The organism is Enterococcus sp. VV15 (assembly GCF_005236045.1).
Taxonomy (GTDB): Bacteria; Bacillota; Bacilli; order Lactobacillales; family Enterococcaceae; genus Enterococcus_B; species Enterococcus_B durans.
Genome location: NZ_QPTY01000006.1, coordinates 1 through 93,401 on the forward strand (window position 1 = coordinate 1; position 93,401 = coordinate 93,401).

Here is a 93,401-nt window from a genome sequence, read left to right on the forward strand (position 1 = left end):
TTGTGGTTAAAAACATTGTACCGTAAAAGGGCTGTTACATGGCCTTTTATCTTTTACACAATTATATGGACTTTATCAAGTATGAGATTGCCACGTTGTTCATTGTATAGGAGGATAAATTATGGAAAGATTGAAAAATAATCGCAAGCAACACGTTATCGGTATTTTGTTCGTCACAATTCTACTGGCTATTACTTGGTTCATTTCTCAGCATCATGTTCAAGGAAAAACAGAAAAAGTGGCTGTTGTAAGCGGTGAGTTTTTACCTGAACAAAAAGATGCGCAAAAAATATCCGATAAAGAAATGACAAAGCTTGCGCAATCAGTACTGGATAAAAGCAAATTCAATTTGGTTATTTCGCCAGAAGCAAAATTCTCTGAACAAACGTTAAAAGGAAATTTGAAGATCAAAAATCCAAGCAAAAATAGTTACCCTATCAATGTGGAGATTCGGGAGAAAACAACCGACCGACTTATTTATACTTCTGGAGCAATTGAACCTGGTTATGAAGTAAAAGAAGTGACTTTGGAACAAAATTTGAAAAAAGGAGAGTATCCATCTGTTGCACTGTTTAGTCTCTATGATCCAATTACGAAAGAAAAAAAGGGACAAGTTGCCGCAGGAGTCAATTTAACGATCGAATAGGGAGGATAAGTGGATGAAAAGACTGTTGATTCGTTTATTATTAGTAGGCAGTTTTATCGGAGGCACAATGCCAATAGTCACTCAAGCGGAAGCAATAAACGAGAAAGAACATGCGGATATCCAAGTGAATGGATCATTAGGAGTAGACCGTGAACGAATGGAAGAAATCAACGAAAGCCGTGAAGATTAGCTCAACGTGACAGTGGATACTGCGACGATTTTCTATAATATCAATGGTCAAAAAAAGATCCAATCGCCAACTTATAATATTACGAATAATTCCAGTCGTCCGGTAGATGTTTCGATTACCAATTTTGTTCAAACAAATAACGAGTCGATTGCTGATATCTCTGCTTTGACTCTGACATCACCCGCAGCAACAATAGATGAGATCCTGATTTCAAACGGCACACTAATCAATTTTGGTAGCCCCATCCACTTATTTACTTTAGCAAATAAGGAAGGAAAATTGACCACAGATGGATTGTCTAATTATCCGTCTGCAACGACTTTTGGATATGGTGGCACATTGACTTCGAATTCGGTGTCGAAAAGTTCTCCAGTCTTTACGATGACGTTACAATTGGATGCCTTTTCGTGGATGGAACCTTAAAGAACCATAGTTTAAAAATCTGACCGATCGTAAAAGCAAAAGGACTTATAGGAAAATTCCAAAACGGTCCTAGCCGATCGGAAAGTAATGCTTCAAACCAAAAATAAGTATAAAAAAAGAGGCTGAGACAGAAGTGTTTAACTCCGAGAAATAAGAAAAAATTCACAAAATTGCTTTTCAAATTTTTGTGAATTTCGGCTTATTTAAGAAGGAGTTGCTTCTGCTCCCACCGTTTATTCGGAATTATGGTCTGTAGCAAAATTGATTTTAGATTTGTCCCACCTTCTTTTTTCAACTATGTTTTTCGAAAAATAAACCGGGAGCTTAAAAAGTTTAAGAAGCAATAGTCAAGATCTTCTGCTCTTTTCAAACTGATCGATTCTATCCTGATGACTTATTTTAAAAAGATTGTTTCAGCGCAGGGTGATACGAACGCTTAGCAATTTCTTTTTTGACTGAAGAAAGATGTGATTCATCTGTCAAAATGACTAAAATATCTCCCATTTGCATGATCGTATCTCCGTGGGTCAATAGTTCGTTTTTTCCTCGAATGATCGAAACAAGCAACATGTCCTGCGGCCAATTGAAATCACGAACCATCAAGCCATCTAGTAAGCTTTCTGCTGTGATAGGAAACTCAAAGGTTGTTTTCCCCATTAGGACTGGAGGATGTTTATGAGCAAGCAATCGTTCAAGCAATGATTCATAGATCGGATTTCCGCCTAATAGGTCATTGATGATATAAGCGACTAGAGCCACTAAGCCAAGGGGCATCAGATGATTCAAGGAGCCAACCATCTCGGTTACCAAAATAACGGCAGTCAACGGAGCTTTACCGATCGCTGCAAAATAGCCAGCCATTGCAATAACGATGAAATCTTTGATATAGATAGGATCCATTCCAAATGTGTGCACCAAGATAGTTCCGTAAATACTCCCTAATAAAGCGCCTAAAGTAAGAATCGGTAAAAATATTCCTCCAGGCAGACTGGCACCGTAAGAGACTATTGAAAAAACAAATCGAAGGATAAACAGTCCAAAAATCATCATCAAAGGTAAAGATGAATGACCTAATGAGATAATGATTTGATTTCCGCCACCTAAGATCGTCGGCCAAAAATAGCCAATCGGTAAAATAAGTAAGAACGGAACGAGTCCATGCCAATAAGAAGGTAAAGGTACTTTTTCATACATACGGGGCAAGCTGAGTAGTACCTGTTGATAGACAAAACCCAATACGCCTAAAAAGATTCCTAAAAAAATCAGAGAACCGTAATATTTTAAAGGCAAAGAAGGTAATTCTCCTAGAGATAAAACTGGTTTTAGCCCAAAAAAATAAAGAGAAACAAAATTTGCCGTTACCGCTGATGCAAATGAAGTCAACCAGACTAATGGAGAAAAAGAATGGTGGATTTCTTCTAGAACGAATAGCAGACCGGCAATCGGTGCATTGAATGCAGCTGCAAGACCCGCACTTGCACCATTAGAAATCAGAATCTTCTGTTCGGAAGAGACACTGTGGAAGAGTTGACTTGTTCCTTGACCGACCACTGCACCTAACTGTATAGAAGGGCCTTCTCTACCTAAGAACAAACCAGAACCAACAGAAAGTATCCCACCAACAAATTTCTTCCATAAAACAGAAAACCAGGAAATCGTTAGTTCACCTTGCAATTGACCTTCGACTTGAGGAATCCCACTACCTTTGATATCAGGATCACTTTTGATCAATAACCCTACCAGTAATGCAACAATGATGCTTACGACTGCACCAAGGATCAAGTAAATTGGTTCTCTTTGTGTCAATTCATAGAAGTGTTGCGTGAGTATGCCTAATTTTTCAATGGCCAACCGAAAAAGACTGACGACGATACCAGTAAACAACCCCACTACAATCCCTTTTAAAATAAAATAAAGTTGTGTTTTATCGATTTTTTTTATTGTTGCTTTTTTTTCATCTTAACGCCTCGCTTCAACTTAATTTATCGCGAAATGAATGATTTTACAAGATTAAATGAAAGAAAAAAATTTCTTTTCATCTATTTATGCAAGACTAGTTTAATTTTCAGGATATTTAGGTGGTGAACATTTTCTTTAAGGAAGAGCCGGAAAATGCTATAATTTAGAAGATTGATAAAAGAAAGGATGTTGTTAATGTCATCCAAGACGGAATTATTGAACGGGATGAATCCTCGTCAAAAAGAAGCGGTTCTTCACACGAAAGGGCCATTACTATTGATGGCTGGCGCAGGAAGTGGAAAAACGCGAGTGTTGACCCATCGGATTGCGTATTTAATTGAAGAAAAAGAAGTAAATCCATGGAACATCCTTGCGATTACTTTTACCAACAAAGCTGCAAAAGAGATGAAAGAACGGGTCAATAAAATTTTAGAATACGGAGGAGAAGAAGTCTGGGTCTCAACTTTTCACTCAATGTGTGTGCGTATTTTAAGAAGAGATGTCGATTTTATCGGCTACAATCGTAATTTTACGATCATCGATTCGTCAGAACAGCTTTCACTGATGAAACGTATTTTAAAAGAATTGAATATCGATCCTAAAAAGTATGATCCAAGAAGTATCCTTGGGACCGTATCACAAGCCAAAAATAGTCTGCAAACACCACAAGACTTTGCAAAAATGCAAGGAAGTTATTATGAAGAAATCACAGCAAAGTGTTATGCGGCTTACCAAAAAGAACTACAATACAATCAATGTATGGACTTTGATGATTTGATCATGAATACGATCCGGTTGTTTGAAGAACACCCAGATTCATTGACTTATTACCAAAATAAATTCCATTATATCCATGTTGATGAATACCAAGATACGAACCATGCCCAATATACATTAGTGAATCTACTAGCGAAAAGATTCCGAAACTTATGTGTTGTAGGTGATGCGGATCAAAGTATCTACGGTTGGCGTGGAGCAGATATGCAAAACATCTTGGATTTTGAGAAAGACTATCCAGATGCGAGTGTTATTTTGTTAGAACAAAACTATCGCTCTACAAAGAATATTTTAAGTGCTGCGAATCAAGTCATCGAAAACAACAGTAACCGTAAACCAAAGAATCTTTGGACAGAAAATCGTGAAGGAAATAAAATCACTTACTATCGTGCAGATAACGAAAGAGATGAAACACGATTCATCGTTGACCGTATGCAAGAAGAAATAAGAGAAAATCAACGAGATTATGGTGATTTTGCAATTTTATATCGAACGAATGCCCAATCCCGTGTAATGGAAGAAACGCTTCTCAAAGCCAATATCCCTTATAAGATGGTCGGAGGGCATAAGTTCTATGACCGAAAAGAAATCAAAGATATTTTAGCGTATTTGAATGTGATCGCTAATCCGCAAGATTCCATCAGTTTTGAACGAATCGTGAATTCGCCTAAACGAGGAATCGGACCAGGTTCGATCGAGAAACTAAGAAATTTTGCGACGATGCACCAGTGGCCACTGCTAGAAGCGGCTCAAAATGTTGATTTAGCCAATATTAGCGGTAAAGCAGGACAGCAATTGGACGCATTCGGTGAAATGATCAGTGAAGTAACACAAATGTTGCCTTATCTGACAGTAACTGAATTGACGAAAGAAATCCTAGAGCGCAGCGGCTATCTAGAAGACTTAAAGATCCAAAATACGTTAGAATCGCAAGCAAGATTAGAAAACTTGGAAGAATTCTTAACCGTTACACAAGAGTTTGATAAACAGTTTGAAAAACAAAATGAAGAAGATGCTGACGCGCCAGATGAAAAGCTGACCGTCTTCTTAAATGATCTAGCCTTAGTGTCAGATATCGATAACTTAGAAGAAGAAACTACCCAAGTTACCTTGATGACACTACATGCAGCTAAAGGCCTAGAATTTCCAGTAGTCTTTTTGATTGGTCTAGAAGAAGGGGTCTTCCCTTTATCAAGAGCACTGATGGAAGAAAGCGAACTTGAAGAAGAGCGCAGACTTGCGTATGTTGGAATCACTAGGGCAGAAGAATCACTGTACCTGACAAATGCCTTCTCAAGAACTTTATATGGTAGAACACAGTACAACCGCCCTTCTCGTTTTGTCGAAGAAATCGATCAAGAGTTATTGGACATTCAAGGAATGCGACCTACACCGAAAAAAAGCACACCTTTTGCATCAAAAGCAGCTACGCCAATCTATAAGCAACCTGCTACAACAGTCGTGTCATCAAAAGCAACTACAGGCGGAGAAAGCAATGATTGGAAAGCAGGAGACAAGGTCAAACATAAAAAATGGGGAGCTGGCACAGTCGTTAGAGTGAGCGGTACTGCAAAAGATCTAGAATTAGACGTGGCATTTCCTAGTCAAGGAGTCAAACGATTATTAGCTGCTTTTGCACCAATTGAAAAAGCTTGAGTGGAGGAAAGAAAATGGAACACGAAATGACGATAGACGAAGCCGCTAAAAGAGCGGAGGAGTTGAGAACCCAATTAAGTCAGTGGTCTAAACAGTATTATGTCGAAGATAAACCAACAGTCGAAGATTACGTGTATGATAAAGCATATGCGCAATTAATGGCAATTGAAGAACAGTATCCCGATTTGATCACATCAGATTCTCCTACGCAACGCGTAGGAGGGAAGGTCCTTACAGGATTCGAAAAAGTCACTCACGATATTCCATTGTATAGTTTGAACGATGTATTTAGTAAAGAAGAACTCTTTGCTTTTGATCAGCGTGTCCAAAAAGCGATTGGGCATCCAGTTGATTATTGTTGTGAATTGAAGATCGATGGGCTGTCTGTTTCTTTGCGCTATGAAAATGGTGAATTTGTCAGAGGTGCTACACGAGGAGATGGAACTGTCGGCGAGAACATCACTGAAAATCTGAAGACAGTGCGATCAGTACCTTTGAAACTAAAAAATCAAATCAGTATAGAAGTGCGTGGCGAATGCTTTATGCCGAAAAAGTCATTTGTTCAATTGAACAAATCGAGGGAAGTTGAAGGGCAAGATATCTTTGCAAATCCACGTAATGCAGCTGCAGGTTCTTTGAGACAGCTTGATTCTAAAATAACAGCTAAAAGAAATCTGGATACCTTTTTGTACACAGTAGCTGATTTTGGTCCAATGCAAGCAAAGACCCAATATGAAGCACTAGAGGAACTAGAAAAGATCGGATTCCATACGAATCATGAAAAGCGTTTGTGTCATTCGATTGAGGACGTATGGTCATTTATCGAAGAGTACCATGAAAAACGGGTAGACTTACCTTATGAAATCGATGGTATCGTCATCAAAGTCAACGATTTTGCTTTGCAAGATCAATTAGGATTTACTGTAAAAGCACCGCGTTGGGCCGCAGCGTATAAATTTCCACCTGAAGAGGTAGAAACCAAAATCGAAGCAATCGAATGGACAGTAGGGCGCACCGGCGTTGTTACACCAACTGCGATCATGACGCCTGTCCGTGTGGCTGGTACGACAGTCAGTCGAGCAAGTCTGCACAATGGCGATTATATCAAAATGAAGGACATCCGCTTGAACGATACCGTTCAAATCTACAAAGCTGGCGATATTATTCCAGAAGTCGCTCAGGTAGTATTTGAGAAGCGACCAGATGACAGTGAAGAGTATCCGTTACCATTACTTTGTCCAGTCTGTCAAAGTGAGCTCGTACATTTAGATGAAGAAGTCGCTTTGCGGTGTATCAATCCGAAATGTCCGGCTCAAATAAAAGAAGGACTCAATCATTTTGTCTCTCGTAATGCAATGAATATTGATGGACTAGGACCAAGAGTTTTAGCACAAATGTACGACAAAAAATTTGTGTCTGATGTAGCTGACCTCTATAACTTGACCGAAGAACAATTATTGACTTTGGATAAAATCAAAGAAAAATCCGCAAACAATATTTTAACTGCAATCGACAACAGTAAAGAAAATTCAGTGGAACGCTTGATCTTTGGGCTAGGAATCCGTCATGTAGGCGCAAAAGCTGCGAAAATCTTAGCAGAACATTTCGGTGATTTGGAGAGCTTGAGCAAAAGCGATTTTGAAACGATCATTTCTTTAGATACGATTGGAGATATCATCGCAGACAGCGTAGTTACCTACTTTAGTAATGAAGAGGTTCATGATCTATTAGCTGAACTGAAACAAGCGGGAGTCAATTTTGACTACAAAGGGATTCGTCCAGCACAAATTGCAACGATCGATTCACCATTTAAAGACAAAACAGTTGTGTTAACTGGTAAACTGACGCGATTCACTCGAGAAGAAGCAAAAGAGACGATCGAGAATCTAGGCGGAAAAGTAACTGGAAGTGTTTCGAAAAAAACAGATATCGTCGTGGCTGGTGAAGAGGCTGGAAGCAAACTGGCGAAAGCACAAGAATTAGGGATCGCCGTTTGGACAGAAGAAGAAATGGCAGAGGCATTAGCTGCAAGTCGGATAAATTCAGAGTGAAGTCCAACTTTTTTCAGATAAATTTCAAGAAACAATTTCAGATAACAAACTCTTATGTTAAAATAGAGAGCAAAGTTTTTAACTCGTGTAGAAAGAAGGGGTAGTATGGCGATCAGTGAAGAACAAGTGAAACACGTTGCCAAATTAGCAAAACTTGCGTTCGCAGATGAAGAACTTGTAAGTTTTACCGACCAATTAGGAAAGATCATTGATATGGTGGAATTGCTGGAAGAAGTAGATACTGAAGGTGTTCCATTTACATCAAATGTGGTTGAAACTGTAAACGTTATGCGTCAAGACCGAGCAAATTCAGGTTGGAATCGCGACGAATTAATGAGAAATGTACCAGAAAAAGAAGATGGCTTTATTAAAGTGCCAGCAATTATTGAGAATGGGGAGGCTGGCGCATAATGACAAAATTGTATGATCACTCTTTAGAAGAATTGCATGCAATGCTTGTATCTAAAGAAATCACTGCACAAGATCTAACAAAAGCAACATTTAACCGTATCAAAGAAACAGAACCAGAAATCGATGCGTTCATTACCTTGAATGAAGAAAAAGCAATGGCGATTGCCAAAGCGCTTGATGAAAAAGGAATCGATGAAAGTAACGTATTAGCAGGGATTCCGATCGGCATCAAAGACAATATCGTTACAAAAGACCTATTGACTACTGCTGCTTCAAAAATCTTATTCAATTTCGATCCAATTTATGATGCCACAGTAATGGATAAAGTTTACCAAGCGGACATGATTCCAGTCGGCAAATTGAACATGGATGAATTTGCTATGGGCGGTAGTACAGAAACGTCTTACTTCAAGAAAACAAAAAATGCATGGGATCACACAAAAGTTCCTGGTGGATCATCAGGTGGCTCAGCTGCGGCTGTAGCAGCTGGACAAATCCCAGTTTCTTTAGGTAGTGACACTGGCGGAAGTATTCGCCAACCTGCATCATTTAACGGAATCGTCGGGATGAAGCCAACATATGGCCGTGTTTCCCGTTTTGGTTTGATTGCCTTCGCATCTTCTCTTGACCAAATCGGCCCAATGACCCGTACAGTCAAAGACAATGCATTAGTTTTGACAGCTATCAGTGGGTATGACGAAAAAGATGGTACTTCATCAGGTGTGTCTGTGCCTAACTTCGCAGAAGGATTGACAGGTGACATCAAAGGCATGAAGATCGCATTACCTAAAGAATATCTTGGTGAAGGTGTTGCTCCTGGTGTGAAAGAAGCAATCCTTAAAGCAGCGGATACGTTCCGTTCCCTAGGTGCAACGGTTGAAGAAGTCAGCTTACCCCATTCAAAATATGGTGTAGCTGTGTATTACATCATTGCTTCATCAGAAGCAAGCTCTAACTTGCAACGTTTTGACGGTATCCGCTATGGCTATCGTTCAGAAAATGTAAAAAATCTTGAAGACGTATATGTAAACTCACGTACAGAAGGATTCGGTGAAGAAGTTAAACGCCGTATCATGTTAGGAACATTCTCATTGAGTGCAGGTTATTATGACGCTTACTTCAAGAAAGCCGGACAAGTCCGCACGTTGATCAAACAAGACTTCGAGAAAGTTTTTGCTGACTATGACTTGATCATCGGCCCTGCTTCACCAACCGTAGCTTTCGGAATCGGTGAAAATATTAATGATCCAATCACGATGTATATGAGTGATATCTTGACGATCCCAGTCAATTTGGCAGGTCTTCCAGGAATGTCAGTTCCTGCAGGACTATCTGAAAACATGCCAGTCGGTTTACAGATCATCGGGAACTATTTTGATGAAAAAACAATGTATCAAGCAGCATATGCTTTTGAACAAGCAACAGAATTCAAAAATCAAAAACCAGCAATCTTAGGAGGGAAAGAGTAATGAATTTTGAAACAGTCATCGGGCTTGAAGTCCACGTTGAGTTGAAGACAAACTCAAAAATCTTCTCTCCAGCACCAGCTCACTTCGGCGCTGAACCAAACAGTAATACAAATGTGATCGACTGGGGGTATCCTGGGGTATTGCCAGTCATGAATAAAGCTGCGTTAGAATTTGGGATGAAAGCAGCTCTTGCATTAAACTGCGAAATCTCAAAAGATACTCATTTTGACCGTAAAAACTATTTCTATCCAGACAATCCCAAAGCGTACCAAATTTCTCAATTTGATCAACCAATTGGACATGATGGCTGGATTGAAATCGAAGTAGAAGGCAAGAAAAAGAAAATCCGTATCGAACGTGTCCATTTAGAAGAAGATGCAGGAAAAAATATGCATGGAATCGGTGGGTACTCTTATGTTGACCTGAACCGTCAAGGAACGCCACTGATTGAGATCGTTTCTGAAGCAGACATGCGCTCACCTGAAGAAGCTTATGCTTATTTAGAAGCACTACGTTCAATCATCCAATTTACTGAAGTCAGTGATGTGAAGATGGAAGAAGGGTCAATGCGTTGTGATGCCAATATTTCTTTACGCCCATATGGTCAAGAAGAATTTGGCACAAAAGCAGAATTGAAAAACTTGAACTCTCTTTCTTTTGTTAAAAAAGGACTAGCGTTTGAAGAAAAACGTCAAGCAAAAGTCTTATTATCAGGCGGCGAGATCCAACAAGAAACACGCCGTTTTGATGAAACAACAAACAAAACGATTTTGATGCGTGTCAAAGAAGGATCAAGTGACTACCGTTATTTCCCAGAACCTGATATTCCAAAATTCGTGATTGATGATGAATGGATCCAAAAAGTGAAAGCAAGCCTACCAGAAATGCCAGCTTCTCGTCGCCAACGATATATCCAAGAATTAGGATTACCTGAATATGATGCGATGGTCTTGACTTTATCAAAAGAAATGTCAGATTTCTTTGAAGAAACATTAGCAAATGGCGCAGATGCAAAACAAGCTTCTAACTGGTTGATGGGAGAAGTTTCTGCATATTTGAATAGTGAAAAACTTGAATTGGCCCAAACAAAATTAACACCTGAAAATCTTTCAGGGATGATCCGCTTGATCGCTGATGGTACAATCAGTTCGAAAATCGCGAAAAAAGTCTTCCGCGAGTTGATCACGGATGGTGGAGATGCACAAGAAGTAGTTGAGAAAAATGGTTGGGTACAACTATCTGATCCAGCAAAACTTTTGCCGATCATCAATGAAATATTAGACAACAATCAACAATCCGTTGATGACTTTAAAAATGGGAAAGACCGCGCAGTTGGATTTTTAGTTGGACAAATTATGAAAGCAACGAAAGGACAAGCTAATCCTGGTATTGTCAATAAATTGCTTAAAGAAGAATTAGCAAGACGCTAGAGGTAAATGATGAAAAAAGCTCGAGTGATTTATAATCCCACCTCTGGAAAAGAACTATTGAAAAAAAATCTAGCCGATATCCTCCAAGCTTTGGAGGAGTCTGGCTATGAAGCAAGTGCATATGCCACGACACCAGAAGAAAACTCAGCGAAAAATGAAGCGACAAGAGCAGCAAAAGCAGGTTTTGACCTGATCGTAGCAGCAGGCGGCGACGGAACGATCAATGAAGTTGTAAATGGTATTGCATCACTGGAGCCACGACCAAAAATGGCCATTATTCCTGCTGGTACAACAAATGACTACGCACGGGCATTAAAAATTCCGCGTGACAACATCAAAGCAGCGGCTGAGGTAATCAAAAAGAATCAAACGGTTAAAATGGATATCGGTCATACAGATGACAGCTATTTTATCAATATTGCTGCCGGAGGTTATCTGACAGAATTAACCTATGAAGTTCCTTCAGAACTGAAAAGTATCTTCGGCTATCTTGCTTACCTTGCCAAAGGCGCAGAAATGCTGCCGAGAGTAAAAACAATCAAGATGCGCTTGAAGTATGACGAAGGAGAATATATTGGCAATGCCTCAATGTTCTTCCTTGGTTTAACGAACTCCGTAGGTGGTTTTGAAAAAATTTCTCCAGATGCCAAATTAGATGATGGTAAATTTTCATTGATCATCGTCAAAACAGCCAACATCTTTGAGATCCTGCATATCGCTGCGTTGATGTTGAACGGTGGACGCCATGTAGACGATCCACGTGTCATTTACACAAAGACTAGCAGTCTGTTTGTGGAAACCGAAGATGACGTCAATCGTCCTGTGATGATCAACTTAGATGGCGAATACGGCGGTAATGCGCCAATGCACTTCCAGAATCTACACCAACACATCGAATTTTACGCAAATACTGATCAGATCCCAGATGAAGCAATCACTGGAACGGATGAAGAAGTATTAGATGAAGTAGGAAAAGAATTCGTCAAAGAAGTGGAACGCTTAACTGATGAAGACATTGACGGCGATGGCAAAATCGCGGATAATGAAAAATAGTTCAAAAGAGGGAAAAGAAGTAATCAGTTTGATAAAATAAGCCGGATAATCCCGAAAATATCGCAAGCTATTTTCGGGATTATCCGGCTTATTTCTGAAAAAGTACGATTGATCTTACTTGAGTATGATGAAATACACGAATACTTGGGATAATATCTCTTTCTTGTGAAAAATCAACAAAACTGTGGTATGTTAATATCAATAAGGTAGAAAATATGATTTCGTTGTCGAGAAGCGAATCAACAATGAGGCTGGAACAGAAGTGTTTAACTCCGAGAAATAAGAAGAAATTAACGGAAATTGCTTTTCAAATTTTTGTGAATTTCAGCTTATTTCCGAAGGAGTCGCTTCTGATCCCACGCTCATTTCTTTCTACTGAGAATTAAAGATTTTTGTCACGACCTGAACGCATGTTTCAGAAGCTAATGCCTTGAACAAAAGATAAAGACAGCGTATGAAAGCTATTTTATACTGTGTCTTCTTAATTTAAAGCTGTACAAGCACTGTTACAACCTCATAAAGGAGTTAATCATGAAAGAACAAACTGTTAAAAAAAATGAACGTTATACCGTTGATATTATTGATTTAAGTTACGAAGGATTAGGTGTAGCCAAAGTAGATGGGTATCCACTTTTTATTGAAAACGCACTTCCTGGCGAACAAGTGGAGATTCTTGTAGTAAAAACTGGAAATAAATTCGGTTATGCAAAGGTAATGAATTGGCTAAAAGAATCTTCTGATCGTCAACCTTTAGAAGATAACCGATTGTTGCGCACTGGCATTGCTCCGTTAGCGCATTTAAAGTATGAACAACAACTTCAATTCAAACAAAAGCAAATCCAAAATGTAATGACTAAAATTGCCAAAATGCCAGAAGTAGAGATTTTACCGACAATTGGTATGGAAAATCCACTCGCTTATCGAAACAAAGCCCAAATCCCAGTAAGAAGAATCGATGGACGTTTAGCAACAGGTTTCTATAAAAAGAATAGCCATGAACTTATTGAAATCGATGATTTTTACATCCAAGACCCTGCAATCGACCAAGCAATTATTGCAGTGCGAGAAATATTGCAACGTTTCCAAGTACGAGGCTACAATGAAGCAAAAAATGAAGGTCAAATCCGTCATATCATCATCCGAAGAGGACATTATTCTCATGAGATGATGGCTGTACTTGTGACACGTAAAGAAAAATTCTTTAAAGGAAAAGAAATTGCAGAGGTGATCCATGAAGAATTACCAGAAGTTGTTTCAGTGATTCAAAATATCAATGAAGAGAAAACGAATGTTATTTTGGGAGATAAAGAAAAGGTTTTATATGGTAGAAGTTATATTGAAGACCAGCTACTAGGAAAAACGTACCGTATCTCTTCAAAATCATTTTACCAAGTAAATACAGAGCAGACTGAGAAATTGTACCAGAATGCTATTGATTTTGCAGACTTGAATGAGCAAGATGTAGTCGTGGACGCTTACTCAGGAATCGGTACGATCGGTTTATCTTTAGCAGACCGTGTGAAAAAAGTCTATGGTATGGAAATGATCCCTGAAGCAATCGAAGACGCTCAGTTCAATGCGTTGACAAATAAAGTCGAAAACGCACATTATGAAGTCGGTAAGGCAGAAACTGTCATGAAAAAATGGCAAGACAAAGGGATTACTCCGTCTGTCATTGTTGTTGATCCACCAAGAAAAGGATTAGATGTCCGTTTTATCGAATCAGCAATTGCGATGGAAGCAGAAAAAATCGTTTATATTTCGTGCAACCCAGCAACCTTTGCAAGAGACGCAAAACTATTTGCTGATGCAGGCTACCAAGTTGAGAAGATCCAACCAGTCGATCTATTCCCACAAACGTATCACGTGGAATTAGTTGCCTTACTAACACGTAAAGCTTAATACGAACACAGTGAAGCAATTCAGAGTAAGATCTGGATTGCTTTTTTTGTAGATTATTAGATGTGAAATTGCTGATTTTGAGTGTGCTAGTATCAAGGTCAAATGGTTCTTCCTGACTCAATGTCTCAACCTGGCGGAGGAGCTTGGATTGATATTAAGGGAAAATCAACTAATAAATTTGTTAAAGAGCAAGCTGATTGGGTGAAAGCTGAAATTGAAAAGCATTTAGAAAAGAAACCAGAGAGTCGACCAAGTATTTACGTTATATCCCCATTCAAAAATGTGATGATTCAGTTGAAGGCAACGCTAAAACAGAGTGGTTTTGCATCATCAAATATTGGGACTGTCCACACCTTTCAGGGAAAAGAAGCCGATATCGTTTATTTAGTTCTTGGCGCAAGTTCTGAAGAAATTGGTGCAGCACGTTGGACAGTTACTCAGCCCAATTTGATGAATGTGGCAGCTACACGCGCCAAAAAAGAATTTTACATCATCGGTGATAAAGAGCTATATAGGTCGATAATAGGGGTGCTACATTAGTCATTCTTATTAGAATTAAACAAACATGAGAAAACCCCATTAAAATCTCGAAAAAGAATCAATTCTGATGGATACTCAGGTTGATTCTTTTTTTATGGTTAACAAGGCGATGCAATATACAGAATAAATCGAATTATCAAAATTTTCAGAAAATTCATTGACAACTGTTTTCTTTTTGAGTATATTTTAATACATATTCAGCTTTAACTTAATTAGGGGGACACAAAAATGAAAAAAAGAATGATATTTCTAGTAGCAGCGGCTGCATTGGCACTTGCCGGCTGTGGAAGCGGGACTTCCGTAAAAAAAGAGGGAAACAGCGCGGATGCGAAGACCTTTAAGTTAGGTGTGAATCTGGAATTATCTGGAGCCGTAGCAGCATATGGAGATGTAGAATCAGACGGTATCAAACTAGCTGTTGATGAAATCAATAAAGATGGAGGGATTGACGGCAAGAAGATTGAAATCGTCGATAAAGACAATAAATCAGATAATGATGAAGCAGCTTCTGTTTCAGCTAACTTGGCAACGAATGAGAAAGTAGTAGCCCAGATCGGACCTGCGACTTCTGGTGCCTCTAAATCTTCATTGGCTAATCTAACAAAAGCAGGCGTTCCAATGATCACACCGTCAGGTACGGATGATTCGATCACAGTTGATGGGGACAAAGTTCAAAAATATGCTTTCCGTTCTTGTTTCCAAGATAGTTTCCAAGGAACGATCTTAGCACAATATGCTAGCAATAAACTAAATTCGAAAAAAGCAGTTATTCTAAGTGATAGTTCAAGTGATTATGCAAAAGGACTTTCAAAAGCATTCAAAGATGAATACAAAGGCCAAATCGTTGATGAAGAAAACTTTGTAGCAGGTGATAAAGACTTCCAAGCAATTTTAACAAATATCAAAGATAAAGATTTCGATGTTCTTTATATTCCAGCTTATTATACAGAAGCAGGCTTGATTGTTAAACAAGCACGTGAAATGGGTATCAAACAAGCGATTGTCGGCGCAGACGGCTTTGGAGATGAAAAATTCGTTGAAACCGCAGGTGCAGCGAATGCATCGAGTATTTATTACACAGCTCACTTTTCAACAAGTGCTCCTGCAAGTGACAAAGTCCCAGCCTTTGTTGATGCTTTCCAAAAGAAATACAATACGGCACCTTCTCAATTTGCCGCATTAGCATATGATGCTGTTTATATGGTTAAACAAGCAGCAGAAAAAGAAGGAACTGATTCCGCTTCTATCCAAAAAGGTCTAGCGAATTTGAAAGACTTTAAAGGCGTAACAGGGTCGATCTCTATTGATAAAAATCATAACCCTGAAAAATCTGCTGTTGTTCTTGGCTTGACGAACGGAAAAGAAAGTTCAGCTGATGCAGTAAACCCAGAATAATGGAGGAAGGGCAGAGACAATGAAGGTTGTCTTGCTCTTTCTTTTTTGAAAAAAGCAACGGGTAGGGGATAAAAAATCGTTCCATGATTTTTTTGTTTTATATGGATCTGGTACGAAAGCATGAGTTGTTTACTTTTTAAATAAATGATATTGGAAGTGAGTATATGGAAGTCATTCTTCAACAGTTAATAAATGGCCTTTTTCTAGGAAGCATTTACGCTTTATTGGCACTAGGCTATACAATGGTTTATGGCATTATTGGCTTGATCAACTTTGCTCATGGTGAAGTATATATGATTGGAGGTTTCATTGGTTTTTACTTAATTAACCAATTACACTTGAACTTTTTTATCGCAATGATCATTTCAATGATCGGAGCGGCAATATTAGGGGTAGTAGTCGAATTTTTAGCTTATCGTCCTTTGAGAAAATCAACGAGGATCGCTGCATTGATTACAGCGATTGGTGTCTCGTATTTTCTTCAAAATATCATGATCTATTTCTTCGGTTCGAATAATCGGGCGTTTCCTCAAGTAATCAAAAGAGTCGAATATCATTTAGGATTCATCACGATCAGTAATATCCAATTGTTGATCTTAGCAATTTCCTTGATCTTGATGATTTTATTACAGTTGATCATCAAGAAGACAAAGATGGGGAAAGCGATGCGGGCAGTTAGTGTCGATAGTGATGCAGCCCAACTGATGGGAATCAATGTCAACCGTACGATTTCCTTTACTTTTGCATTAGGATCAGCTTTAGCCGCTGCTGCTGGAGTCTTGATCGGTCTTTATTACAATTCGATCGATCCGACGATGGGAACTGTGCCAGGGTTGAAAGCATTTGTCGCAGCAGTATTAGGTGGAATCGGTAGTATTCCAGGAGCGGCTCTAGGTGGCTTTTTGATTGGGATGATCGAAACGATTGCGAATGCACTTGGCTTATCAATGTATAAAGATGCTGTTGTGTATGCTGTACTGATTTTGATTTTACTGGTTCTCCCTGCAGGAATACTAGGGAAAAATGTTAAAGAGAAAGTGTAGGTGAACGCCATGAAAAAACGATTGAAACTCAATATTTTTTGGCTAGTTTTGTTGCTGGCTATATATGGCGTACTATACGCCGCTTATAGCAGTGGGTTAGTCAATTTATTTATCGATAATATTATCGTAACGATCGGCATCAATATTATTTTAGCCGTTGGATTGAATTTGGTTATTGGCTTTTCTGGTCAGTTCTCATTAGGCCACGCAGGATTTATGGCGATCGGCGCCTATTGTGGTTCGCTATTTGCGATGAACAATCCAACGATGGGTGGCTACTTTACAGGAATAGTCGTAGGAATTTTATTATCTTCAGTGGTTGCACTTGTTGTAGGGATTCCAACATTACGACTAAAGGGAGATTATTTAGCGATTGCGACTTTAGGGGTTGCAGAAATCATTCGTATTGCGATCGTTAATATGGAAAGTATAACAAACGGACCTTCTGGACTATTCGGGATTCCGTCTTTCGTCAACTGGCCTTTAGTCTATGGATTTGTGATCGTTACAACGTTGATCACGGTTAACTATATCCATAGTGGTGCTGGTCGTGTAACAATGGGGATTCGTGATGATGAGATTGCTGCAGAATCTATGGGAGTCAACACAACAAAATACAAAGTTATCGCTTTTGTGATCGGTGCGGCAACTGCAAGTATCGCAGGTGCATTATCTGCAAGCTATATTGGATCGATTGCGCCGAAAAACTTTGCGTTTCAAAAGTCCATCGATATCTTGATCATCGTGGTATTTGGTGGAATAGGCAGCGTGACAGGTTCAATCGTAGCCGCAATTGTTCTAGGTGTATTGAATATGTATCTACAGGATTTTGGTTCTTTGCGAATGATCATTTATTCTTTGGCGTTGATCATCATCATGATTTTCAAACCAGGTGGCTTGTTAGGAACTTGGGAATTGTCTGCTAAAAAAATTTTTAGAAAAAAAGGAGGATCAGTAAATGACGTTACTAAAGGTTGATCATCTTACTAAAAATTTTGGTGGCTTATCTGCGGTCTCAAATGTGAATCTTTCCTTAGAGAAAAATGAATTAGTCGGGCTGATTGGCCCCAATGGTGCAGGGAAAACGACGCTGTTCAATTTACTGACTGGTGTATATGAACCAAGTGAAGGAGAAATTCGTTTAGAAAAAGATGGAAAGTCGGAACTATTGAATAAATTAGCCCCTTATAAGATTGCTACATTGGGCCTCAGCCGAACATTTCAGAATATCCGACTTTTCAAAGAACTGACAGTTATGGACAATGTATTAATTGCGATGAATGCAAAAAATAAAGAGGGATTCCTTAGCAGTATCTTCCGCTTACCATCATTTTATAAACAGGAAGAAAAGATGGAAAGCAAAGCACGCCAACTGTTAGAACTATTCGATCTGGCTGATAAAACTGAAACTTTAGCTAGTAACCTTCCTTATGGGGAACAACGACGATTAGAGATTGTCCGTGCATTAGCAACGGATCCGCAAATCCTCTTTTTAGATGAACCAGCAGCGGGGATGAATCCACAAGAAACTGCTGAATTGACAAAATTGATTCGAAAAATCCAAGAAGAATTCCATATCACGATTTTGCTGATCGAACATGATATGAGTTTAGTCATGGAAGTTTGTGAACGAATCTATGTACTCGAATACGGACAGATCATTGCTGAAGGACTTCCTGAAGAAATTAGGAGTAATCAACGAGTGATCGAAGCATATCTTGGAGGTGACCTATAATGTTGAAAGTAAATGATCTATCTGTCCATTATGGTGTGATCCAAGCAGTGAGAGGAATCAGTTTAGAAGTCAATGAAGGGGAAATCGTGACATTGATCGGCGCAAATGGAGCAGGAAAGACGACTGCTTTACGGACGATCTCAGGGCTCGTTAAGCCTTCATCTGGAACGATCGAATTTGAAGGAAAGCCAATCCAAAAGGTCTCTCCACAAAAAATCGTGACCCACGGCATCTCGCAAGTACCAGAAGGACGTCATGTGTTTCCAGGATTGACTGTTCAAGAAAATTTAGAAATGGGTGCCTTTTTACGAAAAGATAATGAAGGAATCAAAAAAAGTTTTTCTGAAATCTACGAACGTTTTCCGATTCTAAAGGAACGTAAAATTCAGGATGCTTCCACTTTGTCGGGGGGAGAACAGCAAATGCTTGCGATGGGGCGTGCATTGATGTCTAAACCACGTCTATTGTTACTTGATGAGCCATCAATGGGTTTGGCACCGATTTTCATTAAAGAGATTTTCAATATCATCCAGGAAATCCAACAACAAGGAACCACCGTTTTATTGATTGAACAAAATGCAAAGATGGCTTTGTCAATTGCAGATCGCGGGTATGTAATCGAAACGGGGAAAATTGTTTTACAAGGAACTGGTGTGGAATTACTAGCGAGTGAAGAAGTGAAAAAAGCATATTTGGGAGGATAAAGGATGAGCGTAAAAGATTTTATGACGAAAGAGTTGGTCGTGGTAGCTCCTCAAACAAAAATATTTGATGCAGTTGATTTGATGAAAAAGTACGAGATCCATCGGTTACCTGTCGTTGAAAATAATAGTTTAATTGGCTTGATCACTGAAGGGACGATCCAAGCAGCAATGCCTTCACAAGCAACCAGTCTGAGTGTATTTGAAATAAATTACCTATTGAATAAAACCACAGTCAATGATGTAATGATCCGTGACGTACAAACTATTGCACCGAATGATTTATTAGAAGATGCGATCTATCTGATGAGAAAGAAGAATATTGGGGTCTTACCAGTCGTAGACATGAGAGAAAACTTGGTAGGAATCATCACAAATAATGATATATTTGACGCTTTTTTGAAAATCACTGGTTATACAGATGGAGGCACAAGAATCCAACTTCGAATCGAAAAAGACCAACGAGGCGTATTAGCTGAAGTCTGCCAAGTTCTTTCATCCCATGGCTATAACATTACAACAGTTGTAGTGAATCGTAATGAAACAGAAACGATCATTGAATTCCAAATCTCTACACAAGAGGTCAAAGAGTTGAAAGAATTTTTGGAAGCAGAGGGCTATACTGTATTAGAAGCAATGCTGACAAACGTAAAAAAATAGTATGTCGAAAGTCTAAGGATCTCTAAAGGTTAGTTGAAAAATCTAATTTTTAGGGATCTTTTCTTTAAAGTAGGGTATATTTTAGAGAAATAGCTAATTTTCTTCTTGAAGACTACTAAAGAGGAAGTAATATTGGTATACTATATCAGTCTTCCTGTAATGGTTAGAGAAAAATAATGAAAATCAATAGGATAATCAAAAGAGGTGTAAAATCAGTGGATACAAAAGAAAAAATGCTTGAATTGATTAAAAAGAAACAAGGAGGTGGTCGTTCAAAAAAAATGCAAGAACCAAAAAATGATCGCAGTAATATGCGTAAAGGGCCAAAAATATATAACAAGTAGGTTTAAAGAAGAGAGTGGTTGAATGACAAGAGTATGAAAAGATTTATGTGATTTTCAATGTTCTTGGATATTTTTGCTTATTTTTTGAAATAACTAGTTATGTTGGAACGATTTGTGCGAGAGGGTGAGATAACGTGTATTTTCTTTTGTCTCACTCTTTTTTTGTACGTTTTGAAAGAGCGTGGGGCAAAAGTAAGAAACACTGTTGTCTCATACTTTAAAAACGAATAAACGGTGGGAGCAGAAGCAACTCCTTCTTAAATAAGCCGAAATTCACAAAAATTTGAAAAGCAATTTTCGTAAATTTCTTCTTATTTCTCGGAGTTAAACACTTTTGTCCCAGCTTCATAAAAGTCTAACTTTTGGGGCCTTAGTGTTTTTTTATGTTTTAAAGGGGAGAAGTAATGTTAAGTGTTAAAACGAGCGTCAATTTATTTAAAAGCTCACGTCTTTAGTCATGTTTTCTGATACTGTTACTTTATCAGAATTTAAATCAATTTCATTAGAAGCAAGTTCCGTGTTTGTTAGTTCACTTGCTAAAGCCTAAACAACCTAAAAGAGAAGTACAAACTAGTGTTGAAGCAATAAAAGATTTTGTTTTCATCTTTTTCAGTTTCTTGGATTAAAAGTATATGTTATGTTGTCTGTGAGTGATTCTTTAAAAGGTTCTACTTTGGTGGAATTAATTCCCAAATATCACCAATATCGGTAACATTAGGCATGAAAAATTTTAGTTTCATAATTCTTCCTCCTTTTATATTTGTAAAACCAATATATTGCTTACTAAATATTTTTTCTTTTTTATGTCTGATATTTCGTCATAAAAAGGAATAAAATATCTACAAAATATCTACGGAGGCTTTTATGGATCATAATAATTTAATTAAAAAATTACGGTTAGAACGTGGCTTATCACAAGATCAATTAGCTAGAGGTATCTCTCAAAGAAGTACATTGTCTTCATTTGAAAACAAAGGGGCAAAAATTTCTTATAATACTCTTGTACAGTATCTCGACCGTATGAACGTAACTCTTGAGGAATATCAGTTCATGTTAGATGATGAAGATGTTAGCGAAAAAAGAAAAATTTCAAAACTATTTTTTGAAAATTTGAAAAAGAATTATTCTCCGGATTTTGAAAAATATTTACAGGAAAAGGCATACGAAACTGACAATTATTACTATGAAATATTAAGAGCCATGTATTTAATCATCATGAAGAGAATGGATATAACCTTAGATATAGATTGTCACTCTGCTAAGCTAACCTTAACAAGGTACTTAGATTCGATTGCTAACTGGGGTAGATTTGAATTAACAATTTTTATAAATACCCTGTTTATCTATGAAAGTGACTATATTCAAACTCACTTCAATCGATCTGTAAAAAGAATGAAAGTATATGTTGATAATCTATACTTTAATAAAGATATGTTGTCCTTTCTAATCAACGGCACCCAGCTATTTTTTGAAAGAGGATCTAAGAGATTATTTTATCTTTTTCTTAAAGAGCTTGGTTTTTTTGCGGATGAGCATTGTAGCACTGATGCCCATCTTGCTTATAAAGTATTCTCTTTTCTTTCATCACCAGAAGTTCACAATAATCAAAAAAAATACGAGCTTCTTTTATCCCTGGAGATACTAGGTAAAGAAAACTATGTAACATATATTGAAAGCAAACTAAAAGACGACTAAATTAATAGTCGCCATATTATTGTTACGTGAATTCAAGATAGCCATTGTTTGGAATCTTGTCTCGAGCGTCAATTGCTTTTGCAATAGCTGTACCAGGATCTAAGGCTGTTGCGACTACCTTGATGATTGTGTTAATACCTGTTATCTGTTTAACTCCCCAAACTGCTACGGCACCGATGATTTTCCGCTTAAGCAAATCCAAAGCCTTTTGAGTACCGTATTTCTTGATTAATGCTTTTACACCAGCACTTGCAACTCCACCTGTTACTAAGTTAATAGCTAAATTGAAAGCAGAGGCCGCAAAAGGTACGGAAATCCATCCATGTCCAGATCGCGTAAGGCTGATGGAGTTTAATTGTGAAATCAACTCTTGGGTCACTTTGTTAAAGTCTCCGTGATTCTCTGAGTTAATATCATATAGGGAAAGCAATGCTTGATAATAAGCTTCCTTCTCGGCCTTTGTTTGCAATGGAACCTTTTCTGATTCATATCGTGCTGCTTGCTTAAAGTTGTCAAGTTGATCGGGGGAAAGTTGACTAATGTCCACAACTCCAAAGTTCTGTAAGTCAACTGTATCTAGGGAATCAATTCGTGATTCATCTACGTCTGGAACAGCTGAATTGACTGCTACAATTGAAGCTTCAGGGACAGTTGATCTTTCGGATGCGTGTACAACTTCAGTAAGTGGCACCATTATTGACAATCCAAGGACAGCGACAGATGTTAGTGCAAAAAATTTCGTTTTAAACATAAATATCACCTCGTATTTTTTGAGATAACAAATCAAGTCACCTCTTGTTGTCAATTATGAAGGTGAAAGTAATTTTTCCGGAATCTCTGGATATTTTTTCGTCATAATTATTGTAAAACGTCCTATCAAATCTATGTGCTATGTGTTGAAATTCTCTTTATTGACGATTTGCCATACAAGAATGTAGACAACTTAAAAATTGAAGTATAATTAATCAATGGAGGTGTTATAATGATTCAACTTGTATTAGATTTAATAAGAGAAGTATTATTCGGTACTACTCCAGAAGGTAGTTCTCGAAAACAGTTTAAGCGTGATTTTATTGTAAGAGGAATTTTCTACTCTTTGGCATTTATCATAGTTCTTCTTGGCATTATTAAGTTACCAGAAATGAGGTTGCTTTTGACAGGGGTTCTTTTAGTTATAATCGTGGGATTTGTCGTTACGACAATTTCATCATTAAGGAACAGAAATAGTACCAACTTCCAAAATCCCAAGTAAGAAACTTTTTATTCAACTAAAAAAATGCTTCGCCACACTGCACGTACCCCAGAAAAGGACTCTGCCAGAAAGTGGCAATAGACTTGACCTCTCTAGTAGAATCCTTTTCTACATTTTAGGGCTCTTTGTCAAATGATATTGGTAAAGAGAAAACTTAGAATAATTTGGAGAGGTTGGGACAGAAGTGTTTATTTCCGAAGGAGTTGCTTCTGCTCCCGCCGTTTATTCGAGAGTCTGTAGGAAAACTGATTTTTAGATTTGTCCCGCACCCTTTTTTAGTTGAACGCATTCAGATTTAAAAGTAGTTGGTGAAGGTCCAACCACTCTTTTTCTTGTGGCAGAGAAGAAAGTGTAAAAACAGGGCAATTGTTCCACTCATCCCAACGATGATTGCAGACGATCAATGACACGTCAGAGGAAAGTACCTTTCTATAAGTATGTGTGTCTGTTGCAAATAATGGCTGGATGGATCGAGGAATGATCTGCTCCACTAATTTCAGCAAGTAAGAGGAGAGGCCGGCATTACCATGAAAAGAAAAGAGCACTTTGATCCGAGTCGTGTCAACTGACTTTAGTAAAGAATAATGGAACATAGTAAAGGACAAAGCAACATGTTCGGGATGAAGAATGGGGAAAAAATCCTGTACACTGGGTGTTTTTAAATAGATATACCAGTCTTCATAAAGTTTTTTTAAATGTAACGGCAAATCAAAGGAGTCTTTTAAAGGATTTTTTTGATAATGGCTAGAAACATGAGACAAAAGCCTTAGATTAACGGAAAAAGCATATAGTTCATCAGTATTTTCAACAGATGGAATCATTGGTAGAAAAAACTGATGATATGTATCGTAATGTTCACAGTCTTCAGGGTAGCAGAATTGGTCAGCTTCGCTTGAATAGACGACACAATTCAGAAAGACTATGTACAGCCAAATCAACTCCTCATGAGGAATCGTCTGAGTTCTGAAAGTTGCTTTGAATAGGTACCTGACTCTTTTCTTGAACTGAGTGAAGCTTTCTCGAAAAACAATGTCTTCTTTTAATGCAAGGTCAAGTACAATGGGATATTTATGAGATAACCGTTTCGTTAAAATAATCAGCCAGAGCTGTGCTTTTAGTGGATCGATCGGTAGGTCGATAAGTGTTTGAACAGATTTCGTAAAATTTGAATCAATAGGAATGCCTTCTGCCATAAAATCAATATTGAAACTTTGATAAAAATCAAAAAGAAAGCAACGGATATCTGCCTCACTTCCTTGGATTTTCATTGGTGATGTCCGCCATTGCAAGTGATAGATTTGTAGTTCTTTGTTCATTTGTTTGATGATTTTTCGAATGCGTGATTGCGATGAGTAAAGAGTGGCAGCTGCTGATTGTAGTGAGCGTATTCGTCCACGGAAATACTGGTCGATCAATTGAAAGACAGGCGTGTGTTTTGCTAGATCTAAAATGATGGTCTCGATTTTTGGAGAACGAGGTACCATAAGTTGGTAACCTATTCTTTTTTGAAATGTGATCGCCATTTCTTTTGGGAGAATCTGTCGTAAAGCTTCAATATCAGAGCGTAAAGTCGGTGACGATGTTTTTGTTACGTTGCTTAGTTCCTTCGATGTAGAAGGATGGTCTTTCTTATTTAAATATTGAAGGATCAGTATCTGACGTTGGAATTGTTTGTTCTCCTGTAGTCTAAAAAATAAATTATCCATAGAGGCCTCCTAAATCATGTAATCACTATTTTTTTAATATATACGTATTTTTTTATTTATCTTTTTATTTTTTAGATGAACTCTTGTCCTTTTTTTTCTTTGAAAGAAAAAAAGAGAAAGCTTTTGTCGCAAATAAACAGTAAAATTAAAGTGCATGATTATGGGTGAGGAGGAGAAGGCCAATGTTCAGACAGAAATTTTTTAAAGTCTCGCTTGCTTTAATGCTTGCTGGCAATACTTTTATTTCTACAGCTACGAATCATTACGCAGAAGAAGTTGATGAACAAGAAATGAGCGTTCCACAAGATGAAGAGAAGAAAGATGATTGGAAGATAGATGATACAGTTATTTCATCTCCAGAAAATAATGAAGAACAACTACCTGAAAAAATACCTGAGGAAGCAACCACGACGCTATCGGAACCAGTTGAGACTAGCGAAGAATCCCCTGTTGATGAGACGATAGATGTCCCTTTTGCGGAAGAGGTTACCGAATCATCCCCACCCGAAAATGTACTGATGAATGAGCAAGAAAAAACGGCAACAAACGAGCAAAAAGAAAAAAAGACGGAATCAACTGACATAGCAAAGGATACAGATTTAGCAAGCGGTACATATGGAACGAGTCATTGGCGTATTGATGTGCAAGGGGTATTATACATAGATGGTGGCGAATTAGGTGAAGCTACAATGAGTGTCAGAGCACCGTGGTATATTTATCGCTCCTCGATCACTAAGATTATTTTTACGGCACCTACGCTGGCAAATGCCCACTCTCTTGGCCTGTTTTTTGATATGAACCAAGTGACGATGATCGAGAATCTAGGGTATTTAGATACGAGTCGTGTAGGGGATATGAGGTATTTCTTTTATTGGTGTTCTAAATTGACAAATCTGGATGTATCTGGGTTTGACACGACGAATGTGACAAATATGAGTTATATGTTCTATGGCTGTTCACAGCTTGTCTCACTGGATTTATCGACTTTCAACACAAGCAATGTGACACAGATGGGCAGTATTTTTTATGACTGCTATTCGCTCACTTCGTTAAATGTATCTTCCTTTGATACGAGTGGAATGACGAATATGAGCTACATGTTTCACAACTGCTCAGAGCTCACTACACTGGATATCTCCAATTTTGATACGAGAAATGTCGATGACATGAGCCATATGTTCCGCAGTTGTAGTAAGCTGACCCAAGTGGATGTGTCGGGCCTCGATACACACCAAGTCACGGATATGTCATTTATGTTTTATGGGTGTTCAGGACTAAGGGAACTGTCGCTTCAGAATTTTGATACAGCTAAGGTCTTCAACATGCATTACATGTTTTATAACTGCGCAGCGCTGACGTCTTTGCCTGTTGAGGGATTTGATACAAGTCGAGTAACTTCAATGCGCTACATGTTTTATGGCTGTCACAACCTGACAGATGTGGATGTGTCTAATTTTGATACGCGTAATGTCACGACTATGAGCTATATGTTTTATGGCTGTAGCGCTCTTGCAGCGGTAGATATGTCTAATTTTGCCACACCAAAAATCAAGTTTATGAATTATATGTTCACAAATTGTTCAAAACTAAAAGTACTAGATATTTCCGCAGTATCTACAGGAGCATTAGAGGAAATGAACCAGTCATTTTCAGGAATGTCACAATTATCGACCCTGACTCTTGGACCTAATTTTCAATTTCTGCCTGATGCCAATCTTCCGGCTATTCCTACAGTTGAACCCAATACAGGCTATTGGCAAAATGTCGGAGCAGGGACAGTAGCGATACCAAAAGGAGACCATGTACTGACCTCGGATCAATTGATGGCTACTTATACTGGTACGATGGCGGACACCTATGTTTGGCAAAAAACGCTCAACCTAGAATCGATTTCTGTAAAAGATGCGACTCTCTATGTTAATGACTTATGGGACCCAGCAGACAACTTTATTTCTGCGACTGATAAAGACGGCAATGCGGTAGATTTTGATCCTAGCATGGTCACTGGAACAGTAGATACTTCTGTGGCGGGCATAACACCGATCACTTATACGAATGGAAGCGCAAGTCAAGTAAGCACTGTCACAGTGAAAGAAAATCTGGAAAGTATTGTCATCAGAAATTCAGTATTGTATGTGGGAGATAAGTGGGATCCGACTGTAAATTTTGTTTCGGCAACAGACAAGGATGGGAATAGTCTTGCGTTTGATCCTACTATGGTCACTGGCGATGTAAATGTTAAAATCCCTGGTATCTATCAGGTAACTTATACGAATGGAAGTGCGAGCCAGCTTGCAGAGGTTATTGTTAAGGAAAATAAAGAAACGATCGTAGTAAAAGATTTGACGATTTATGTAGGGGATACTTGGAATCCGGCTGATCAATTTATTTCAGCGACAGACAAGGCGGGGAGTCCGTTGTTCTTTATAAAAGATATGGTGAGTGGAGTAGTAGATAGTAAGAAAATCGGAACTTATAAAGTAGTGTTCAGAAATGGACAAGCTGAACACCAGACAACAGTAACGGTTAAAGAAAATAAAGAAACGATCCATGCGAAGGATTCGACACTCAGCGTAGGAGATTCGTGGAATCCGCTCGATAATTTTATTTCGGCAACAGACAAAGAAGGAAAAAGTGTTCCTTTTGAGATGAACATGGTTGACGGATCAGTTGATACGTCGAAAGTTGGGATTTATCCAGTCACTTACAAAAATGGTAGAAAATCTGTTTCAGTGTTTATCCATGTCGTCAAGAAAGAAACCAATAGTAAACCTAAACCGCCTAATCAAAATGGTCAAACACCAACAGACAACACGAACAATCAGCAGACCACAACGCCAAAAGCCACAACTAAGCCAGCAAGTTCTACTGCTAATGAAGGAAAAAATCTTCCTAAAACAGGTGAACGTCATTCTTTTGCAACAGCTTTAGGGTTTGGCATATTGGCTGTAACGTTGACACTGATTTATAAAAAAAGACAAAAAAGTAAATAAACGGTGGGAGCAGAAGCAACTCCTTCTTAAGTAAGCCGAAATTCACAAAATTTGAAAAGCAATTTTCGTTAATTTCTTCTTATTTCTCGGAGTTAAATACTTCTGTCCCAGCCTCTTTTATGGACAATGAACTATTGATTATTGAATTACTTTCCACCAAACAAAAAATAATGATGATTATCAAGAAGCAAACGAGAAAAATGAGTGTAACGTTGGGGTTTTATTTTATCGGAGCACTGTTCTTTTTTTATGGACTTGCGGGAGTCGTCTATCAGTATCTACTAAATAGAGGGGGTTCTTGTTCTTCCATCGATCGTGTAACCAATCTCTATGGATTTTTCAAAGCATGTGTTTTTTTGTCATGGTGATTTTATTCTTATTGTTTTCTTTTTTATGGGGAAGATATCACTATATTTCCCGACACTTTGACCAGTGGATAGAAAAACGAGTAGAAAATCATTTTTGTGCCAAAGCCACTATGCAAGATCTTCCTTCTATTTTTTGTTTGAAAAGAATGAACTGAAAATGACTGTAGCAAAAAAGGACTGTTTTTTTCTTTCCAAAACGATTGATGATGTGTCATTGTTTTTTGGCGTTTACAAGTGGTATGGCATGGATCGGTACGCTATTTTTATAGAAACGGATGAAACGATGGAAACTGTTCCTAAAATAAGAACTGTATTCAGTCGACATTTTGCACTAGGAGCAGGGCTGTTGCTGTTAGGACTAGGTAGGGCTTTTTTCTACGCATCCGAAGGTCCAATCAGTGGGATACATGGATCAACGATCGCTAAAGTTGCAGTGACACATTCTTCAGAACGGTCCGATGATGGGAATCTCTTGAAAGATCCAAAAAAAGAAGTTCAATTGGCGGCAAGTCAAACGAATGACTTGAAGATTGATCAGGAGACGAAAAAATTATATATGACAACAGATCAAGGCAAACAGTGGCGATTTGTACCGCTCGGGTTTGACTGGGTCCGCTTCGGAGAATATACACTGACTTCAGGAACTATTCCAGTTTTTTTACTGGATGGATAAAACATTTGATCTTTCTCCTGATTTTTCTTGGTTTCTCTATTTACCTGATCAGCAAGAGGTATATATGCTGACTTCGACTGACGCTGGGGAGACTTGGGGCAAAAATCTAGTTACGAATCATGGAGAACGTGTAATAGAAAAGCGACTTTTTTGAACGGTGATCAAGGAATCGTCATGTTGTCTACTGACAATGAGATGTCTGCAGAAAGTTTACAGATCTATACAACAAACGATAAAGGAAAGTCTTGGATATCAATAGGTGGCACAGTGATCGACCAACCAATCCAAAATGTTAGTTTTGCAACAGCTTCTCTCGGCTTTGTTTCTACCAGAGAAAAACTCTACTATACAGCAAATAGCGGAAGATCGTTCAAAGAATCTATTGTGACCATTCCTGCGGATTATCAAATAGGAGGACTAGACTTGTTCCGATCGCCGAACGAGGTGACCTCAGTCAGCGCAAATAAGTTAGAAGCAAAATTTTATCTTTTGAAGGCAAATTCGATCAATATTGGGAAAATGTTTGCTTGTCTGTTTACCTCGACCGATAATGGCAAGACGTGGCAATTTGAACAGCAATTATCCCAAGTAGATATCAATGATTAGTGAACTAAACGGTAAGGCGCACTACTAAAGAAAGCAAAAACATCAAATGAACAGATCCAAAAAGAAGGGATCAGTCCAGAAAATGTTTTTGCTTCTTTGTTTGAAGTAAGAACGATTTTTTTACGAACCATGAACGGTCTTTACCGTTTACTTTACGTTGTTTGAAATTGGCTGTTATACAAGCTAGCATAAAGCGTGGGTTTGCTCAATAGTTCCGTATGAGTACCTTGTTCCACGATATCACCGTTTTCCATGACGAGGATCAAATCCGCATTTTCAATGGTAGACAGTCGATGTGCGATCACAAAGCTAGTACGGTTTTCTGTCAAGGAATTCATTGCTTGCTGGATCAATGCTTCTGTTCGTGTATCTACACTAGAAGTAGCTTCATCCAAGATTACGACAGCAGGATCAGCTAATACGACACGAGCGATAGTCAGGAGCTGCTGCTGACCTTGGGAGAGAGTGCAGTTTTCACTTGAGATGATTGTGTCATAACCGTGTGGTAAGGTTCGAATGAAATGGTCACATTGCGCTATTTCAGCTGCATGGACGATCTGCTCTCTTGTCGCTTGGCGTTTCCCGTAGGCGATATTCTCGGCAACAGTTCCTTCAAACAACCAAGTATTCTGTAAGACCATCCCAAAATGCTTTCGTAACTCATTTCTTGATAACTTGGTGATATCAATCTGGTCAAACTCGATTTTCCCCTTTGTTAATTCGTAAAAACGCATCAATAGGTTCACGAGTGTCGTTTTTCCTGCTCCAGTAGGGCCAACGATCGCAATCGTCTGTTTAGGTTTGACCGAAATAGTTACATTTTCCATCAATTGTTTATCTGGAGTATAGCCAAAGCGCACCTCTTTAAATTCGATGGCTCCTTTAGGTGAAGAGAGGTGTTGTTCTTGACTATCAGGTAGTTCATTTGGTTCATCCATGATCTCAAATATCCGGTCGATTGCAGCCATCGCAGATTGGATGGCATTGATAACGTAAGAAGCAGTAGAGATCGGTTCTGAAATCTGATTGATGTATTGAAGATATGCTTGCAGTAGGCCGAGGGTGATGCCACCAGATAAAACCAGACTTCCTCCAAGAATGGCACTAACGATAAAAGCAAGTTGATTCATTAGACGAATGACTGGATAAATCGCAAAGTTCATAAATTGTGCTTTTTTAAAGGCTTGATAGTGCGTTTGATTGATCTTGCGTATCGACTCGATGGCTTGATCCTGCTGATTAAAGGTTTTGATCACTAGATTTCCTGCAAGATACTCTTCCATTTTATTGTTCAAAGAGCCAAGTTCTGCTTGATTTTTATCTGAGATCTGTTTGTTTTTATTTGCAAATCGATGGGTTACGTAGGCACTCCCAATAATCAATAGGATAACGAGTAATGTCAACTTTGTATTGATATAAAATAACATTACAATAGAAAATGTTACCGTCACCAATGACGTGAAAAATTGGTTGATCCCAGTGAGTAAGACTTGAGATACCTGATTCAATCCAGTCGTTGTTCGACTGATAATCTTGCCCACCTGGTGTTGATCAAAGAAAGCCATCGGTAGTGTTTTGAATTTTTTTGTGATTTCTTTTCGAACAGTAAGGGCGATTTTTTCACTTAAAGTGGCCATTGTCCGCTCTTGGATAAATGAAGTGATACTGCTGAGAAAAGAAAAGGTAATCAGTAATATGACTGGCATCAAAAGGGTATCCTTTATGTCTGAGAGCGATATATTCATCATGCCGACTTCACTGATTCGCTGTAGTAATTGGTCGATGCCGATACCCATGATCATCGGCATTGCGACGACTAACAAATTACCGATCAAACTGCAAAGAAGCAAGCCATAAAAAATAGGGTGATCTGCTTGGATCATTTTCCAAAAACGCATCAAACTTTGTTTTTTACTATTCATTTTGTGTGTCGTCATGCTATCCCTTCCTTCACTATTCCTTGTGATTTCGCAAATTCCTGATAAGAATCGCAATTGGCGAGTAGTTGTTCGTGCGTACCTTCCCCGACGATCTTACCGTTATCCAAAACGATGATAGTATCTGCGTGCATGATCGTGCTGAGTCTTTGTGCGACAATGACGAGCGTTTTATCCGACATCTCATCTTGTAAAGCTTGTCTTAAAGTAGCGTCAGTTTTGTAATCTAGTGCTGAAAAACTATCATCAAACACATAAATCTCAGCCGGCTTGATCAATGCTCTGGCAATACACATTCTTTGTTTTTGTCCGCCCGAATAGTTGTCGCCGCCTTGAGCCACAAAACTATCTAGACCAGCAGGTAATTTAGCTAAGACTTCTTCCATTTGAGAGATGCGCAGCGCTTGGTTTAGTTGCTCGCTTGATGCTTCTTCATTTCCCATGGCAAGATTTGAACGAATGGTTCCGCTGAACAAGAAAGCTTTTTGAGGCACATAACTGATTATTTGACGGATCATTGTTTGTTCCAACTCTTGAAGTGGTTGTCCGCCAAGCAGGATTTCTCCACTGGTTGTATCATTTAAACGTAGAAGTAGTTTAGCAATCGTGCTTTTTCCGGAACCAGTACCGCCTACGATTGCAGTCGTTTTTCCTCTAAGAATATCAAAATGTATATCTTCTAGTACAAGTTCAGAATCTTTTGAATAACTAAATGAAACATGCTTAAAAGACAAAATTGGCTCATCAGTCAGAAACAATAACTCATTCTTTGGCTGTTGTGGTTCTTTGATTTCAATCGGTGCCTCAAGTATTTCTTCTATTCTTTTCAGAGAAGAAATAGATTTAGGGATGACAACTAGGACCATCGCCGCTGTCATCAAATAAGCTAGAGTCAACATCGAATATTCAACGATTGCTGTAACGATCCCGATCTGGAGCGAACCATTACTTACCAATGTGCCACCAAACCACAAAATAGTACTATAAGTGATCCCCATGAGTAAGAAAGCAATTGGAGTCACCCAAGCGAATATCCGATTGACCTTGATCATCTGGTCTGCATACTCTTCAAATGTTTGATTTGTCCGTCGTTCCTCATACTCTTGATTGTTGAATGCACGGATTATGGTGACTCCAGTAAAAAACTCCCTTAAAGTGATCGTGATCCGGTCCATTTTAGGTTGGATACTTAATGAAAGAGGCGTACCTTTTTTCATTAAAAAATAAATGACCCCAGCATAAACAACCACAGAAGTCAACGTGATCATTGTTAAGGTAGACGAGTATTGGAACATCATCACCAAAGTAAAGATCGCAATGATCGGTGCAGGTAAGATCAATTGACAAAATAAGACAAGCATCTGTTGGACGTTGTCCACGTCATTTGTCATTCGTGTTAACAGAGAACCAGTACCAAAGCAATCGGCATCTTTGATGGATGATTGCTGGAACTTAGCAAAATATCTTTCACGTGTTTGGTAGCCAAACTTAGCGGATACTAGTGCGGAAAAGTAGCTGGAAGCAATTGCTGCCAGTGAACCGAATAATGCGACAATCAGCATTTTCCCGCCAATCGCATAGATTTTCGTTTTCTCACCACTGGCAATGCCAATATCGATCAGTGTTGCGACTAGCTTGGGAACGCCAAGGGTTCCGATGATCTGCAAACAGATAAATAAAAAAGTGAAAAAAACGATTTTTTTATTCTTCTGTAAAAATTGTTTTAGTAATTTCATATATTTTCCTCCTTTTTTTCTGACAAATATGAATTCTACACCTTCAAGTTGCTTGAAGGTCAATGGAAAAAAAGTTAAACTGCAAATGGGGTGAGAATATGGAAAAACTGTATACGATCGGGGAAGTATCCAAATTGTTGAATGTACCAAAATCGACGATTCGGTATTGGGACGAGCAAGGCTTGATCCATTCGAGCCGACATGAGGAAAATGATTATCGACTGTTTGATATTGATGCTATTTTCCAAATCTATGACATTGATTTTTACCGAAAGCTTGATGTTCCAATCAAACAAATGCAAAATTTGTACGGAAAAACGCTGGAAGAACACTATGAAACGATTGCTCAAACAGAACAAAGGATCTATCTGGAAAAAGTAGAGTTGCAAAAGAAGCATGAGGAAATCTTGAAACGAAAAGAGCAATTGAAGCTCATGCTTGCACACCAAAACAGTGACTTTCCAGAAGAAATGCCGCCTTTTGAGGCTATCGTTGCCGTTGATTCTGACGATATTTTAGATTCGAAAGCTTATTTAGAAACGTATGCCAGTTTTGGCAGTGTCTTTGACTTTTCGATCAGTGATGAAATGATCTATGGTTTTTGTACAGATGAACAGACGAATGCTCTACCCATGTCTAAAACCGTTTGGCGAAAAGATCCAGCCAAAAAATATCGTCGTTTTTTGCTGAAAGTCGAAGTCGGGAATACTAAAAATAACAATGTCGATCAGGTGAAAAATGAATTAGAAAAACGGGGACTAAAATCTGGAAGAGTAATCGGTCAATATTTATTGACGAATACAACGAAGAAAGATGTGTTCGAGGAATACTACCAAGCATGGCTAGAGCTTATGTGATAGGGATATTTTCTTTTAAGAAAAATGAAAAAAATATTGACAATCTGATAAGAAAGTGGGATATTAATTAGCAAATAATGAAGCGTTGAAGAGAAGAGTAGCTGAATGATGAAGGAATAAAGAGAATCCGGTGGGTGAAAAAGGATATCCTTTCGTCAGTGAAGATGAACTCTGAGCATTTTGATTTGTTCACGCAAATCAAACGGACTGTGACCGTTATCTTGCCGAGTATCTTAGGTACTGTTGAGACATTGTTTGTGAGAATAATGTGAATCAGGGTGGTAACACGAAGCATTCGTCCCTTTTATCTGTAATGGATAAAAGGGACGGGTGCTTTTTTCATTTTGCTCCGTGAAACTTCACGTGCATTTGTTAAAGAGGAGGAAAACACATGACAACACGTAGAACATCACCATTTCGTTATGATATTGTAGGGAGTTTTTTAAGACCAGAAAAATTGAAACAAGCAAGAGAGGACTTTAACAAACAAAAAATCAGTCAAGCAGAATTGACGAAAGTAGAAGATGAAGCCATCATCGACTTGATCGAAAAACAAGAGGCTCTTGGCTTGAAGGCTGTGACAGATGGAGAATTCCGCAGAAGTTGGTGGCATTTGGATTTCTTCTATGGACTAAAGGGAATCGAGTTTTTTGTGCCAGAACACGGCTACTTTTTCCATGGAGAAGAAACACGTCCTGGAACGATTACTGTCACTGGCAAGATTTCAGGAGAAGAACATCCGTTTATTGACCATTTTCGGTTTACTCGTGAGCATACTAGCGCCGGGATCGAAGTAAAACAAACGATTCCTGCTCCTGCTCAAATTTTAGTGGAACTGCTTCGTCCGGATATTTTACCAAAGATTCGAGAAATCTATCCAGAAAATGACGAATTGATCAAAGACATCGTTGCAGCTTATCGCCAAGTAATCGCGGACCTTTATCAAGCCGGAGCTCGCACGATCCAATTGGATGATTGTACGTGGGGCGTATTAGTTGCTCCTTTACCTAAAGGCTTTTTAGCAGAAACGCAACAGGATGAACGAGAAGTGCGCAAAGAGTTAGCGCAACTGTACCTAACGATCAACAACGCTGTTTTAGCGGATCAGCCAGACGATTTGACGCTGAACACGCATGTTTGTCGCGGAAATTATCACTCGACATGGGCTGCAGCTGGCGGGTATGAAGATGTGGCAGATCATTTATTCACGCAAGAAAATGTCCAAGCGTATTATTTGGAATACGATAGTGAGCGTTCAGGCGGCTTTGAACCACTTGCCAAAGTATCCGAGGATAAGTTAGTGGTTTTAGGACTAATCACTACCAAAAGTGGGGAACTAGAAGATCGCCAGAAAATCATCGAACGCATTTACGAAGCAACTCGATATCTGCCTTTAGATCGATTATGCCTTAGCCCACAATGTGGCTTTGCGTCCACTGAAGAAGGCAATATATTGACTGAAGAGGAACAGTGGGAAAAGCTGGCATTCGTCAAAAGTGTTGCAGAAGATGTATGGAAATGATCTGTTTAGTTCATCTTTTAAAGAATGAGACAAAAGTGATTCTTACTTTTGTCTCACGCTCAATTAAAGCATTGGCACGCTACTTGTTCTCACGTGTTGAACAGGTGGCGAACCAACGCTTTTTTATTGTCAGCTAGTAGTTCACTGGCAAGTTGTTCCCCTGATTCTTCCGTCCATTCGCTTAAATAATGAGTGATGTGATTTTCTAAATGATGATCTCGCATAAAATGAAGATAGGTACGACTTCTTTTTTCGTTTTCTGTGATTGTTTTCCCACCGAATTCATCCATATCTACTTGATATCCACCAATATAGGAAATCCTCTGATGGCCATTTTCTAAAAAAAGTTCTAATACGGAGTTGGTCATTCGTTCTAAATCTGCGTAAACCATATCAACTTTTTGCTGGATGTCTGGATTATCGACTACAACTAAATGTTTGTTTTAGGAGATCAGAGATGGATTGTTTCGTCACAGTGCCAACGAGGATGATCGCACCTAACTGATCCAAATCTTTCTATTCTGTGGTATTATCGGATAGATTATAAATTCGATTCATCCCGATATGCAGACGGCTGGCTTCTTCTTCCAATCCAGCACTTAATTCTTTATAGTAACTATCTTGTTCTTCACTGGCTTTACTAATCGTTGGAATGACACCAATTGAAGGTAATCGTTTTTTTACATATTTTCGTTTATTGATATCGTAGTTCAAACTGGCAGCGTCTGCCAGGAAAATGGGTAATTGCACCAACACCTTCACTTCCTGCTACACAAGCGTCAAACTTAGGCGGTGCGCTCCTTAGGGAATTCTGCGATGATCGCAGTCGTCACAACAGTTTTTACGCTGTTGATCTCTTCTATGGCAGGGTATGGATTTGAGATTTATAAAAGCAAGCGAAAAGAAAAAGTATTCAATATTTTGCTTTTATCGATGATGGTGCCTTTTGCGGCGTTGATGATCCCGCTCTATCAGATGTTTTCACAATTGAATGGCACAGTTTTAGGTATCAACAGTTTCTTAGTAGTGATTCTTCCTTCCGTGAGTACAGCGTTTTTGATTTTCTTTTTCCGTCAAAATGCAAAGTCCTTTCCGAAAGATCTAGTCGAAGATGCACGATTTGATTGACTAAAAGAGTTAAGTATCTTCTTTCGAATCTATTTGCCAACGGATAAGAACACATACGCAGCCGCGGCGATCATTACCTTTATGAGTAGTTGGAACAATTATTTATGGCCTTTGGTTGCTTTGCAATCACCAGACAAACGCACAGTTCCGTTAGTATTGTCAGCAATGGGTGCTTCTTATACACCAGATTACGGCATGATCATGGCTGCTCTAGTGATTACAACGTTACCGACAGCTATCGTATTCTTTGTCCTACAAAAGCAGTTCGTGCAAGGCATGATCGGTTCTGTGAAATAAGTGTCAATGAAAAGAGCATGGACACGCAAATGAATAAGTCGAATAATCTGAGAATATCTTTTTCTATTTTCAGGATTATTCGACTTATTTTGCGAGTAGACGAGTATGCCAGTGTCTAATAAATCTTTTGACCCTAATGTGTCATCATTAAAATTTGTCACTCCACTAAAATTTTTGTTATAAAAAAATCGATAAGAAATTCTTGGATAAAATGTGAACGCTTTCTGTTTATGCTCGATAATTGGCTGAATATCAGGTAGAATGGAATAAAGGAGGAGGATACATGCTAAAAAACTTTAAAGAAGTTATCACAGCAATAGTACCGATGACTGTGTTGATAGTTATTTTAACAGTTATATTTGCTCCGCTCACTTCAGAAGAGATGGGTGCGTTTCTATTTGGAGCGGCGATTATGATGATCGGTATGACATTATTCTTGTTTGGTGCAGACTATTCAATGATGGAAGTTGGCGACTTGGTTGGTAAATACCTGATCAAGAAACGGAATCTACCGATTTTGACCAGTTTAGGCTTCATTATCGGAATCGTTATCACTATTGCAGAGCCTTCTGTTCAAGTATTGGGCCAGCAGGTGTATGAGATCTCGGATGGTGGGATTGGCCGATTGCTTTTGATTGGGATCGTGAGTATCGGAACGGGGGTCTTTTTAGCTTTTGCTCTATTACGTGTCGTATTCAAAGTATCTTACTATCGCTTGATGGCAATCGGTTATTTAGGTGTGCTGATTGCATCTTTTTTTACCACTACTGAATTCATGCCGATTGCATTTGATTCTGGTGGTGTGACGACTGGCCCAGTCACAGTTCCTTTTATTTTGGCATTAGCTGGAGGGATGATGAGTATGATCAGGCAAAGCAAAAACGAAAATGATAGCTTTGGTATGGTCGGCATTGCTTCTTTAGGTCCGATACTAGCAGTGATGATCTTGCGGGTGATTTTTCAATGAGTATGATCCAACAATTATTTGCTGGGATAGAGGTGATCCTGTACGAAGTGGTCTTAGCAGTTTTACCAATTGTTCTGCTATTTATTTTGCTGAATTTTTTTAGTTTCCGTATACGCAGAAAACGATTCTGGAATATTCTTAAAGGTTTTTTGATCACGACGATTGGATTGGTTTTGTTTTTGCATGGTGTCAATATGGCCTATGTACCAGTGGGGCAGCATTTAGGAAGCGCGATTGCTGCAATTGAACAGAATCATCTATTGATTCCGTTAGGTTTTATCATGGGTTTTCTAGTGGGTTTTGCTGAACCGGCAATCCATGTCATGGTGAAACAGGTGGAAGAATTAAGTGAAGGAAGGATTCGATCAAAAGTCATGCTAGCAGTGATATCGATTGGCATTGGACTAGCTGTAGGCTTATCTATGTGGCGATTACTAGCCGGTTTTTCTCTTTATTACTTCCTGATTCCAGGTTACGGTCTAGCCTTTATTTTAGGTAGAAAAGTAGACAAACTTTTTTTAGCTATGGCATTCGACAATGGCGGAGTAGCTACAGGACCGATGTGTTCGACCTTTCTTTTATCCATGTGTGTGTCTATTGCAGCACAAATCGAGGGTAGAGATCCGATTATCGACGGATTCGGAGTTGTGGCGATGATTGCACTGACGCCAATCTTGTCCACCTTAGTTTTGGGCTATATCTATAAGCGAAAAGATGAAAAAGATCAGAAAGAAAAACTAAAATTACAACAGTTGGAGGAAACACAATGAAAGATTTAGTCGCTTTGAATTTGCATATGATCGTCACGATCGTTGACGGCGGAATAGGAGAAGATGTGATCGATTATTCCAAAGCTGCTGGAGCGGCAGGCGGAACGATCCTACATGGCCGCGGATCTGGCGTGCATGATACGGGCAAGTTTTTAGGATTGGAGATCTCACCAGAAAAAGATATCGTTTTGACCCTTGTTCCTGACAGTATCACCAATGAAGTAATGGATGCTATTGGCAAAGGGATACATATCGATGTACCAGGTAATGGGGTCTGTTTTAGTATCGACGTCGACAAAGTGATCGGGATCACGAAGATCCATCAATACCGTGAAACGATCGGCATGAAAGAATTACTAGAAGATGATTCATAAGTAAAATATTCTAATTTTAGGGAAAAAGCACAAACAAGCAAATTACTAAATTTTTATGAAATCCCTCTCTTTTTTCCAGACAACTTCCTTTGGATATGCTATTTTAAAGTAGATAAAGGAGGAGTAAAATGAATTTTTTAGTTGTTTTAAAGGACAAAGACATTGAACGTTCAACCTTTATTTATGTTCAATTAACTGAAGATAAAACGCTGTTGCATTTTTCGCCAGAATTCCATTTAGAAGGCTTGACTTTGGGAGAAATTTATCGATCAGAAGGACTGGATGCTATCTTAGCTTTTTTCAATAAAGAACTGGAGTTGCCAGTCAAAGATTACCTTGAGCTTTCATTAGAAAGCTGGGATCAGGTCGTATCTGAATTGTTTCCTAATGGGATGACAATAGAAGAGAACCAACAGCAAATCCATCTGACAGATCAAGAATTACAAGATCAGATGCGTTATCAGGTGGACGAAAAAAATTCTTTTTCCATCTTTCAAAGACAGCAGAAGATTTTAAAAAGTTTCCTAAAAGAAATCGGAAAAAAACGAAATCTATTGAAAACAACACAATTGCTAAAGAAACATCCAGAACTACTGCACACCTCTATACAGTTTCCTCAACTGATCTCACTTATTAGACGCTTTTTACGCTTGAAAGAAGTGCCTTCGAAAAAACTGACGCTTCCTTTAAACGACACGTTTCGTGTGGTGAAAAGGGAAGATGAGAAGAAAGTAATCGTCATTGATTTTACCAAAAATCGAAATGCTCTTCATCGTTTGACATTGGAAAAGGCTAATTGAGCCTTTTCCTTTTTTGCTTTTTTTGACATAATAGACAGGAATAGGAGGGATTCTTATGGCACAAATTTGGTTTGAACGTATAATAAAATTAAGAAGGAATTACAATCGACTGATGCAAGGGAGATATGGGAAGTTCGATGCGCTGAATCGATTATTGCTGATTGGGGCATTGTTGTTCAGTTTATTCCGTAGATGGCTACCTTTTTTTATCGGCTATTTTGTTTTTGTTCTTTTGATAGGAGTAATCCTTTATCGTTTCCTTTCAACGAAAATCTATCTAAGGCTGAATGAAAATCAGCGTTTCTTGAAGTTTGCTGAACAGATAAAAGAGAAGGCACACCGGTTTTCAAGCAAACAACCAAAGAAAGCGACTGTGAGTCACTATACATTCTTTGCTTGTCCAACTTGTCATCAAAATCAAAGAGCACCTAAAGGAAAAGGGCGAATACGTGTGACTTGTAAAAAATGCGGTACTCAATTTGAAACGAAAGTTTAGGTGGGAATGTGATGAAACTAGTATTATTAAGACATGGTGAAAGTGAAGCAAATTTTGAAAATTACTGGACTGGCTGGCTTGATGTCGCGCTGACTGAAAAAGGAATGGAACAAGCAAGAACTGCTGGTCATAAGATGAAAGAAAATGAATTGCTTTTCGATCACGTCTATACGTCTGTGTTAAAAAGGGCTATCAAAACTTCCCAAGTGGCATTAGAGGAAATGGGGCAACTGTATCTTCCTGTTGATAAAACTTGGCGATTGAATGAACGTCATTATGGTGCTTTAGTTGGGAAAAACAAAGAGAAAATGAAAGCCGAGTTTGGTGCAGAACAAGTGAAAAAGTGGCGCAGAGGGTATAAAGAAGTTCCACCATTAGCAGCCGAAAACCACTTTGATCGCAGATACGACCAGCTTGACCCACGATTGATCTCCCACGGTGAAAGTTTAGAGATGACCGTTGAACGGGTGATCCCATTATGGCAAGACAACTTGGAGTCACGGTTATTGGATCAGCAAAACATTTTAGTCGTTGGACATGGCAATAGCTTGCGGGCGTTGACGAAGTATCTGGAAAATGTGCCAGAAGACCAGATGGATACGATCGATATCCCAAATGCGCAACCCATCCAGTACACGTTAAATGATCAGTTGGAAATCATCGAGAAGTCTCTTTTATAAAAATCGAGCGGAAAAATACTGTATAAAGGAAAGAATCACATGGAAATCAAGAATTACATCTGGGATTTTGACGGAACATTATATGATAGTTATCCAGCAATGGTTGAAGGAGCAGCAAAAGCGCTTCAAGATTTTGGAATCACCAAAGATCCTAGAGAGATTTACCAAACAATGAAGAAATTTTCTATCCGTCAGCTGAGAGAGGAATATCAGCTTGAAGAAGAGGAATTCACTCCGTTATTCCATCAATATGAACGTGAAAGTTCTTTGAAACCACAACCATTTGCAGCAACTGAAGAAGTCTTGCGTTCATTGAAAAAGCATGGGACTAGACATTTTATTCTAACCCATCGTCTCACGGAATCAACATGGGAATTGCTTGGAAATTACGGGCTGACAGATCTCATTGAAGAAGTTGTCGGGATCGATCAGAATTTTCCCCGCAAGCCTTCCCCTGACGCCTTGAATTATCTGATCGAACGTTTCGAGATGCAAAAATCAGAAACGATGATGATCGGTGATCGGCGTTTAGATATCGAAGCTGGAAAACGGGCGGGGGTTCTCACTTGTCTATATGATATCGATCATTTTCTCGGAGACATCTCTGCAGATTATGTTATTGATGACTTGAGGAAAATCCTTGCGATTTAGAGGGAGCTCACAAATAAGTATCCCTCTTCAATCACAGGTATGTTATAATTTGGGAAAGGAGTGATTACATGGAAATCAGAAGACAAAAAGAAGTAGTGGAGTCATTTCATTATGATATGAAGCCAAAAGATCAAGAGGTAGAAACAGACTTGAAGGTAGGATTTTCACCGTTAAAGGAAAACATTGAAAACTATCCGAAAGAGCACAGTATCGTAGGAGCTCGGTTAGAGTTTCGATTGGTTTTCGATACATATGTTTTATCTGGAAGTGTAAGTCAAATCAACCATGTCCTCAATCGTAAAATCGAGGGTCAAAGTGATGTGACACAAGAAGAGGTCGATCAATTGGTCGCTCCGTTATTTGATATCGTTAAACGATTAGCATATGAAGTGACTGAGATTGCCTTGGACCAACCAGGCGTGAAACTGAATTTTCAATCTGAAAAAGAAGCGTAAAATGATCAGTGATAGTTAAAAGCTATCGCTGATCATTTTTTCTATTACTAATTGTAAGCAAAACAACTGTTATTTCTTCTCGAATAGTCTAAAATGGTTAAGTCACTGAAAAAATTTTTTTCAGGAAAATGTCTGAAGAGTCATTTTCGGGAACCTTTACTTCCTTCGATGGACTTGTCATTCAAAATTAGAGGAGGAGAAAAATGACAACACTCATCACAGTTTTAGTGGTTCTAGTTTTTGCGACATTATTATATGTGTTTTATCGAATGCAAAAGCGCCATACAAAATTTTCAACACGTGTCTATACGGCACTAGCTATCGGGATCGTTTTTGGTGGCTTATTACAATTGATTTTCGGAGTAGATGACTCAGTTGTGAGTCAATCGATGCAATGGATCAATATCGTAGGGGAAGGCTATGTGGGCTTCTTACAAATGGTGATCATGCCATTAGTGTTCGTGTCGATCGTTGGCGCATTTACTAAAATGAAAGTCTCTGAAAAATTAGGGAAAATCAGTGCAACTGTTTTAACTTCGTTATTAGCGACGACTGCCATCGCAGCGTTGATTGGGATTGGTACAACGATGCTTTTTGGTCTTCAAGGAGCAAAATTCACAGAAGGTGCTGCGGAAACCGCCCGTATCTCTGAATTAGCCACAAGACAAGAAGCGGTAAGCGGCTTGACGATTCCCCAACAGATCCTATCTTTTATTCCTAAGAATGTTTTTGCGGATCTAGCTGGGACTCGTGCAACAAGTACGATTGGCGTTGTTATCTTTGCTGCCTTTGTAGGGATTGCCTACTTAGGAGTAAAAAGAAAAGCACCGAAAGAAGCAGAATTCTTTTCAAATTTGATTGATAGCTTATATAAAATCGTGATGCGAATCGTCACATTAGTCTTGCGTTTGACACCTTATGGAGTTTTTGCATTGATGACGAACGTATTAGCAACTAGCGATTTCGTTGCGATCGTCAACTTAGGGAAATTTGTATTGGCATCGTATGTTGCATTATTAGCTGTTTTGATCGTTCATTCACTGATTTTGATTTCTGTAAAAGTGAATCCGATCGATTACTTCAAAAAAGCGTTCCCTGTCTTAAGTTTTGCATTTACATCCCGTTCAAGTGCAGGCGCTTTGCCATTGAATATTGAAACGCAGACAAAAGCGCTAGGTGTAGATGAAGCCACTGCAAACTTTTCTGCTAGTTTTGGGTTATCTATTGGTCAGAACGGCTGTGCCGGTGTCTATCCAGCCATGTTAGCAACCATCGTTGCACCAGCTGCTGGAATCAATGTCTTTAGTTTAGAATTCATTTTGATGTTGGTAGCAATTGTAACGATCAGCTCATTTGGTGTTGCTGGCGTCGGTGGTGGTGCAACATTTGCTTCATTGATCGTATTAGGTGCGATGAACTTACCAGTTGCAATCGTTGGCTTAGTGATCTCCGTAGAACCATTGATCGATATGGCTCGGACAGCAACAAATGTCAGTGGTAGTATGGTTGCCGGAATCGTTACAAGTGCAAGGATCAAAGATCTAGATCGAGATGCAATTAAAGATGATTCAAAAGTAATCGACGTAAATGCTTAAATATTAAAAGAAAAGCATGACTGAGTGAGACAGAACCTGTCCGCTCGAGTCATGCTTTTTATGAAGCCTTTGATCAATTTCAACGCATCGATGTTTGTCATATCTCAATCTATTGATAGAATCATTTTAATTATTCCGAAAAGTGAAAAGATGAAGTTCATCTACAGCAAACTTAAAGAGTTTTAAAGGATTCAAATCATAGTTAAATTAAAAAAAGTCCAGAATGGTAGAAAGATTCTTGGGATCATCAGTTTAAATTGTTGATTCTTGCAAGTAAGCTGAATATGTACGAACAAAATTTTGCAAAGAAATCATGCTTTCTTTTTAAAGTAAGACGAAGTTCTTTATTTTTATCAATAACACGTTTTGAGGAAAGAGAATCAACATGGACGGCTGGTTTTTGGGATAAGGTTTTCTTACGTTCTAGGATAAAGTTTGAAGGACTGGTAAACATAGATTTTTAATAGGCTGTATGCTAAACTGGATGAGATTATGGCTCTTTTTTAGAGAAATGTGGAGGGAAAGTATGTTTACCAATGAATTGAAAATCATGTTGTATGTCGATGATGTAGAAAAAAATACAGCGTTTTGGACAGCTGTCGGGTTTAAAGAAATAGATCGTCAAGAAATGGATGGCACATTGATCGTTGAGGTGGCTGCCACAGAGGATGCATCGACATCTTTCGTGTTGTATGATCGTGCGTTCATCGAACAGCATTCACCTGAAACGGCTGGAAGTTCACCTTCTTTGATGTTTTATAGTCAAGATATTTTCGGCTTATATAAAAAGATGCAAGAATACGGTGTTACATTAGGTGACCTTGTTCGTATTGGTGAAGAGTATGTCTTTAATTTTGCTGACCCTGATGGCAATTACTTTGCTGTGACAGGAAAAGAATAAATGATCGCTCTATTTGTGAAAAGTAGACTACCAAGGATATATGTGGGTGGTCTTTTTTTCTGTTTTCCACAGACAGACTGTGATTGATTGAGTGTACGGGTTACAATCTAGTATATAGCGTAAAATTTTGTGGCAAACTACCAAATAAAAAACAATAATTATATTATGTAAACTTCGAGATTGAACAGTAATGCACAAGCATAAAAATCGTCAAAGCACACTTCCTTTTTTATACTATTTTGGAAGGAAATAGAAGGAAGGAAGAAAAAAATGAACTACCAAGTATTACTCTACTATAATTATACGACAATTACTGATCCCGAAGAGTTTGCGAAAGACCATCTTGCTTTTTGCAAGTCATTGAATTTAAAAGGCAGAATCATAGTTGCGCATGAAGGAATCAATGGCACTCTTTCTGGAACGATCGAAGATACAGAAAAATATATGGAAGCGATGAAGGCAGATGCCCGTTTCTCAGATACCTTTTTCAAAATCGATCCTAGTGAAGGACATGCGTTTAAAAAGATGTTTGTTCGAGCACGTCCGGAACTTGTTTCACTTAAATTGGAAGAAGATATCGATCCTAAAGAAATAACTGGTGCGTATCTTTCACCAAAAGAATTCAAAGAAGCAATCTTGGACGAAGATACAATAGTGATCGACGCAAGAAATGACTACGAATATGATCTTGGTCATTTCCGCGGGGCTGTTCGCCCAGATATCCGCAGCTTTAGAGAATTGCCAGAGTGGGTGCAAGCACATAAAGAAGAATTTATGGAAAAACGTGTGGTTACTTATTGTACTGGAGGGATTCGTTGCGAAAAATTTTCTGGCTGGCTTGTCAGAGAAGGCTTCAAGAATGTTGGTCAACTTCACGGCGGCATTGCAACATATGGTAAAGATCCTGAAGTCCAAGGAGAGTTGTGGGATGGAAAAATGTATGTCTTTGATGAACGGATCGCAGTAGATATCAATCAGGTCGATAAGCAGATCGTTGGGAAAGATTGGTTTGATGGTACGCCATGCGAGCGCTATATCAATTGTGGCAATCCCGAATGCAATCGGCAGTTCCTCACATCTGTAGAGAATGAAGAAAAACACTTGGGGTCTTGTTCTGTTGCCTGTGCACGACATCCTCAAAATCGTTATATCAAAGAACATCAACTAACGAGCGAAGAAATTGAAGCGAAGCTGTCTGTTTTTGCTTAAAATCATTTATTAGAAAAACGGAGAAAGAAGCTGTAAGAAACAAGAGAAAAATCATGAATTTCACTTTTTGAATTTTCGAGGATCTCAACATCTAAAAAGGGATATTCGTTCCAGTATTTAGTCAGTTTAAGAGGAGGAGGAAAAGTATTTTTTTACTTTTGAATCTTCCTCTTTTTTCTGTTCTCTGATAAAAATATGAGCTATACTGAGGAGCAAAGGAGGGGAATGAAATGAAACCTTATATTTATGCAATCGGTGATGTCCATGGAAAGTATGATCTTTTTCAAAAACTTGTTGCACATTACGATCCCTCAATCCATCAACTGGTTCTGCTGGGTGATTTAAATGATCGCGGTCCACGTACAAAAGAGTGCTTTTTATTAGGAATGAAATTGGTAAAGGAAACGAATGCGGTCTATCTTCGTGGCAATCATGAAGAATACTTTTTACAATTTCTCCAAGCACCGGAAGATTGGTACGCTCCCTACGTACGTAATGGGGGCAAAGAAACGTTTGAAAGTCTGTTGCACCCAGGAGCTACAGAAGAATATTCCCCAACCGAGATTGCCATGATGATTCGTTCGAGATATCCTGAGCTGATCGATTTTTTGTGTGAGCGTCCGCTATATTATGAGTGGGAAGAGTACTTATTTGTTCATGCAGGCGTTGATTTAACAAAAAAAAATTGGCGACAAACAAGTGATCGGGATTTTCTATGGATTCGTGAACCTTTTCATACAGGAAAAAACAATACAGGGAAAACAATTGTCTTTGGACATACCATCACACCTATGTTACATGGTGATATGCAGACGACTGATCTATGGTATGGTGACAATCTGATCGGTATTGATGGTGGGGCAGTCTTTGGTGGTTCATTGCACGGCGTTGTTTTTGATCGATCAGGGATCGTCCAAGATATGGAATATCAGAATAATGAAGGTAGTTGGAGAGGCTAGAAAACTAGAAAAGTGATAGTTGTTTTGTGTCGCTTTTTTGTTTGGTGATCAGTTCCTATAAAATATGATAAAATAGAAAGGAACTATATTTATTTGACATTCTTGGTGACGGTCACGAGTAAGGATGTCTCTATTTGCAAAGGAGTTTTTTAATGACGGAGAAATTAAATCAGACAATTGTTCAGCTTGTTCAAAAAGAACTGGCTGATTATCATTCAAAACAGTTAGTAACGGTCTTGAATTTATTAAATGAAGGAAACACGGTGCCGTTCATTGCACGTTATCGTAAGGAAATGACGGGCAGCCTCGATGAAGTCCAAATTCGAGAAATCGAAGAACGATATGCGTATTTGGAAAATCTAGAAAAACGTAAAACAGAAGTTATTCGATTGATTGATGAACAAGAAAAACTAACACCAGAGTTGGAAAAGGCAATCACTTTGGCAGTGAAGATGCAGCAAGTGGAAGATCTTTATCGTCCTTACAAACAAAAGCGTCGTACCAAAGCAACGATTGCAAAAGAAAAAGGCCTCGAACCTTTTGCACAATGGCTGCTCCAATTCACGCAAGGGGATATTCGAGAAGAAGCTAAAAAGTATCTAAGTGAAGAAAAAGAAGTACAAAGCGTAGAAGAGGCACTACAAGGTGCGCATGAAATCATTGCTGAGCAAGTCAGTGATGATGCAAAATTCAGAACGTGGATCCGCTCATATACTTACAACAAAGGACTGTATGTCAGTGCCGTCAAGAAAAAAGAACTCGATGAAAAAGGCGTATATGAAATGTACTATGCATTTTCCGAGCCTATCCATAAAATTGTTTCTCACCGTATTTTAGCAACTAATCGAGGAGAGAAAGAGGATATCTTGAAAGTATCGTTACAAGTGGATGAATCGGCGGTGTTGTCTTATTTAGAACGCCAAATGATCAAAGATCCAGATTCACCTGCGGCTATTGCGGTAAGGGAAGCATACCAAGATAGTTACAAACGTTTTATCCAGCCTGCCATCGAGCGTGAAGTGCGTAATGAACTGACAGAAAAAGCAGATGAACAAGCCATTGCGATTTTTGGCGAAAATCTCCGTAATTTGTTGTTACAGCCACCGTTGAAAGGCAAAATTGTTTTAGGCTTTGATCCTGCTTATCGTACAGGCTGCAAGTTGGCAGTAGTGGATGCCACTGGTAAGGTTTTGGCAATCGAAGTGATCTACCCACATAAACCAGCAGCACAAGCAAAAAGAGAAGCGGCAGGACCGGCTTTTGTCAAATTGATCAATCAGTACAAGGTAGATATGGTAGCGATAGGAAATGGCACAGCTAGTCGTGAATCTGAATTATTCGTCGCAGAACAGTTAAAAGCAGCTGACCACAAGGCATATTATGCGATTGTCAACGAAGCTGGTGCATCGGTCTATTCAGCCAGTGACATTGCCCGTCAAGAGTTTCCCAATCTACAAGTAGAAGAACGTAGTGCTGTGTCGATTGCTCGACGCTTACAAGATCCACTAGCAGAACTAGTGAAGATCGATCCAAAAGCTGTTGGAGTAGGCCAATACCAACATGATGTCTCTCAAAAACGATTAGCCGAACAATTGGATTTCGTGGTTGAAACAGCGGTGAACCAAGTGGGTGTTGACGTCAATACAGCGAGCCCGCAATTATTGCAACACATTTCTGGATTGAACAAAACAACAGCTCAAAACATCGTGACTTACCGTGAGGAAAATGGTGCTTTCGATACGCGAACACAATTGAAGAAGGTGCCAAGATTAGGACCGAAAGCTTATGAGCAAGCAATCGGATTTATCCGTGTACCTGGTGGGAAAAATGTATTGGATAATACAGCGATCCATCCTGAAAGCTATAGTGTAGCCAAAGAGATTCTAAAAACAAACGGGTTGTCTGAGAAAGAGTTAGGGAAAGCGGAAGCCATTGAGATACTTTCGCATCTATCCGCTACTCGTTTAGCTGAAACACTGACTATAGGTGAAGAAACCTTAGCTGATATATTAGATGGACTGACTAGACCAGGAAGAGACATGCGTGATGAAATGCCAGCACCATTGCTTCGTTCAGATGTTTTAAGCATGGAAGATCTAAAACCTGGCATGGAGTTGAAAGGGACAGTTCGTAACGTGATCGATTTTGGTGCTTTCGTCGATATCGGGGTCAAACAAGATGGGTTGGTCCATATCTCCAAATTAAGTAAAAAGTTCATCAAACATCCAACTGATGTCGTTTCTGTAGGTGATGTAGTCACTGTTTGGATCGATCAAGTCGACACGAACAAAGGACGAATCAGCTTGACAATGCTTTCTCCTTATGAGGAATAAACAGTGACTCAAGAAGAATTGCAACAGTTGGTTGAAAAGATTTCAATCGAAAGTTTCCATTTACCTTTTAGACATCGCGCTGTTTTTAATGCTCGGTTAAGGTCCACTGGTGGCCGTTACCATTTAAGCGATCATCATCTAGACTTTAATCTTAAGATGTTCAAAGAGGTAGATGAAAAGACAAAGATCGGGATCATCAAACATGAATTGTGCCATTATCATTTACACTTAGGTAACAAAGGCTATCGTCATCAAGATGCCGATTTTAAGAACCTTTTGAAAAAAACTGGCGGTATTCGTTATGCGCCGAGAGTATCTACCAATCAGGTCAAAAAAATCGAATGTTACGAATGTCAAAATTGTTCAGCACATATTTACCGCAAACGAAAAATAAATACAGAACGTTATGTCTGTGGAAAATGTCACGGAAAGTTAGTATGGAAAGAAACAAAAAATGTAGCAGAAAAGTCATGCTGATGGGAGAAAAGAATGGATAAACAGGCAGAAAACTATCAATACTGGAACCAGCTGTTAACTTTTTTAGCTGACAAGAGTTCTAGCCAAATAGATGAGGCTTCTTTGGTGATTCTAGCGGGTAACTGCTTACCCATATTAGCGGATAAAGCAGCAGAACTTTATCAAAAAGGGCAAGTGAAGAAGATCTTTCTTGTTGGTGGTATCGGACATGCTACGGTAAAACTTCACCGTAATTTTGAGAAACAGGGGATTTTTTTAGATCCAACGTTGAGTGAAAGTGAGATGTGCTTTCAGTATCTCAAAGAAAAATATCGACTCCCAAACGAGGCATTCCTTTTAGAAACTGTATCTACCAATTCAGGTGAGAACGCCCGCAACGCCTTAGCACTATTGCGTCGAGAGGGAGAACTTCCTCGCCAAATTTTACTGATGAACGATCCTACTTTGCAAAGAAGGACAAAAGCGACTTTTGAAAAAGTATGGCAAACAGAAAATGTCAAATTTATCAATTATGTTCCTTTTGTGCCTCAAGTGGTCGCTATTGGGGAAGAAATCCAGTTCACTCAGCCTGAGTTGAATGGTCAATGGTCAAAAGAATACTTTTATGCACTGGTTCTAGGGGAAATGGTTCGCTTGAAAGACGATGAAAATGGCTATGGACCAAATGGCAAGGGTTATATGAATCACGTAGAAATGCCTGAAACAGTTTGGTCAGCTTATCGGCGGATCACTGCTCAATTTGATGGGCGATTCGTTCGGTAGGTTATAGTAACGAAGGTTAGTCAAAGAATGAAAAGTTCCATCATTTATTTCTGTTTTTTGACAGCCAATAAGATTTGATCCTCTTCGAATAAATTTGGTTGAAATTTTCAAAGGTTTATAAGATAATGGGTGTCGTGTTGAATATAGTGAAAAAAAATGGATGATAGTTAAGAGAAGAGGATTCAAATGGAAAATCAAAATAAATTGTATCATTTCGTTGGTATCAAAGGATCAGGAATGAGTTCCTTGGCGCTTGTTTTACATGAACAAGGTTTAAACGTGCAAGGATCAGACATTGAAAAATATTTCTTTACTCAAAGAGATTTAGAAAAAGCAAGTATCAAAATTTTACCTTTTAATGCGGATAACGTAAAACCAGGGATGACGATCATTGCTGGTAATGCTTTTCCAGATACACATGAAGAAATCCAAAGAGCGAAGGAACTAGGATTAGAAGTTGTTCGCTACCATGATTTTATTGGAGATTTCATCCAAAATTACACCAGTATCGCTGTTACTGGCTCACACGGGAAAACTAGTACGACTGGTCTGCTTTCCCACATGTTGACAGGTATCCGTCCAACGAGTTATTTGATCGGAGATGGTACAGGTCATGGGGATCCTCAAGCCGAATTTTTTGCGTTTGAAGCATGTGAATATCGCCGTCACTTTTTGGCTTATTCACCTGATTATGTCATCATGACAAATATCGACTTTGATCATCCTGATTACTACACAAGTATCGATGATGTGTTCACTGCGTTCCAATCAATGGCTAAACAAGTCAAAAAAGCAATTTTTGCCTATGGTGATGATGCGTACTTGAGAAAATTGGAAGCTGATGTGCCAATCTATTATTATGGTGTATCTGAAAATGATGATATCCAAGCACGTAATATCGAACGAACAACAACTGGTTCTGCTTTTGATGTGTATCATGGCGAGGATTTTGTTGGACATTTCGTCGTACCAGCTTTTGGAAAACACAACATTCTAAATGCACTAGGTGTGATTGCGGTCGCTTACTTTGAAAACTTAGATATTGAAGAAGTAGCAAAAGAAATGCTGACTTTCCCAGGCGTGAAACGTCGTTTTAGTGAAAAAATCGTTGCCGATATGACTGTAGTTGATGACTATGCGCATCACCCAGCAGAAATCAAAGCGACGATCGATGGCGCACGTCAAAAATATCCTGACAAAGAAATCATTGCAGTTTTCCAACCACATACATTTACACGTACGATTGCGTTGATGGATGAATTTGCTGAAGCACTTGATCTTGCAGATAAAGTATATCTTTGCGATATTTTTGGTTCAGCACGTGAAAAACAAGGCGATGTAAAAATCGAAGACTTAGGAGATAAGATCAAAAAAGGCGGACAAGTCATCAAAGAAGACAATGTCTCTCCTTTATTGGATTATCACGATGCAGTGATTATTTTCATGGGTGCGGGAGATGTCCAAAAATTTGAACAAGCCTACGAAAAATTATTGAGCAGCACAACAAAGAATGTTTTGTAATTTCTTGTTGAAATAGGTATACGTAAGAATGGCATGTGACAGGAATAGCGGACTAAAAAAAGAATTTTTTGGAAATTGCTCGTTGATTTTTCAAGATTTCGATTTGTTTTTTGAAAAAAATTCTGGAACATGGGTTATTCGAAGCGAGAAGGGATGTGACGATATTTCGTCGCATCCTTTTTTGTGCAATTAGTTAACTAATGCACAAATAAGTGATTTATTGAAAAATCCATTGGCAAAGGGGATAACTAGTAGTATTCTTAACTAAATAAAATGGTTTCAAATAACTATAACTAATGGAATAAGAATCGGTTTGCTTGGTAGAAATAAATGTTTTTTGTTCCTTAGAATGAAGGTGAGGGAAAAAATGAATTATCCATTATTAGCACAAAAAATGCCACAGCGCATCAAAAAAGTTTGGCAAAAAAGTATATTCTTAACTAGCGTTATTTTCTTATTATTGGGTATCATCATGTTTGGGATACTCCGTTATTTACATCAACTATCAGCACTGTGGGGTAGCATACTCATTGGCTATTTTCTCATCGTATTGATTGTGACTATTCTGAAATTCGTCCTTGTTCCTTATCGTTATGAATTTCATCGCTATGAGATCACCCCAGAAGACTTGGTCTTTCAAAAAGGGTTTATTTTTCGCTCAACGACCTATGTCCCGATCAACCGAATCCAACATGTCGAAACAGAGCAAGGACCTTTCCTACGCCAACAAAACCTGATTCAAATTGCGATCCACACGGCTGCCACCACCCACCGATTAGCTGGTTTAGATATGGAGGAAGCACAAGCTTTGCGTCAGCAGATCATCGAATTAGTGAAGGTGGCGAAGGAAGATGTCTAAAAAGGTTCATTATCACCTATTGACCATCCTTCTACATGTTTTATCTGCATTAAAAATATGGATACCAGCAATGATCCTAGGGATTTTTAAAAATGGTCTCAAAGATAGCGGATGGATTTTTTTGATTTTTGGCGGTATCCTTATCTTACTATTGGGCATTTGGTCCTGCATTAAATATTACTTTGAGTCTTATATGATTGATGCAGATAAAATGGTCATCTATGAAGGGATCATCCGAAAAAAGGAAATCGAGGTAACGTATGAACGAATGCAGGCAATCAAGCAACGCCAATGGTTCTTTTTGGTTCCCTTTCATGTCGTAAGTCTACAGATCGAGACTGCTGGAGGAGAGAGTAAACCAGAAGTCAATATTCCAGCCATACCGATCCGGGTATTCAATGAAATAGAACATTACCGGCAGCAAGTAAACAACAAACAAGAAAAAAGCTTTCCCGAACAACAAGCAGATGAAGCGGTTATTGAGAAGAGCTCGCTTTACGAAGAACAAGCTGTTAAATACCAATTAACGAATCGTCAGATCTTTCTGTTTGGCATCACGGATCTGAGTGTGTTTATGGGGATTTTCGTTGTGTTATTGACAATCGAACGGTTTATGTCAAAAGAATGGGTCGATGAGGTTGCAGATGTGACAATCTCTGCTGTCCAAACTGGTGGGCTGTTCGTTGTGGCATTCGGACTTTTATTTATTGTCGTTGCGATGCTTTTCGCGATAATCAAAAGCATGATTACGTACTATCATTTCAAAGTAAGCTATTTCGAGAAGACATTGACGATCGAACGAGGGTTACTTGAAAAGCATGTTCAAAAGATTCCACTCAACAAAGTGCAAGGGATTCGAATCAAGCAAAATATATTGAGAAGATTACTTAGGATCTCATCTGTGGAATTGATTTTAGCAGGGGGACAAGAACAAAAAGAAAATTCAGATAACACAGCTAAAGTCCTGCTCCTACCAATAATCAATGAAAGTGAATTGTATCCGGTGTTACAAATGATCTATGCTGATTGGCAAATGGCAAAACCAACCATACAAGTTGTTTCGCGAGGACGTTGGTTTTATTTTTCCCGCTGGTCCATCGCTGTGCTATTGCCACTAGCAATCATTTCTTTTTTCTTTTACTGGTGGTTGGGAACGATCCTATTGTTGGGGCTGTTCTTTGGCATAGCAACGGACTTACTGAATAGCCATAATCAAGGATTGGCTTTTCTTTCAGATTCGCGACTTTGTATCCAAAATTACCAATATTTTACAAAAGTCCAAACATTTATTGACCGAGCAAAAGTCCAATCAATCGAAGAAACCAGTACGCCTTTTCTTTACCGTAAAGATTTAGCCCATCTTAGTTTGCAGTTGAGAGAAGGAAATGGGCGTCTAAATGTCAAATTACGCTATATGAAGGGGAAAGATATCCAACGAGTCACGCATTTTTTTAGAAGTGCGAACTAAAAAAACGAATCATTTTCGAGCCAGCAGGATTCTTAAGTATATCTAGTGTTTAGTTAGTGGAACTTGCCTTTTCTGTTTGTTTTGGTACAATAAGTAATGATTAATATATAAACTGGAGGGTTTTTATCTTGAACATAGGTAAACCGCGTAAATTAGGAAAAACAATCAATGAAATTGAGGAAGGAGACTCGTTATCTTTAACAGAATCGATCGAAGATAACCAGTTATTGTTATATCTAGGTTTGACAAATGATGCCAATCCTTTGTATATCCAACATGATTTTGCTCAGAAAACAGAATACCACCAACCAATCGTTCCATCGGTGATGTTGATGGGGATCATTACCAGTGCGATCTCGAAACATCTGCCTGGACCAGGTTCACATGTCGTTAATTTTTCTGTGAATTTTATTGAACCAGTTTTCCATTACGAAACATTGACTTTTCAGTTTGAGGTCATCAAAGTAGACAAAATGAAAAATGTAGTAACAATTTCTGTGGAAGCAACCAACAGTATCGAAAATCGAGTATTAGATGCTGTAGTAATGGTTCAACCAGCAGAAGAACCAGAATTAGAAATTACACTTGAAAGTGAAGGTGAATAATATGAATAATCAAAATACTATGGCAGCAGGAATCAATCGATTTTATGCCAAGGTTTATGCTTTTCTAGGTGGAGGGCTTGCATTGAGTGCCATCGTGTCTTATTTGACACTTCAAGTTTTCCCTTACCAAATCGCTTCATTCATCAACAACTTCCCGTTAGGATTTATGGGGCTGTGGATCGTAGAGTTGATTTTAGTCATGGTTCTCGGAGTGAAAGCACAAAAGAATCCTAGCTTAGCAATTGGTGGCTTTGTCGCTTACTCATTGTTAAATGGGCTGACATTGGCTGTTACATTATCCTATTATGATATCGGCAGCATCACCAAAGCATTCATCACTGCTACAGGTATGTTTTTAGGGATGTCAGTTGTCGGGATGGTCACAAAGAAAGACCTAAGCGGTGTTGGTCGTGCGGGAATGGCTGCATTGATCGGCGTGATCATCGCAATGGTATTGAACATCTTCATTTTGCGAAGCAGTGCAGTTGAATTATTCATCTCGCTTCTGCTTGTGTTGATTTTTGCAGGGATCACGGCTTATGACAATCAAAAAATCCGTAGTATCTATGTGCAAAGTAATGGAACAGCCCACAGTGGAATCGTCGTCTTCTTGGCACTACAATTGTATCTTGACTTTATCAACTTGTTCTTAGCCTTTTTAAGAATTTTTGGTAAAAACAATTAACAATAGAAAAACGTATTTAACAGGGGTGTGACAAAAATCTTGTCACACTCTTTTTTTGAATAAATGGTGCAGAAGTACTTCTGCAATAACCGTATTTTTTATTTAGAGAAGAAAATTTCTCGCGTTTTTCTTTTCGCTTTCCTACGTATTCTTTGTTAGAATGAAGAAGAACTTTACAGTAAGGAGTTAAACAAATGAAAAAACATAAATTATTACTCGTTGATGGGAATAGTGTAGCCTTTCGGGCATTTTTTGCGCTCCACAATTCATTAGAACGCTTCAAAAATAGAAGCGGTCTCCATACAAATGCCATCTATGCGTTCCATAATATGTTTGAGAATGTGATGCAAAAAGAACAACCTACTCATGTTTTAGTCGCCTTTGATGCGGGAAAAACAACTTTTAGAACAGAGATGTACGCAGAATATAAGGGTGGCCGTTCCAAAACTCCTGGAGAATTCAAAGAACAGATGCCTTATATCCGTGAATTACTAACTGGTCTAGGTGTGAAATATTATGAACTGCCGAATTATGAAGCAGATGATATCATCGGTACACTAGCAGAAAAAGCCAATAAAGATGAATTTGATGTGGTCGTTTTATCTGGTGACCGTGACTTGACACAACTAGCTAGTAAAGAAATCAAAGTGGATATCACTGTCAAAGGTGTGAGTGATATTGAAAGTTATACACCAGAACATGTGGCTGAAAAATATGATGGATTGACCCCTAAACAGATCATCGATATGAAAGGACTCGCTGGCGATGCCTCAGACAATATACCAGGAGTAACGAAGATCGGTGAAAAAACAGCAATCAAATTATTGAAACAATATGGTTCAGTCGAAGGAATCTATGAACATATCGATGAAATGAAGCAAAGCAAGATGAAAGAAAATCTTATAAATGACAAAGATCAAGCCTTCTTATCCAAAGAACTAGCGACGATCAATACGCAAGCGCCTGTCGAAATCTCTATCGATTCCTTGAAATATGAAGGAAAAGACTTGGATAAATTGGTTCCATTCTACAAGGAAATGGAATTCAAACAGTTTCTTTCTAAACTGGCTATCGTAGAAGAAGAAACGCCAATGACCGATATCTTATTCGAAGTCGTTCATGAGTTCCATGAAGACATGTTCACTACAGATATGGCGCTGTATGTCGAAATGATGGGAGACAATTATCATACTGAGGATATCGTTGGTGTTGCTTGGGGAACGAAGGAAAAAATCTATGTGACGAATGATCTGACTATCTTTGAAAACGAATCTTTCCATTCTTGGTTAGCTGATCCTACTCGGTTGAAGAAAGTGTATGATGCAAAACGCACGTATGTTGCCTTGAATCGTTACACAACGAAAACAAAGGGCATTGATTTTGATGTGTTATTGGGAGCTTATTTACTGGATACCAACGAAAAAAGTACAGATATCGAAGGAATCGCCGCTCATTACGGCTATCATGAAGTCCAATCGGATGAAGCTGTCTATGGCAAGGGAGCAAAAAAAGGATTACCTGAAGATGAAGAAGTCTTTTTTGCACATTTAGCTCGAAAAGTCTCTGCTATCAATGTGCTAACGCCTCAATTAACCAGGGAATTAGCAGAAAAGAATCAAGAAGATCTTTTCAGAAAAATGGAATTGCCGTTATCGATCATCTTGGCTGAAATGGAAATCAGTGGGATCAAAGTCGATGCGACGCGTTTACAAGAAATGAAAGTTGAATTTTCTGATCGTTTGAGAGAAATCGAACAAAAAATCTACCAAGAAGCAGGTGAAGAATTCAATTTGAATTCACCTAAACAACTTGGAGTCATCTTATTTGAGAAAATGGGACTACCAGTTATCAAAAAAACGAAAACAGGTTATTCTACAGCCGTCGATGTATTGGAACAACTAAGAGAACAAGCGCCAATCGTTGATGATATCCTAAACTATCGCCAAATCGCCAAAATCCAGTCTACTTATGTTGAAGGGTTACTTAAAGTGATCCAATCAGACGGAAAGGTCCATACTAGATATGTCCAAACCTTGACACAGACAGGACGTCTAAGTTCAGTCGATCCGAATCTGCAAAATATTCCGATTCGTTTAGACGAAGGACGGAAAATCCGTCAGGCGTTTGTGCCAAGAAAGAAAGATTGGTTGATTTATTCATCTGATTACTCTCAAATCGAATTGCGTGTACTTGCCCATATCTCAAATGATGAACATTTAAAAGCTGCCTTTCTTGAAGGGCAAGACATCCACGCAAGTACAGCAATGCGGGTATTTGGAATCGAAAAAGCAGAAGATGTGACACCAAACATGCGCCGTCAGGCAAAAGCAGTCAATTTTGGGATCGTGTATGGTATCTCCGATTATGGATTATCGCAAAACTTGGGGATCACTAGGAAAGCGGCACAACAGTACATTGATACGTATTTCGAAAAATATCCTGGGGTCAAAGAGTATATGGAACGAATCGTTCGAGAAGCAAAAGATCAAGGATTTGTTGAAACATTGTACCATCGTCGTCGCTATTTACCAGACATCAACTCACGAAATTACAATATCCGTTCATTTGCAGAAAGAACGGCGATCAACACACCAATACAAGGAAGCGCCGCTGACATTCTAAAAATCGCAATGATCGAACTAGACAAGCATTTGAAGGAAGAAAAATTGGAAGCAACGATGTTGTTACAAGTGCACGATGAACTTGTCTTTGAAGTACCTGAAAAAGAATTAGAAACACTTGATCACTTAGTCAGTCAAGTAATGGAACACGCCGTTTCCCTCCGTGTCCCATTGATTACAGATAGTAGTTGGGGAAAAACATGGTATGAAGCAAAATAAGTGAAAAAAGAGCGAAAGAATCGAAGGTGAAATAATGCCAGAATTACCAGAAGTTGAAACTGTTCGAAAAGGCTTGGAGCGGTTAGTCACTGGAAAAACAATCAAAAAAGTACAAGTATTGTGGCCTAAAATCATTGAACAGCCAGAAACACCGATTTTTGAAGCGATATTGATTGGTGAACGAATCGAGTCAATAGGACGAAGAGGGAAATTTTTGATTTTCCATTTAAGTCATTATGAGTTGATTTCACATTTGCGAATGGAAGGGAAGTATCAATTTGTTGAAACAAATCAGCCTATTGATAAGCATACACACGTCCTATTCTTCTTTGAAGATGGAAGCCAGCTGCGATACAATGACGTACGTAAGTTTGGACGTATGACACTCGTTGATAAGGAAACGAGTGATACGTATAAAGGTATTTTGAAATTAGGGCCGGAACCTTTACCAGATCAATTTTTGCTCGATCAGTTTATTCTGGGTTTGAGTAAGTCCCATAAGGCAATCAAGCCTTTATTACTTGATCAAAAATTAGTTACAGGACTAGGAAATATCTACGTGGATGAAGCACTCTGGGAAGCGAAAATACACCCAGAGCAACCAGCCAATACATTGAAACCAAAAGAAATCGAGTTATTAAGAAAAGCAATCATTGATGTATTGTCACGTGCAATAGAAGCAGGAGGAACCACGATCAGAAGTTACCTCAATGCATTAGGTGAAGCGGGGAATTTTCAAGTAGCACTCCATGTCTATGGACAAACTGGCCAGCCTTGCGTTCGCTGTCATACATCAATTGTTAAGACTAAAGTAGCGCAAAGGGGGACGCACTATTGTCCAAATTGCCAAAGACTGAAAATAAAATAGGTTTTGTATTGGGATTGACAGGTGGAATTGCTACAGGAAAAAGTACAGCAGCGTCTATATTTAGCAATCATGGTATACCAATTGTTGACGGGGACATTATCGCTCGTGAGGTAGTCGCACCGAAAAGCGAAGGATTATTGGCACTAGTCAGTGTATTTGGAGATGTGATCCTCCAAAAAAATGGCACCCTTGATCGGAAGGCATTGGGACAAATCGTTTTCAATTCTGTCGAGGAACGAAAAAAGATGGATCGGCTACTTGATCCGTTCATCCGTACAGCGATCACAGAACAAATCGAACAATTGAAAACTGAATACCCGTTAGTTGTGGCAGACATCCCGCTTCTTTATGAGGGGAATTATGAGCAACTCATGGATGCAGTGGCAGTGGTTTATCTGCCTGAAAACATCCAAATACGGCGACTAATGAAAAGAAATCATCTAAGCCTTGAAGAAGCAAAACAGCGAGTTAGCAGCCAGCTGTCCATTGAAGAAAAAAAAGCACTCGCTGATATCGTTTTGGATAATAGTAGGAGTAAAGAGATGATCGAAGCACAGATCAAAAACTGGTTAGCGGAATCTCGCAATCGATTTCTTTGAGTATATCCAGTAATTTTGCTATGCTGAATATAAATCAAAGAGGAGGATTGCTATGGGGACTTTTAAAAATCAAAAAGATAAAGTAGTTGGCTCAGCAAAAGAAAAGATCGGTGAACTCATTAATAAGGAAGAATTAAAAGATGAAGGCCGTACTCAAGCAGAAATTGCGAAAGAAAATGAAGAAAAGTATCAAGCTAGAATAAATGAAATTGAAGATGAGCAAGCAGAGGCAGAAGCGAAAAATCAAGATTTAACGAAAGAACGAACAGCAAAGAGTGAACGCAAAAAAGCTCCGCTTCCTGAAGCAGAACATATCCCTAATCAGCAAAAAATCGACGAACAACGTATGAAACATTATACGGGTATCGAAGAAAAACTTTGATCGATCTACATGCAAAAAATGAGTTGAATGAATACACGAATAAACCAAGTCCTTGATAACACCTGAGGATTTTGGTTTATTTTTTATTTTCTAAAGATAGCCCAGAAGTTCAGTCAATCTCAAAATTGTTGTGATCGGTGTTTGTCTGTTTGATCAACGTTTGAAGTAATTGTGCTATTAAAATCAGACTAAGCTAGACTTTTGCTGATGGATCAACTAGCCAAAAATAGCGATAAAATTTTTAGAAATATCGCCCCAGTTGAATGAGAGCGGGAAAACAATCATCATAGTCGTACATGACAAAATAGTACAGTTGGCTTATACGATTGCTCTCGGTGGACAAAGAGAAATAAGACAACTATACCTGTCGATCTTACAACGAGTGTGTCCGATGCAAAATAAGTAGCCTTAATGTGGGGACAAGGCTAGTTGTCTAGGACTCTATTTCACACGTCCAATGTGAATATAGAAATCGAACAAATTACGTATAAAATTGGAAAAAAATGTTCTTGTATTCGCTTTTTTTTGTACAGGAAAGTCGCGTTGAATACACGTTTCGTGTTATAATACAACTAGTTGCAGTTTGTAAAAAATCGAAAAAATGTAAATATTTATAAGAAAAAACGTATTTACTATTGTAAGCAACGATCATTTAATCGAAGTCCATCAAATCAGCCATTTCTACTTTCAAGATTTGGGTATTTGATATGAAAATAGTAGTTTGATAGAAACACTCATAAGAAGAGGTGAAGAAAATGAGATGTCCTAGATGCCAACATAATAATTCTCGTGTTATTGACAGCCGACAGGCAGATGATGGGCGAGCAATCCGAAGAAGAAGAGAGTGCGAAAGTTGTTCTTTTCGTTTTACTACATTTGAAAGAATCGAAGCGGCACCATTATTAGTCATCAAAAAGAATGGTGAACGTGAGGAATTCAATCGTGACAAAATCTTGCGTGGATTGATCCGCTCAGCAGAAAAACGACCAGTTGCGATGGAGCAGATGGAACAAATCGTGAACCACGTAGAAAACCGGGTCAGAAGTCTTGGTGAAAACGAAGTATCGACCACATTGATTGGGGAATATGTCATGGAAGATTTAGTCAATCTTGATGAAATAGCCTATATTCGTTTTGCAAGCGTCTATCGCCAGTTTAAAGATATGTCTGTTTTCTTAAAGGAATTGCAAGATATCGTTGATAAAGCAAAAGAAAACAATAAAGAAAAATAAGAAGTAAGGAGGCCTATTTCCTTGGATAATGCATGGAAAGAGCTTCAACCCAAAAATATCTACCAAGGAAGAAAAAGTCATCCTCTAAAAGAAGATGGAAGAACCGCCTTGTTGTACCTGTATCAGCCATTGATCGGTGGAGAAGCCATGAGTCTGTATTTGACCCTCTTATCAGAAATATCAGCTGAACATGGCCAATCACCAGAAGGATTGCATGCAGATCTCTTGAGTAGTTTGAGTTGTGGATTGCCCCAATTTTATGAAGCCCGTAAGCGATTAGAAGGAATCGGTCTTTTAGATGTTTTTTACAAAGAAGACACCAGCTTAGGAGCTTGTTTTATTTATGAATTATTAGAACCAATGGATGCCTTCGCTTTTTTCAAAGATAGCGTACTTTCCTTCTTGCTTTTAGAAAAAGTGGGAGAACGCCGCTATGAACAGTTAGTCCAATTATTCCAACCAAAGATATTTTCGTCTCAAAGCTACCAGAAAATCACGAAAAAATTTTTGGAAGTTTATCGGTTCAGTGAAGCTGCTTATGCTGCTAATCAGGACAAGATCGAAAATGTGCAAACAGGATTTCAACAAGAAAAACCAGGTTCATTGGTATCTAATTCAGACCAACCTAAACTTGATTGGGCATTTTTGACAGAGTGGCTGACAAAAAAACATATTCCAGTTCTTGAAGATCCATTAAAAGAACAAATCGAGATGTACCATCAGCTTTACGGCGTGGATGAATTGACTATCGGTGAATGGATCGTTCTAGCATATGATTTTTCTGAACAAAAAGTCTCGACAAAAGAACTGCAAAGAATTGTTTTGACAAGTCAAGCACAAAAAAACAAAAAAAGTGATCCAACAAGTCCAGAAACAGGTAGAGAAGAAACGGTTACTGCTGACAGTTCGTTACCGAACGCCATAGTAGAGTTGATTAAAGAAGCCCAAAGTATCCCACCAATGAAGTATCTTGAAGCATTAAAACAAGAAAAAGGCGGTTTTGTCTCAAAACAAGAAACATGGTTGATGCAAGACTTAGTTTCTCGTTCAGGCTTATCAAGTAGTGTGATCAATATTTTAGTCAACTATGTGTTGGTCATAAGAAATCAAGCAAGTTTAAATGCAAGCTTCGTCAACACGATTGCGAATGAATGGGCCCAAAATAAGATTACTACTCCAGAAGAGGCAATCGAGCATATCCGTACGATCAGTAATCAAGCAAAACAAACGAAAAAAAAGACAACACAGTCATACGCATCTACGCGGCGCAACGTACGCCGTGAAAAACTCCCTGATTGGGTAAACAAACCAAAAGAGGAACAAAAAATCAGTAGTGAGAAAAAGGCAGAGATCGAACGTAGATTTAAAGAATATTTTGCAAAAAAGGAGGGCGATAGCTAGTGGAAGATGTCGGAAAAGAGCTAAAGAAAATCATTAGCAGAAGAGATTATCAACAGAAATTTACTGAGATGATCCAAGAAGTCTTGAACGATCCAGATGTTCAAAGTTTCTTATCAGAACATCAAGAAGATTTGACACAAGCAGATATTGAAAAAAGTTATGCTAAACTGTATGAATTTGTTCAAGAAAAACGGAAGTATCAAAAAAACGATCCCACGATGATCGCACCAGGCTATGAGCCCAAATTGACTCTGAACTTCCACTATGTCGATGTGACGTATGTACCAACAGAAGCTTTGCTTGCGAAAAAAAGACAAGAAGAGATCAAAAGTCGGATCAAAGCAGTGGATATGCCAAAAGATATCCAAGATGCCTCATTCAAAAATTTCGAACGTACAGATGGTCGGAGCTATGCCAGCTTCGAGGCGCTTGATTTTGTCGAACACTATAGTGCTGATCCTAAGGGGTACTACAAGGGACTATATCTAGTCGGTAGTTTTGGGATCGGAAAAACGTACTTACTAGGTGCAACAGCAAGAGAATTGGCTATCAAAGGGTTCACGACTACGCTCGTTCACTTCCCGACTTTTGCAGTAGAAATGAAACAAGCGATCGGGAAAGACCAAGTGGCGGAGAAATTAGACGCAGTCAAGCGTTCACCAATCCTCATGATGGATGATATCGGCGCCGATGCAATGAGCAGTTGGATCAGAGATGAAGTATTCGGTGTGATCCTACAATATCGGATGCAAGAACAGCTTCCGACGTTTTTTTCTTCAAACTTCACGATGGATGAATTGGAACAACATTTATCTGTCACGCAGCGTGGCGATGAAGAGCCATTAAAAGCTAAAAGGATCATGGAACGGATCCGTTATTTGACAAAAGAAATCGAAATGACTGGGCGTAATCGAAGGAATGGTTGAATGATTCTTCCGAGCCTTTAATGAAACATACAAAGTTGTGAAAGGTGTTTTGTTCAGAAATCATTACACCATATACGATAGTATCAAAGAAAATAGAACAGAAGTATTCAGCTTCAAGAAAAAAGGTTTTCCGTAAAATACTGCTAAAATTTTGTAGGATTTTCGTTTGAAAAACTATTTTTTGAAACATCATGTATTCAAAAAAAAGAGAATGTGGCAATTTTTTGTTACACCCTCTTTACATAATTATATGCACTACCTAAAGGGAAGCGAATCCATCTATTAGGCAAACATATAGTAGTCGGGCGCAACCATCAAAATAAGTCAACTAAAAATGAGCTGGAGGAAATTTTATGAAGATTTTATTTTCAACAATGATTGTGGCTGGTTTACTTTTTACATTAACAGGCTGCGGAAACGAAGACCCAAGTAAAGCATCGATCGATTCGATCAGTGCGGAAACATCGACGGAAGTAAGTAACTCTGCAACGCAAGGTCAAAGTATTTTTAATGGAGAAATCGAAAGTATCTCAGAACCGGATGATTCGACGATCCAAATCAAAGTGATCAACGTAAAAGAAATAAAAGACTCGGAAAATATCGGAAGCTCTTTTACGAATGATGGTGTCATTTTGAATGCGTCTGAGGAGCAACTAAAAGATGGAAAAGAGGCATTCGAGAAAGGCGATCAGATCGAGATCGTATTAGTAGAAAATTCCATAATGACAATGTCGATCCCACCGCAGATCCCTGGTAATTCAATTGTCGAAATAGCGCGGATCGAAGAATAGGACCACTTCTCTAAAAAAAACTTGAATTAATAGTTTGCTAGTCCACATAAATACCGCAAAGTAAGGGAAGTAGTGGAAAAAAACTACATTCGCTTCCTAACGAAATAGAATAAGCAGCTGGAACAAAAGTAACAAATCCGAAGCATAAAAAGCAGATTTTTAAAAATTTGAAAAACAAATTTTTGGAATGTTTGCTTTTTTCTTGTGACATAACACTTTGTCCTGGCTTCTTTTACATAATGACATGGATCAAAAAAAACAATGTAAGAGTTAAAGGCAAGTAGCTAGATACGATCGGCAGATAAGTGAACGACAATGATTTGAAGGAGGTATTCATGAAACTTATTTTTTCATCGATAATCGCTATCGTATTCCTTTCTTTGACTGGTTGCGGAAACCAAGAGAATGATGATCTCTCAAAAAAAAAAGAACGGTATGTCTACACTGGAGAAATTATCGATATTTCAGAAAATGAAAAATCAATACTTACTATCAGAGTAACGGACATAAAAAATATAGAAGAATCAAAGGATCGTGCTGGTGATATGGTTTTGAGTGCGACTGCTGAAAAATTGAAAGATGGCAAAGACTCAGTACGTGTTGGTGATAAAATCAAGTTTGTACTGAAGGATTTGCGAATGACCCGGTCAGATCCTCCGATAGTCTTTCTTGATTCTTTGATCGAAATAGCACGTATTGGATCATAGGCAGTAGGATTTTAGAAAAAAATAAAAAAATGAAGGAGATTTGAAATTTTTTCTTTTCGAATCTCCTTAAATTATAATGAAAATGTTATAATGGCGTGGAAGGAGTGAAGGTATGAACCATTTGGAATTATCTAAACGTTTAGCGAAGGTGGGAGAATTTGTTCCAGAAAAAGCTCGTTTAGCAGATATTGGCTCTGACCATGCTTATTTACCAGTGGCATTAATGTTAAAAGGAAAAATCCAATTTGCAGTTGCTGGCGAAGTAGTAAAAGGTCCTTATGAATCAGCGAGGAAACAAGTACGAAAGGACGGCTTAGAAAAGCAGATCACTGTACGTCTGGCAAATGGCTTAGATGCAATCGAAGCAGAAGATCAAATTGATGCAATCACGATTGCTGGAATGGGTGGTTCATTGATTCGGGAGATCCTAGAAGCTGGCAAACAAAAAAAACGCTTATCTGGGAACGAACGCCTGATTCTTCAGCCAAATATCGGTGAACGAACACTGAGAAGCTGGTTGCAAGAGAACAATTATCAACTTATTGCAGAAACGATTTTAGAAGAAAATAAAAAAATCTATGAGATCCTTGTGGCGGAAAAGACACAAGAGAAAGTCACCTATAGTGAAAAAGAATTGATGTTTGGACCTCACTTATTGAATGAGTCCAATGAAGTGTTTTTCAATAAGTGGCAGCGAGAATTGAAACAGAGACAAACGATTCTGCAACAGCTGACTCATGCAACAAATCAGCAAGTCAGAAAAGAACGAATGGAAAGTGAAATCAAAATGATTGAGGAGGTACTAGGCTAATGACAGTCAACGGCAATGTGTTTATTCGCAAATTTGAAGAATACTGCCCTCAATGGCTGGCAGAAGACGGCGATCCTGTAGGTCTACACATTGGAACGTTGAATAAACCGATCCAACGGGTGATGATGACGCTTGATGTTCGACCAGAAGTCGTAAAAGAAGCCATTGATAAAAAGATCGATCTATTGATTGCAAAACACCCGCCTATCTTTCGCCCAGTAAAACGTTTAAATGCAGATAATCCGCAAGAAAAGATGTATGCGGATCTATTGAAACACGATATCGCTGTGTATGCCGCACATACCAATATGGATATTATTGAAGATGGGTTAAATGATTGGTTTTGTGAATTGCTCGGTGTCAAGGTCGAAAACTACTTAGTTAAAACACATGAACGTCATTATAAAAAACTGGCTGTATATATACCTGTGGAACAAGCTGAAGAATTACGTAAAGCATTGGCTCAAGCTGGGGCAGGGCAACAAGGAAACTATGACTCCACCAGCTTTACTACGATCGGCCAAGGACGTTTTCGCCCAAATGATTCAGCTCACCCTGCAATCGGTGAAGCTGGTCAACTGGAGAAGGTCCAAGAAGCGAAAGTAGAAGTCATTTTTCCTGAACATCTTGAGCAAAAAGTTCTTCGAGCGATGTACGCGGTTCATCCATATGAAGAAGTGGCTTATGATCTGTTTAAAATCGATGAGCCAACTAAAACATGGGGACTTGGCCGTATCGGAGAATTATCAGAAGAAATGTCTCTCGACACTTTTGCAGCCAAAGTGAAAGAAGCTTTCCAATTAGACGGACTTCGCGTCGTACGTCCCACAGAAAAAGAAGTAATGGTCAAGAGAGTGGCAATCTGTGGTGGCAGTGGGGAAAAATTTTATCCTCATGCACTGTCTCAAAAAGCTGATGTTTATATTACTGGCGATATTTATTACCATACAGCACAGGACATGCAGAGCGCCGGCCTTGCTGCCATTGATCCGGGACATTATATCGAATCATTGTGCAAAGAGAAGTTTATCGAAAAATTTGAATCTTGGAAAAAAGAAGAGGATTGGTCTATTGACTTCTTTGTTTCTGAAACAGATACCAACCCATTTCAATTTAACTAAAAGGAGAGAATTTTATGTACGAAAATCTTTTACCTCGTTTTTTACGCTATGTTAAAACAGAAACACGCTCAGATGCAACAAGTCAAACGACACCATCTACTCAAACACAAGTCGCTTTTGCACAAGTTCTAAAAAAAGAACTAGAAGAACTTGGATTGTCGGATGTTTTCTACAATGAAGAAAATGGTTTTGTGATCGGTACATTACCAAGCAACGTGGATCGTCCTGTGCGTTCGATCGGTTTCATCTCCCACATGGATACAGCTGACTTCAATGCGGAAGGGGTCAATCCTCAGATCATTGAGAATTATGACGGGGAATCGGTGATCGTATTGGATAGCCAAGAACGCTATACGCTAAATACTAAAGACTTTCCTAATTTAAAAAATTATGAAGGCCACACATTGATTACGACAGACGGCAGTACGCTACTGGGAGCAGATGATAAAGCAGGGATCGCTGAAATCATGACAGCGATGGAAATCTTGATCAAAAACCCAACGATTCCACATGGTGAAATCAAAGTAGCATTTGGTCCAGATGAAGAAATCGGTGTAGGGGCGGATAAGTTTGATGTTGAAGCATTCAATGTCGATTTTGCATATACTGTCGATGGTGGTCCATTAGGTGAATTGCAATATGAGACATTTAGCGCAGCTCAAGCAGAGATTTCGATTCAAGGGAAAAATGTCCATCCTGGTACAGCAAAAGACACGATGATCAATGCGCTGCAATTAGCGATTGATTTCCATAACCAACTGCCAGCAGATGAAGTACCGGAAAAAACAGAAGGTTATGAAGGCTTCTTCCATTTGATGGCCTTGAATGGAAATACAGAAGAAGCAACGATGAGTTATATCATCCGCGACCATGACCGTGAAAACTTTGAAGCTCGCAAAGCATTGATCACGGAGATCCAAGAAAAAATGAATCGTCGATTTGACCAAGAACGAGTAAAAGTCAATATGTACGATCAATACTACAATATGCGTGAAATCATTGAAAAAGACATGAGTATCGTCGAATTAGCAAAACAAGCAATGATCGATCTAGAAATCGAACCGATCATTGAACCAGTCCGTGGCGGAACGGATGGTTCAAAAATTTCATATCTAGGTATTCCGACTCCTAACCTATTTGCTGGTGGAGAAAACATGCATGGACGCTTCGAGTTTGTTTCTCTTCAAGTAATGGAAAAAGCGGCAGATGTAATTGTAAAAATTGCGGAATTGAACACAAACGTTTAAAATTGAATAGGATGTCGGATCAGTCAGCTAGTCGATCGGTTCGATAAACGTCGGGGGGGAGGACGAATTCCAAGTGGAACCGTCTATCCCCTTGATTTTTGTGTGAAATTAGGAGGTAAAAGAGTATGGAAAAATTGCTGGTCTTTTATAATGAAAGCTCAGGAAATGACGAAGGCGAAAAATTAGCAAAATGGTTCAAAGATTACGTGAGTGAAAAGCGACCAGAGCTAACCGTTTATTTAGCGGAAACCGGTCCTTCGGTGAAACACAGAACACTTGTAAAAAAAGCAGAAGAACACGAGGCAGATACCTTGATCATCATTGGGGGAGATGGAACGATCCATCATATCGTTCAAGCTTTCCAGAAGAAACTAGAACATTATCAAGTAGGATTATTACCCGGTGGAACAGTCAATAATCTAGCAAAGGTACTTGGAATCTCTATAGATAAAGAAGAAGCGGCAGATGTTATTTTAGGGGAAGCCATTCGTAAAATCGACTATGGAAAAGTAAATGATGAAGTGATCATTTCCACATTAACGATCGGGATACTCGCTGATACAGCTGTTTGGATCAGCCAAAAGGAAAAACAACGATATGGATCTTGGATATTTATGAAACGTTTTGTCAATCTATTGCTGAAAAAGAAAAAATATCATCTAGACATCAAAACAGAGAACGAACACTGGAAAGGAAAAACGCAGTTACTGACAGTTACGATGACGAATTCTGTTGGTGGGTATACGAATTTTGATGATTCTGCTAGTCCAGATGATGGGAAATTTCACATAACGATCATTCCATCTCTTGATATTTTCCGATTTATCTTTTATCTTCCTCGTATAATCAAAGGAAAAATCTATTCAGTCCCTGGGATCACTTATTTGACAGCAAGTCAAATCAATATCCAAGCGCAGGAAAAAAAGGTTGGCACTCGTACAGATGGTGATACCACCGATAATTTACCAATTGAATTAGTCGTTGTTCCCAAGGGACTATCTGTATTTGTTCCAAAAGAAACAAAATAATTTTTCTGACTAGTTGGAGGAAAAACATGAATGCAATTTTATATAACCCTTTGTGGTTTTATCTGGTACTTGTAAATATTTATTTGTTTTGTTTGATGGGGTATGATAAACGTCAGGCAAAAAAAGGAAAATGGCGCGTACCAGAAAGTAATTTGATCTTTGTTAGTTTACTAGGCGGCGGTATTGGTGTCTTGCTTTCACGAAAAGTCTTTCATCATAAAACGAGAAAAAAGAAATTTACAATTGGATTTATGGCGGGTGTACTCGTTGATTTGATTTTGATTTATTTTTTTCATTAAGGAGTAGTCAATGTCAACTAAAGGAACAAAAACAAAAATAGTCTTAAATCTGCTTTTATTGATAGGAATACTAGCCATTATTTATTATTTGATCAATCAATCATTTGCAGATATATTTGCTGAATTACTATCGACAAGTTTAGTTGTTATTGTTGCAGCATTAGTATTAGGAACTCTTTATCAACTTGTAGAAGGACGCTCCATCAAAGAAATTGCAGAACCTTTCGCCAATGATTTTTCTACGATGGACGGCTTCTGGACATCCTGTTATATTGCATTTTATCGGATCGTATCTTTCGGCACAGGAACATTGATTTCGGAGATTTATTTCTACAACAAAAAAGGAATGAAATTCTCTCAAGGCGCTGGTGTCACGGCATTGCACATGATCATGTACAAAATGGCTGTGATCATGTATGCCATTATTGGTTTGATTGTCCAGTTCTCGTTATTCTATTCTAAAGGACCATCCATGATCTGGTTCATTATTGCGGGGATCGTCTTGACGGGTCTCATTATTGCTTTTCTGTTATTGATCTCAATAAGTTTGAACCTTCAAATTTTCTTTGTCAGTGTGTCAAATAAATTATTCAAAAGTCAAAGATTACGAAAATGGGTCGATACTTGCAATACACAAATCTATTCACTTAGAGAAACAGTTCAGACGATCGTAAAAGATCGAACAGCATTGCTCCGAATCTATTTTTGGAATATGCTCAAGCTCTTGTTCTGGTATGTGATGCCATATATCTTCTTGGTCGAAAATCATCCGAAAATCGATTTCTTACTGACCTTTTCATTTATTAGCTTTGCGGTAGTATTGTCTGGCGTGATCCCGACGCCTGCGGGAATCGGTTCATTTGAATTTGTCTATCTGTTATTATTCAAACCTTTAGTCGGGACTGTCGATGCAGTTTCGTCCTTACTTCTCTATCGTTTCAGTTCATTTATTTTGCCATTTATCTACGGGTTCTTTTATGTCGTAGCTGATCGCAGAAAAGTACTAAAAAAAGAGATCAAAGAAGTAAAAAGAGAAAAAGAGAAAAATTATTGATCGAATAAGAGAGGTCGAGAGCGTGGGACAAAAGTAAGAAACACTTCTGTCCCAGCCTCTCACACTCTTTTTTTTGACATTTCTGAAAAAACTGACTTTTGGACGCGGTTTATTCAAGAGTCTGTAACAAACATGATGTTTAGATTTGTCCACATTCTCTAAACATAGTAACAGGTGGAAGCAGAAGATCACTTTTTGTTTCAGCCTGTTTCTTTTTTAAAAATAGGTAAAGAAGTGTAAGATAAAAGATAGAAAAGCGATGTTATTCTTTGACCAATATTGACCAAAAGAGTATAATAATAATCGTAAAGAATTGATGAAAAACAATTCAGACTCTTTATTCAGGAGGTAAGAAGATGAATATTGAAAAAATGACAACTACGCTACAAGAAGCGATTGCCGAAGCACAACAAATTGCTGTCACTCGGAAACATCAAGAAATAGACATTGCCCATTTATGGAAGATTTTTTTACAACCAAATCATTTTGGCCGTAATCTATACACAGATGCCGGCTTAGACGTCGAGGGCTTTGAAAGAGAAGTTGACCGAGTGCTTGATGAATACCCGACCGTATCAGGAGGAAATGTCCAATATGGTCAAAATCTCAGCCAAAATCTATTTCATTTGTTAAATGAAGCTGACCAAATCAGAGAAAGTTTTGGTGACGAATATCTTTCAACTGAAGTGGTTATTTTGGCATTGATGAAATTGAAAAATTATCCGTTGACTGTGTACTTAACGAAAAACGGATTATCGGAAAAAGAACTTAGAAACAATATCGAAGAAATGAGAGGTGGAGAAAAAGTGACCTCAAAAAATCAAGAAGAACAATACAAAGCGTTAGAAAAATACGGAGTGGATTTAGTCCAACAAGTACGTTCAGGTAAAATGGACCCAATTATTGGCCGTGATGAAGAAATTCGTGATGTGATCCGCATCCTTTCTCGAAAAACAAAAAACAACCCTGTGTTGATTGGGGAACCAGGGGTAGGTAAAACAGCGATCGTTGAAGGATTAGCACAACGAATCGTGCGCAAAGATGTACCAGAAAACCTAAAGGACAAAACGATTTTTTCTTTAGATATGGGCGCATTGATTGCGGGAGCAAAATTCCGTGGTGAATTTGAAGAACGACTAAAAGCTGTCCTTAAAGAAGTAACGAAAAGCGATGGTCGAATCATTCTATTTATCGATGAAATCCATAACATTGTTGGCGCAGGCAAGACCGAAGGAAGCATGGATGCTGGTAATTTGCTAAAACCAATGCTAGCACGCGGTGAGCTTCATTTGATCGGAGCAACCACGTTGGATGAATACCGACAATATATGGAAAAAGACAAAGCATTGGAACGTCGTTTCCAAAAAGTACTAGTCAAGGAACCAACAGTAGAAGATACGATCAGTATTTTACGTGGCTTAAAAGAACGCTTTGAGATCCATCATGGAGTCAATATCCATGACAATGCACTAGTTGCTGCTGCTACACTTTCTGATCGCTATATCACAGATCGGTTCTTGCCAGATAAGGCAATCGATTTGATCGATGAAGCCAGTGCAACTATTCGCGTAGAAATGAATTCTATGCCAACAGAGTTGGACCAAGTCACACGCCGATTGATGCAATTGGAAATCGAAGAAGCGGCATTAAAGAAAGAATCAGATGATGCCAGCAAGAAGCGGTTGAAGAACTTGCAAGAAGAGTTAGCGGACTTGCGTGAAGAAGCGAATGCAATGAAAATGCAGTGGGAAACAGAAAAAGAAGAAGTCAATACAGTTTCTTCTAAACGTGCAGAAATCGATAAAGCAAAACATGAACTAGAAGATGCAGAAAACAATTATGATCTTGAACGTGCCGCTGTTTTGCGTCATGGAACGATCCCACAATTAGAAAAAGAATTAAAAGAATTAGAAGCTAAAGCTAAAGATAGTGACATCAAAATGGTGCAAGAATCAGTGACTGAAAATGAGATTGCTCAAGTAGTCGGTCGCTTGACAGGGATTCCTGTGACGAAATTAGTTGAAGGTGAAAGAGAAAAACTAATGAAGTTGAACGAAACCTTGCATAAACGAGTAATCGGACAAGATGAAGCAGTAGATGCAGTCAGTGATGCAGTGATCCGCTCTCGTGCTGGGTTACAAGATCCAAACCGTCCGTTAGGTTCATTCTTGTTCTTAGGGCCAACTGGTGTCGGTAAAACGGAACTAGCCAAAGCATTAGCCGAAAACTTATTTGATTCTGAAGAGCATATGGTACGGATCGACATGAGTGAGTATATGGAAAAACATGCCGTCTCTCGTTTAGTAGGAGCCCCTCCAGGCTATGTTGGTTATGAAGAAGGCGGTCAGCTGACGGAAGCGGTAAGAAGAAATCCTTATACCATCGTTTTACTCGATGAAATCGAAAAAGCACATCCTGATGTCTTCAACATTTTATTGCAAGTGTTAGATGACGGACGTTTGACTGACTCTAAAGGACGCGTCGTGGATTTCAAAAATACTGTATTGATCATGACAAGCAATATTGGTTCACAATTATTACTAGAAGGCGTGACAGCGGAAGGCACGATCCCAGAAGAAGTCGAAGAACAAGTGCGAACGATCCTTCGCGGCAATTTCAAACCCGAATTCTTGAATCGAATCGATGATACGATCCTCTTCACACCGTTAAGTTTAAACAATGTAAAAGGCATCGTCGATAAGATGGTGGCACAATTAGCCAAACGACTAGAACATCAAGAAATCTTATTGACGATCAGCGACGAAGCCAAAACATGGATCGCTGAAAATGCGTATGAGCCAGCTTATGGTGCACGTCCATTGAAACGCTTCATTACGAAAGAAGTGGAAACACCTTTGGCAAAAGAAATCGTGTCAGGTCGCATTACACCTAAATCAAAAGTAACGATCACTTTACTTGATGAAAAACTTCATTTCAAAGCAGAAGAATTAGTTGAAGAAGAATGATACGAAACATTGACCAATAAAATAGATAGTTGAAAATAGCTTCCTGAAGTACATTCCAAAATGAGGCGGGACAGAAGTATTCCTTACTTTTGTTCCACGCATATTGGATAGGCAATAGGAAGCTATTTTTTTATCCAGAAGAAAGACAAAGTAAATTAGCTTCAGTTAATTGTTTCAGTTTACAAGATTCCCATCAAACTAACCTACAGCTAATGAAGAGAAAAAGGAGAGAGGGAAGCAAGGGGTATTTTTATCACACCTATTAAATCGAATAACCATCGAAAAGTTGATCCTTTTAAAAAAATAAGCCGAAATTCTCAAAAACTAAAAAAGTTTTCGCGAATCTCGATTTAATTTCTTAAGATGTCATACAACTGTAAAGTGTGTTCAGCTATTTGCTTTTTATGATCTCTAAACGGTAGCTTTCAAAATAAGCCGGATCATTTTTTCCTTGTACCCAAGCAAAAATCCCCATGAGCAAGGCACCAACTGTGTTCGTCAGTAAGTCCCCCATCGTGTCCATCAATGCAGCCCGACCAACGAATAGTGTACCATCAGAAGCCGCGAATCGTTGCAGATTCATTCCTAAGAATTGATCACAGAGAAATTCCCAGAATTCCCAAAAGACACCACATAGACCGGCAAAGGCAAAACCGAAAAGCAAGAACAACCAAGGACTTGTTTTAGCGATAGGCGCTTTTTTGAGAAGCAAGCCAATCAATCCATAGCCCAATGCTGTCAGCACCATCGGACTCACCGCATGTAAGATTTTATCCCAAAAAGAAATGATACTGATCAAATGCATCCCAGTTCCTAAAAAGACTGAGATAAACAAGAAAAACCAATAAAATAGCACGATAGCATCTGGAATATGCAAATGAAATAATTTCTTCATGATTTGAGGGAGAAAAATCAATACGATTCCTGCTAAAGATTCAATAATAAATGTAATCCCTTGAGTCGTCGAGTATTTATTGGTGATAAATTCAAAAATGTTGTAGCAAACCACAAAGAGACCAAAAACAACAAGGGAAATCTGGACTTTTTTTACTGTTTTACTCATTCAATTGTCCTCCTTTTAAATAGACCTTCAATGCTTCTAGCAGTTCTGTTTCATCAGAAACGATCGATCCGTTTAATTTGATCAGGCCAACTGTATAGAGATTAAGGTAATGGAATTGATTTTCCGCGACTTGTTGCAACGCCTCAAGTTTCTTAGGGTGTGAACCACCTTGTTGACGGCTGTCGGTATATAGACCGATGACCGGGATACCTTTTGCGTAAGCCACACCAATTTCTGAAGCAACGCCAGCGTCAATCGTCAATCCATCAAGTAAAGCAATCATCAAGTCACTTTCTAAAACTTTTTCCGTATCAGCTAAAGCAATCATTTTGCTATCTGCATAATCTGTTTTATCATTGATTGCTTCATTTTCTTGAGGCAAATAAACAATCAGATCCTCTGAAACAGCTCGGATCTTCTTTACAAGCATGGCGTTATAGAGTAAATCACTTTTAGCAAATAGTGGGGCAGCAAAATATATATTCATTTTTTATCATCCTTTATTTAGAAATAATCACTGAAATAAGCTTCCATATTCGGAATAATCAATTCCAGTGTCTTTAATGTTTCTTTATCTGTTTCGATCCGTTCGATCCTGGCCAAATAAGAAGCTCTGCGATAATTCATCATCAAACAAGTCAATGTTTGAACAGAAAGACGAACAGGTTGGCCAACAGGTTCGTTGACTATTTTTAACTGTTCATTCTCATCCCAAACCAAGCCAAAGATACCATTGTTCCAAGGAGCTACCGGATCTTCCACGATAAAATGGAACGGTTTGGCAGAAGCGGCAAAAGGAAAACGTGCAAGGAATTCTTTCACATCAACGATTCTTGCCATAAAATAAGGTTCAATCTGTTCTTTGATCTGGCTATCTTCAATCAAAAAGGCTAATGGTTCATTTTTATAGATATCGCCATGAACCCAGTAGACCATAGAGAAGTGGGCAGAAATGAAATTCCACAGACCATTGCGCGCCTCTTGATTCAAATAGAACATTTCCTTCACATGGAAAATTTCTTCCGCTACCCAATAAAAAAGAACACCAATCGGCTCTTGAGCAGAATTGTAATAAACAGCAGCTGTCCGTTCATCCTCATTCTCAAAACGCCAATATTCTTCCCAGTGGAAATCACTTCGAAACAACGCACCATGATTTTGACCAGCAAATTTTTGATAAACTTTATAGACATCCGGATGATCAACAGGTAATCGCTCCACCATACCACTCACTGGCACTTGCTTTGGCAACTGGGTATCACGTATCTTAAAAGACAGTTTATCAGACATGATCTCCCAGCCTTTACGACGGTAGTAAGGAATACTGTAAGGGTAAAGATAGGAAATCCATTGCTTGTTTTTACGCATATTATCTAATGCTACGATGATCAAGTCTTGCATCAACCCATGATTTGCGTATTCGGGATAAGTTCCCACATCAGTTACACCCCCCATTTTATAAGGCGTACCATGGATATTCACTTCACAGGGATAGATGGCAATCTGTGAAATCAGTTTTTCTTCGTGGAACCAACCAAATACTTCAGATAACTCCAAAATTGGTCGTTTTGAGCGGATAAAGGCGCGCTTACTTTCAAATCCGCTCTCTTCAATATCCGCTTCAGTTACTTGAAAGACATAAGAGAGCAATTCATTGAACTGATCCACATGTTCTTCTGTAACAGGTTTTAATTCAAGATTTTCTCTGAAATCTCTTTGATCCATTCTTTCATCTCCAATTATTTACTTGTTACTAGTATAGCAAAATTTCAGCAAAAAAACTTCTAAAGCCGACTAGGTAAAAAGTCTTTAAATTCATTCTTTTCATTGATATAATGGAAAGTGCTGATTACAAGAAAAGAGGAGACGCTATGGATATAAAAAAAATGAAACAACGCCAAGAGCAAATTCGGAATTTCTCGATCATCGCTCATATCGACCATGGGAAATCCACATTGGCCGATCGTATTTTGGAAAAGACGAACACTGTGACGTCTCGTGAAATGCAAGATCAGCTATTAGACTCGATGGATCTAGAGCGTGAACGTGGGATTACGATTAAATTAAATGCTGTAGAATTAAATTATACAGCTAAAAATGGAGAACTATATATTTTTCATCTCATCGACACTCCAGGACATGTCGATTTTACCTATGAGGTATCACGAAGTTTAGCTGCGTGCGAAGGAGCTGTTTTAGTTGTCGATGCTGCTCAAGGAATCGAAGCACAAACACTTGCGAATGTTTACTTGGCTTTAGACAATGATTTGGAGATTTTGCCAGTCATCAATAAGATCGATCTACCAGCAGCAGACCCTGAAAGAGTACGTCAAGAAATTGAAGATGTCATTGGACTCGATGCAAGCGAAGCTGTTTTAGCTAGCGCAAAAGCAGGCATCGGTATTGAAGAAATCTTAGAGCAAATCGTCGAATATGTTCCGGCACCACCAGGAGACTTAGAAGCACCGTTAAAAGCATTGATTTTTGACTCCGTCTATGACAGTTATCGTGGGGTAGTATTGAATGTTCGTATCACAGATGGTGTAGTCAAGCCAGGAGATAAAATCCAGTTGATGAGTAATGGGAAAACATTCGATGTAACCGAAGTCGGAGTATTTTCACCTAAAGCTGTTGCAAGAGACTTTTTGATGGTCGGTGATGTCGGTTATATCACTGCAAGCATCAAAACAGTCCAAGACACACGAGTAGGGGATACTGTTACTCTAGCTAACAATCCAGCAAAAGAAGCACTGCCAGGTTATCGAAAAATGAATCCAATGGTTTATTGTGGACTATATCCTATCGATACTTCCCGTTACAATGACCTACGTGAAGCGCTTGAAAAATTGCAATTGAACGATGCTGCCTTGCAGTTCGAACCAGAAACTTCCCAAGCACTAGGTTTTGGGTTCCGTTGTGGTTTTTTGGGATTACTCCACATGGATGTTGTTCAAGAACGCCTAGAACGTGAATTCAATTTAGAATTGATCACTACAGCACCATCGGTAATCTACCATGTCAATAAAACAGACGGCTCTATGACAGTCGTAGACAACCCAGCAGATTTTCCTGAACCAGTAACCATCCAAGATGTTGAAGAACCTTTCGTCAAGGCACAAATCATGGTACCAAATGAGTATGTCGGAGCTGTAATGGAACTTTCACAAAGAAAACGTGGAGATTTTATCACCATGGATTACTTAGATGATTACCGAGTAAATGTCGTTTATAATATTCCACTTTCTGAAATCGTTTTTGACTTCTTTGATAAGCTAAAATCAAGTACGAAGGGATACGCTTCACTTGATTATGACATGTCAGGCTATCAAAAGAGCAAGCTAGTGAAAATGGATATTTTATTGAACGGCGAAACAGTCGATGCCTTAAGCTTCATCGTCCATCGTGACTTTGCCTATGAACGAGGAAAAGCAATCGTTGAAAAATTGAAAAAACTGATTCCACGACAACAATTCGAAGTACCGATCCAAGCCGCTATCGGTCAAAAAATCGTCGCCCGTTCAGATATCAAAGCATTGCGTAAGAACGTTTTGGCAAAATGTTATGGCGGAGATGTTTCGCGTAAACGAAAACTTCTTGAAAAACAAAAAGAAGGTAAGAAGCGAATGAAACAAATCGGTTCAGTAGAAGTTCCTCAAGAAGCCTTCATGGCCGTTCTGAAAATGGATGACCAGGATAATGCGAAATAGCTTGTTTTCAACGGAAAACCCTATTAAATCAATCTTTTTGAGTGGCGTAAAATTCGTGATTAACCCGTTTAAAAAAGTTTAAACTGTCATACGGTTGTCACGGTAGTATTAAAATTAACAAAAATGGAATATTTTCCTTGAAGGTTTTTAACCGTCAGCGTATGATGAAAGCATCTCATAGGAGGTGCTTTTTTCATGTCTGAAAATATAAGTGGAGAATTTCTTAAATCTTTAAGGAAAGAGAAAAAAATGTCTCAAAAGAAGCTAGCCGACTTAGCGGGGATTTCGCAAAGTGCTTTAGTCAAGTATGAAAAAGGAACAAGGAAAATTCCAAAAGATGTAGATGATACACTAAGTAAAATTCTGAATGTAGAAACTCTATTAAAAGATGAGAAGGATAGAGTTGGGCTTCTTATTGATCAACTAATTGCATACAGAGACATGAACGAGTTACTCAATAAAGAGTTGGCTACTAAAGTAGGGACTAGTGAAGTATCACTTAGTTATGTTTTAAACGGAAAGAGAAAACCATCGAAGGAAATGCAACAAAAAATTGCTGTGTTTCTCTCTAACGAGGATAAAGAAATTTTGCTGGATATAAAACAAGATAATGTTTCGTTTAAATTACACGATATCGATAAAATAGCGCTAGGAAAACGATCTAAGAGATTTGGAAAAATCGAGATGAGACACTGGAAAAATTTGGTAAGAACTTTACTCGACCAGCAGGTAAGAATGTTGTGAATAGATGGGAAAAGGGTACGAATATTCCTGATATCGAAAGATTAATGAATGTTGCCTATCTTGGGAAAGTAACTGTTTCTTACATTTTATATGGATATATTTACAGTAAGATGTTAAAAGAGGGAAACAAGGTTAACCAATTAGAAAAGTTAGTCCCTTTCCGAATGGGAGTTGTTTCCTATTTTGTTTTATTAATCATTTTGGTCTTGCTATTTAGAATATTCAGCACAGTTTCTATCTTCCCGACACCTATTCAGGCTTGATGATAACAGGAATGGCTCGAATTGAGCAAGGTGTTGTGGTCGATTATCAAAAAATCCATAAAAGTTTGGGACAAGGAAATTTTGTCTTAGCTATTACCGAAGGTCGTTATGATATTGGAGGGATTCTGTCAATCTTTTGTGATCTCTATTGTGTTGAAAAGGTAAATTAGCAGAACATTGGGATGTTATCGAACCAATTGAAGACATTTAAAATTATAAAGATCAAAAGATAAGTAGATTTAGTAAAGTTCTACATGGAATATATAATGGTTAAAAGTAATTCTATATAAAAATAAGAGAAAGAGATAACAAGCACGTCATATCTCTTTCTTTCATTATAGAGTTGATTAAATTTTACAAATCGCTTTAGCACCTATGATGTTAAAGAGTGAATTCTAATAAATAATCCTATTACATTTGAAATGATATTCAATAACAATGCAATCAATAATGTTCTCGGGACCAACCAAAAGTTAAATAGGATTGCTAGGAAACTGAATATTATTTCAATGATGATGACCTTAATCTTATATATTCTGAATATCTTAAATCCTGTATGATTAATTGGGTTATTTGCATGATCCACTGCAGGCAAAATAAGTTGTAGAAATGCAAGTATTATAATGAGTGTAACTAAAAGGTAAGGTGAATATATTTCAAACCAAGATTGAAACAATGAATATACTAAAATTGTAAAAATAGAAAAAACGAAACAGGGCATATCTCTTTTTAAATGAAAGCCTCCTGTCGTGTTTCTTAATGGAATGAAAAAGATTACAAAACAAGTAATTCCCAAGAGATTATGATTCACAACCCCTATAAAAGTACAAGCTAATAGGAATGTTACGTAACGGGTTAATTGACTTAAACCAAAAGTATAAATTTCTCTGTCTTCTTTAGAAATTAAATTAGCCTCAATTAAGCGCAAGACAATATGGTTGGAAAAGCTGTTAATCATATACCGTTACTAGAACTTTCTTAGTTTTTTTATTTTTGAGGGAAGCTTTGGTTGGCCGTACATAAAATTACACATTGTGTTTGCTTCATAAGTCGCCACTTTCAATGCTGCTTTCTTGATCGCTTTCAAAGCTGGATTTTTCAAATTTTTCATCATTTTCTTTTGTCTCTCCTTCATATATTTTCATCAGAACGACTGATGCATGGTAAGTTTCACCTTCGATCCAATGTTTATATAATCCATTCTGTTCACTAACAATACTCTGAACGCTTTTTAACCCAATTCCTCCTTTCATCCGCCATCTTCTTGTATAAATTTCACCACGATCAAAAGTATTGTCAATGTTTATAATGAGATTATTGTTAGATAGTTTTAGTAAGATAGAAATTTTTCGTTCAAAATCTTTTTGTCTAATACATGCATTTAGTGCATTATCAATTAAGTTTCCTAAAATCGAAGCGATAATTGAACTTTCTATATGAAAATCAGCTGGAATAAATGCTTTGATTTCCATTTGTATATTATTTTCTATCGCTTGTTGTGCTTTTTGATTCAATAAATAATTGAGAATAGGATTGTTCGTATAAAATTTGATTTGCGAATGATCCAGTTTTATGATGGATTTGTTTATATAGTTTAATGCCGCATCATAGTTTTTATCCTTAATATAGCCAGCTAAAATGAGATACTGATTTTTTAAATCATGACGCATCATTCGAATGTTTTTTTCTTTATTTTCCAGATCTGTAAAAAATTGAATTTCTTTTTTTACAACAACTTCACTAGCTTGTTTTTTAGACAACTCGATAATGCGTATTTGAATCAATTTAAACATGAACAAGTTAAATATAGTCATTGCCAAAACGCCAAAATCTATTCCTAATACTCCAAATATCGGTAAAGAAAAGCGACTATGCCACCATAATGTAATTGTACATAAAACAATTATTGACGATATAGGAATGATAGACAGCATCATTACCATTTTATCAGGTAGCTTTGGTATTTGTTCAAGTTGTTTATGAGATAACATTGAAAAGATTATACTAATCAATATTACTCTTAAAACACTTGAGAGTAGTGATCCGCTAAAATATTGAGTAATCGATGTGGCAGAAGTAGGAAACCAATGTTGATCGGATAAACTTTGTTGGATAAGACCTGCAATGTTCTCTGAAACTAACGCAATGCTCAAAAAAACACAAGGCCAAAGTATAATGCTACTTTTCTCAACTTTCATTAAGATTCCAACAAAAATATAAATAAGTAATGAAGAAATTAAGTTAACAGGTTCTCTTAAACCTAAATTTTCAAGTATAGAGATAAATGCAGGCTATCTTAGTAGTAAGCAAATAATCACTAAAACTATCCATTTATTTGTGGGATGTGTAGGACTAGATTTTTTATAAATGTAAGCCATTAATACACAGTCAATAATAGTGAAAATGATATTAATAAAATAAACTGCCATAAATTTCATACTCCTAACATTGCTAGGATTTGTTCTTTACACTGTTCGTTGAACTTGCCACTAATAGGTAACTCTTCAGAACCATCATAAGTTTGAACAACAACAGCTCTTTTTTTAACAGCACGTATATAATATGTGTTAACGATATATGAAGTATGAATCTGCACGAAGTCGTCACCCAATTTCTCTAAAAGTGTTTTTGTATCCATATAAAAGGATTTACTACCGATTTTTCCGTGCATAATTACTTTTCGTTTCTGTTTCTCAAAAAAATAAATATCGTTTGTGGCAATAACAAAATTAGTTTTTTCACTTAAATAGGAAAATTGATTTGGAAATTCATTCAGATGGCGAATAGCCTTTGTCAAAGTTTCCCAAGTTTTCTCTCTATCTAAAGGTTTTAACAGATAATCAAATGGTCGTACTTTAAAAACACTTTCCATATATTCTCTATGACTAGTAAAAAAAATTAAGATGGCATAGTCATCTCTTTCTCTTATTTTTTCTGCTAAAGTAATTCCATCCAAGTTAGGCATATCAATGTCTAAAAAGTAAATATCATATTTGTCTTTTTTCAGTTTTTTATACAATTGATCACTGTCCGTATAAACATCAACGTCGAACTTTAAATTCGGATAACATATGATTTGACGTTCGGCTTGTTCTAGAAATGAAGGTTCATCGTCGCAAATTGCTATATTTAACATGCGGTCATCTCCCATAACTATTTAGCTCCATTTTACACCAAAAACGTATAATTTTAGTAACTTGTAACGATTTTTCATTTGAATGTAACTGTTAACAGTTTTATAGGTTGGGATTTTATTAATGAAATAACTTTTTATTTTTTGTTACATGTTGATTTGTTTTTGTTACACATTACGTTCAAACGATTTCTCTTTGATAAACTATCAATGTAATCAATACACCAGATAATTAAAAAATTATATATATGGAGGGGATCAAGTGGAAGGTAACTATTCAATGGGGGATGTACTTTTTTTCACAGATGCGAAATACTATACAGATAATTCTAAATCCTTTTCAGTACCGATCCCTAAAAATTGGGAGGAATTTCGTGAAAGTGAGTGGACATATATAATTCCTCTAAAAAACAATATGCAACGTCAAGGATGGAAAGTCCATATCAGTTCAACTCTTGAATGTACCGATGAGATACTAACGATTGTCTCTGAGTATTGCTATAAAAAAAATGTTGTTTTTAAGCATTTATCAACAGTTAAACGTTTTGTTAATCGCAATGGAAAACAAATGCCTCGAGAGCATGCTGGAAAGTTTATCACTTGTTATCCTGATGAGTCAATATTAGAAGAATTTCTGGACTATTTAGAAGACCAATTACATGATTATCCGGGGCCTTATATTTTAAGTGATAAACGTTGGGCAAAAGGACCGATATATTTACGATATGGAATGTTCAAGAAAGGTTCGCCAAATAGTGAAGGAATCTTTAGTGATGAACTTGAAATAGATGGAAAAATGGTCACTGACAAAAGGGAAACTTTCTTTGTGAGACCTGATGATAGTGTAACCCCTGAGTTTCTAAAGCAGTGGCTAAATGTGAAAGAAGATGCTTCATCTGACTCAATTCCTTTTGAAATAGAAAGACCAATTCGATTTTCAAACTGTGGCGGTATCTATGAAGGATACTATCCTGAATCGGGAGATGAATTAGTTTTTATAAAAGAGGCTCGCCCACACACAGGAATTGATGACAAGCAACTCACAGCGATTGATCGAATGAAAAATGAAGGGGAAGCATTGAAGTTGCTTGAAGATTTAACTTGCGTCCCAAAATTCCTGTGGGAAGGAGAACTTTGGGAACATCATTTTCTTGTTATGGAGAAAGTTAAAGGAATAACACTAAATCGATGGATCACAAAAAATTATCCATTGTATTCTAAAGGTGACACGAGTTACGCTACTGATTATCTTAATAGAGCACATAAGTTAGTAAGAAAAATAGAAATATTTTTTGAAACTATACATGAAAGAGGTATTTTTCATCAAGATGTTCATCCTAAAAACTTTGTTATTGATGTGCAAGACAGCTTTAGTGTAATTGATTGGGAGCAAGCAGTATTTAACGAACTTGATAAAAGATTTCACATGGTAGCAGCACCTGGATTCAGGCAGTGGGGACAGACAACACCAGAGGAAATAGATTGGTATGGTGTTTCTCAACTTGCTCATAGTTTATTTTTTCCTGTAGCTTTACAAGGAGATTTAGTTTACGAGTTTTCAAAACAGCAAGAAAAGGCTGGCAAAGAGATATTTGATTCACTAAATGTTGATGATAAAGTACTGAGTGAATTTTTGGTTACGCTCAATAGATTAAGAAATAAAGCAGGGAATGTACAAGTTTTGACTGATCGAAAAAACTTGCATCCTTATTTAAATCGATATGAGGTAAATATTAATTTTGAAAATATATTAGGAGAATTACTTCAAGGCTTTGATGAAACAATTAGAAGATGGAAATATCCTTATCGTAACTGCCCCGTTCACTATTATGGATTAACTACACTCCAAGGAATAGCTTTTTCTGATTTAGGTATATTTTGGGCTTATTCACTTGCTGCAAAAAGAACTGGGATTGCTTTATCTAATGACTTCATACAATTACAAGAAAAAGTAACAGTTGAACTGATGAATGAAATAACAAATGGTCACATGCAAGATTTTAGTTTTGGAGAGGGAACAACAGGAACCTTGTGGATCATGCATAAAATGGGTAAGTCTCATGTGGCTGCTAAAATATTTGAAAATAATTTTGAATTTTGGTGGGAAGAGACCAATAATCATAGTATTTATAAGGGTAAATCAGGCATTATGATAGTAGGGCTGGATTTTGCCAATGAAGGCTTTTTGGAAAAAGATTTTGAAGAGAAATTTATAAATGTCGCAAGAGCTTATGTTAGAGAGTATATTTCTGATCCCGAAAGATACATATCAATCGGAAAGGGTAAAATTGCTTCTAATAATCCACAAAAAATTGAAGCTGGCTTGCTTTATGGACATGCTAGTCTTGGATGGCTTTTTGCTGAAATGTATAGATATACCAGAGATAAAATTTTTATAAAAGGACTAAATCTTTCTATAGATAATGAGTTAAAAGGGTATTTCAAAGATGATACAGACATGATGCAATATTCTCAAGGTTTTAGAATTTTACCATATCTTTCAATGGGAAGTGCAGGATTAGGAATACTTATTTCACAAAATACCGATATAGTTGATAAAAAATTCATGAATGTTCTCGAATCGCTTTATAAAGCAACAAAAACAAATTTTTGTATTTCACCAGGGTTGTTTAATGGATTTGCAGGTTTAAAGTTGGGACAAATGATGATGAATAAGTATTTGAAAAAAGATGATGTTCTAGAAATTGTAAAATCCGTATATTCTGGTATTACACAACACTTTATTAAGTTCGGTAATGGTTCTTGTGTTGCAGGTGATAGTGGTATGCGTTTAACCACAGATATTGCTTCAGGTTTCGCAGGTTTAGTACTTGCACTGGAATCTATTGCAACAGATGAATTTTTATTATTACCAAAAATTACAGAAAGGAGGCGAACTAGCAATGTCAAACGAAATTTTGAAGTTTCAATCTCTTGAGATCGAAGATGAAGTTATCGAGGAAGTCGAAGGAGAACGCGGTAGTACGGCTAGCTGGGGTTGGTGCGATACTTCTCCAAGTAATATAAGCCTGGTAGGCTGTTAAATCATACTGTAATTATCGCAGGTTGAATCAAAAAATTCGGTGTGCCCAGTTACTTAATTTCAGTATGTGAAAGAAGAAGTGTATCCTAATCTGGTTTATATTCTGAAGCAAGAGGTAGAATTTTTGTTAATTCCGTCTGTTTCTCATAGAACCGTTTTAGGATATTTTTATTGAAAAAGGGTATTTTTTGAATTTGATACTTAATATCAAAAGTATAAATTCCAATGATAAGGCTAAGGTCTAATTGTTAATGCAGTTTTCTTATGATACCTTAAAATTAGAGATACTAGATGAGGAGGCTGTTGGTAAATGTTTAAGTTAATTATAAAGCAATTTTTACAGCACTGGAAGATTTGGCTATCAATACTACCTATTTTTATTGTTTCTGGATTAATATTTAGCACTGCCCTCGTGATATTAAATGGGTTAAATAGTACTAATCTTAACAGTTCTGTTGATTATGGTGTTTTTATGCAGTTACCAATTGTTATAGGGATAGTAGTGTTGTTTTTATTGACTACAAATGCAATGAAACAGTGTATAGATTTTTTTGATGAAACAAATGACATATTGCTTCTTTTAGGGGCTTCTCCTGTTCAAATTAGTTTGGTAATGACTGGTCAAATGTTATTAATCGGTATTATTGGAGCGATTTTTGGAAGTTGTTTTTCCTTAAAAGCTTCACAGCTTTTTTTAACCACATTACCTTCGAGTTCTGCCAAAGAAACTCTTTTACATTTACCACTTCAATTCTCATGGAACGTTGTTTTTATAGTGATACTGATTCAAATAGCAATTATTCTATATACATGTATGCGCTATTGTCTTAAAAGTTACAAGAAAAGAAAGGGAAGCCTTTCTTCTCATAGAGCATTTAATAAAACGAAGAGCAGTGGTAAATTTTTGGGAATAATTGCGTTACTCATAAGCGTAGGTGCGACATTTTATTTATATTTCAAAAATGTTCCTGATCCAACTTTAATAAAAGAATATACTCAAAGTATGAGTAACTCGATGAATTTATTGCTCCTTCTGTGGCTTTCTATACTTATTGCTATGAATTTTTTAATTCGTCCAATATTTCGAGGCATAGTGAATAGAATTGTTGGGCTCCCGACGATGAAAAATAATCCGATAGTTCGCACTGCATTTTACAATATGCAGTTCAATATAGAAGAATTAATAAAATTAATTCGACCAGTCAGCATCATTACCCTACTAGTTGGAAATTTTATTGCTTTATTTCTCAACACCAAACTACTGATTGACGGTACAAATGATAGTTCTTATATTTCAGATTTAATCATCAACCTTATTTTTGTATTCGGGGCTCCAATACTCATTAGTTTGGCCAATGTAATTGTATCAATTTGCCTTTTTAGAATAAAAACAAAAGTTGAATCTAAAGAATATTATTATACTGGATGTACACCAAATTGGATTTTTAAAACGAGAATCATTGAAATCAGTACAGTTTCATTCATCTCAATAATAATTACCTTCATTGGAACAATATTGTTTGCGATTCCATTACTGAGAGTTACCTATCTGGGTGGAGGTAATATTCTCAAAGCGAATTGGTCGGTTAATATCCTATTATCGTTAGTCGCTTTTCTAATCTTCGGTTTGTGTTTTATTTCAATTTATTGGTTTGAGCGTCATACATTAAAAAAATATATCGAGTAGATTTATTAATATACTAAAATAATCAGACTGTTTTAATTAAATCAATAATAAGAGAATGGTTAGTCTGGGTTGAAAGAATCAAGGAAGCAGGTGAATATCAATGGTTTATAGTAAAAAAAAATTTGAATCGACTATTCAATCTTGCTTACTTGATTATAAAAAAGTTTATAATCATAAGGTCCAAATCAATGATTACATTTACAGCTTTGAAGATTGGAAATTACCGCACTCTGGAAGCATTAGTGTACAACTGAATGATGCAAATAAAGAGCTAATTATAACAGAGTCCGAAAGAATTCATTTAAAAAAATCTAAACTGCTTTTCGATGTTTGCTTATATCCTAATAAACAGGTACTAAAAGTAATTCTTGATCCAGTTCACTTATTTCGAACGATGATTTCTATTTCTGGTAGTAATTATATAATTGAAGTAATGGAGTTGAATTCAGAAAAAGTAATGACCACGGTTCTAACCAGTCTTGATCATTTTCCTGTATTTGAGTTACACACGGACCGTATTGTTTTTATTAGTCATACAGAAGACGGACGACCAAATAAAATTTTAGAAAAGAATTTCAAACAATTGAAAGAGAAAGTCTGCTATTGCGAAAGCAGGAGTACACATCAATTAAAACTAATTAAAACATCTTTATCAAATCGATCTTTGTTTAAAAATAACGTAGAATACTTACTTTTTTCATCTGAAGAAAAAAATCCTATCCAAGTTATTTGGCCCAAAAAAAGTGAGCGAATTGCTCATGTTATAGGATTTACAAAGTATTCAACAGACTACATATTATTTATATGTAGGAAAGAGAAATCGGTGAATCACAAATTAATTCTCTATAATTGCAATGATAAAAAATATCAAATTATTCCTACAAAAAAAAATATAAGTGTTCTTACTGTTGAAGCGAATCATACCTATATTTTCCTTCGTTACTTTAATGAAAATAAATTGAATTCTGGAATAATATCCATTGAAAATTTAGTAAACGCTAAGGTTGATTTTATTGAAGATACCTTCTGCATTCCGTTACAAGGTGATGTTCACCTTTGCCAAAATACTAATGATGAGAGCGTGACACACCTATTTTGTGAAGATGGTTGTATATCTAATATGTTATATTCCTACAATCCTAACCTTCCCGAGAGATTAGTTTTGGTTAAAAGCAACCAAAATATACCCAATCTTAACGTAAAAAAGTTTCATAGCAAAATTTTCTATGTAAGATCTGTTGTTGATGGGATGAAAATACCGTTAACAATATATTGGAAGGGAGACTCAAAACAATTACCCAGAAAACAGCATGGTATCATTTATGTCTACGGATCATATGGTTCGAGAGAACAAAAAGGAAATCTTGATCCCATGATGATAGCGATGATAGAACTTGGTTTTGTTTATTGCATTGCTCATGTTAGAGGGGGCGGATATTTAGGCGAGAAATGGCATCATATGGGGAGAACTTTGAATAAGTGGAACTCAATTCACGATTTTTTGGACTGTTGTCGCTATTTAATTGACGAGGGAATAGTGGCTTCTGACAGATTGTCGTTAATTTCTTCTAGTGCTGGAGGAATAGTTGCTGGAGCTAGTCTGAATGAAGAACCGAATTTGTTTAAATCTATGTTATTAGCTTCACCATTTGTTGATCCTTATAATACTATGCTATATAAACGTGATTATTTATCGCATATGGAAGTAGCAGAATGGGGAGATCCTTCTACTGATTTAAAAGTACGAAATTATATTCATTCGTATTCACCAATGCAAAATGTGAAAAAAGCCAAAGGATCAAAGACAAATTTATTTGTGGTTTGCGGAGAAAATGATAAGCAAATTTCAAATGAGGATGTGAAAAATTGGCTACAAAAACTTCAAACGTTAGGGGTCTCTTCACATTTAGAAATTAACTCAAAAGCTAGTCATGGGGGATTGCCTCAAGGAGATATCAAAGCTTTGACAAAAATTCTAGTTGATTTTTTATATTCCGTTATCAGTTAGTAGGTTTAGTATTATTAAATTTTATGGAGGTTAATTTTGATGAGACAGATAGTTATTTCAATAACAGAATTAAAAAAAGAAATAGAGCTTGCTAAAGGAAATCTTTTACAAGTGCTTGCTGATATTTCTTTTGATGTAGAGCAACAAGAGTTTGTGTCAATTGTAGGACCTTCTGGTTCAGGGAAAACAACGTTGCTTTATTGTATTTCTAGCTTATTACCTCCTACAAATGGAGAGGTATTAATCGATGACAAATCACCTTATGGATGGAGTGCAGCGAAATTAGCAAAGTTTCGCCGCAAAAAAATTGGCTTTATTTTTCAAGATTTTCAACTGATTCCTTCATTGTCCGCTTATGATAATATGGTACTTCCAGGAACTTTAAATGGTCACAAAATAAAAAAGGAAAATGTTTATTCTCTGGCGGAACGATTGGAATTAAAAGCGGATTTACACCAGCCCATTGATGCTCTTTCAGGTGGTGAACAACAAAAGGTCGCAATTGGTCGCACAATATTAGCGGATCCAGATATATTATTTTTAGATGAGCCTACTAGTGCATTGGATACTCACTCACGTGTCCTTATTATGGAAGTATTGAAAGAATTAGTAAGCAAAGGGAAGACAATTGTTATGGTTACTCATGATTTGGAATTAGCCAGTCAATCTTCAAGAGCAATTGTTTTAAAGGATGGACACATTCATAGTAATATAAGTTCACCTACCTTGGAAACATTGGTGTTTTAAAAATTATTTCTCTGTTCGTTGTTTATGAATATGAATTATCACGTTCTTTTCATAATAAAAAACATTGAAAAGAGGCACATGATGACTATCTTAAAATATGGTTCAAAATTACGTTTAGCAGTATTTCTGATCTCGACAAGTTTATCTAGTTTACAGTATATTTTCCAAGCGTTTATAATAGGAAATTTTATTACTGCAGCTACAAATGCAGACCTGATTGGTAAGAGAATTCAGCCTACCAGAAGAGGTTTTAAAACTCAGAAAGAGGCCAAGCAAGCCATGGAGGAATTGAAAAAGAATTATTCTGATTCTCAAAATATCTATCTGTAAGGAATTACGTTTCGAGATTTTTATAAGAAATACCTCTTTCCTTGGTATAAGCTGGGGACAGTCGAAAAAACCTATGTAAAAACAGATAAGACTTTAAAACGTGCGTTAGCTTATTTTGGAAAAGTGCAGATGGAAAAGATCAGACCAATTCATATTCAAGAATTTCAACAGTATCTAGTTGAGAAGTGTTCAGTTAAAAAAGATTGTCTCGTTATCCTCAGCTTTACTCTCGTATAGGTTTTGCACTTGAATTTGATAACCTTAATAAGGATGAAACGCATCACATTTTGGAGTATAAATAGGCAGATTTAGGAATTGATATCAAGTTAGAAGATTTTTCTGATTATGAAGTTATCATAACTATTATTAAGATCACAAAAGGTAATTTTCGGCTTATTCATCGTTTATTTGCACAGATTGATCGCATTTTGCGAATTAATCAAATAGATAAATTTACTGTAGAAGTTGTAGAAGCGGCAAGAGATAGTTTAGTGATAGGTATTTAAAAAACTACCAAGAAAAGTTGGTAGCTTTTGTCATTTAATGCTGGAAATTTTTACCATTTAAATAGAAAAGTGACAATCGTCCTCTAGATTCGTGGTAGTTTTGAGATTAATTTATGCGAAGCTTTTTGTTTTGGCAAAAATTTTTAACTAGCACAACTTATATGTTATTTATCATGTAGAGAAAGCAAATATATATACATACTTGTTATCTATATATATAATGTGTTAATATAAACTAAAGAAAGCGATTTCTTAATTGGTGGGAGATTTCATATTATAAATTTGAAAAGTTATTATAATGTGATTGTCATTGAAAAGTATGGAGAGAGAACATGGTAGAAAATGAATTTTCCTGTGAGAAAAATGAAGCTCAAATTAAAAAAACGAATATGATAAACTGACTGTAGAAACTTTACAAAAACAAATTCGTGGACTTGGTCTTCGATGCCCAGATACGGAATTGGACAAGCTAGAAAGATATAAAACTGACGTTCTAACAGAGTTTTCTGATACTAAACTAAAAGCTATACAAATTTCTCAGCCTAAAAATGGTTTTAGTGAAATTGCCTATTTAAACGGGGTATATGATCAACCAGAGTCCTTTTATTTAGAAGAAGCAAATAGTTTAGTTCATGCTGCTAATGGAGAATGGGATTGGGATGATACTGCCGCTGGATATCAACTTGACTTGGGGACTGTTCAGGTTCCTGCGAATTTTGATTTTCTGAAACAGAACAGAGAAACCTTTACAGGTCAAATTGTAAAGCAATCAGAAAATAAGTAGCTAACTACTGTAGATGCGATAAAAAACTTGTTTATTCAGGCTGGAAAAAATGCTTCCAAAGTATTTAGTGAAAAAATTAATGATCATTCTCTTGAATCCTTTTTGCGCAATGCAATCTCTGGATTAGAAATTCCGGAAAAGGACTACAAGAGTCATGATTCACGAGTATTAATGCTTACCTTAAATCATGATTTAGAAAAAGGTGAATGTGATGGTATTGGAGTAATCAATATTAGCTGGGATATCTATATTAAAAATTATAAACGGAAAACGAAAAAAGGCGGTGACTATCACGACACAAAAATTGGTATTTTATGTAGAGGGGTATTCTACAGTGACCCCGCCGTCTTAGTTGGTGATTATAACGTGGTAAAGGTAAACATGAAAGATGAGTTGTATTACTTGAGCGAACCCGTTAACGATATTTCAATTAAATTATTCAATTCACTTCCTGAAGCCAATCAGGCAACTTTCAAGCAAGGTATTCCATCCGCAATAACTGATGAATATGTAGACAGTCTTATCCCCTATGAGTCCAGTTTCAATTTCGAAAATAACAGTGAACAAAAAATTGATTTAACGGACTTCCCTGTATCTAATATTAAGGGCATGGAAACAATTCGAGGAATCTACAAAAAAAGCTGAAAAGAGGGGACTCTCTTCGGCTTTTCGGTCTGCACTGAAATCAAGGTGTTATTGGGAATTCTAGCTTAAAAAATTGTCAAAATGGAATACCTATTGTTCATTTTAAAAGTTTGTAACGGAACCAAAATTAACAACAGAAAGAAATTTATTTTTGACGAAACACATATTGCTGTACAAGATACTAATCTGTCAGAATTAATGAGTTTGAATGTTGATTATAATAAAATAAGTAAAAATTGTTGCATCGTGGCTACGTATCAAGAATACTAGTCAAATAAGTGAATGCGTTCAATCAGGCTATAGGTAAAGAATATCCGACTAAAACCTTAAAGTAATTCTGATAATGTTTTGATGGGATCCTGCTACAAAACAATAAAAGAGAGCTGATCAATGATGTAAACGTTACAGATAATTGATCAAGCTCCACAGGAAATATTAAAACTTACTATAATACGAAGTAATAGTGTGTTGAAAACGAGCAATAAGCAACTAAATTTAAAGATTAAAAAAAATGTGTTTCTTTTGAAAATAACTTCATGGTAATAAAAGAAGTAAAAGCATGTTAAATGACGGACAAACACTTCTAAATAGATTTTTTACTCTTAACCTAATATTGGTATCAATGTCATAAAACATAAATAAATTCTAAGGAGTGAATAATATGCCGAAAACAGATTTTAGAGAAAAAACTGGTCGATTCTACAATGAGATGAATGATGAGAACGATAGTTCAAAGGTCACACAAGA

79 protein-coding genes, 8 pseudogenes and 1 other annotated feature are annotated in these 93,401 nt (G+C 37.6%); of the genes and pseudogenes, 72 read left to right on the plus strand and 15 right to left on the minus strand.

Annotated elements, in window-relative coordinates; genetic code table 11:
• Positions 1-121 precede the first annotated feature (121 nt).
• Genes DVW83_RS03740 through DVW83_RS03745 form a run of 3 tightly spaced genes read left to right on the plus strand, consistent with a single transcriptional unit; the run spans position 122 to position 1,259 of the window.
• Positions 122-646 carry a hypothetical protein gene (locus DVW83_RS03740; protein WP_174784250.1) on the plus strand — a complete coding sequence of 175 codons (525 nt, stop codon included), beginning with the start codon at positions 122-124 and terminating at the stop codon, positions 644-646.
• 13 nt (positions 647-659) lie between these two features.
• The gene (locus DVW83_RS15400) at positions 660-836 is read left to right on the plus strand and encodes a hypothetical protein (protein WP_238699353.1); all 177 of its coding nucleotides are present in this window, start codon (positions 660-662) and stop codon (positions 834-836) included.
• A 6-nt stretch (positions 837-842) separates the two neighbouring features.
• Positions 843-1,259 (plus strand): hypothetical protein, encoded by a 417-nt coding sequence (locus DVW83_RS03745; RefSeq protein WP_238699354.1) that lies wholly within the window; start codon positions 843-845, stop codon positions 1,257-1,259.
• A gap of 399 nt (positions 1,260-1,658) precedes the next feature.
• On the opposite strand, the gene DVW83_RS03750 is transcribed toward DVW83_RS03745, so the two are convergent.
• Positions 1,659-3,200 carry a ClC family H(+)/Cl(-) exchange transporter gene (locus DVW83_RS03750; protein WP_123862902.1) on the minus strand — a complete coding sequence of 514 codons (1,542 nt, stop codon included), beginning with the start codon at positions 3,198-3,200 and terminating at the stop codon, positions 1,659-1,661.
• 213 nt (positions 3,201-3,413) lie between these two features.
• Here DVW83_RS03750 and pcrA point away from each other — a divergent pair, with 213 nt between their 5' ends.
• The 16 genes from pcrA (at position 3,414) to DVW83_RS03825 (ending at position 22,080) form a co-directional block, all read left to right on the plus strand.
• Positions 3,414-5,651: a DNA helicase PcrA gene (pcrA, locus tag DVW83_RS03755; protein ID WP_123862903.1), complete on the plus strand. Its 2,238-nt coding sequence runs from the start codon at positions 3,414-3,416 to the stop codon at positions 5,649-5,651.
• 14 nt (positions 5,652-5,665) lie between these two features.
• On the plus strand, positions 5,666-7,702 hold the full coding sequence (gene ligA / locus DVW83_RS03760; RefSeq protein WP_104662024.1) for an NAD-dependent DNA ligase LigA: 2,037 nt from the start codon (positions 5,666-5,668) through the stop codon (positions 7,700-7,702).
• Between the two features lie 105 nt (positions 7,703-7,807).
• Complete coding sequence (gene gatC / locus DVW83_RS03765; protein ID WP_104662025.1) at positions 7,808-8,113, plus strand: Asp-tRNA(Asn)/Glu-tRNA(Gln) amidotransferase subunit GatC; 306 nt, start codon at positions 7,808-7,810, stop codon at positions 8,111-8,113.
• Positions 8,113-9,582 (plus strand): Asp-tRNA(Asn)/Glu-tRNA(Gln) amidotransferase subunit GatA, encoded by a 1,470-nt coding sequence (gene gatA / locus DVW83_RS03770; protein WP_104662026.1) that lies wholly within the window; start codon positions 8,113-8,115, stop codon positions 9,580-9,582. The genes gatC and gatA overlap by 1 nt, the downstream gene beginning before the upstream one ends.
• Positions 9,582-11,012, plus strand: a complete 1,431-nt coding sequence (gene gatB / locus DVW83_RS03775) for an Asp-tRNA(Asn)/Glu-tRNA(Gln) amidotransferase subunit GatB (RefSeq protein ID WP_104662027.1) — start codon at positions 9,582-9,584, stop codon at positions 11,010-11,012. The genes gatA and gatB overlap by 1 nt, the downstream gene beginning before the upstream one ends.
• A gap of 9 nt (positions 11,013-11,021) precedes the next feature.
• The gene (locus tag DVW83_RS03780) at positions 11,022-12,065 is read left to right on the plus strand and encodes a diacylglycerol kinase (RefSeq protein WP_104662028.1); all 1,044 of its coding nucleotides are present in this window, start codon (positions 11,022-11,024) and stop codon (positions 12,063-12,065) included.
• A 531-nt stretch (positions 12,066-12,596) separates the two neighbouring features.
• Positions 12,597-13,967: a 23S rRNA (uracil(1939)-C(5))-methyltransferase RlmD gene (gene rlmD, locus DVW83_RS03785; protein ID WP_104661165.1), complete on the plus strand. Its 1,371-nt coding sequence runs from the start codon at positions 12,597-12,599 to the stop codon at positions 13,965-13,967.
• A gap of 102 nt (positions 13,968-14,069) precedes the next feature.
• On the plus strand, positions 14,070-14,507 hold the full coding sequence (locus DVW83_RS03790) for an AAA domain-containing protein (RefSeq protein ID WP_137239054.1): 438 nt from the start codon (positions 14,070-14,072) through the stop codon (positions 14,505-14,507).
• 228 nt (positions 14,508-14,735) lie between these two features.
• Positions 14,736-15,902 carry an ABC transporter substrate-binding protein gene (locus DVW83_RS03795; RefSeq protein ID WP_104661167.1) on the plus strand — a complete coding sequence of 389 codons (1,167 nt, stop codon included), beginning with the start codon at positions 14,736-14,738 and terminating at the stop codon, positions 15,900-15,902.
• 164 nt (positions 15,903-16,066) lie between these two features.
• A complete protein-coding gene (locus DVW83_RS03800) occupies positions 16,067-16,945 on the plus strand; it encodes a branched-chain amino acid ABC transporter permease (RefSeq protein ID WP_104661168.1) in 879 nt (292 codons plus the stop codon).
• A gap of 9 nt (positions 16,946-16,954) precedes the next feature.
• Complete coding sequence (locus DVW83_RS03805; protein WP_104661173.1) at positions 16,955-17,923, plus strand: branched-chain amino acid ABC transporter permease; 969 nt, start codon at positions 16,955-16,957, stop codon at positions 17,921-17,923.
• Positions 17,904-18,680: an ABC transporter ATP-binding protein gene (locus tag DVW83_RS03810; protein WP_104661169.1), complete on the plus strand. Its 777-nt coding sequence runs from the start codon at positions 17,904-17,906 to the stop codon at positions 18,678-18,680. The genes DVW83_RS03805 and DVW83_RS03810 overlap by 20 nt, the downstream gene beginning before the upstream one ends.
• On the plus strand, positions 18,680-19,384 hold the full coding sequence (locus DVW83_RS03815; protein WP_104661170.1) for an ABC transporter ATP-binding protein: 705 nt from the start codon (positions 18,680-18,682) through the stop codon (positions 19,382-19,384). The genes DVW83_RS03810 and DVW83_RS03815 overlap by 1 nt, the downstream gene beginning before the upstream one ends.
• Positions 19,385-19,387: 3 nt before the next feature.
• Positions 19,388-20,041: a CBS domain-containing protein gene (locus DVW83_RS03820; RefSeq protein ID WP_104661171.1), complete on the plus strand. Its 654-nt coding sequence runs from the start codon at positions 19,388-19,390 to the stop codon at positions 20,039-20,041.
• A gap of 215 nt (positions 20,042-20,256) precedes the next feature.
• Positions 20,257-20,385, plus strand: a complete 129-nt coding sequence (locus DVW83_RS15815) for a hypothetical protein (protein ID WP_005879939.1) — start codon at positions 20,257-20,259, stop codon at positions 20,383-20,385.
• Between the two features lie 864 nt (positions 20,386-21,249).
• Positions 21,250-22,080 carry a helix-turn-helix domain-containing protein gene (locus DVW83_RS03825; protein ID WP_123862907.1) on the plus strand — a complete coding sequence of 277 codons (831 nt, stop codon included), beginning with the start codon at positions 21,250-21,252 and terminating at the stop codon, positions 22,078-22,080.
• Positions 22,081-22,102: 22 nt separating this feature from the next.
• Here the strand turns inward: DVW83_RS03825 and DVW83_RS03830 are convergent, their stop codons facing one another.
• Positions 22,103-22,831 (minus strand): hypothetical protein, encoded by a 729-nt coding sequence (locus DVW83_RS03830; RefSeq protein ID WP_123862908.1) that lies wholly within the window; start codon positions 22,829-22,831, stop codon positions 22,103-22,105.
• A 231-nt stretch (positions 22,832-23,062) separates the two neighbouring features.
• On the opposite strand from DVW83_RS03830, the gene DVW83_RS03835 reads away from it, so the two are divergent.
• Entirely contained in the window at positions 23,063-23,332 is a 270-nt protein-coding gene (locus DVW83_RS03835; RefSeq protein WP_123862909.1) for a hypothetical protein, read from the plus strand.
• Between the two features lie 275 nt (positions 23,333-23,607).
• Here DVW83_RS03835 and DVW83_RS03845 read toward each other — a convergent pair whose 3' ends face one another.
• A complete protein-coding gene (locus tag DVW83_RS03845; protein WP_224784428.1) occupies positions 23,608-25,038 on the minus strand; it encodes a helix-turn-helix domain-containing protein in 1,431 nt (476 codons plus the stop codon).
• 182 nt (positions 25,039-25,220) lie between these two features.
• Here DVW83_RS03845 and DVW83_RS03850 point away from each other — a divergent pair, with 182 nt between their 5' ends.
• A complete protein-coding gene (locus DVW83_RS03850; RefSeq protein WP_104661172.1) occupies positions 25,221-28,031 on the plus strand; it encodes a bacterial Ig-like domain-containing protein in 2,811 nt (936 codons plus the stop codon).
• Here the strand turns inward: DVW83_RS03850 and DVW83_RS15920 are convergent.
• Positions 28,027-28,142 (minus strand): annotated as a pseudogene (locus DVW83_RS15920) (DUF3788 family protein); the annotation flags it as partial. The gene DVW83_RS03850 and the pseudogene DVW83_RS15920 sit on opposite strands and share 5 nt — an antisense overlap.
• A 414-nt stretch (positions 28,143-28,556) precedes the next feature.
• Here DVW83_RS15920 and DVW83_RS15405 point away from each other — a divergent pair.
• Both DVW83_RS15405 and DVW83_RS15410 read left to right on the plus strand, forming a co-directional pair.
• Positions 28,557-29,072 (plus strand): hypothetical protein, encoded by a 516-nt coding sequence (locus tag DVW83_RS15405; RefSeq protein ID WP_224784425.1) that lies wholly within the window; start codon positions 28,557-28,559, stop codon positions 29,070-29,072.
• A 150-nt stretch (positions 29,073-29,222) separates the two neighbouring features.
• Entirely contained in the window at positions 29,223-29,678 is a 456-nt protein-coding gene (locus DVW83_RS15410) for a WD40/YVTN/BNR-like repeat-containing protein (protein WP_224784424.1), read from the plus strand.
• On the opposite strand, the gene DVW83_RS15820 is transcribed toward DVW83_RS15410, so the two are convergent.
• The 3 genes from DVW83_RS15820 to DVW83_RS03870 are packed head-to-tail and all read right to left on the minus strand — an operon-like array spanning position 29,675 to position 33,351.
• Positions 29,675-29,809, minus strand: a complete 135-nt coding sequence (locus DVW83_RS15820) for a hypothetical protein (RefSeq protein ID WP_258079022.1) — start codon at positions 29,807-29,809, stop codon at positions 29,675-29,677. The two genes, DVW83_RS15410 and DVW83_RS15820, sit on opposite strands and share 4 nt — an antisense overlap.
• A 21-nt stretch (positions 29,810-29,830) precedes the next feature.
• Entirely contained in the window at positions 29,831-31,615 is a 1,785-nt protein-coding gene (locus tag DVW83_RS03865; protein ID WP_224784423.1) for an ABC transporter ATP-binding protein, read from the minus strand.
• Entirely contained in the window at positions 31,612-33,351 is a 1,740-nt protein-coding gene (locus tag DVW83_RS03870; RefSeq protein ID WP_137239056.1) for an ABC transporter ATP-binding protein, read from the minus strand. The genes DVW83_RS03865 and DVW83_RS03870 overlap by 4 nt, the downstream gene beginning before the upstream one ends.
• Positions 33,352-33,449: 98 nt before the next feature.
• Here DVW83_RS03870 and DVW83_RS03875 point away from each other — a divergent pair, with 98 nt between their 5' ends.
• Entirely contained in the window at positions 33,450-34,208 is a 759-nt protein-coding gene (locus DVW83_RS03875; protein WP_104661542.1) for a MerR family transcriptional regulator, read from the plus strand.
• A 76-nt stretch (positions 34,209-34,284) separates the two neighbouring features.
• Positions 34,285-34,514 (plus strand) — a binding site (T-box leader).
• An 85-nt stretch (positions 34,515-34,599) separates the two neighbouring features.
• Positions 34,600-35,730: a 5-methyltetrahydropteroyltriglutamate--homocysteine S-methyltransferase gene (locus DVW83_RS03880; protein WP_104661541.1), complete on the plus strand. Its 1,131-nt coding sequence runs from the start codon at positions 34,600-34,602 to the stop codon at positions 35,728-35,730.
• Positions 35,731-35,864: 134 nt separating this feature from the next.
• Here DVW83_RS03880 and DVW83_RS03885 read toward each other — a convergent pair.
• Positions 35,865-36,453 (minus strand): annotated as a pseudogene (locus DVW83_RS03885) (LacI family DNA-binding transcriptional regulator); the annotation flags it as partial.
• A gap of 72 nt (positions 36,454-36,525) precedes the next feature.
• Between DVW83_RS03885 and DVW83_RS03890 the strand changes: the two are divergent.
• The 37 genes and pseudogenes from DVW83_RS03890 to clpB all read left to right on the plus strand — a co-directional run.
• A pseudogene (locus tag DVW83_RS03890) lies at positions 36,526-37,155 on the plus strand (carbohydrate ABC transporter permease); the annotation flags it as partial.
• Positions 37,156-37,438: 283 nt separating this feature from the next.
• Positions 37,439-38,122: a DUF1538 domain-containing protein gene (locus DVW83_RS03895; protein ID WP_104661540.1), complete on the plus strand. Its 684-nt coding sequence runs from the start codon at positions 37,439-37,441 to the stop codon at positions 38,120-38,122.
• Positions 38,119-38,892, plus strand: coding sequence for a DUF1538 domain-containing protein (locus DVW83_RS03900; RefSeq protein ID WP_104661539.1), 774 nt, complete (start codon positions 38,119-38,121; stop codon positions 38,890-38,892). The genes DVW83_RS03895 and DVW83_RS03900 overlap by 4 nt, the downstream gene beginning before the upstream one ends.
• Positions 38,889-39,266, plus strand: coding sequence for a P-II family nitrogen regulator (locus DVW83_RS03905; protein ID WP_104661538.1), 378 nt, complete (start codon positions 38,889-38,891; stop codon positions 39,264-39,266). Before DVW83_RS03900 ends, DVW83_RS03905 begins: the two co-directional genes overlap by 4 nt.
• Positions 39,267-39,394: 128 nt before the next feature.
• Positions 39,395-40,066: a hypothetical protein gene (locus DVW83_RS03910; RefSeq protein WP_104661537.1), complete on the plus strand. Its 672-nt coding sequence runs from the start codon at positions 39,395-39,397 to the stop codon at positions 40,064-40,066.
• 55 nt (positions 40,067-40,121) lie between these two features.
• The gene (locus DVW83_RS03915; protein WP_104661536.1) at positions 40,122-40,562 is read left to right on the plus strand and encodes a hypothetical protein; all 441 of its coding nucleotides are present in this window, start codon (positions 40,122-40,124) and stop codon (positions 40,560-40,562) included.
• Positions 40,563-40,573: 11 nt separating this feature from the next.
• Entirely contained in the window at positions 40,574-41,242 is a 669-nt protein-coding gene (locus tag DVW83_RS03920; protein WP_104661535.1) for a 2,3-bisphosphoglycerate-dependent phosphoglycerate mutase, read from the plus strand.
• A gap of 45 nt (positions 41,243-41,287) precedes the next feature.
• Positions 41,288-41,893, plus strand: a complete 606-nt coding sequence (locus tag DVW83_RS03925) for an HAD-IA family hydrolase (RefSeq protein WP_174784252.1) — start codon at positions 41,288-41,290, stop codon at positions 41,891-41,893.
• 68 nt (positions 41,894-41,961) lie between these two features.
• Positions 41,962-42,348 (plus strand): DUF1149 family protein, encoded by a 387-nt coding sequence (locus tag DVW83_RS03930; RefSeq protein WP_104661533.1) that lies wholly within the window; start codon positions 41,962-41,964, stop codon positions 42,346-42,348.
• Positions 42,349-42,551: 203 nt separating this feature from the next.
• Positions 42,552-43,943 (plus strand): L-cystine transporter, encoded by a 1,392-nt coding sequence (locus tag DVW83_RS03935; RefSeq protein WP_104661532.1) that lies wholly within the window; start codon positions 42,552-42,554, stop codon positions 43,941-43,943.
• Positions 43,944-44,469: 526 nt separating this feature from the next.
• A complete protein-coding gene (locus DVW83_RS03940; RefSeq protein WP_104661531.1) occupies positions 44,470-44,844 on the plus strand; it encodes a VOC family protein in 375 nt (124 codons plus the stop codon).
• 270 nt (positions 44,845-45,114) lie between these two features.
• Positions 45,115-46,053, plus strand: a complete 939-nt coding sequence (gene trhO / locus DVW83_RS03945; protein ID WP_104661530.1) for an oxygen-dependent tRNA uridine(34) hydroxylase TrhO — start codon at positions 45,115-45,117, stop codon at positions 46,051-46,053.
• 230 nt (positions 46,054-46,283) lie between these two features.
• Positions 46,284-47,012 carry a metallophosphoesterase family protein gene (locus DVW83_RS03950; RefSeq protein ID WP_104661529.1) on the plus strand — a complete coding sequence of 243 codons (729 nt, stop codon included), beginning with the start codon at positions 46,284-46,286 and terminating at the stop codon, positions 47,010-47,012.
• A 152-nt stretch (positions 47,013-47,164) separates the two neighbouring features.
• On the plus strand, positions 47,165-49,345 hold the full coding sequence (locus tag DVW83_RS03955; protein ID WP_104661528.1) for a Tex family protein: 2,181 nt from the start codon (positions 47,165-47,167) through the stop codon (positions 49,343-49,345).
• Between the two features lie 3 nt (positions 49,346-49,348).
• The gene (locus DVW83_RS03960; protein ID WP_104661527.1) at positions 49,349-49,822 is read left to right on the plus strand and encodes a SprT family protein; all 474 of its coding nucleotides are present in this window, start codon (positions 49,349-49,351) and stop codon (positions 49,820-49,822) included.
• Between the two features lie 12 nt (positions 49,823-49,834).
• Positions 49,835-50,584, plus strand: coding sequence for a YdcF family protein (locus DVW83_RS03965; RefSeq protein WP_104661526.1), 750 nt, complete (start codon positions 49,835-49,837; stop codon positions 50,582-50,584).
• Between the two features lie 186 nt (positions 50,585-50,770).
• Entirely contained in the window at positions 50,771-52,105 is a 1,335-nt protein-coding gene (gene murC, locus DVW83_RS03970) for a UDP-N-acetylmuramate--L-alanine ligase (protein WP_104661525.1), read from the plus strand.
• 367 nt (positions 52,106-52,472) lie between these two features.
• Positions 52,473-52,964, plus strand: a complete 492-nt coding sequence (locus DVW83_RS03975) for a PH domain-containing protein (protein ID WP_104661524.1) — start codon at positions 52,473-52,475, stop codon at positions 52,962-52,964.
• The gene (locus tag DVW83_RS03980; RefSeq protein ID WP_137239058.1) at positions 52,957-54,432 is read left to right on the plus strand and encodes a PH domain-containing protein; all 1,476 of its coding nucleotides are present in this window, start codon (positions 52,957-52,959) and stop codon (positions 54,430-54,432) included. The genes DVW83_RS03975 and DVW83_RS03980 overlap by 8 nt, the downstream gene beginning before the upstream one ends.
• A 128-nt stretch (positions 54,433-54,560) precedes the next feature.
• The gene (locus DVW83_RS03985; RefSeq protein WP_104661522.1) at positions 54,561-55,037 is read left to right on the plus strand and encodes a MaoC/PaaZ C-terminal domain-containing protein; all 477 of its coding nucleotides are present in this window, start codon (positions 54,561-54,563) and stop codon (positions 55,035-55,037) included.
• A gap of 1 nt (position 55,038) precedes the next feature.
• Entirely contained in the window at positions 55,039-55,722 is a 684-nt protein-coding gene (locus tag DVW83_RS03990; protein ID WP_104661521.1) for a Bax inhibitor-1/YccA family protein, read from the plus strand.
• 194 nt (positions 55,723-55,916) lie between these two features.
• Entirely contained in the window at positions 55,917-58,562 is a 2,646-nt protein-coding gene (polA, locus tag DVW83_RS03995; RefSeq protein ID WP_104661520.1) for a DNA polymerase I, read from the plus strand.
• Positions 58,563-58,596: 34 nt separating this feature from the next.
• The gene (gene mutM, locus DVW83_RS04000; RefSeq protein WP_104661519.1) at positions 58,597-59,430 is read left to right on the plus strand and encodes a DNA-formamidopyrimidine glycosylase; all 834 of its coding nucleotides are present in this window, start codon (positions 58,597-58,599) and stop codon (positions 59,428-59,430) included.
• Positions 59,397-60,029 (plus strand): dephospho-CoA kinase, encoded by a 633-nt coding sequence (gene coaE / locus DVW83_RS04005; RefSeq protein WP_137239060.1) that lies wholly within the window; start codon positions 59,397-59,399, stop codon positions 60,027-60,029. The genes mutM and coaE overlap by 34 nt, the downstream gene beginning before the upstream one ends.
• Before the next feature lie 52 nt (positions 60,030-60,081).
• Positions 60,082-60,411: a hypothetical protein gene (locus tag DVW83_RS04010; protein WP_005879865.1), complete on the plus strand. Its 330-nt coding sequence runs from the start codon at positions 60,082-60,084 to the stop codon at positions 60,409-60,411.
• Between the two features lie 755 nt (positions 60,412-61,166).
• Entirely contained in the window at positions 61,167-61,643 is a 477-nt protein-coding gene (nrdR, locus tag DVW83_RS04015; RefSeq protein WP_005879863.1) for a transcriptional regulator NrdR, read from the plus strand.
• Between the two features lie 633 nt (positions 61,644-62,276).
• A pseudogene (locus DVW83_RS16075) lies at positions 62,277-63,044 on the plus strand (DnaD domain protein); the annotation flags it as partial.
• Entirely contained in the window at positions 63,044-63,970 is a 927-nt protein-coding gene (gene dnaI, locus DVW83_RS04025) for a primosomal protein DnaI (protein WP_104661516.1), read from the plus strand. The pseudogene DVW83_RS16075 and the gene dnaI, both read left to right, overlap by 1 nt.
• Positions 63,971-64,323: 353 nt before the next feature.
• Entirely contained in the window at positions 64,324-64,761 is a 438-nt protein-coding gene (locus tag DVW83_RS04030; protein WP_104661515.1) for an LptM family lipoprotein, read from the plus strand.
• A gap of 335 nt (positions 64,762-65,096) precedes the next feature.
• Entirely contained in the window at positions 65,097-65,468 is a 372-nt protein-coding gene (locus DVW83_RS04035; protein WP_104661514.1) for a hypothetical protein, read from the plus strand.
• A 112-nt stretch (positions 65,469-65,580) separates the two neighbouring features.
• Positions 65,581-66,279 carry a tRNA (adenine(22)-N(1))-methyltransferase gene (locus tag DVW83_RS04040; protein WP_104661513.1) on the plus strand — a complete coding sequence of 233 codons (699 nt, stop codon included), beginning with the start codon at positions 65,581-65,583 and terminating at the stop codon, positions 66,277-66,279.
• A complete protein-coding gene (locus DVW83_RS04045; RefSeq protein ID WP_104661512.1) occupies positions 66,279-67,400 on the plus strand; it encodes a Nif3-like dinuclear metal center hexameric protein in 1,122 nt (373 codons plus the stop codon). The genes DVW83_RS04040 and DVW83_RS04045 overlap by 1 nt, the downstream gene beginning before the upstream one ends.
• A gap of 14 nt (positions 67,401-67,414) precedes the next feature.
• Positions 67,415-68,647, plus strand: coding sequence for a peptidase T (gene pepT, locus DVW83_RS04050; protein ID WP_104661511.1), 1,233 nt, complete (start codon positions 67,415-67,417; stop codon positions 68,645-68,647).
• A gap of 125 nt (positions 68,648-68,772) precedes the next feature.
• The gene (locus DVW83_RS04055) at positions 68,773-69,675 is read left to right on the plus strand and encodes a diacylglycerol/lipid kinase family protein (RefSeq protein ID WP_104661510.1); all 903 of its coding nucleotides are present in this window, start codon (positions 68,773-68,775) and stop codon (positions 69,673-69,675) included.
• Positions 69,676-69,701: 26 nt separating this feature from the next.
• Positions 69,702-69,974 (plus strand): DUF1294 domain-containing protein, encoded by a 273-nt coding sequence (locus DVW83_RS04060; protein ID WP_104661509.1) that lies wholly within the window; start codon positions 69,702-69,704, stop codon positions 69,972-69,974.
• A 10-nt stretch (positions 69,975-69,984) separates the two neighbouring features.
• Positions 69,985-71,028, plus strand: coding sequence for a lysylphosphatidylglycerol synthase transmembrane domain-containing protein (locus DVW83_RS04065; protein WP_104661508.1), 1,044 nt, complete (start codon positions 69,985-69,987; stop codon positions 71,026-71,028).
• Between the two features lie 356 nt (positions 71,029-71,384).
• Entirely contained in the window at positions 71,385-73,994 is a 2,610-nt protein-coding gene (clpB, locus tag DVW83_RS04070) for an ATP-dependent chaperone ClpB (protein ID WP_104661507.1), read from the plus strand.
• Between the two features lie 391 nt (positions 73,995-74,385).
• On the opposite strand, the gene DVW83_RS04075 is transcribed toward clpB, so the two are convergent.
• Genes DVW83_RS04075 through DVW83_RS04085 form a run of 3 tightly spaced genes read right to left on the minus strand, consistent with a single transcriptional unit; the run spans position 74,386 to position 76,782 of the window.
• Complete coding sequence (locus DVW83_RS04075; RefSeq protein ID WP_104661506.1) at positions 74,386-75,057, minus strand: hypothetical protein; 672 nt, start codon at positions 75,055-75,057, stop codon at positions 74,386-74,388.
• The gene (locus DVW83_RS04080; RefSeq protein WP_104661505.1) at positions 75,050-75,544 is read right to left on the minus strand and encodes a nucleoside 2-deoxyribosyltransferase; all 495 of its coding nucleotides are present in this window, start codon (positions 75,542-75,544) and stop codon (positions 75,050-75,052) included. Before DVW83_RS04080 ends, DVW83_RS04075 begins: the two co-directional genes overlap by 8 nt.
• 17 nt (positions 75,545-75,561) lie before the next feature.
• Entirely contained in the window at positions 75,562-76,782 is a 1,221-nt protein-coding gene (locus DVW83_RS04085; RefSeq protein ID WP_104661504.1) for a GNAT family N-acetyltransferase, read from the minus strand.
• A gap of 146 nt (positions 76,783-76,928) precedes the next feature.
• On the opposite strand from DVW83_RS04085, the gene lepA reads away from it, so the two are divergent.
• Both lepA and DVW83_RS04095 read left to right on the plus strand, forming a co-directional pair.
• A complete protein-coding gene (gene lepA, locus DVW83_RS04090) occupies positions 76,929-78,764 on the plus strand; it encodes a translation elongation factor 4 (protein WP_104661503.1) in 1,836 nt (611 codons plus the stop codon).
• Positions 78,765-78,959: 195 nt separating this feature from the next.
• Positions 78,960-79,681: pseudogene (locus DVW83_RS04095) on the plus strand (helix-turn-helix domain-containing protein); the annotation flags it as partial.
• A 463-nt stretch (positions 79,682-80,144) separates the two neighbouring features.
• Here the strand turns inward: DVW83_RS04095 and DVW83_RS16080 are convergent.
• The 4 genes from DVW83_RS16080 to DVW83_RS04115 all read right to left on the minus strand — a co-directional run bounded on the left by DVW83_RS16080 (position 80,145) and on the right by DVW83_RS04115 (position 82,922).
• Positions 80,145-80,729: an accessory gene regulator B family protein gene (locus tag DVW83_RS16080; protein ID WP_104661502.1), complete on the minus strand. Its 585-nt coding sequence runs from the start codon at positions 80,727-80,729 to the stop codon at positions 80,145-80,147.
• 9 nt (positions 80,730-80,738) lie between these two features.
• The gene (locus tag DVW83_RS16085) at positions 80,739-80,885 is read right to left on the minus strand and encodes a cyclic lactone autoinducer peptide (protein ID WP_370684371.1); all 147 of its coding nucleotides are present in this window, start codon (positions 80,883-80,885) and stop codon (positions 80,739-80,741) included.
• Positions 80,815-81,969 (minus strand): sensor histidine kinase, encoded by a 1,155-nt coding sequence (locus tag DVW83_RS04110; RefSeq protein WP_137239062.1) that lies wholly within the window; start codon positions 81,967-81,969, stop codon positions 80,815-80,817. Before DVW83_RS04110 ends, DVW83_RS16085 begins: the two co-directional genes overlap by 71 nt.
• Positions 81,970-82,205: 236 nt before the next feature.
• Complete coding sequence (locus DVW83_RS04115) at positions 82,206-82,922, minus strand: LytR/AlgR family response regulator transcription factor (protein WP_104661499.1); 717 nt, start codon at positions 82,920-82,922, stop codon at positions 82,206-82,208.
• Positions 82,923-83,166: 244 nt separating this feature from the next.
• Here DVW83_RS04115 and DVW83_RS04120 point away from each other — a divergent pair, with 244 nt between their 5' ends.
• The 8 genes and pseudogenes from DVW83_RS04120 to DVW83_RS04155 form a co-directional block, all read left to right on the plus strand.
• Positions 83,167-85,842, plus strand: a complete 2,676-nt coding sequence (locus DVW83_RS04120) for a class III lanthionine synthetase LanKC N-terminal domain-containing protein (RefSeq protein WP_104661498.1) — start codon at positions 83,167-83,169, stop codon at positions 85,840-85,842.
• A 415-nt stretch (positions 85,843-86,257) separates the two neighbouring features.
• Positions 86,258-87,634, plus strand: a complete 1,377-nt coding sequence (locus tag DVW83_RS04125; protein ID WP_104661497.1) for an FtsX-like permease family protein — start codon at positions 86,258-86,260, stop codon at positions 87,632-87,634.
• Between the two features lie 100 nt (positions 87,635-87,734).
• Positions 87,735-89,642, plus strand: coding sequence for a prolyl oligopeptidase family serine peptidase (locus DVW83_RS04130; RefSeq protein ID WP_137239064.1), 1,908 nt, complete (start codon positions 87,735-87,737; stop codon positions 89,640-89,642).
• A 39-nt stretch (positions 89,643-89,681) separates the two neighbouring features.
• On the plus strand, positions 89,682-90,389 hold the full coding sequence (locus DVW83_RS04135) for an ABC transporter ATP-binding protein (protein WP_137239066.1): 708 nt from the start codon (positions 89,682-89,684) through the stop codon (positions 90,387-90,389).
• 81 nt (positions 90,390-90,470) lie between these two features.
• Positions 90,471-90,914: pseudogene (locus DVW83_RS04140) on the plus strand (Arm DNA-binding domain-containing protein); the annotation flags it as partial.
• A 2-nt stretch (positions 90,915-90,916) separates the two neighbouring features.
• Positions 90,917-91,225 (plus strand): annotated as a pseudogene (locus DVW83_RS04145) (AAA family ATPase); the annotation flags it as partial.
• Positions 91,226-91,685: 460 nt separating this feature from the next.
• Positions 91,686-92,009, plus strand: a complete 324-nt coding sequence (locus DVW83_RS04150) for a hypothetical protein (protein ID WP_137239068.1) — start codon at positions 91,686-91,688, stop codon at positions 92,007-92,009.
• Between the two features lie 594 nt (positions 92,010-92,603).
• A pseudogene (locus tag DVW83_RS04155) lies at positions 92,604-92,723 on the plus strand (IS6 family transposase); the annotation flags it as partial.
• Positions 92,724-93,401: the final 678 nt, after the last annotated feature.

Excerpts from the sequence above, each read along its gene's own strand:
- DVW83_RS15820 (WP_258079022.1), bottom strand. The coding sequence starts at position 29,809 with ATGGTTCGTAAAAAAATCGTTCTTACTTCAAACAAAGAAGCAAAAACA.
- DVW83_RS03895 (WP_104661540.1), top strand. The coding sequence starts at position 37,439 with ATGCTAAAAAACTTTAAAGAAGTTATCACAGCAATAGTACCGATGACT.
- DVW83_RS03815 (WP_104661170.1), top strand. The coding sequence starts at position 18,680 with ATGTTGAAAGTAAATGATCTATCTGTCCATTATGGTGTGATCCAAGCA.
- DVW83_RS03955 (WP_104661528.1), top strand. The coding sequence starts at position 47,165 with ATGACGGAGAAATTAAATCAGACAATTGTTCAGCTTGTTCAAAAAGAA.
- DVW83_RS03930 (WP_104661533.1), top strand. The coding sequence starts at position 41,962 with ATGGAAATCAGAAGACAAAAAGAAGTAGTGGAGTCATTTCATTATGAT.
- DVW83_RS15405 (WP_224784425.1), top strand. The coding sequence starts at position 28,557 with ATGACTGTAGCAAAAAAGGACTGTTTTTTTCTTTCCAAAACGATTGAT.
- DVW83_RS04035 (WP_104661514.1), top strand. The coding sequence starts at position 65,097 with ATGAAACTTATTTTTTCATCGATAATCGCTATCGTATTCCTTTCTTTG.
- DVW83_RS03865 (WP_224784423.1), bottom strand. The coding sequence starts at position 31,615 with ATGACGACACACAAAATGAATAGTAAAAAACAAAGTTTGATGCGTTTT.
- DVW83_RS16085 (WP_370684371.1), bottom strand. The coding sequence starts at position 80,885 with ATGATGAAAAATTTGAAAAATCCAGCTTTGAAAGCGATCAAGAAAGCA.
- DVW83_RS03810 (WP_104661169.1), top strand. The coding sequence starts at position 17,904 with ATGACGTTACTAAAGGTTGATCATCTTACTAAAAATTTTGGTGGCTTA.
- trhO (WP_104661530.1), top strand. The coding sequence starts at position 45,115 with ATGAACTACCAAGTATTACTCTACTATAATTATACGACAATTACTGAT.
- DVW83_RS04130 (WP_137239064.1), top strand. The coding sequence starts at position 87,735 with ATGGTTTATAGTAAAAAAAAATTTGAATCGACTATTCAATCTTGCTTA.
- DVW83_RS03950 (WP_104661529.1), top strand. The coding sequence starts at position 46,284 with ATGAAACCTTATATTTATGCAATCGGTGATGTCCATGGAAAGTATGAT.
- DVW83_RS04125 (WP_104661497.1), top strand. The coding sequence starts at position 86,258 with ATGTTTAAGTTAATTATAAAGCAATTTTTACAGCACTGGAAGATTTGG.
- DVW83_RS03825 (WP_123862907.1), top strand. The coding sequence starts at position 21,250 with ATGGATCATAATAATTTAATTAAAAAATTACGGTTAGAACGTGGCTTA.
- DVW83_RS04080 (WP_104661505.1), bottom strand. The coding sequence starts at position 75,544 with ATGAATATATATTTTGCTGCCCCACTATTTGCTAAAAGTGATTTACTC.
- DVW83_RS03830 (WP_123862908.1), bottom strand. The coding sequence starts at position 22,831 with ATGTTTAAAACGAAATTTTTTGCACTAACATCTGTCGCTGTCCTTGGA.
- DVW83_RS04010 (WP_005879865.1), top strand. The coding sequence starts at position 60,082 with ATGGGGACTTTTAAAAATCAAAAAGATAAAGTAGTTGGCTCAGCAAAA.
- DVW83_RS03805 (WP_104661173.1), top strand. The coding sequence starts at position 16,955 with ATGAAAAAACGATTGAAACTCAATATTTTTTGGCTAGTTTTGTTGCTG.
- DVW83_RS03880 (WP_104661541.1), top strand. The coding sequence starts at position 34,600 with ATGACAACACGTAGAACATCACCATTTCGTTATGATATTGTAGGGAGT.
- DVW83_RS04045 (WP_104661512.1), top strand. The coding sequence starts at position 66,279 with ATGACAGTCAACGGCAATGTGTTTATTCGCAAATTTGAAGAATACTGC.
- DVW83_RS04135 (WP_137239066.1), top strand. The coding sequence starts at position 89,682 with ATGAGACAGATAGTTATTTCAATAACAGAATTAAAAAAAGAAATAGAG.
- DVW83_RS03915 (WP_104661536.1), top strand. The coding sequence starts at position 40,122 with ATGGCACAAATTTGGTTTGAACGTATAATAAAATTAAGAAGGAATTAC.
- DVW83_RS03900 (WP_104661539.1), top strand. The coding sequence starts at position 38,119 with ATGAGTATGATCCAACAATTATTTGCTGGGATAGAGGTGATCCTGTAC.
- DVW83_RS04055 (WP_104661510.1), top strand. The coding sequence starts at position 68,773 with ATGGAAAAATTGCTGGTCTTTTATAATGAAAGCTCAGGAAATGACGAA.
- DVW83_RS03940 (WP_104661531.1), top strand. The coding sequence starts at position 44,470 with ATGTTTACCAATGAATTGAAAATCATGTTGTATGTCGATGATGTAGAA.
- polA (WP_104661520.1), top strand. The coding sequence starts at position 55,917 with ATGAAAAAACATAAATTATTACTCGTTGATGGGAATAGTGTAGCCTTT.
- DVW83_RS03850 (WP_104661172.1), top strand. The coding sequence starts at position 25,221 with ATGTTCAGACAGAAATTTTTTAAAGTCTCGCTTGCTTTAATGCTTGCT.
- murC (WP_104661525.1), top strand. The coding sequence starts at position 50,771 with ATGGAAAATCAAAATAAATTGTATCATTTCGTTGGTATCAAAGGATCA.
- DVW83_RS16080 (WP_104661502.1), bottom strand. The coding sequence starts at position 80,729 with ATGATTAACAGCTTTTCCAACCATATTGTCTTGCGCTTAATTGAGGCT.
- DVW83_RS04110 (WP_137239062.1), bottom strand. The coding sequence starts at position 81,969 with ATGAAAGTTGAGAAAAGTAGCATTATACTTTGGCCTTGTGTTTTTTTG.
- DVW83_RS03875 (WP_104661542.1), top strand. The coding sequence starts at position 33,450 with ATGGAAAAACTGTATACGATCGGGGAAGTATCCAAATTGTTGAATGTA.
- DVW83_RS03965 (WP_104661526.1), top strand. The coding sequence starts at position 49,835 with ATGGATAAACAGGCAGAAAACTATCAATACTGGAACCAGCTGTTAACT.
- mutM (WP_104661519.1), top strand. The coding sequence starts at position 58,597 with ATGCCAGAATTACCAGAAGTTGAAACTGTTCGAAAAGGCTTGGAGCGG.
- DVW83_RS03980 (WP_137239058.1), top strand. The coding sequence starts at position 52,957 with ATGTCTAAAAAGGTTCATTATCACCTATTGACCATCCTTCTACATGTT.
- gatA (WP_104662026.1), top strand. The coding sequence starts at position 8,113 with ATGACAAAATTGTATGATCACTCTTTAGAAGAATTGCATGCAATGCTT.
- DVW83_RS03780 (WP_104662028.1), top strand. The coding sequence starts at position 11,022 with ATGAAAAAAGCTCGAGTGATTTATAATCCCACCTCTGGAAAAGAACTA.
- DVW83_RS03845 (WP_224784428.1), bottom strand. The coding sequence starts at position 25,038 with ATGGATAATTTATTTTTTAGACTACAGGAGAACAAACAATTCCAACGT.
- clpB (WP_104661507.1), top strand. The coding sequence starts at position 71,385 with ATGAATATTGAAAAAATGACAACTACGCTACAAGAAGCGATTGCCGAA.
- DVW83_RS04060 (WP_104661509.1), top strand. The coding sequence starts at position 69,702 with ATGAATGCAATTTTATATAACCCTTTGTGGTTTTATCTGGTACTTGTA.
- DVW83_RS03870 (WP_137239056.1), bottom strand. The coding sequence starts at position 33,351 with ATGAAATTACTAAAACAATTTTTACAGAAGAATAAAAAAATCGTTTTT.
- ligA (WP_104662024.1), top strand. The coding sequence starts at position 5,666 with ATGGAACACGAAATGACGATAGACGAAGCCGCTAAAAGAGCGGAGGAG.
- DVW83_RS03910 (WP_104661537.1), top strand. The coding sequence starts at position 39,395 with ATGAATTTTTTAGTTGTTTTAAAGGACAAAGACATTGAACGTTCAACC.
- DVW83_RS04040 (WP_104661513.1), top strand. The coding sequence starts at position 65,581 with ATGAACCATTTGGAATTATCTAAACGTTTAGCGAAGGTGGGAGAATTT.
- DVW83_RS15400 (WP_238699353.1), top strand. The coding sequence starts at position 660 with ATGAAAAGACTGTTGATTCGTTTATTATTAGTAGGCAGTTTTATCGGA.
- DVW83_RS03790 (WP_137239054.1), top strand. The coding sequence starts at position 14,070 with ATGGTTCTTCCTGACTCAATGTCTCAACCTGGCGGAGGAGCTTGGATT.
- gatB (WP_104662027.1), top strand. The coding sequence starts at position 9,582 with ATGAATTTTGAAACAGTCATCGGGCTTGAAGTCCACGTTGAGTTGAAG.
- lepA (WP_104661503.1), top strand. The coding sequence starts at position 76,929 with ATGGATATAAAAAAAATGAAACAACGCCAAGAGCAAATTCGGAATTTC.
- pepT (WP_104661511.1), top strand. The coding sequence starts at position 67,415 with ATGTACGAAAATCTTTTACCTCGTTTTTTACGCTATGTTAAAACAGAA.
- gatC (WP_104662025.1), top strand. The coding sequence starts at position 7,808 with ATGGCGATCAGTGAAGAACAAGTGAAACACGTTGCCAAATTAGCAAAA.
- DVW83_RS04065 (WP_104661508.1), top strand. The coding sequence starts at position 69,985 with ATGTCAACTAAAGGAACAAAAACAAAAATAGTCTTAAATCTGCTTTTA.
- DVW83_RS03975 (WP_104661524.1), top strand. The coding sequence starts at position 52,473 with ATGAATTATCCATTATTAGCACAAAAAATGCCACAGCGCATCAAAAAA.
- DVW83_RS03935 (WP_104661532.1), top strand. The coding sequence starts at position 42,552 with ATGACAACACTCATCACAGTTTTAGTGGTTCTAGTTTTTGCGACATTA.
- DVW83_RS03800 (WP_104661168.1), top strand. The coding sequence starts at position 16,067 with ATGGAAGTCATTCTTCAACAGTTAATAAATGGCCTTTTTCTAGGAAGC.
- DVW83_RS03990 (WP_104661521.1), top strand. The coding sequence starts at position 55,039 with ATGAATAATCAAAATACTATGGCAGCAGGAATCAATCGATTTTATGCC.
- DVW83_RS03820 (WP_104661171.1), top strand. The coding sequence starts at position 19,388 with ATGAGCGTAAAAGATTTTATGACGAAAGAGTTGGTCGTGGTAGCTCCT.
- DVW83_RS03740 (WP_174784250.1), top strand. The coding sequence starts at position 122 with ATGGAAAGATTGAAAAATAATCGCAAGCAACACGTTATCGGTATTTTG.
- DVW83_RS03920 (WP_104661535.1), top strand. The coding sequence starts at position 40,574 with ATGAAACTAGTATTATTAAGACATGGTGAAAGTGAAGCAAATTTTGAA.
- DVW83_RS04075 (WP_104661506.1), bottom strand. The coding sequence starts at position 75,057 with ATGAGTAAAACAGTAAAAAAAGTCCAGATTTCCCTTGTTGTTTTTGGT.
- DVW83_RS04115 (WP_104661499.1), bottom strand. The coding sequence starts at position 82,922 with ATGGGAGATGACCGCATGTTAAATATAGCAATTTGCGACGATGAACCT.
- DVW83_RS03905 (WP_104661538.1), top strand. The coding sequence starts at position 38,889 with ATGAAAGATTTAGTCGCTTTGAATTTGCATATGATCGTCACGATCGTT.
- rlmD (WP_104661165.1), top strand. The coding sequence starts at position 12,597 with ATGAAAGAACAAACTGTTAAAAAAAATGAACGTTATACCGTTGATATT.
- nrdR (WP_005879863.1), top strand. The coding sequence starts at position 61,167 with ATGAGATGTCCTAGATGCCAACATAATAATTCTCGTGTTATTGACAGC.
- DVW83_RS03835 (WP_123862909.1), top strand. The coding sequence starts at position 23,063 with ATGATTCAACTTGTATTAGATTTAATAAGAGAAGTATTATTCGGTACT.
- DVW83_RS04030 (WP_104661515.1), top strand. The coding sequence starts at position 64,324 with ATGAAGATTTTATTTTCAACAATGATTGTGGCTGGTTTACTTTTTACA.
- DVW83_RS04085 (WP_104661504.1), bottom strand. The coding sequence starts at position 76,782 with ATGGATCAAAGAGATTTCAGAGAAAATCTTGAATTAAAACCTGTTACA.
- pcrA (WP_123862903.1), top strand. The coding sequence starts at position 3,414 with ATGTCATCCAAGACGGAATTATTGAACGGGATGAATCCTCGTCAAAAA.
- DVW83_RS03795 (WP_104661167.1), top strand. The coding sequence starts at position 14,736 with ATGAAAAAAAGAATGATATTTCTAGTAGCAGCGGCTGCATTGGCACTT.